Consider the following 115343-nt stretch of genomic DNA (forward strand, 5'->3'; position numbering starts at 1 on the left):
TTTCAAATAATTAGACTTTCCATCCATTATTTCAGCGCTCTCATCATATAATGATAGCATGGAAATCGCAGTTCGTAAAACCGACATCGGGTGCGCGATTTTTAAATCTACTTGTTTCAAATATGTTAAAATCTCACCTGGTACTTTATAGTATTCAGATACTGTTCCACTAAATTCCGCTAGTTCTTTTTCGTTAGGAAGCTTGCGGTGCCATAATAAGTACACTACTTCTTCGAACGTAGCATTCTCAGCTAAATCATCAATATTATACCCAACATAAGTTAATGTATCATCAATAATAGAGCTCACAGATGATGTTGTTGCTACTACCCCTTCTAAACCTCGAATAACAGTCATGACATTCTCTCCTTTTCCTGAAAATTCTCCCAACCTTGCTCCTTATATCTATTTGCTCCCCTTATAAATTATGAACGCTCGTTCACTCTTTAGGCAAGCAAAATGCACGTTCATGCAAATTTATTGCGATGTTCCCCTCTTATTGTCCATTGCTTAAATGGAAAGCATGAGCGTGAATGTCTCCCCGAATCCTCACGCTCAGAACAACAAGTTAGTGAGGAAAATGAATTCCGAAGAGTTTATGATAAAAACAACATAAAACAATATCATTATAAAATTGTTTTATGTTGTTTTTATTTTATCTGGTGTAAAGTCTCTGCTGTTATGTAACTTTTCAAAGTTTCTAATCCTATTATAAACAATTATCTGACTTTTGTGAACAGAAAGAATTCAAAAATTTTATATTACTATAAAATTCCTTATTTAAACATCTGTATAATACTCATAACTGCATAGGCAATTCCAGCCCCAATTAATGGACCTACAGCGACTCCATTAAATAAAGCTACAGCTATAATTGTCCCAAAAACAAGTGCGGTTGTAATATGTGGGTCCGTCGTCAATAATTGTACGCCGCCTTTCGCTAACAAAGCGACCGCCACACCTGAGGCTAAAGCAATCCATGCATAATACGATTTCGCTGCTTCTCCGAGTTGTTTAAAGCCTATTTCTCCTGTCGCAATCGGTACGAGCACTGCTATTGTAATGACTGTTACACCAAGGTTAATCCCTTTCGTTTGTAGATAAGGAAAGACTTTATCTCCTAAAAACGTAAATTTCAATAAGAATAACACTCCAATAGCTACAGTAAGCGATTGGTTTTTAGCAATAAGTCCTATAATAAGTAGTATGAATAAAAATAACGTTGACTGACTAATCATGTTTGCACTTCCTTTCTGAAAATAATGAACTCGCTTCCAAACAAAAATACCTTTAAACTTATCGTTATACATGCTATATCGATGTATATGCAACAATAACCACTTCATTTTTTTCATATTTTAAAATGACAAACTGAAACTCTAACCATCAAAAATTTAAGCATGTATACATTTTTAGAAACGGCCGTCTCTCCTTTCTTTTCTATTAAGAAACAGGTAAAATAAAAAGAAGAGAAAATGAAGTTTTTACCATATAGTAGAAGCATCAACACCAAGCTTTTCCGGTCACTCATATATTGAAAAAGCAGGAAAAATCCATCATTCCACTATAACATAAAGTGAAACTTTGATCAGTGAATCTCACTAGTTATAAGTTGAACGAATTAGGATAATCCAAATTGGAATGGGAGGTATACATCTTTGAACCGAAACTTACTATATATGATATTACGACTCATATTTGTCATTGTAGCAACGGTAGTTGGGTTCTATGCATTGCTGTACATGTCAGGCCTTATCTACCCTTTTATTATCGCTTTTGCATTCGCTTATTTGATTAATCCTGTCGTCAATTTCCTTAATCAAAAGCTACAATTCCCTCGCGCCTTAGCGGTACTCGTTAGCTTAATTCTCGTATTCGGAGCTATCGTTGGACTTGTTACATACCTTGTAACTGAAGCAATATCTGCCACAACGTACTTACTACAAATTGTTACAGTAAAGTTTCCAGATATCGTTGCATTCGCCCAACAATTTGCACTTAACCATATTATGCCTCTCTATGATGATTTAATCTCTAAATTTAATCATCTCGGAGAACCACAGCGATACACTATTACACAAAACATTCAAAACTTAGGCACCGAAGCAACGACACAAATGAAAGAACTTTTAACCGCCATTATAAGTGGGTTAACAAATTTCATTAGTGCATTACCAACAACTTTAACTGTCCTTGTCTTCGTCTTATTAGCCACCTTCTTCATTAGTTACGATTGGCACCGTCTTGCTCATAAAGTAAGAAAACTTCTACCTAATCGTGTGCATGGATACGGAAAAACTATTTTTGTCGATTTAAGAAAAGCTTTGTTTGGTTTTGTTAAAGCGCAACTTACACTCGTATCTATGACAACTATCATTGTACTAATCGGCCTTTTAATATTACGCGTGCCATACGCAATTACTATCGCGATTATTACAGGGGTTGTAGATTTACTCCCGTATTTAGGAACTGGAGCCGTCTTCGTTCCTTGGGTTATATACGTATTTTTCACAGGCGATACTGCATTCGCCATCGGTCTTCTCATCCTATACATCGTCGTGATTGTCCAAAGACAAATCATGGAGCCAAAAGTACTTTCATCTAATATTGGACTAGATCCATTAGCGACACTCATCGCTCTATTTGTCGGCTTTAAGCTCTTTGGTTTTTTAGGATTAATCATCGGTCCAGTCATATTAGTACTACTTAATACATTACACAAAGCTCATGTATTCCACGACTTATGGAAATTCATTAAGGGTTCACCATCAAAATAATATTTCCTAATTCATACACAATAAAAAATCAACTGTAATCAGTGGGAAATTCCCACTGATTATTCACTGTACTTTTTTGCACTACCTACATCTATAAGAGAATTTCCTAAAAAAGGATAATCCTCTTATTTTTTTGCATGAAAACGCATATTTTAGGGGAAAAATACATTTTTATTCTATACATTTCATAATTATTACTTACATTTATTACTTTTTATGTAAATGAATAAATATACAAAATGAGGCAGATGAACCCTTTGATCAGTAATTTTTCTTCTCCTGTCTAACTTCTGCTCACTAGTCGAATCTTACTACAAGCAAAAAACATCATCCTAATGTAACACTTTTCATTCACAAGAACCCTCTGCATCCTATCGTTTAATAACTAACAAAAATCCAACCCGAGCAGGAAGCTAACAATTGACTATAAATAGCAAATAAAAAAATAACGCGTAGATCGCTATAATCTACGCGTTATTTCTGAACAATAATAGTAGTTCTCTTTCTAAATTTCCAATCAATCCACTTCATAACAGCCGGCTTCAATAAAGCCCTCGTTATAGGAACAACAAAGATAAAACCTATTATATCCGTCACATATCCAGGCAGTACTAAAAGAATACCTCCTACGAATATAAAAATACCATCTAGAACCGCATCACCCGGCATTTCTCCTCTATTTAACCTAAATTGAATCTCTCTAAGTACTTTAAACCCTTGTCGTTTCGCCAAATATACACCCACAATACCCGTAAATACAATCATAGCGAACGTAGACCATAAACCTATTACATGACTCGATCCTATTAACACCGTAATCTCAATCGCCGGCACTAAAATAAGTAAGAACAGTAACCACTTCATAGCTCGCACTCCTTCATATTTCATTTAAAAGGTTTGAAATTATCACCCTTGCAAACCCCCTTATAAGCCCCTTAAAACGCTCATACAAGCTTCACAAAGGACAAATAACCCTCTTCCCGCTAAACATTATAATAAACGTTTTTCAAAGCGATTTCAGGTATTTAAAGCTATCTCTATCCTTTTTTGTGTAAAAAAAAGAGAAGGACTCCGATCCTTCTCTCCGTATTACTTCTTATAGCACTTCCGCATGTCCATTATAAACAATTCCGCGTGCTGCATCAACTGTTACTTCTTGGCCATTTTTTAAAGTTGTTGTTACGCCGTTTACACCAACGATAACAGGAATACCGATTGATACACCTACAACAGCTGCATGGCTTGTTAGACCGCCTTCTTCTACAACTAGAGCAGCAGCTTTTTCAATTGCAGGAATCATATCTTTATCAGTGCTTGTCGTAACAAGGATATCACCTTTGTTTACGTTCGCTACAGCTTCAGCAGCTGTTTTCGCTACAACTACTTTACCTTTTGCAGATTTACGACCGATTCCTTGCCCTTTAGCAACTTTTTCACCAACAACGTGGATTTTCATTAAGTTTGTTGTACCAGTTTCAGCAACTGGTACACCAGCAGTGATTACTACAGTATCTCCAAGTCCGATTAGACCCGCATCCATACCTGTTTGAATTGCTGTATCTAACATTTCGTCAGTAGAAGCTGCACGTTTCTCAGACATAAATGCTTGAACACCCCAAACAAGTGCAAGACGACGTCCTACTTGCTCGTCAGATGTCACAGCTACGATTGGAGATTTCGGACGGTATTTAGAGATCATTTTCGCAGTATGTCCACTTTCTGTTGGAGCTACGATTGCAGCTACATCAAGAGCAAGTGCTGTATGCGCAACAGATTGGCTAATTGCATCTGTAATTGTTGGAGTGAACTCTTTAATGCGTTTTTTGAACATATCTTCGTATTGTAATGATTTTTCAACACGTACTGCAATGTTCGCCATCATTGTTACTGATTCTACTGGGTATTGACCCGCTGCAGTTTCACCAGAAAGCATGATTGCATCTGTGCCATCGAAGATTGCGTTTGCTACGTCACTTGCTTCCGCACGAGTTGGACGTGGGTTACGTTGCATAGAATCTAACATTTGTGTTGCAGTAATAACTGGTTTGCCTAATACGTTACATTTTTTGATTAGACGTTTTTGTACTAATGGTACTTCTTCTGGTGGAATTTCTACACCCATATCACCACGAGCAACCATTAAACCGTCAGAAACTTCTAAGATTGAATCGATGTTGTCGATACCTTCTTGGTTTTCGATTTTTGGTATAATTTGGATGTATTGAGCGTTATGCCCTTCTAATAATTCACGAATTTCTAATACGTCAGATGCTTTACGTACGAAAGATGCTGCGATGAAATCAACTTTTTGCTCGATTCCGAAAACGATATCTTGCACGTCTTTTTCAGTGATACCAGGAAGCTTAATGCTTACGTTTGGTACGTTAACACCTTTTTTATTTTTTACAGTTCCGCTGTTTAATACTTTTGTACGGATGTTTCCGTCAGCTTTCTCGATTACTTCTAGTTCGATAAGACCGTCATCGATTAGAATACGAGAACCTGGATCAACATCATCATAAAGACCAGCATAAGATACAGAGAACTTCTCTGCAGTTCCTAATACTTGTTCAGTAGAAAGAATTACTTCTGCACCTGTTACAAGCTCAGCTTGTCCGTCTACGAAGTCATGTGTACGGATTTCTGGACCTTTTGTATCAAGTAAGATACCAACTGTTTTACCAGTTTTCTTTGAAGCTTCACGAATATTTTTAATACGAGCTCCATGCTCTTCATGGCTACCATGAGAGAAGTTTAAACGAGCAACGTTCATACCCGCTTCCATTAATTGCTCTAATTTCTCAATACTTTCACTAGCAGGACCTATAGTACATACAATTTTAGTTTTACGCATATTGCACCTCCGAAAATTATGAAACCGTTCCCAAATACAAGGCATTAAGCCAATTAGATAGATAATTCTTTAGATAATTGATACATATCTTTATCGATTGTATGCTTTTGAGCTAACGCTTCGATAATGTCATGATCAACAAGTTTATTATTTTGAATACCAACACAACGTCCGCCATTACCAGCAATTAATAATTCAACTGCTCTTGCGCCAAGACGACTAGCTAATACACGGTCTTGTGCACTTGGTGATCCACCACGTTGTACGTGACCTAATACAGTTACACGAGTATCAAAGCTTGTTGCTTCTTCAATGTGCTTACCGATGTCAATTGCACTTCCAACACCTTCAGCTACAACGATAATACTGTGCTTTTTACCACGTTCACTACCGCGTTTCAGACGAGCGATAACATCTTCCATGTCATACTTTTCTTCTGGAATTAAGATAGTTTCTGCACCATCAGCTAAACCAGCCCATAATGCGATATCTCCAGCGTGACGTCCCATTACTTCGATAACATATGTACGTTCATGAGATGTAGCTGTATCACGGATTTTATCAATTGCATCAATAACAGTATTTAAAGCTGTATCAAAACCAATTGTGAAGTCTGTTCCAGGGATATCATTGTCGATTGTACCTGGTACACCTACACATGGGAATCCTTGCTCAGTTAATTTTTTTGCGCCTTGGTACGAACCATCTCCACCAATAACGACAAGTCCTTCAATACCATGTTTCTTTAATTGCTCGATTCCTTTTAGTCGTACTTCTGGGTCTTTAAACTCAGGACATCTTGCTGTATATAATTTTGTACCACCACGGTGGATAATATCGCCAACAGAACCAAGTTCTAATTTTTCAATATGACCAGAAATTAAACCAGCGTATCCATGGTAAATACCATATACTTCAATATCATGGAAAATCGCTTTACGAACAACTGCACGAATGGCAGCATTCATACCAGGTGAATCTCCACCACTTGTTAATACACCAATACGTTTCATTTGTACTCACCTCATAAAGATTATTTGCCTTATAATAAAATAACACGAAAAAATACAAAAACACAATGGAGAAGATGTGTCTTTTCATAATAAAAACGTGCATTCGCGAAGAGGAACGCACGCTTTTCTTATTTTATCCCAATGGAAGCGTTTGAAAACGAAACTTGCCCAATTTTCATATATTTTTCATAACGTTTTTCGATTAATTCATCTTTCGAAATTCCGCTTAATTGTTCAAAAGTTTTCTTAAGCATTAAATCTATATTTTCTGATTGTTTCAAAACATTACGATGTGCTCCGCCTTTTGCCTCTGGAATAATTTCGTCAATTACACCTAATTCTTTCAAATCTAATGCTGTAATTTTCATCGCTTCTGCAGCTTCTTTTGCTTTACCAGCATCTTTCCAAAGAATCGCCGCCGCACCCTCTGGTGTAATAACAGAATAAGTGGAATTTTCCAGCATATGAATGTAATCTCCTACTCCAAGACCTAACGCACCACCGCTACCACCTTCACCGATAACGATACAAATAACAGGTACAGTTAAACCCGCCATTTCAAATAAATTACGGGCAATTGCCTCACTTTGTCCACGTTCTTCAGCTGCTTTACCAGGATAAGCTCCCTTCGTATCGATGAAACAAATAATGGGACGATTAAACTTTTCCGCTTGTTTCATTAGACGCAGTGCTTTTCGATATCCTTCTGGATGAGGCATCCCAAAATTACGACGAATATTTTCTTTCGTATCTTTTCCGCGTTGGTGCCCAATTACAGTTACGGGCATCCCCTTATATTTCGCAATGCCGCCGACAATCGCTGCATCGTCGCCAAATAGGCGATCTCCATGACATTCAAAAAAATTAGTAAATAAGTGCTCAATATAATCGAGCGTTGTCGGTCGTTCTGCATGACGAGCAATTTGAACACGGTCCCATACTTTCATATTGCCGTATATATCTTCCTCTAGTTTTTCTAGCTTGTCTTCCAAAATACGAATCTCCTCACTGAAGTCCATCTGGCTGTTTTTCGTATAGTCTTTCAGTTCACGAATCTTATTTCTTAGCTCAACAACTGGTTTCTCAAATTCTAGCTCTGCCATACAGCCATTTCCCCCCCTTGATGAACTTCTAAAATCTTACGGAGTGATTCTCTCATATCATCACGATGCACCACCGCATCTAATTGACCGTGCTCTAGTAAAAATTCTGCCGTTTGGAAATCTTCCGGTAGTTTCTCACGCACTGTTTGTTCAATTACGCGTCTACCAGCAAATCCGATAAGTGCACCTGGCTCTGCAAGATTGTAATCACCAAGTGAAGCGAAACTCGCTGAAACCCCGCCCGTCGTTGGGTGAGTCATAACAGAAATAAATAACCCCCCTGCATTACTATGCTTTTTCAAAGCTACGCTTGTTTTTGCCATTTGCATTAAACTTAATATCCCTTCTTGCATACGAGCACCACCCGAAGCAGTAAAGATAATAAATGGAACTTGTAAGTCGTATGCCTTTTCAACCGCACGGGCAATTTTCTCTCCTACAACAGAGCCCATGCTGCCCATTCGAAAACGAGAATCCATTACTGCAACAACAACAAGCATGTCATCAATTGTTCCTTCACCAGTTACAACCGCTTCATTCAATTTAGTCTTCTTACGATCGTTTTCTAGTTTCTCTTCATATCCCGGAAACTCAAGTGGATTTAGTGAAACCATCTCTTTGTCATACTCACGAAATGAACCTTCGTCCAATATACTATCAAGGCGTTCCCATGCATTCATCGGATGATGATATCCACAATTCACGCATACTTTTAAATTTTTAAGAAGCTCTTTCGTATACATGATTTTTTTACATTTCGGACATTTTGTCATAACGCCATCTGGTACATCTTTTCGTACTTGTTCTGAAGGTATTGCAGCGTACTTTTTCTTTTTCACGAATAAATCTCTTAGCACAATTTGACCCCCTTCATTGAGAGCTAAGGTTAGCGTAAGAAGAAAATGGGGCTAACACCAATGTTTGATGTTAGCCTTATCTTCTCAATCTGTCTAATAACCTCTCTCTTTACGTTTAACTTTAACCGCTATGCGGTAGAATGTTTGTCATAACGTGTCATGGTCATTTCGACAAATTTTATACATTACGAGTGAAACTGTATATTCTCTACTAATTCATCGTAAATTTTTAATGCATCATTTTCTTGTTTCACTTCCAAAGTAGCATAAAGCTTTCTATACATTTCGATAGAATCTCCTGAAACTTCACAAGAAAGAGTTGCAACGTAATCATTTACGATCATCCAAATGCGATAGAGTAAATAATTATTGAATTGTTCAATAAGTGTTTTAAAGAACGTTTGATGAAGCACCGGAATTGAGCTTTCATTTTCTTCAAGCACTTGGTGTAATTTACTTAGTACTTCAGAAAACGTTTCTTTCGGTAAATTACATACAAGTCGAATCATATCTTTCTCAAGCAATCGTTTTGTTTGTAATAAATCACGAATTGTTTTCTCATCTTGCAGCAAGAACGGAGCAATTAATTGTACAAGACCGTTATCGTAAAAGTTTCGAATAAACGTTCCCTCACCACGTCTCGTTTCAATTAATCCTACCAGTTCTAACGCACGTAATGCTTCTCTTACAGAGGAACGTCCAACATTTAAGCGTGAACTTAACTCACGCTCAGATGGCAAACGATCCCCTGCTACTAAACAATCCTCTTCCATAATGGAACGGATTTTTTTTACAATTTCGAGATATACTTTTGTATTTGATGATGTCAATGGAAATTCCTCGCTTATTCTTTACCAATCAGCGCTAATTGTTTTGTTTTCTCAGCGACTTCATTTGGATCTACTTGACGGCGAGCTACTCCTGTCTCCATTGCTGCTTTCGCAACGTAAGCCGCTACTTGAGGCGCTACACGCGCGTCAAATGGTGCTGGAATGATATGATCTGCATTCAACTCATCCTCTGATACAAGCTCTGCAATGGCCTGTACAGCTGCCATCTTCATTTCTTCATTAATTTGTGTCGCATGTACATCAAGTGCACCGCGGAAAATCCCTGGGAACGCTAGTACATTATTTACTTGGTTCGGGAAGTCAGAACGACCTGTTCCAACAACAGCTGCGCCCGCTGCTTTTGCCAATTCTGGCATAATTTCTGGAACCGGATTCGCCATTGCAAAAATAATTGCATCGTCATTCATTGTACGAACCATCTCTTCAGTTAATGCACCTGCTGCAGATACACCAATGAATACGTCCGCACCTTGTAAAACGTCAGCTAAAGAACCTTCTATACGACTCTTATTTGTATATTTTGCAACTTCATCTTTCACCGGATTCATACCGACAGGACGACCTTCATAGATTGCACCTTTACGGTCACACATAATAACGTCACGTACACCATAGCGATATAAAAGTTTAATGATTGCAATACCTGCTGCACCTGCACCATTTGCGACAACTTTAATGTCAGACATTTTCTTTCCAACTAACTTCAGCGCGTTCACAAGGCCTGCTACTGTTACGATAGCTGTTCCGTGTTGATCATCATGGAATATTGGAATGTTTGTCTCTTTTTTCAAACGTTCTTCAATAACGAAGCAGTTTGGCGCTGCGATATCTTCTAAGTTTACACCGCCAAAAGTTGGCTCCATTAATTTTACAGTTTCAACAATTTTATCTACATCGTTTGTATTTAAGGCAATCGGGAATGCATCTACACCAGCAAAGCTCTTGAATAATACAGCTTTACCTTCCATTACTGGAAGAGATGCTTCAGGTCCAATGTTACCAAGACCAAGTACAGCCGTTCCATCTGTCACAACTGCTACCATATTTCCCTTCATTGTATATTCATATACCTTACTTTTATCGTCATAAATTTCTTTACAAGGCTCTGCAACCCCTGGAGAATATGCAAGACTTAAATCTTTTGCATTTTCTACTTTTACTTTTGATACAGTTTCTAATTTTCCTTGATGCACTTTATGCATGTGAAGTGCTTCTTCACGAAGTGTTGACAAACTATCCACTCTCCTCAAATTATGCTTGCTGATATCATTTTCTCCAAGTGGTCTGACCACGAACACTACTACTATAATAATCGAAGTGTAGGGAAATTGTCCATTATATTTTCACAACGACATTTTCGTCACCGACAATTTCACGAAGTGCTCCTAGACATTCTTCACTTGGATGAATCGATAAACTTCGAGATAATTGTACCATTTTATGTTCCTTTTCATAATAAATTAGTACTTTCGTAAAACCTGAATAATCAAACAATATTTTTGTAACTTGATTTACAAGCTTTTTTTCATATTGAGACGGCAATTTCACGTAAACAGATGCTTCTTTCATTCCTTCATAAACATCCATTTCTTCTAGCGGATATAGTCCATTCACGATCCATTGCAACTTATGATTTCTTTGCTCGATCGTACCATCAACTAAAACGATTGCACCTTCTTGTAACCTGTCCGAAAAATGTATATACGTTTCTGGAAAAATAACGGCTTCCATTTCATCATTTTGATCACAGAATGTAATAAACGCCATCTTTTGCAACTTTTTCGTACGAATAACTTTCACACTTGTTATATATACGATCGCTCTTTGTACTTTTTTCTTATGTCGCATCGCCTGAGCAAGAGATGGAATTTCTAATTCTTTTCCTAGTTCCGCATACTGCGCTGTCGGATAACTAGATAAATAAAAACCGAGTGCTTCCTTCTCTTTATTTAACTGTTCAATAAAGGATAGCTCTTCTCCTTGTACGTATTTTGATTTCGGAACAGCATCCCCTAAATCAAAATCACGTGCAAGATTTGCATACTCCAACGCTCCTTTAAGACTTCTCCATAACGTCGTCCTCGAAACACCAAAACCGTCAAAACAACCAGACCAGACAAACGCTTCTAAATTTCGCTCTGTTACAAATTTTGATGGCATACGAAGACAAAACTCAAATAAATCTTCGAACATTTTTTCCTCTCGTTCTTCGAGTAATGCCGTCACGGTAGCCATTCCGATATTCCGAATCGAAAGTAAACTATATCGAATCGCATTTCCTTCTATTTGGAAGTTGTAACCACTTCTCTGAAGAGACGGCGGTAAAACGTGAAAACCTTTCCGCTTCGTTTCTCGTACATACTGCACAATCTTATCTTCATTTCCAATTGCACTTGATAATAACGCAGTCATAAATTCCAGCGTATAATTTGCTTTTAAATATGCAAGCTGATATCCGATCATACTGTAAGCTACAGCGTGACTTCGGTTAAAACCGTAATTCGCAAATCTTACAATTAAATCATAAATTTGTTCTGAAGATGTCTCATCGTATCCGTTTTCCAAACAACCTTGAACAAAATGCTTACGTTCTTGATCTAAAATATCACGATTTTTTTTACTCACTGCACGGCGCAGCAAATCTGCTTCTCCAAGCGAAAATCCAGCTAACTTCGATGCGATTTGCATAATTTGTTCTTGGTATACAATTACGCCGTATGTTCTTTCTAAAATCGGCTTTAAATCCGGATGTAAATATTCAATTCGTCTTTTCCCATGCTTCGATTCAATAAAGGTTGGAATTTGTTCCATCGGTCCTGGTCTGTATAACGAGTTAACAGCGACTATGTCTTCAAATTCATTCGGTTTTAACCCACGAAGTACATTTCGCATACCACCTGATTCAAGCTGGAATACACCTGTTGTATCCCCTCTTCCTAACAATTGAAACGTCTTTTCATCTTGCAGAGGTAAATTTCTTATATCAATTTGTTTCCCAGTTTTTTCAACAATAAATTTTATAATATTTTCAAGTAACGTTAAATTACGTAAGCCTAAAAAGTCCATCTTGAGCAATCCAAGTTCTTCTAATGCATCAGCTGGATATTGCGTAACATAAACATCGTTATGCCCTTCTTGAATCGCTACACTTCCCGTTAACGGTTCTTGGCTCATAATAACGCCAGCTGCATGAATAGACGTATGACGCGGTAATCCCTCTACACGTTTTGCAATTTCAAACACACGCTCATGTAACAGATTCCCTTGTATAAACTCACGGAGCGATTGCGATTCCTCATATGCATCTCTTAACGTTATACCAAGCTTTGATGGGATAAGTTTTGAAAATATGTCAATATCTCTTGGCAGGAGCCCCATTACACGAGCAATGTCTCTAATTGCGGCTTTCGCTGCAAGAGTTCCGAACGTTACAATTTGAGCAACACGAAGCTGACCATATTTATCTTTCACATATCGAATCATCTCATCACGTCTTATATCTGGAAAATCAATATCAATATCTGGAAGTGTCACACGTTCAGGGTTTAAAAACCTTTCAAATAATAATTCATATTCAATCGGATCAATATCTGTAATTTCCAATACGTAAGAAACGAGTGAACCAGCTGCCGATCCACGGCCTGGCCCAGTTAAAATATGATTTTCATGTGCATATTTCATAAAGTCCCATACGATGAGGAAATAATCGCTAAATCCCATACGAGAAATAACATTTAATTCATGATCCAAACGTCCTATATGCGCTTCTTTCGGCGTACCATAGCGTTTCTGCAAGCCTTCTTCACAAACACGGCGCAAATACGTATCATTCGTCTCGTTAGATGGAACAGGAAATTTCGGTAATTGATTTACATGGAAAGGAATTTCTACTTGGCAACGTTCCGCGATTGTTATTGTATTTTGAACCGCTTCCTCAGCATGAGAAAATAGTGCTCCCATTTCATCCGATGACTTTAAATAATACTGATCCGTTTTCATTCTCGGTCTATCTGGATCAGTCATTTTCGTTCCGCCTTCAACAGATAATAAACATTCATGAACAAGTGCGTCACTTTGATTAATATAGCGAACATCATTTGTTGCAACGACTGGAACGTTTACCTTATTAATAAATTCAGGCAGTTTTTCTTGTAAAAGCAGTTCATCTTGAATTGCATGATGCTGCAAACTTATATAAAAATTGCTGAACATATTTTGATACGTATGAGCTACTTCTTCAGCCTGACTCTCTTTGTCTTCTAATAATAGCTGTTCAATCTCTCCGTCTTTCCCTGGTGAAATTGCAATTAACCCTTTCGCATAATGAGCAAGCCACTTCTTCGGGATACCTTCTTTTGACTTCGTCATAATGCTGCTAGAGATCTTTAATAAATTTTGATAGCCTATTTCATTCTCAGCAAGTAAGACAAGTGGATAAGACCTTTCTTCTTCTTCACTAAAAATAGAAGCTGTTAAGCCGATAATAGGCTGTATACCATTTTTCTTGCATGCTTTATAAAACGGAATAACTCCATACATAACATTTTCATCTGTAATGGCCAGCGATGAAAATCCAAGCTCTTTCGCCCGAATGACAAGCTCATCAATTTTACAAGCACTTTTTAATAAACTAAAAACGGTTTGACATTGTAAATGCACAAACTTCACTGTTGTACCCTCTCTTTACCTATGTGACTACTTTTATTATAGGTGATGAGGAAAGCGGAAATCAAAACATACTTCTCATACTTTGTCCATATATATGAAGAAGAAAGGGGAATGACGATGGATGTAAGAGAACATACTTTTTTCTCTCTGCTTATTATTAGTTATTTTATTGCCTTTGGAGTTATACTTGGTGGTTCATTAATAGGCGGATTTGGTGCATTTCTCATCGGAAAACCAACTCTAACTTATATTAATCAATTCGCCCAAAATTTAAGGATTTGGGCACTCGTTGCAGCAATTGGCGGAACGTTCGATACCTTTTATAGCTTTGAAAGAAGCTTCTTTGGCGGAGATATGAAAGATATCGTAAAACAAATTCTCCTTATTTTTTTTGCAACTGGCGGTATGCAAACTGGTCTTATTATTATTAAATGGCTTACACAGGAACATGTATGAGAGTACCCAGTGCCAATACAGCCAAAAGGTGGTATTTAGTTTTAGCTGGCGCTGCTGTTGGAGGAGTTTTGAGCTGGTTTGTTTTTTTGTACATATACGGTGTTTTTCAAGAAGAACAAACTAGTAAAATAGCAGAACAAAAAGAAATTATCGAAAAACAAGAAGCAAAACTCCACGTCCTTCTCGAAGACCAAGAGAAATTGAACACAGAAAATAAACGGCTCTTAACAATTCAAGAAATCAAAATAAAAATTATAAATCGAAAAAAATATGATTTAGACAATCTTACACTTGAAAACATGACCACTTCTATCCATAATGATCTCCAGCATCTTTTAACGAAAAACATTCAAAGCATCGCAAAAAATAAAGACCTGCTCAAAAAAGTCATCGAAAATAAAACGTACAAACATTACGATCGTATATACCGCTTTAAAGTAGACACAGTCTCTTTTGATACCGTACTTGAAATTAGTATTGATATAGAGAAAGAAAAATAAAAAAAGGAGGGCTTCAGTGCCTCTCCTTCTCTTTCGTTCAACATACAATTTTTATCTACACAGCTCACGTAAATCAGCAAACAGGCGATCTGCTTCTTCCCAAGAAGATGCTTTTGCACCAGAAGCCATCGGATGTCCTCCGCCATTATATTGCATTGCTAACTTATTAATAACTGGTCCTTTTGAACGAAGACGAACACGAATAACATCATCTTCCTCTAAAAATAGAACCCACGCCTTTAATCCATCAATATTACCAAGTGCCCCGACAACACCAGATGCTTCAGTAGAAAGTACATCAAACTCTTCTAGTACCTCTTTCGTTAATTTAATGTACGCTGCACCTTCTTCTACCATCGTAAAGTTTTGTAAAATATAACCGTTTAAACGAGCAATTTTTTCTTTCGTTTTATACATTTCATTGTATAAATCTGTGAATTTTACATCCATGTCAACGAGTTCACTTACGTAACGAAGTGTTTTCGCTGTTGTATTTGGGAATAAGAAACGACCTGTATCTCCAACAATACCCGCTAAAATAAGGCGAGCTGCTTCCTTTGAAATCGTTAATCCTTTATCTTTTCCATAACTGTAAAATTCATAAATCATTTCACTTGTAGAACTTGCTGTCGTATCCACCCATGTAATATCTCCGTACGGGTCTTCATTCGGATGATGATCAATTTTAATTAACATCTTTCCTTTTGCATAACGCTGATCACAAACACGCTCTTGATTTGCTGTATCACAAACGATAACAAGTGCATCTTCATATACACTATCTTCAATATCATCCATTACTCGTAAAAATGCTAAAGAAGGCTCGTTGTACCCAACCATATAAATATTTTTCTCTGGAAACGATTCTTGCAGAATTGTACCAAGTCCGCACTGAGAACCTAACGCATCCGGATCCGGACGTACATGACGATGAATAATAATTGTATCAAACTCTTTAATTGCTCCTAAAATTTGCTCATGCATATGTATAATCTCCTTTTTATTCAACTTCTTCATTTTATCCCGCATTAACGTGTAGTAAGACTCCCACCTCAAAAGTATTAAAAACAATGGGGCAAAATTAATTTGGAGCCTGAATGCACGTAAAAGCCCGATTGGTGAGGGCTAATAATTAGTACTTGGGATCTCCCCACACTAATTAAAGTTTTACTTTATCCCCCATTATAACGGAAAACATTTCATACATGCGAACAATTGCTTTATAATAAAAATTAGAAAGTTTAGATTTTTCTTTTTTCTAAATTGTTATTTTTATACCAATCGATGGGAGCGTGTATTATGCCAATATTCGTCTTTTGTATTATCATCTCATTTGTGTTGTACCTCTTCTACAAAACAAAGTTCTTTCGTACAAACCGTCCAATGGAGAAAGGTTGGCTCTCTGGAAAATCCGCTATGGCACTCGGCTTATTCGTCCTCTTCTTTGGGATAAACCAATTCTTTTTAGAACTTTCAACTGCACGCATTATCGTTGGTGTTTTGTTTATTTTACTTGGCAGCGCGAGTACATTTAATGGATTCCGCCAATATAAACATTTTCTACCATTAGCAGTCAAGGAAGCCGAATCTTATAAAACAACGTAAAAAAGCATCAACATTGTGATGCTTTTTTACGTCCCTTCACTTTCAAAATCATATATGCAACAAACGCAGATGGTATATTAAAGGGATTACCTTGCACGTGAAAATGTAATTGTTCTTCTTCAAAAGACATCTGTTTGTATAGTTCTTGCTGAGATAATCCTGTTCGTTTCTTTTTTTCATTTAATCCTTGTAAGTATAAGTATTGAATTGGTATCATCACAAGGAAATAAAAGAGTGCGATACCACCAAAAAAGAGTAATTCTGATGACATATTGCATCCCCCTTCCGACATCCATTATCTTACAATCTAATTATATCATAGTATACACTCTAAACGGATTAATATTCTGTTTTTTCTAATTATAAAATCATCTCTCCTTATATATATATTTCCCGCTAAAACTCTTCCACATCTTTAGCAACAGCTTCCAAACCCAATAAAACAAAAAAGATGGAACAAACCAAAGCGATTTGTTCCATCTTTTTATTTATCGATCAATTGCACCATAAGTAATGCTTTCCCGACAACATTACCTTCATGATGCACTTCTACATCAATCTTACCAAATTTACGCCCAATTTCTAATACTTTCGGATGAACTGATACAACATTATCAATTTGAACTGGCTTTACGAAATAAATGGTTAAGTTTTCAACAATTAAATCGCTCTTCTTCTGCGCACGAATGACACGGTTTGTTGCTTCTGTCACAATTGTTGTGAATACACCGTAAGATAACGTCCCGATTGAATTCGTCATTTGTGGCGTCACTGAAAATTGATACAAATGCTCATTTTTCGCTTCTTTCGGCGTCATAAATTGGTTCGTTACAATGTCATCAATTGTTTCCCCAACTTGCGGTTGACGTTGAATCATTTGCAACGCCTGAAGTACATCTTGGCGACTAATGATCCCTTGCAATTTATTCCCTTCTTCCACAACAGGAAGTAACTCAATACCTTCCCACACCATCATACGTGCTGCAGCTGCGACAGACATTTTTCCATTTACCGTAATTGGATGCTTTGTCATCACTTTATCAATTGGTGTTTCTTTCACGACACCAATCATATCTTTTGAAGTTACAATACCTAACACCTTTTTATTTTCATCAACAATTGGATAACGTCCATGCATCGTTTCTTCATTATACGCATGCCATTGCTGTACTGTATCATTTGGCTTTAAATATAACGTTTCTTCAATTGGCGTTAAAATATCTTCAACGAGTACAATTTCTTTCTTGATAAGTTGATCATAAATTGCACGGTTAATTAACGTTGCGACCGTAAATGTATCATAACTACTTGAAATAATTGGAAGCTTTAATTCGTCTGCTAATTTCTTCACATGATCTTCCGTATCAAATCCGCCCGTAATTAACACTGCTGCCCCTGCTTCTAGTGCTAATTGATGTGCGTTCGTACGGTTACCGATGATAAGTAAATTCCCTGCTTCTGTATAGCGCATCATCGCTTCTAATTTCATAGCCCCGATTACGAATTTATTTAATGTTTTATGTAGTCCTTCTCTGCCTCCAAGTACTTGACCATCGACAATGTTAACGACTTCTGCATATGTCAGTTTTTCGATATTCTCTTTCTTCTTTTGTTCAATTCGAATTGTTCCGACACGTTCAATTGTACTAACATACCCTTTATTTTCTGCGTCTTTAATTGCACGGTAAGCTGTCCCTTCACTTACACTCAAATCTTTCGCAATTTGCCTCACAGAAATTTTATGCCCTACCGGCAGGCTATTAATATGTTCTAAAATTTGATTATGTTTGGTAGCCAAATGGTTTCACCATACTTTCTTTTCCCTAAATTCTTCATGTGTTGTATTTTCAGTATACTATATTTTCAAAACTGTTACACTCTCTCTTTATATACCTGTACCATTTTTTTTACAACAAAATACCCCTTACATTCCACCAGTCATTCTATTACAACAATGTAATGCTGTTGTCATCTCGTTCGATAGTTTGTCCACCCGATTCCATATACAATTAAGACAAGAAATGAAACAAAGGAGCGAATACATGATGAAAAAATTTTTAGAGGTTGTAGGTGCTGTATTTTTAGCTTTCGTAGATGGAAAAAAAGTTGCAATGGAGTTGAATGAAACACCCGAACAGCCACGTACAAAACGAGAAGAATCAGCTAAACAAATACAGACTTTAAAAACTGTACTATACACATAAAAAACCCTTCACTTGTCATTTCAAATGAAGGGTTTCTTTTTTATAGTGTAATACTTTCTCCAGCTTCTAATACTTTCCCTGTACAATTTTGTAGCTTTTCTACAAATTGATATGGATCTTGTTCAATAACTGGGAACGTATTGTAATGCATCGGTACAACTGTTTTCGCCTCTATCCATTTTGCTGCTAACACAGCATCTTCTGGCCCCATTGTGAAATTATCGCCAATTGGTAAAAATGCTAAATCAATATTATTCAGTTCCCCAATTAACTTCATATCAGAGAATAAAGCAGTATCTCCTGCATGATATACCGTTTTCTCCTCTGCTGTAAACAAAATACCAGCTGGCATACCTGTATAAGTAATCGTCTTATTTTCTTCATCAATATAACTAGAGCCGTGGAATGCTTGAGTAAATTTCACCTTTCCAAAGTCAAATTCATGTGAACCACCAATATGCATTGGATGTGTATTTACACCTTGCCATCCTAAAAATGTCGCTAATTCAAACGGTGCCACAACGACCGCATTATTGTTCTTTGCTAACGCTACTGTATCCCCAACATGATCACCGTGTCCGTGCGATAAAATAATCGCATCAACTTTTACATCTTCAGCCTTTAAATCTGTTTTCGGATTTCCCGTTAAAAATGGGTCAATTAAAATAACTTTTCCATTCGTTTCAATCTTTACAACTGAATGCCCGTGATACGATACTTTCATCATTACATTCCTCCCCTATTCACATTCTCACTTTTTATTCTACATGATTTCTCAATTCCCTGTCTTTTCTAACATCGATTTACTTGTCATAACGCTTTCCTCCGATGTAAAGTTATATTTGTAATTAAATATCTCGGGGGTGCCAATCGATGAATGCTAGATTAGAAAATTTAATGCAATGGCTAAAAGAAAAAAACGTAGAAGCTGCGTTCTTAACTTCTACACCGAACGTTTTCTACATGACAAACTTCCACTGTGAACCACATGAAAGACTACTTGGTATGTTCGTATTCCAAGAAAAAGAGCCTATTTTAATTTGTCCTAAAATGGAAGAAGGCCAAGCGCGTAACGCTGGCTGGGCACATGAGATTATCGGATTTACTGATACGGACAGACCATGGGATATGATTGCAAAAGCAATTAAAGATCGTGGTATTGATGCAAATGCAGTTGCAATTGAAAAAGAACATTTAAACGTAGAACGTTACGAAGAATTAACAAAGTTATTCCCAAATGCAGCTTTCAAATCAGCTGAAGAGAAAGTTCGCGAACTTCGCTTAATTAAAGACGAAAAAGAACTTTCTATTTTGCGTGAAGCGGCTAAAATGGCAGATTATGCTGTTGAAGTTGGTGTAAATGCAATTAAAGAAAATCGTAGTGAGCTAGAAGTATTAGCAATTATTGAGCATGAATTAAAAACAAAAGGCATCCATAAAATGTCATTCGATACGATGGTATTAGCAGGTGCAAACTCTGCTCTTCCACACGGTATTCCAGGTGCAAACAAAATGAAACGCGGCGATTTCGTACTATTTGATTTAGGTGTAATCATTGAAGGTTATTGCTCTGACATTACGCGTACAGTAGCATTTGGTGATATTTCTGAAGAACAAACTCGCATTTACAACACTGTACTTGCTGGACAACTACAAGCAGTTGAAGCATGTAAACCAGGCGTTACATTTGGTACAATTGACAACGCCGCTCGCTCTGTTATCGCAGATGCAGGTTATGGAGACTTCTTCCCACACCGACTTGGTCACGGACTTGGAATTAGCGTACACGAATATCCAGATGTAAAAGAAGGCAATGAGTCTCTATTAAAAGAAGGTATGGTCTTCACAATCGAGCCAGGTATTTACGTACCAAACGTAGGCGGCGTTCGTATTGAAGATGATATTTACATCACAAAAGACGGATCAGAAATCTTAACGAAATTCCCGAAAGAATTACAATTTGTGAAATAATAAAAAAGGTAGCGTGATCGCTACCTTTTTATTATTTCCGCTTTAAAACCATCTTCTCTTCATACTTATCATCCCATTTAATCACAACCTCTATCGGTTCACCTTTAGATAAAGGCGCACAACTTACACAAGATGATTTCATTTCAATCCTTGCCCCTTTATGACTTTCTGACGTTTTTGTCATTGTACTAAACGCTTCATTAATAGCAATCTCTAAATTTTTAAATTCTGTATTCCCATCTCCGCCCTTATACTGAAACGTAAACATTCCATCTTCACTGTCATCCTTAATATGACCTTTATATTGCCCCGTCCAACTTTTGCTCTCGCTAGAAAAAGTAACATACGAAATCGAACAACTTCCAAAAAAGAAAATACTAATAAAAAAGAATAATGCTCTCTTCATAATGTCCCCCCATCCAAAAGCACTTATTTCTTGTCTATTTCTTCCTCTCATTATACTATTGATATACAGAATTTTCTAAAATAGGAGGTTTACATGTTACAACAACAGTTAGAAGAAATTCGTGATAATAATTACGTAATCAATGGTGCACTCAATATTGATTCTTTAAGTTCAAGTATGCTTCAACATATCGGTGTTACTGATAGCTATTTAAGGGACAAACTCATTTACTCTACTTTTTATCATCTAATCAAGAAGGACTATATTTCACACACCCACTTACAGAAACTATTATCAGAAAGCATCAGTGAAAAATATTTATTTTATAAGATTCATTCGGATAAAGACGATGCTGTATTTACCCGTGCATTTACAACATTATTAATCGCACTCATTATTGATGCTGATACAAATCATAATTTCTTATCACAGGCTGATATTTTAAATGTAAAAGATAAATTAATTCTATATATGAACAAAGAACAGGATTTCCGTGGGTATGTACAAGACCAAGGCTGGGCACATAGTATCGCTCATGCTTCCGATACATTTGAGGCACTTGTTAATAATCCTAAACTGGAAACTTCACATTACGAAGAAATACTACAAACTTTATTAAACAAAGTTTGTGTCCATTCCATTTATTACAAATATGAAGAAGATGAGCGTCTCGTTTATCCGATTGTCGTAATGCTGCAAAATGGCTTGGAGGAAGAAATACTCATATTAGCCCTTCGTGATCTAGTAGCTCAATTACAAGTTCAAAAACCGACACTACATATTGACTCGTATGAATTTCTATACGGAAATATAAAATCTTTCTTGCGCAGCTTATTTTTCAAATTACGTACAATGTCTATATGTAAAAAAACTGAACGTGAAGTTGAAAAATTACTACAAGAACTTCATAAATATTATTACTAAAAAAGAAGGCCACTCAAAAAGTGCCTTCTTCTATCTCACTAATATTTATTTGAAATTTCACGATCCAAACTGAGAAAAGGTGGACAAGAAACGCAAACACCATACATGCTCCGCTTAAAAAAGTTAATATAGGATGCGAATACACATGCCCTAATCCATAAGATGCTCCTACGAAAAACATTGTTATGTAAATATAAATTGCTCCATGTATTTGCCTCATATAAGCCTCCTTTTCCCATATTATAACATAAATTTTCTGATTATTCACATTAATTAATTGTAATCAATATTTCTCAACTGTTACGCCTCTTACAGCCGCCTTAATATATGGTGCTCCTTGTAAATCCTCTGTTTTCCCTGTTACAACTACACCATATATTGGTAGGTCTTTTGGTTTGATGTTTTTTATTTCTTTATAATATTGTTCAAAATAATCACTTGGTATACCTTCACTATTTTTTTTGCTAAAGACTTCATTTGGTACAGAAACTCTTTTGAGTTTATTGTTACATCATTTTTCACACCTTATGTTACTTTTGCATAACTCCCTTCAAATCTAAAAAAATTTTCATAATAAAAAGCACATCTATTTTAATGTGCTTCTCACATATATTTTAATTTTTCAACATACAAATCAATTTTTTCGAAATAAAAACTTCCACTCATTTAAAAGATATATTCTCATAATATCTTTATGATTTAGTTGTCATAATAATTGAACGTGGATAAAATCCCAGCTTTTGATAAAACGATACAGCTTCATTTCCGTACACTACTATTAATTCAATGTCATCTACTTGCTTTTCTTTAAACCATTCCACTGCACTATTCATTAATTTCAAACCGAATCCGTTTCTTCGATATTTTTCATCAACAAATAAAACTTCAATCTTCCCACTTACGCTTTTACTATACGCTATACAAAAGCCTAATATATTATCTGTTTCTGACTCAATCAATAGTTCAATTCTATATTCTCCGTACTTTGAATTTTTTTTATAATCTTCAATACGTTCCTCAAATGTCATTCTTGGATAATCACCAGAAAAATATTTTGATTTACTGTTATGATATTCATGCAATTTATCTAATGAGTCTCTGATTATCTCTATTTCATCGAGAGTGATATATTTATGACTAATTCGCATCTTACAGCATCTCCAATAATATATTTCACCAAAAAAGAGGATGGTTTATCTTTACAAAATACTACTCTATTATTTCATCGCTTCTTTCACAACATCTTGAATCATAACGACTTCCGTCTTCAGATCGACAGACGGTGCTTCTTCATCAATACATTCATACCAAAACTCTAAATGCTTTTTATCAATTTCATGATGAGAATTTTCGACATGAGTACCGCCTTCTCCTTGCACAGAATACCAATATAAGTACTCTTCTCCATCTCTTATTTCCCGGAAAATTGTCTCTACATACATCTTTTCGTCGTTTAATGTCAAAAGCACTTCTTTCATATTTTCATTAAGAAGCTGCATCCATTCATCTACAAGATGCCTTTTACCTGGCTTAACTTTGAATCTTGTTAATTCTACATTCATCTTTTATTCCCCCATTTTCTTGCGGACAAACAAAACATATTCTACTGGATTATGGAAGCTTAATTTACTAGCTAATTTTTGCGAGGGAATGTTATCTACATTACAATCCCAGCATGGTGTAATATGATTTTGTATACACTGTTCAATGAAACGTGTTGCGACAGCTTGAGCTAATCCTTTTCCTTGATGCGCTTCATGTGTTGCAATATCAATTTCAGCAAATCTATTCCCGTTAAATATTGAGACGCATTCAGCTACAATCATCCCATCTTGTTCTATACAAAATCCAAAGCCACCATTTAAAAATGCTTCTTTTGATCCCCAATACTCTTTGTAATAGTCCTCTGTAAATTCATTGCTTCGTTCTATATCACTTTTATCAATACGTTTAATTTCATATGTATTTTTGTTTAATTCTATTTTTCTATCTTCAAAAACTTCTCTTTGAAATTGAAATGTCATTCGTGGGATTTTCCGAAATGCATTACTAAAGCACTCTTCAATCATCATTTCCCACTCTTCACTCGAAGTGAACAGTGTAAATCGTTTCTCTGTTTTTTCAATGGCTGTTTTTATATACGAAAATAAATCTTCGTTATAACTTTGGTCTCGAGTGTCACCAAACAAATAATAAATACCATTAGTGGTGACGATTAGTCCTGCTGTTAACTTCTCATTTATCAAAATCTCACCATTTATGTTTTGATTACAAACTGCATACGCAAAAGTTGTTGTTCGGTGGTTCCCTTCTAAAAGAGGAATTACTTTATCGTATTCTTCAATCTGTAACCTTCTCATACGCCCTCCACAATTACTGTATCCGCCTCTACATGTTCAAAACAAAGATTTACCGTTCTCTCCAATGCTCTCGTCCTATGAATTGTACCTGCTGGAATTAAAATAGAATCATTCGGCTTTAAAACTGCTGTCTCTCTATCTTGAAAATCGATAAGTAATTCTCCCTCTAACACAATGAATAATTCATCCGAATTAGAATGGTAGTGCCAATCATATTCACCAGTAAATACAGCAATTCGTAAGCAATGACTATTTACATTTGAAACGACAAAGTTTTTATGTTGTTCTTGAATGTCCTTTGTTAATTCTAATAAATTCACAGTTTCCATCTTTCGTCCCACCCTTTCATTAGTCGTTCTTCTGAAAAACTAATTTAGTCTCCACCACCTCCGCAATCTCCTCCACCATCACTTGAACTGCTACAATCGTTGCTACTGTAATCACCAAATCCGCTTGATGAGCTTGAATCGGATGAAGATTTTTTTCTTCTTTTTCTATCTTTTTTACTTTCATGACTAGGCCACACTTTATCAAATAATATAAAGAATAAGAATCCTTCTACCATAACAAGTGTAACGCCAAAAATACCTTCAATAACATTAGGGGTTATACCAAAATTTTTAACCATCCCACATAAAAACACGCAAAAAATCACATACAAGAACATACAAATATACCGAAATGTTTTTTCTATCATAATGACTACTTTTTTTGAAAGAGGTATGTTCTGTTCCTGTTTTTTCTTTATATACTTTTGTCTTTTAGCTTGCTTTTTCTTACTCTTTTTGCTCCCCATTGAATCTCCTCTATCGACTTTCATTTTTCATTTAATTCCAAATTATCACAAAAAACAACATCATAACAAGCAATATCTCTCGTAAAGTTTTATTTACTTTTTGTAAAGTTTCATTTACTTTTTACCTATAAATGGATATTATAAAAGTAACAAATTTACAAAAAGGAGACTTTGTATATTTGATTAAAAATAAAGTGAAACAATTCCGCGTCGTTAGAGACATCACCCAAGAGCAATTAGCTTCCTCTGTTCAAATCACTAGACAATCCCTCATCGCTATCGAGAAGAATAAATACAACCCAAGTTTAGAATTAGCATTGAAATTATGTGAGTTTTTCGGCTGTAAAGTGGAGGATTTATTTCAATTAGATAAAACTGGGGAGGAAAAAGAATGAAAAATACTTTTAATCAAGAGTTCATTTCGCATCTTACCATTTTATTGTTAGGCTCAACTTTTCTTTATTTCGATAATAATGATGAAGAAAAGATTAGTTCTGTCCTTCTATTCGCTGGCGTATACATACTCTTAGCCTTAATACTATTCGTAGTGAAACGAATATTCTTTAAGAAAAAAAAGAACGATTCCGAGAAATATCCATTACCTGAAATGGATGAAAGAATCGAGAAGATGAGTTTAAAACTTATGGCACAAATTTTCGGTCTCTCTCATTTAATCGGTTCTGCAATACTATTTATTTTATATATCACTGACAAAAATTCGATGATACGAGTTGAGTATGCCTTGTATTACTTGTTCGGCATTCTTTTCTTCACAATGATGTTCGGCTTGAAAATTGTGAAGAAATTAGATAATTAGTTTAAACAAAAAGACCCTTCCTACAAAGGAAAGGTCTTTATTTTATTTCTATTATGATAAAGCAGGAGCTTTTTCAAGAAGCTCTTTTGCATCAGCGTATTGTAAGCTGTGCGCTTCTGCAACTGCTTCGAATGTTACGTAGCCATCTAATGTGTTAATACCTTTTAATAATGCAGTGTTGCCTAGGCAAGCTTCTTTGTAGCCTTTGTTAGCAATTTGTACTGCATATGGTACTGTTACGTTTGTTAATGCAAGAGTTGATGTACGTGGAACCGCACCTGGCATATTTGCAACTGCATAATGAACAACACCATATTTTTCGTAAGTTGGGTTGTCGTGAGTTGTAATACGGTCAGTTGTTTCGAAAATACCACCTTGGTCAATCGCGATATCTACAACGACAGAACCTGGTTCCATCGATTGAATCATTTCTTCTGTTACAAGTTTTGGCGCTTTTGCACCTGGGATTAATACTGCACCGATTACAAGATCAGATTCTCTTACAGCTTCTGCAATGTTATACGGGTTAGACATTAAAGTTTTTACTTGGTTTCCGAAAATGTCATCTAATTGACGAAGACGTTCTGCACTTAAGTCGATGATTGTTACATCTGCACCTAAACCTACTGCAATCTTCGCTGCGTTTGTACCAGCTTGACCACCGCCGATAATTGTTACTTTGCCGCGTTTCACCCCTGGAACGCCTGCAAGTAAAATACCTTTACCGCCTTTGTTTTTCTCAAGGAACTGTGCACCGATTTGCGCAGACATACGACCAGCTACTTCACTCATAGGTGCAAGTAATGGTAAAGAACGATTGTCTAATTGTACTGTTTCGTATGCAATTGATACCACTTTGTTATCAATTAATGCTTTCGTTAATTCTGGCTCTGGAGCTAAGTGTAAGTATGTGAATAAAATTAAACCTTCGCGGAAATAACCGTATTCACTTTCAACTGGCTCTTTTACCTTCATAACCATATCTTGATTCCATGCTTCTTCAGCAGTTTCAACAAGTTTCGCACCAGCTTGTACGTATTCTTCATCTGTAAAGCCTGATCCTACACCTGATCCTTTTTGAACAAAAACTTCATGACCATTTTGTACTAAATGTACAGCTCCCGCTGGCGTCATTGCCACGCGGTTTTCATTGTTTTTAATTTCTGTTGGAATACCGATACGCATTATTAGTTCCCCCTTGAGTTATGAAATGACCCCTGAATCATTTTTTAAAGCGCTTTCTATGCTCTTATATTCTAACATAATATCTCAATATTTGACAAAAAATAATACGAGTTTTCCGATAGATTTAATCTTACATGAAAGGACAGTATTATCCGTACCTCTCAGTATAAAGGATAAACTGTCCAATTATTCGAAACTTCACTTTATTTAATTCTATCGATGTCTATGAATAACATCAACAGCGCCTGTTACTTCAATAATCGTGCCAGTAATCATATCAGAATCGTCCTCACATAAAAACGAAATGGTTCTTGCGATATCTTCCCCTGTTCCAGATCTACCAATTGGTGTGTTACTACCTTTCAGATTTCGTGCTTCTTCAATCGTTGCCTCTTTCATTTCACCAATTATATCACCAGGACATACCATATTCGCAGTAATACCGTATTCAGCTTCTTCGTATGCGACTGTTTTCGTTAAAGAAACAAGTCCGACTTTCGCAGCTGCAAAGGCTGAACGATAAATCCATCCAGGCGCGCTATCTGCCCCTTGAAATCCATAGTTAATAATACGGCCAAATTGCTGGTTTCTCATAATCGGTACGACAAGTTTTAATAAATGAAACACCGCTGTTAAATTACCCTGGATCATTTCATTCCATTCGTCTTCTTCGTAATCGACTAATTTTTTCCTTTCAAATACGTAAGGACCAGCATTATTAATTAAGAAGTCAATTTTGCCAAAACGACTCATCGCTTCTTCTACTATTTTATGTAAATCTTCCTTTTTCGTGACATCAGCTTGCACGAACTGTAGACGTTCTTCCATATTTTTATATGTTTCTTTCATTGTTTCCATAGCACTTGTATCGCTATGATATGTTACTGTTACTGAATATCCTTTATCCAATAACTTTTCTGTTACTTGCTTTCCTAAACCTTTCGTACCGGCTGTAATGAGCGCGTGTCTCACAAACATGCCTCCTTTTAAATTGCTATACTCCATATGTAACAAGTTCTCGCTTCAATTACAACTAAAATGAATTAAGGCAAAGTTTTCAAAATTCTGTAACGTTTCCGACAAGCACATTACCAAAATTTGTTTTATAATAAAGTTGTAAACGGTAATAAAAATGATTGGGAGGAATTTACTATGAATAATACATATACAAATATTTTAATTGCGGTGGACGGTTCTAAAGAAGCAGAAAAAGCCTTTAAAAAAGCAATTCAAGTTGCAAAACGAAACAACGCAACATTAACAATTGCTCATATCGTTGATGTAAAAGCATACTCAGCAGTAGAGGCTTATAGCCGCGCAATTGCTGAACGTGCAAATCTATTTGCAGAAGACTTATTAGATGACTACAAAAAAACTGCGCTTGAAGCTGGTCTTGAAAAAGTAGAAACTGTATTAGAATTTGGTAATCCTAAATCTAAAATTTCAAAAGAAATCGCTCCAAACAATAAAGTGGATTTAATTATGTGTGGTGCAACTGGTTTAAATGCTGTAGAACGTTTCCTAATTGGTAGCGTCTCTGAACATATTATTCGCTATGCGAAATGCGATGTCCTTGTTGTTCGTGGTGATGAGGAGCAAGGTGATCTTTAATTTATAATTAAAACACCAAGTCCATATGGACTTGGTGTTTTTCATTTCACAAACTTCACTATAAATACAAGACAAGCTACAACAACAACGGTACCTGCCAACACATACGGCGGAAGGAATTTCAAAGACCATAGCGCCATCATTATCGTCGCAACAGTTAAGTACGTTTGCTTTGCATCTTCTGTCATTTTTTTACGAAGTAAGAAAACATACACATAACCGATTGGCGGCGTAATGAAGCAAAGAACATATATAATTTTTGATTTTAAATACCACTTTTGTTCGCCAAGTTTCTTTATGTCTTCTTCTATTCTCTTACTCTCTTGTTCTCTCACTTCTTCTTCAATCGGATCTTCCTCTACTCCTCGCCTTTCTTTCATATAAGGAAGAAAATGCATAAAAAAATAACATGCAAATACAATTGCCCAAAATTCAATATCCAATCTTTCTAGTGGAATATGCTCACTAAAAAATGCAGCAGCAATCACTAAAGAAAAACAATACGTTGTCATCCAAAATGAACGTTTTCTCTTTTTCCGTTCTATTTCTTTTTTATCTTTTACTTCTTGTACTTTCTTTTTTCTAGAAAGCCATACAGAAATACAGCAATCTACTACAAATAAAGTAAAGATAAATATTGCTATATGTATTGTTTCCACATTCTCAAATGAAAATATTTTTGGGAATGCAGCGTGTAATACAATTAGCGTATACAAAATTAACCCTACAAAATAAATACGTCTCATTTTCCATTCCTTTCTTATTTCCTAACATTACATTAACATACATTTTTTAGAAATAGACGGACAAAATATATGTGTTTAGAAAAGGAGGATGCTACATGGATGATTATGAACGTATTATTTTAGATGTGAATGATACAGAACTCGAAATGTTAAATACGATTCGCGAGCATTTTAAAGAAAAACATGGTGTTGAACTAAGCCACGGTGCATTGCTTCGAGATTTGATGGATATTGAATACATTCGAATTACGGAAGATCGACACAAGTATGATTAATCGATGAAAATTTAAGCCTAGAGCATATTGTTCTAGGCTTAATTAAATCCATACGGAAATGTTATAATTAGGAAAAAACATGGGGGATATCAAAATATGCAATCTGAAAATATATCAAAACATTTTCACACATTACATGTACAAAGAAACCAGTTCCTTCCTAAGCTTTATTCACTTTCATATGAACAACTATGGTATAGAAAAGAGGACGGAAAATGGTCTATTGGTGAACACTTTTATCACTTATATTTAATCACAAGGATGCTAAAAGTAGCGATTAAATTCTCTTTCACTCTTATCCCTTATGCCAAGCTAAGAAAAAACATCCCATTTGCAACTGAAATACATGACATTTATGCCGAATATAAAGAAAAACACGGAAAAGGAATGAAAGCTCCTTGGATTTTAATCCCTTCAAAAAAAGTCTATTACTCTATGAATGTAAACGAATTAGAAGAATTACTTTCACGTGAAACAGATGAAATAAAAAAACTAGTTCAAAATATAGAAGAAGATATTGCAGGACATATCGTATTTTTAGATCCAATTGCTCACTATCCTAACCTTATTCAATCTATCCAACTATTAGCGATTCATGAGAAGCATCATTTTAGCATTATGAAGAACAACTATAAAATGCTCGACTCCCTTCTAAAAATATAAAAGACTGCTCATATTACTTATCAGCAGTCTCCTATATCTATTTAAGCTCTTGATGCTTCCCACCCATACCACCTGGCTCATTGCTATCTTGGTGTACAGTTATTTTATTTGTTTTAGCATCTTTCGAAACTCTATATGTATACGATTCATTTGGTTCATCTTTAAACTGTACATTCATACCGTAAGAACCGATTTTACTATAAAAGGCCGGTTTTATGTATGAAATATCACTTTCTTTATATCCTTTCTCTTGCAAGTGCCACATCGTTGCGATAATCGCTTCTTCTCGCTTTTCTTGTTCACCAACAAACATATATTTGTCCAAAAGAAATACTTTCACGTTTGCAATTAAGCTAATTAACAGTAAAATGATAAATACTATTTTTTTCATAAATTTCCCCTAAATTGTGTTTTTTCACTATACTATAACTTACACACTAGTAAAAAAGAAAGTACGCCAGACTTTCACAGACTGGCGTACTTTCCAACTCAATTCCTAATAACTTCTTTAGTTAACCCCTTCGCCTTCTCCAAAGCCTTTTCAATCTGCTCAAATCCTGTCCCGCCAGCACTGTTACGACGCTTTACAGCTGCATAAGGTGAAAGAACTTCATATAAATCTTCTTCAAATAACGGACTCATTTCTTTATACGTTTCAAGTGGTACATCTAATAAATAGATTCCTTTTTGCGTACAATGAAGAACTAGTTTCCCAACAATTTCATGAGCTTGACGGAACGGCAGTCCCTTGCTTGCTAAATAATCAGCAATTTCTGTTGCATTAGAGAAGTCTTGCGTCACAGCTTGCCCCATTTTTTCTTTGTTTACAGTCATCGTTTCAAGCATGCCTGCCATGATATGAAGGCATCCTTCTACTGTTTTCACTGTATCAAACATTCCTTCTTTATCTTCTTGTAAGTCTTTATTGTAAGCGAGCGGCAATCCTTTCATTACTGTAAGTAAACTGAATAAATTACCGTATACTCTGCCCGTTTTACCACGAATAAGTTCCGCCATATCCGGATTTTTCTTTTGCGGCATAATACTGCTTCCTGTTGCGTATTGATCGCTCATTTCAATAAATTGAAACTCTTGGCTACTCCATAAAATAAGTTCTTCGCAAAAGCGTGATAAGTGCATCATGAGCATAGATGAGTTACTTAAAAACTCCAGTATGAAATCACGATCACTTACCGCATCTAAACTATTTTCATAGATTCCATTAAATCCAAGAAGCTCCGCACTATATTCTCGGTCAATCGGGAATGTTGTACCAGCTAGTGCTCCTGCTCCTAATGGTGAAATGTTAATACGCTTTAACGAATCTTCATAACGATTCACATCGCGATCTAACATCCAAAAGTAAGCAAGAATATGATGCGCAAATGAAATCGGCTGTGCACGTTGCAAGTGCGTATAGCCGGGCATAATTGTTTCAATGTTATTTTCCGCTTGATGAACAAGAACAGTTTGCAATTGTTTTGTAGCTTTTATAATATCTTCTACTTTTTCTTTTAAATACAAGTGCATATCTGTCGCTACTTGATCGTTACGGCTTCGGCCTGTATGAAGTTTCCCTCCTACTTCACCGATTCTTTCAATTAACATCTTTTCAATATTTAAATGAATATCCTCAGCTTCTACCGAGAAATCCAATTTATTTTCTTTCGCTTCCTCTAGTAAATACTGAAGCCCTATCTTTATTTTCTCTGCTTCTTCTTTCGTAACGATGCCTTGCTTTGCTAACATCGTTACGTGTGCGATACTCCCTTTTATATCTTGGCTAACCAATTGCTTATCAAAGGAAATAGAAGCTCCGAATTCTTCTACCCATGCTTCCGCTTCTTCTGTAAAACGTCCGCCCCAAAGTTTGCTCACGCTTCCACCTTCTTTTGATTCACTTGGCTGTATACTTTTGTAGGTAAACCGAATAATGAAATGAAACCAACTGCTGCATCATGATTAAATTCATCCTGGGCAGTATACGTTGCTAATTTTTCATCGTATAAAGAGTACTCAGATTTACGCCCTTCTACAATCGCATGACCTTTAAATAATTTCACACGCACTGTACCTGTTACATTTTTTTGCGTTTCTTGTAAGAAAGCATTGAGCGCTTGTTTTAAAGGTGAGAACCATAAACCGTTATAAATTAATTCTGTTAGTTTTTGCTCAATCATCGGTTTGAAATGAGCGACCTCTTTCACAAGTGTTAAATCTTCAAGTTCTTTATGCGCTGTTATTAATGTCATTGCTGCTGGGCATTCATATACTTCACGAGATTTAATACCGACAAGGCGATTTTCTACATGGTCGATACGTCCCACGCCATGTTTGCCAGCAAGTGCATTTAACGTTTTAATTAGTTCTGAGAGTGGGTATGCAGTGCCGTTTAAAGTCGTCGGTACCCCTGCTTCAAATCCGATTTCTACAAACTCTGGTTTATTCGGTGTATCTTCTAATGCCAACGTCATCTCGTATGCGTCTTCTGGCGGCGCTGCCCATGGATCTTCTAAAATTCCACATTCGTTGCTGCGTCCCCATAAGTTTTGATCGATTGAAAACGGGCTATCTAAATTAATTGGAATCGGTATATCATTTTCTTTTGCATATGCAATTTCTTCTTCACGTGACCATTTCCATTCACGTACAGGCGCAATAACTTCTAAATATGGATTCAACGCTTGAATAGAAACTTCAAAACGAACTTGGTCATTCCCTTTCCCTGTACATCCATGTGCAACTGCACTTGCGCCTTCCTGCTCTGCAATTTCTACTAATTTTTTTGCAATAAGCGGACGAGATAATGCAGAGACAAGAGGATATTTCCCTTCGTATAACGTGTGAGCTTGCATCGCTATCAATGCATATTCATTCGCATATTCTTCTTGAACATCAATCATATATGATTTAATTGCACCTACTGAAAGTGCTTTTTCTTTTACAAACGCTAAGTCTTTACCTTCTCCTAGATCTAAGCAAAGCGCGATAATATCATAATTCTTCTCTTGTAACCATTTAATCGCAACGGAAGTATCAAGACCTCCGGAATATGCTAACACAACTTTTTTCTTCTCCATTTTGCATCCCCCTAAAGAATAAATATTCATTTTCTCTTATAATAATCCAAACTTTAACACCTTTCATAAAATGAATCAAGGGGAATCCATAAATTTTTTTCAAACAATTTCGTCGAATTTCTTTCTTTTTTTATGTAAAATAGAGGCAGGAAAATGGAGGGGTTTCTATGAAAAAGTATTTTATATACAATGAACATCTAGGGATTGAATTGCCGAACATACAAGAAAAATGGGAAGACATCTCTGAACAAGCGCAGCATTCTATTTTATTAAAATGGGAGCAAGTTCGCGGAAAAATACCTGATCGTATACAAGAGCTTGAACGTCATATTAATCAAAAACAACATTGCTTAAATAACGAAGAGAATTTCGAAATTTCCTGTAGGCTTAATTCAGAAATTGCCGATCTTGCTTCAATTATTAATGATCTTTGGCTTTGGTATCGTCTAACCCAAAACGTATCTGAGGGAAAAGCACACCAATGAAAAAAGCATGCCCCTCAATTACTTTGGGTCATGCTTTTTTGTCGTAACACGATTTACAATATATTTCTTGTGCTGTTTTCGCCAAACACACATCAAACGGACCAACTAATATACTTCTTTCTTTTGGCAACTTTACAAAAGCAACTAGCTCTTCTTCATATTGAATCTTTTTCTGACATGAAACACATTTTAATTCTTTTCTTTTAAACATGTCTTTTAGCATATCTCCATTCTCCCCCTCATCTATCTATATTAATATACTCTCATAATAGTTAGAGCTTGTAAAAAAATGACACATCACAAAGTAAGGGATTCATATACTATGTACAAAAGGAGGCCTCAAAATTATGCGTGCTTTCATTATTATCACTCTAACATTTTTAAGTGTGATTAGCTGGGATGCATTTTTTAAAGATAAAAGTGACGAAAACAATACTACTAAATGAAAACTCTTCTTTTCTTACTTATTGGACAAACTTCTAAAAACTGCCCAATCCTGCAAAATCACTTAGGCTTTTCTACAAAAATATTTAAACATAACATTTTTTGTAGATTCCCTCCGGTTATTGTCGGTTTCCATCCGCATGCATTTTTTGAAAGTATGATATAATAATATAAATCTTGAAGGAAGGGATTTTGATATCATGATCGCTCGAAGGAGCATGTGGCATCGTATTGACGAATCATACACGTAGCGTATTTTTCAGCTCAGATACTTTAGTCTAGCGAAAAAAATACGAGAGTGGGGAAATTATGATTGCCCGAAGGATAATTTGGCAAAAAAAAGACTCTTCTTACACATAGCGTTTTGTTTAGGACTTAATTGTTACTAGCTAAACAAAACAAAGAAGAGCAGGATTGCTAAATGAAGAATCCTACTCCACGTTTTGTTTAGTCGTTTTAAGACTTAAACTAAAACGAAGGTAGGGAGAATTGATGGACGAGAGGATTATTCGTTATTTCTTCAGCGACATATAGCGTAGTTAGTTTTTTTCGTAAACTAACTGAAAGCTACATGTGAGCTCGTAGTTAGTTTACAACACAACAAGGACTACTAACTACGGAAAGAAGGAATAACGATGAGGAACATCCAAAGTCGACAAATTATTAAAGAAGTTTTTATGGTTTTAATCGGTTCATTTATTTTAGCAGCAGCGCTATATCACATTCACTTCCAAAACCACTTAACAGAAGGTGGCTTTGTAGGTATTGCACTATTTATCCAAAATTTTTATGATATTTCACCATCCATTTCAACTGTAGTAATGGATATCCCTATTATTTTACTATGTGCTTCATTTTTAGGTAGAAAAATGGTTGGCTACTCATTCCTAGGTTCGATTTCATTCGGAGTATTTTATTCTCTTATGGAAAATTATTCTCCATTTACGGTCGATTTATCAAATAATTTATTTATAGCTGCAGTAGTTGGCGGTGCGTTAGCTGGTATTGGACTCGGTTTTATATTGCGATTTGGCGGTGCAACCGGCGGAGACGATATTTTAACAATTATATTAAGTAAACGAACTCGTTTTACAATTGGGCAAATTTTCTTCGTCTTTGACGCGATTGTTCTTGCGCTTTCATTATATTATTTAAATTGGACAGAAATTGCTTTTACTATTCTTTCGATTGCCGTACAGGCAAAAACATTGGATTTAATTTATTATCCAAAAGCAGAAAAGAAACCAGTATCTATTCCAATGTCCAAAAAGCATGCAACAAATTAAAAAAGCGAAAGGCCTCGGCCTCTCGCTTTTTTTATGCTCTTTTTTCCTTCTCGACTATGTGGCGCACTTGATAAAATCTATTTGCAAATTCAGTAACGCTTCTTGTTAAACGATAGTTCACTGTAGACCCAATTGCCATTCCAATGACCGGAATACCTTGGAATAATTTACGACGAAGAGCATAAATCGAAAATGTTTTCAAAATTTGTTTTAACACAACTTCAGTAGAAGCTGGCTGTAATACCGCTTCGTCTCCTTCATAGAAGAATGAGTCTTCTTGCTCTAGCTCTTGCAGTAAATTGTACCATGCGTATTGCTGAAGCCTTCCTGGTAGTAATGATGCATGAAACACCTTTAACGCAAGCATCATTTCATACGGCTTGTTCACATCATGTCCAAATGATGTTGCAATAAGTTGAACAGCTTTCACATTTAACGCGATCATAACCGGAAAATCAGCTGTTAATAATAATAACCCCCCAGCACCCGTTGCTCCGCCTTGTACGAATGAATATAGGCGATGTCTTGCTGTTTGCTGCTCTGCTATGTATGTTAATTGATCAATAGATAACGCCTTCAAATCTTCAAGTTGCTCAATTGATTCATCAAATAATCTCGATGTTCCTAAAATGCGATTACGTGCATCTAACTGTGATTGTGAACTTTGAATAAGTGCATGCAAATGAAAGAGCCATCCATCTGCTTTCGTAAAGAAATCTTTTCGTTTTTTCTCAGGCAACTTCGCAATTGTAGTATGTACCCATTTATCAAACATTTTTTGAAAATCGGTCGCTTCTTGCTCAACTAATTGCGATTCCCATTCTTTTATATTGTCTAAAATGGCTTGTTCTCGCTTCGATCGCATCGCAACAACCACCTCGTTCGATTTTTTTCTATTGTAACATATTTCCGCTTGTTCTTTGCAAATATGCTTGTCTATCTTTATTCACATACCATTTTTTAGTGACATAAAATATTAGCAAAAAGGATGAGATGAATCACATGAATCTATCCAATATAAAAAAAGAATATAATGCAGTATTCAGCTTAGGACAAAACTGCTGGCCTGCTTGGGCTTTATATCAATTCGAATTATCACCATTTTTTGGTGTTATCGATTTTATGCTAAGCCCTTCATTAGAAAAAGTGAATTTATTATTACAAAATCGATTTGACCGTTTTTTACAGTTCGAAAACTTATCCTTCATCTCATTTTGGGATGATGCTGCGAAATTAAGACTACGTGACAGCCTATATGAAATCGACTCCTGTCACGACTTTAAAACAGATGTAAACACACCAACATCCTGGCCTTCTTATACAGAAATTAAGTTAAACTATGAGCATCGAATTAATCGTTTTCTAACTACAATCGAAACGGCAGAATCCACATTGTTTATTCGGACGGGAGGAACATACGAAGAAGCACGTTCCTTGGAACAAATTTTATCTCAAATAGTTAAACATACATTCTCTGTCCTATTACTCATTCCTGAAGATGTACCAACTATCGCCCAAGAAGATTGGGGATTACAAAACATTTGTGTTATAAAATGCCCTATTATGGATGTATATCAGTACAATGAAGCATTTTGGAATGACTTATTTGATGGAACCACGATTCGGCCAAACGCTTAAATACACGTCACCTTTTATCACACCCTGCCTTATAATCATCCTTATACAAAATAAATAAGGAGTGATTATATATGTATCCACGTGCAAAAGCTTTTGGCATTGCTATACATCACGGTCGCCTTCTCGTACAAGAATATCATACAGGCGATGAAACATATTACCGACCTCTTGGCGGATCAATTGAACTTGGTGAAAAATCAGCACATACTGTTATTCGCGAATTTCAAGAAGAGCTTCACACAGAAGTGGAAATCACCAATTATTTAGGCTGCTTAGAAAATATCTTTCATCTTGATGGAGAAATTGGTCATGAAATCATTCAGCTATATTCTTTACGCTTATTAGACACATCACTATATGAAATGGAAAAAATGAATATACAAGATGAGCAAACCGTATCGTATGCGAAATGGATTCCCATTACAGCTTTCATTCAGAAGGAAAAAGTGCTATATCCAGATGGAATTTTAAACTATATCCAAAAGAAAAAAGACGAAATCCTATAGGATCTCGTCTTTTTTTATATAGTATATTAACCAATATCTCCAAGACGTAATACGTCACGAGCAATCATAACTTCTTCGTCAGTTGGAATTACGATAATTTTTACTGGAGAGTGTGGGAAGCTAATGAATGCTTCTTCACCGAACACGTTATTGCGTTTTACGTCGAAGTATACGCCCATGTACTCAAGGCCTTCTAATACGCGCTCACGAATAATTGCACTGTTTTCACCTACACCAGCTGTAAAGATGATAGCGTCAACGCCTTTCATACGAGCTGTGTAAGAACCGATGTATTTATGGATACGGCTCACGAACACGTCAAGTGCTACTTTCGCACGGTGGTCGCCTTCTTCTTCTTTCGCAATGATGTCACGTAGGTCACTAGAGTAACCAGTAAGACCTAACATACCACTCTTCTTGTTTAATACGCTAACTACTTCTTCTACAGTTTGGCCTGTTTTTTCCATGATGTATGGAATTAACGCAGGGTCAATGTTACCAGAACGTGTACCCATTGTTACACCAGCAAGTGGAGTGAAGCCCATAGAAGTATCGATAGACTTACCGCCTTCTACTGCTGCGATACTTGCACCGTTACCTAAGTGACAAGAAAGTAGGCTTAAGCTTTCAATTGGACGACCTAATAATTCAGCCGCACGCTCAGTTACATATTTATGAGAAGTTCCGTGGAAACCGTATTTACGGATGCCAAATTTCTCATAGTACTCATATGGTAAGCTGTATAGGAATGCAGATTCCGGCATTGTTTGGTGGAATGCTGTATCGAATACTGCTACTGCTGGTACGTTTGGTAGTACTTCTTGGAATGCTTTAATACCAACAAGGTTTGCTGGGTTGTGAAGTGGTGCTAAATCGCTTAATTCTTCGATATCAGCTAATACTTCAGCATCAATTAAAACAGAATCAGCAAATTTTTCGCCGCCGTGTACAACACGGTGACCGATACCGCCAATCTCATCAAGAGATTTTACGATTCCGTTTTCAGTTAATTTCTTAAGAAGCATGTTAACTGCTACTGCATGATCTGGGATGTTTGTAATTTCTTTTTGTTTTTCGCCATTTACAGTAATTGTGAAGATACTATCTTCTAAACCGATACGTTCTACTAAACCTTTTGTTAATACTGTTTCACTTGGCATTTCAAATAATTGGAACTTTAACGAAGAGCTTCCTGCGTTAATCGCGATGATTTTTGACATCTAGTCTTTCGCCCCTTTTTCTCTTGGTAGTTGTGTGGATCATTCCACAAACCGCTCGATTTTATCTAATTAAATTCACTCATTATGAAAACGTTTCATCATTAGTAAATTTTATACTCACGATTTTAATTTAAACATCGTCCGACATATATTTCAAGTGAAAAAATTGTAACACCAAGAAAAAAAATATATTACAGATTTCAAAAAAATTCAGTTAAATCTTGTATATATTAAAAAACATTACATATCCTATAAAACTGTACTACATTAATTACTAACCCTGTTACATATATATCGTATTATTTATGTGTTGCAAACCAAGTATTCAATTGATCCATAATGTTCTCCATAGCCTTCATGTTAGAGAATTTAGGTAATTCCACTAGTAGTGCCTGTTTCGGCATTGTTACACCTTGGCCTTTCTTTTGGAGAACAAATATACTTTTTGCATTTTTCTCGTTTTTAAACATGGAAACAGGAAGCTGTAATAATCCTTGAATAAAGCATGTCTCTTTAATGAATGCATGTAGCTTTGGCGCTTGATCACTTTCAAAAATGAAGTTTGGTACTAAGAAGAATAAATACCCGCCTTCTTTCGTATGTTTCACACTTTGTTCAATAAATAAGTGATGTGCATATGACATTCCTTCATTTGCTTTTAATGTATATTCACTTGCAACAATTTCATTTGGATAATAACCAATTGGTAAATCTGAAACGACTGCATCAACTGGATCAATATAAAGTGGTGCTAGTCCATCTTGGTGGAAGAATTCGATTGCATGCTTTTGTAAATTTGCATTTACTAAAGCAAGTTTAATTAACACCTCATCCACTTCTACACCAAATCCACTCATTGTTAGTTCTTCTTTGGCGCTATTAAACAATGTAGTCATTAAGTTACCAGTTCCAATTGCAGGGTCTAAAACAGTAATTTCTTTTTGACCTTGCATAAATTTATGGAATAAGTAGCTCATGAACATTCCAACTGCATCTGGCGTCATTTCGTGATTCGCTTGTACGCCCTCTTTCATTCCTTTTAAAATGGCTAGCTGAAATGCTTTACGAATTTCTTCCCCTTTATATGTTTCTTCATTAAACGTACTATATTCACGATTCAACCTTTCAATTGTTGATTCGGATAATTCCTCTTGTAAAATCGCTCCTTCAAACAAGTTATCACCTGTTTCTACAAGCGCCTCTAAATATGTTACATCTAATTCTTTACGTAAAACTACCGTAGAAGAATCAAAAATAGAAAATAATGTTTCTACTGCCTGACTCACGTACATTCCTCCTTCTCTCTTTTACACATAACTTATATCATACCATAATCTAAATTTTTCCCAAAAGAAAAAGCGACCTCTTGCAAAGAGCTCCCCTTCAAGTTGTTTATGATGTAACGTCTTTTCTCATATATTGGTTCGGTTAACAATACATGAGAAAAGACGACCTCTTCTAAAGTAAAACTTTAATGAGAGGTCGTCTTCATTTACATTACTTCGCAGATTTAGCTGCTTCTAATGCTGCTTCATAGTTTGGATGGCTTGTACCTTCGCCTACGTATTCTGCGTAAACTACTTTGTCATTGCTATCTACTACGAATACTGCACGAGCAAGTAAACGAAGTTCTTTCATTACTAAGCCGTAAGCTTCACCGAATGAAAGGTCACGGTGATCAGAAAGTGTTACAACATTTTCTAAACCGTTTGCTGCACACCAGCGTTTTTGAGCGAATGGTAAATCAGCGCTAATTGTTAATACTTTCGCGTTTTCAATACCTGCTGCATCTTCGTTAAAACGACGAGTTTGTGCATCACATACACCTGTGTCGATTGAAGGTACAACACTAATTAATTTCACTTCACCTTTGTATGTTTCTAAACTTACTGGAGATAAGTCATTTGCTAATACTTGGAAGTTAGGCGCTTGATCGCCAACTTTAACTTCTGTTCCAACTAAAGTCATTGGGTTACCTTTAAAAGTTACATTTGCCACTTAAAAATCCTCCCTTATTTTAAACAAAATATGTACAATGTAAATGATAGTTTGTCCCTATCGATAATGCAAATAAAATCGCTTTATTTACAAAAAAATTAAAGAAGCTAATCCACTGATCAGCTTCTTTATTCGTTAAATTTGAAATTCAGGATCATCTTCTTTTCGTTTATCCATCATTTCTTTCACTTTATCAACAGCTTGTGGCGCTAATTCAATTATTTTATCGATGACGTGTGTTTGCTTATCTAAGTGTAATACTTTCACACCTTCTCCATTTATAACAAGAAAGGCAACAGGATTAATAGAAACGCCTCCACCACTTCCCCCGCCAAATGGATGACGGCCTGAATGTTCTACTTTACCAAATTCACTTCCACCAGCAGCAAATCCAAAACTGACTTTCGAAACTGTAAGAATTACACTTCCATCTGCCGCTTTAATTGGGTCACCAACAATTGTATTTACATCAGTCATTTGTTTTAAATGCTGCATTGCGGTTGTCATTAAACCTTGAATTGGATGGTCCATTCTATATCCCCCCTATGCTTGAACAGATTTTTCTGTCATACCAGATTTTTGCTTTCTCATAAACATGAGTAATTTTATCGCTGTTTTTACAGTACGGAATATACGAAAAGATGCTGTTAACTCGCATCTTGATGCAAATCCCTTTCCTTGAAAAACAGGAGTAATTTCAAATTCTGGTACGTCGACAATATGCATATATTGTCCTACAACTCCAGCAGCCATTCCTTTTGTCCCCCATGCATATCCAGTGACAATTCCAGTACTAGCCGCGTCGCCTGCTCCAATTTGCGTATGCCATTTCCAACCATTGATTTTCACTCTTTTGAGAAAATCTTTAACAATAGTATGAACGTCTTGAAGCTTTTTTATCAGTTCCCCTATACTATCGAGTTGTGCCATAATTTTATTATCTATTCCGCCGTCCTCTTCAGCTTTTTTAATTTTTTGTCCTGTCTTCTTCTGCTGTTTTTCAATTCTTTCCAATACATCAAACGTATATCGAATCATCCATATTTTCACTTGAAATAAACATTGTTTTTCCATTTCTGAATATAAAAACGTCACCTTAAGCGATATTTTCGATAATAGTATAAGCAAAATAAAAAGTAGAAGAATTATCATTCCAATTACGAGCCACTTCATTCGTACCATCCTTTCACTCCATACCCATTATCGACAAGTTTATTCATCATTAAACAGACTTTGATAAAATTGAATATAAAAATTTTTCTAAAAATAAAAAGGAATTTTGACAATTTATATCGAAATATACTATTTGAACATATCATCCAGAAACATACTCTGACGATATGTAGAACTAAGACTAGAAAATTTAACTGCAGTGGAGGGATACATAATGGCAAATCGTCGCAATTTATTTTTCTTTTATGGTGATGACAAAGTAACGCTCGTTGAAAAAATGAAGCCAGTATATCGTATTTTAGAGGAGAATGGATTTACCATATTAGATCATCCCAAAAATGCAAACGCTATCGTCAGCGTTGGAGATGATGGGACTTTCTTACAAGCCGTTCGTAAAACCGGCTTTAGAGAAGATTGCTTATACGCAGGTATTTCTACGAAAGATGAAATTTCTTTCTACTGCGATTTCCACATCGATCACGTTGATACAGCCCTTCAAGAAATTACAAAAAACGAAATTGAAGTGCGAAAATATCCAACAATTAAAGTAGATGTAGATCACGGTACATCTTTCCATTGTTTAAATGAATTCACATTACGCTCTAGTATCATTAAAACACTTGTCGTAGATGTACACGTCGACAATTTACATTTCGAAACCTTTAGAGGTGATGGATTAGTTATCTCCACACCAACAGGAAGTACCGCTTACAATAAATCATTACATGGTGCAGTTGTCGATCCACTTATCCCATGTTTCCAAGTAAGCGAACTAGCATCTTTAAATAACAACACATACCGTACACTCGGGTCACCATTCCTTTTAAATCACGAGCGTACGTTAACTTTAACACTTAAACCAGATGGAAATGATTATCCTGTTATCGGCATGGATAACGAAGCACTTAGCATTAAACAAGTGGAAAAAGCCGTTGTTCGTTTAAGCGATAAACAAATTAAAACTGTTAAATTAAAAAACAACTCTTTCTGGGAAAAAGTACAGAGAACATTTTTATAGTATTAAAATAACCGCAGAATTATGGGATCCCATAATTTTGCGGTCTTTTATTTCCCCCGATTGGTGTGGGCAGCCATCTCTTACTATGCAGTCGCCATTATTGTCAGCTTTTGTCGGTAAGTCGATATATTTTAATAATCGCTGATATATTTCAAGTTATGGTCGATATATTTCGAGTTGCGGTTGATATATTCCGAAAATCGCTGATATATTTTCACACGTCTTTTCTATAAACAATCTCCCCATCAATGACGGTCATTTCTGCCTGTACTTCTTTTATTTCTTCCGCCTCAATTTCAAAAACATTGCGGTCTAATATCGTAAAGTCTGCTTCATATCCTTTTGTAATTTGTCCTCGCTTTCCTTCTTTTCCAATTGCATACGCACTTCCTGTTGTAAATAAAGAAACAGCCTCATACACCGTTAATCTTTCTTCTGGGATATAACATACACCATCAATAAAACTTCTACGTGTAACAGCACTATATATACCTAAAAACGGATTCACTTGTTCAATTGGAGCATCAGAGCCTCCATTACAGTGTAATCCTGCGTCCAGTAACGTCTTCCAAGCATACGCATAACGAAGACGATGGTCTCCTAGTTTTTCAATCACTGATGGAAAATCCGATGAAACAAAGACTGGTTGAATATCAATAATAGCTGGCAAGTGTTTCATTCTTTCAATCAACTCTTCACGAGCTAGCTGACAATGAATAATACGGTCACGTAATCCTTCTGCTGGTGGATGTAATTCAAGCGCATCAATGACATATTCAAGCGATAAATCACCAATTGTATGAATCGCAACTGGCATATGTAAATCTCGTGCTTTTTTCACTAAACCTGCAAGCTCTTCACGTGAGAAAATGGCAACTCCATTTGTTCCCTTCGCATCTTCATACGGTTCACTTAATAAAGCTGTTCTTCCGCCAAAAGAGCCGTCAGAAAAAATTTTCATCGCACCAAATTCAATATAGTTCTCATTTTCATATTCTTTTCGTTCATTCGCTACTTCATGGTGAACGAGTAAATGCGCTTTAAACCGCATTTCTTTTATAACGTGTGAAAACGCATTGTACGTTTTTTGAAAGCCGCCATAATAATTTAAGTCTTCCGTATGTCCGCCAACGAGTCCGTATTGCCAGCAGTCTGAAATCGCTGTTTGCAGAGCACTTTGCAAATACACTCCATCTATTTCGGGCTGAACATGTTTAATTAACTCTTGTCCTTGCTCATATAAAAGTCCTGTTAAATTATTTGACGCATCACGGCCAATTTTCCCGCCCTTTGGATCTTGCGTCGCTTCTGTTATATTCGCTTCTTGCAATATGTATGAATTCACCCATGTCACGTGACGACAAACACGCTTTAATAAAATCGGATGTTCTTTAGAGATTTCATCTAAATCACGTACATGAACTTGTTTTGTATCTGTAAAATTATTTTCATTCCATCCTTCTCCGATAATCCAAGATCCTTTTGGCGCTTCTTCTACGCGCTTCTGAACAAGAGTAAGCACTTCTTTATAAGATGTACAATTTGATAAATCTAGACGAAGTAACCTCTCCCCATGCCCAATAAGATGCATATGGCTATCAACAAGACCTGGAATCATCGTTTTCCCTTTTAAATCGTACAACTTCACCGCAGAATATCGGTTCTCTAACACTTCTTTATTCCCCACATCAACAATGACGCCATCTTCGACGTAAACGGCTTCTACTTTTTCATTCTCTTCTCGCATTGTGTAAATGGTGCCGCCATACCAAATTTCTCCCATATGCCCATCCCCTTTTTCCTTTAGTCTACGAAATTAGTACGTATAAAAAAAGCACCATTTCGATTAAAAATGGTACTTTTCCAAAAATTAATTTTGTTCAGTAGGGTTCGTTGTAATTTGCCATTCAATGCTAAATTTATCTTTTAATTGTCCGTATGCTGGGCTCCAGAACGTTTCTTGAAGTGGCATAATAACTTCTCCACCTTCTTGTAACTTATCAAATACTTCTTTCGCTTTTTCTGCATTATTAATTTGAATTGCGATTGTTACTTGAGATCCGATTGCATGCCCTTGACCTGGGAATGTATCAGAAATCATAAGGTCCGTATTACCAACTTTTAAAGTAGCATGTAAAACGCGCTCTTTCGCTTCAGCTGGAATTGGGTATTCTGGATTTTCAGGCATGTCACCAAAAGTTTGCATTACTTCTACGTTTGCGTCTAACGCCTCTTTGTAAAACTGTACAGCTTCTTGCCCACTACCATCTAAAACTAAGTACGGATTAATACCTAAAATCATACGGACACCTCTTTTTTTAATTTACAAAATCGAACTTGTGTTCGTTTTTATAATATCATCGTTTTACATTTCATTCAACTATTTACTTCCCTATTTTCAAAATTATTTTGAAGGAAGCTCCATTTCTTGTTTTCTAAGTTCAATACGGCGAATTTTTCCGGAAATCGTTTTTGGTAGTTCATCTACAAATTCAATTTTGCGAGGGTATTTATATGGTGCAGTCAATTCTTTGACGTGTTGTTGGAGCACTGGAATTAATGTTTCTTCGTTCTTGTCTATATTCTCTCTTAATACGATAAATGCCTTCACGACACTTCCGCGAATTTCATCAGGGCTTGCAACAACCGCACATTCTCTTACGTAAGGATGTTTTACAAGCGCATCTTCTACTTCAAACGGGCCGATTGTATAGCCAGAGCTAATAATAATATCATCACCGCGCCCTTCAAACCAGAAATAGCCTTCTTCATCTTTTTTCGCTTTATCACCCGTAATATAATAATCACCACGGAATTGCATCGCTGTGCGCTCATCGTCTTTATAATATTGTTTAAAGAGTGCTGGTGTTTCAATGTGAACTGCAATATCACCAACTTCTCCTACCTGTACAGGAGTTCCTTCTTCATTTACGATATCAACATGGTTGCCTGGCGTCGGTTTTCCCATTGATCCTGGTCTAATGTCCATCCCTTTCATTATCCCAACGAGTAATGTGTTTTCCGTTTGCCCATAACCGTCTCTTACTGTAATATCGAAATACCTTTGGAACGTTTCAATGACTTCCCTGTTTAACGGCTCACCTGCCGATACAGCGCTATGTAACGCTTCTAAATTGTACTCACTTAAGTTTTCTACCTTTGCCATTAATCTATACTCAGTCGGTGTACAACAAAGTACATTCACCTTATTATCACCTAATAAATTTAAATACGTTTTTGGTTCAAACTTACCATTGTATACAAATCCTGTTGCACCTGAACCGAGAGTCGCTACAAACGGGCTCCAAATCCATTTTTGCCAACCTGGACTAGCCGTTGCCCATACAACATCTTCTTCTTCGATTCCGAGCCAGTTCGGGGCGCTTGTACGTAAATGAGCGTATGCCCAGGCATGCGTATGAACAACTCCTTTTGGATTCCCTGTCGTCCCTGACGTATAAGATAAAAAGACCATATCTTCTTTATCCGTCTTCGCCATTTCTAACGTATCACTTTCCGTTTCTAATGCTGTTTTTAAATTCGTCCATCCATCTACTGATCGCTCGCTCAGGACGAATTTTTGAAGAGATTCCACCGCTTCTACGCCGTCAAATTGTCCAATATACGGTTCGTAACTTACGATAGCCTTTACTTCTCCGTGCCCAATACGATACTCGATATCTTTTTTACGCAACATTTCTGAGCTTGGAATAACGACAAATCCTGCTTTAATCGCAGCAATATACGTCATGTAAGCTTCAATTAAGCGCGGCATCATAATAAGGAGCTTGTCCCCTTTTTGTAAGCCACTTTTTATAAAAGCGTTTCCAATTCTATTCGCACCTTGCATTAATTCAAAATATGTAATCTCTCGTCTATTCCCTTTATCATCTTGCCAAATTAAAGCAAGCTTCTCTTTATCACTCGTATATTTCTCTATTTCCGAAACTAAATTATAAGACGGCGGCGCTAACAATTCCTCTCTCTTCATATAACATCCTCCTTTATTTCTATGCCTCCCTTATATAATAAGGAATTTTCAGTAAATTTTGAACCCTCTTCTTTTGACAATTTTTTTATATTTATGTCGAATTGATGTATGAATGTATAGCGACGATGTTTTTAACATAACGATTCATCGGCAAATAACGACGAAAACGACAAAAAGAAAGAGCGGGAGAACCCGCTCTTTCTAAGCCATCGTATATGGGATTATTTTTGGTAACCGCCTAATTGTTGCTCAGCTAGTGAAACTAGACGTTTAGTAATTTCGCCACCAACAGATCCGTTAGCGCGAGATGTTGCATCAGCTCCAAGTTGAACACCAAACTCTTGAGCGATTTCGTATTTCATTTGATCTAATGCTGCTTGAGCACCAGATACTGCTAATTTATTTGTGCTTGCCATGTTGTATCACCTCCTTGTGAGTATAGAGTGTGATAAACAACATGACTTCATGCACATTTGAATGTGGTAATTTATGGGTTTAGAAAAGTTCTTCGAATTTTTCTTCTTCAGCCACTACTTCTACTGTTTGTAATACCATTGTTTCTTTGTTCGCTACAGCCTCTTCAATTAACGGCGCGAAATCGTACTTCGCTTCAAAACGATTTGCTTTCTCACGCTTCGGTTTCGTCGATGGACTTGCTGGTGTAAACACTGTACAGCAGTCTTCATATGGACGAATTGAAATATCATACGTTCCAATTTCTTTTGCAATTTTAATAATTTCTAATTTATCCATCGTAATAAGCGGGCGAATAACAGGATAGTTTGTCACTTCGTTAATCGTATGCATACTATCTAACGTTTGGCTCGCTACTTGTCCAAGACTTTCACCAGTCGTAATTGCAAGTGCATTACGCTCCTCTGCAATACGCTCTGTAATACGCATCATCATACGACGCATAACTGTCATAGAATAGCTAGATGGAATTTCTTTATTAATCGTTTTTTGCACTTCAGTAAATGGAACAAGGTGAAGTGTTACACGTTTACAGTATTTCGTTAACTCTTGTGCTAAATCGATTACTTTTTGTTTCGCGCGCTCGCTTGTGAAAGGTGGACTATGGAAGTGAACTGCTTCCACAGATACGCCGCGTTTCATCGTTAAGTAAGTTGCTACCGGGCTATCGATACCACCAGAAAGAAGTACCATTACTTTTCCGCCAACACCAACTGGTAAACCGCCAGCTCCCATGTGCTCACCACACATAATATAGCTGTAACCACTGCGAATTTCTATACGTACATTCACATCTGGATTATGAACATCTACTGTGATATCCTCTGTATTTTCTAAAATGTGCCCACCGATTTCTGGAAGTAACTCCATCGTCTTCATTGGGAAGCGCTTATCAGAGCGGTGCACTGTAATTTTAAATGTTTTCACATCACCTTTTACTTGTAAGAAAGCTGCTAATGCACCTTTTTTAATATCTTCTAATTCTGATGGTACTTTCATTGCTAAGTTAAACTTATGAATACCAAATACATCTTTCAATCTTTCAGAAATTGCTTCATGGTCTTCACCATTTAACTGAATGTACATACGATCATGTGTTGCATCAATTTTAATGTTTGGGAATTTTTTTAATTTGAATTTCACATTATCTTTTAACGTACTTACAAACTTAGAACGGTTCTTTCCTTTTGTCGTCATTTCTCCATAACGAACTAAAATATATTCATATGTCATCATATTTCTTTACCTCATCACTTCATATAATTTTGGCATCGTCTCTTTAACAATACCTTCAAATTGTTTTACTTCTTCCATCGTGTTGTCTGGTGCTAGACTAATGCGAATCGCACTTGTAGCTGCGGCGTGCGGTACTCCCATTGCCACTAGTACTCTGCTCACTTCATTTGCTTTTGAAGAACAAGCAGACTTCGTCGATACATATACACCATGCTCTTCTAAAGCATGAACGACTACTTCTGGTTTTAAACCGACAAATGATACATTTAAAATGTGCGGTGCCGCATATTCAAGTGATGTATTAATCGTTACAGTTTCCATCTCTTTAAAGAAACGGACCAGCTCTGTTTGTAAATTTTGCAAATGAACTATCTTTTCTTTCACTTGTTCCATCGTCATACGAAGTGCTTTCACCATCGCTACAATACCAGGTAAATTTTCTGTACCTGAACGATACTTGAGCTCTTGTTGACCACCTGATAAGATTGGATCTAATCTTACACCATCACGTACGTAAAGAAGACCTGTCCCCTTTACGCTATGAAATTTATGTCCAGATATTGAACAAAGGTCAATATGAGAAGCGTATAAATCAAGTGGTACTTTTCCTATCCCTTGTACATGGTCCACGTGGAATCTTATTTTCGGATAGTTCGTTAATAATGTTCCAATTTCAGCAACGGGCTGAATCGCTCCAGTCTCGTTGTTCACGTGAATAATTGACACAAGAATCGTATCTTCACGAAGTGCTCGTTTTAGATCTTCTACCGATACAACACCGTGCTCGTTAACCGGTAAATACGTTACATCAAAACCGAGATCTTCTAATTGTTTATATGCTTCAAACACAGACGCGTGTTCAATATTTGTTGTAATGATATGTTTGCCGCGCGAACGATTCCTCATCGCTATCCCTTTAATCGCAAGGTTATTCCCTTCCGTTCCACCTGATGTGAAAATAATTTCAGAAGGTTTAACGTGAAGGAGCTGTGCCGCAATCGTTCTCGATTGTGTTAATAGACGCTCTGCCTCTCCTCCAAGCGAGTGGATAGAAGAAGGATTACCAAAATATTTCCCTGCAACCGTTACGTACGATTGAAGCGCTTCTGGATATGGCTTCGTCGTCGCACTATTATCAAAATAGATCATCGTTCTTCCCCTTTCAGCGCTATCACATCATATAATCATATCACAAATACGTGTAATTACGCTAAGACTACTCAAAGGTTCCGTTTTTATATAAAAGTGTACATTTCCCCCGGCCATTTGCAGGCATACTGAGTGGTGAAGATTAATAATCAGTGGTGGATGAAACCCCATCACTTATGGTTTCACTTTATTTTGAAACGAACAACCTTACTGTATTCCGCTATTCATTATAGCAACATCGACTTCAAAATTACACAAAAAAACAAACCCTTTATTAAAGGGTTTGCTCATTGTCTACATATTCAGCTATTTTTTGAACAACACCAGGTTCAAGTTGCTCTAATATAGAAGCCGCTTGTTCTAAAGCTGCATCGTATTGATATTCACGGAATAATTTCTCCGCATAATTTAAGCTTTCTGCAAGATTCTCATCATGACTGCGGTATCGGTTACCGTATTGAATTAGTTTTTCAACTAAATAAGCTTGTCCAATTAATTCTTCTGTCATTTCAGATACACCATTCACAACTGTGTATGCTTCTTCTAAACTGCTATTTACAGTATTCATATTTAACGGCTTTACTTCTAATTGCTCATATACAGCCTGCATCGCCATTTGCCCTTTTTGTAAATCTTCCATAATACTCTCTGGAAGACCTGGTAAATTCGACTTTTGCATAAAACGTTTCGTCTCAAAAATTGTATTTCGCATTTCTTGTAACTTCTCACGTGCTTCAAATTCTTCTTTGCGCATCGTTTGCAGCATTTCTTTATATTCTGCATGAAGTACTTTTAAAGTTTCACATTGCTCATAAACCTCTTCTAGTTCCTCACGAATAATAGAGAATGCAATATCTTGTTCAGCAACGCGTATTTGTAACACTTCAAAACGTTTCATTAAAATATGCATTTGCTTTTCAATTACTTTTTGTGACTCAATATCTTTGTCTTGTAATTGATAACTTTGTTTTACAAGTTGTGTTTCTATTTTCGTTTCGATTGTTTCTGTACGAATTTCTTCTAAATCTTCATAAACAGACAGTGTTTTTTGCTCCACATAATGTTTCGCATGCACTTCTTGTTCAAGTTGATCATAAAAACTGTCTAAACGAGTTTTTAAGTTCTCTACTTTTTCTGCTGCTTCTGTTATATGAAGTTCCTGTATATCCATTAAACATGTGTGTAGTTGTGTCGTCATATCGCGGACTTCTTTAGGGATTTCCAAATACTCTAATACATAGCCTTGTCTTATCATATCATCATGACCTTGTAATAAATCTTCCAGCTGAACTGGTAATGTCGCTTGACACTCTACCAATAAATCCGGAATTTGATGAATAACGATTTCTAAACTTGCTAAACCTTCTTCTAAACTAATAACAATTTCTCTCGCTTTTAAATAATCACCATTATCTGTTGCCTCTTCAAAAGTTTTGAACTTCTCGGATTCAACATCTAACATCTCTTCAATTTTTTGCTCAGCTGCTCCATACATGTGTCGATGAGCAAGAACGCTCTTTTTCATACTACGATATGTATCACGTAACCCTTCAATTTCCGCGCTATTTTTCTCATGGCTTTCTAACAGTTGCTGTAATTCATTTAAAATGTCTGTAATACGATTATCAGCGTCATCTAAACCACTTATGGATTCTTTCATCGCATGCTTTGCTTTGCGGAAGGAGAATTGCGAGGCGAATTTTCGCGCTTGCCCTAAATCTTTTTCAGCTTTCGGAAGAGTTGTTGATACAATTTCATCCCACTCTTCACGCCATTTACCAAACAGCTCTTCTGTTTGACCTGTCATATTTAAATCTTTTACCCGCTTTAGTTCATCTGCCACAGGTTTATCTTTTATCTCTTGTTTCCACTGCTCCAGTGCTTCAATATCTTTATATGAACGATTTCTTATCACAAGCTCTATCATGAGCAGCACTAGAATAGAGCTTACTACAATGATAACGATCGTCAGGATAGAATCCATGCAAAAAAGCCTCCTAGTTATATCTCTTTTTTTGTCCGTTCCGTTTATGAAATGGAAGGCATTATGTATAAAAAGGGAATTCCCCTATATTTAACAACTAACAATGTTCTAATCATACCATGTAATGACGTGTTTTTGACCTAGTTTTTTTTAAAATTTCATGTTTCTTTACATGTGATTGTAATATTTCTTAATATTCCACTTATTCCATTATCCGTCCTCAAATGAATGCAATAAAGGTAAGACTTTTACGGGCAGTTAATGCAGGATAACGAGCTCTCTTTCATATGAGAGACTAAATAAATCTTTCGCATTAGTGGTGGTTCTACAGAAATCGCACGTACGTTACCTTGCATTACGGCTTACTGTAAAGCGGTTTCCGGAAGCAATGTTATACCAAGTCCAGCTCCTACCATCGCAATCATCGGTTCTGCATAAGATGTTTCAACCGCAATTATTGGTTTCGCGCCCATACATTGAAACACATTCATAATCATTTTCCTTACATCACATATTTCTGGGTATACAATTAGCTGTTCATTTTGCAACTCTTCCATTCGGATTACCTTTTTCACTCTATACGGATGATCATTTGAAACAGCACAAACGATTTTTTCTTCCCGCATTTCTTTTATATATGTAGCGCCTTCTACTACTGAATCGATGAACATCGCTTCAACTTTTCACTCTTTAAATAACTCTATTAATACTTTCATATGCTCAATTTTCCATTCTATTTCATATGTATCCTCTAATAAGTCTTTACACTTTGATATGTAATGAACCGCTAAAATCGGTAATATACCTACACAAATATAATTTCTGTACCGTCACTACATACAATTATGAGCGTTCCTTTTGAACTCCTTTATATGTCGATTGTTGCGGGAGGTATCGCTGTATTTTGCTGGAACACGGGAAATCGATATATTTCATCTATTAACGGCATATTATTTATGAATTTAGTTCCTGTACTTGCACTTATCGGTTCTATGTTTCAAAGTTATACCGTCGATAACATAGAAATTGCCAGCACCTCATTAACAATTATTGCGCTAGTATGCAACAATTTATGGCAAAGAAAACAACATATAAGAATCCCCACCTCAGTTCGTTAGGTGGGGATTTTTCACATATGAACAGCTCTTGGTAGTTCATAATACATACTCGCTTTATATAATGTTCGTTCCATCCATTGCTCAATTTCCTTCGTATACATTTCTAAGAAAAACGTCTCAGACGGAAATGAGTGTAGCACCTCTGATATATATTGCGGATATAAAAACGGCATATTCATCATGCCTTTTAATTGTGTCATAAACATTGTAAAAGATACCTTTTTAAATTCTTGATTCATTTGTCCTTGTTTAATGATTTGCTCTATATAATATCTTTCTCTAGAAAAATAAACGGTCATCACTTCACGAATTAATGTCGTATCAAGCGAAAGCTCTCTATAAAAAAAACGTGTCAGTTCTCTATTATCAAATTGATATCGTAAAATCCCGCGCACCATTTGCACCATCACATCTTTAGCCGATAAATATTCTCTCTGTTCAAATGACGTTTCAATTACGTGAATATATCCTTCTAAAAAATCAGTAATAAGCTGTTCTAATAACCCTTGCTTTCCAGCAAAATAATATGAAATATTCGCTACATTCACATCCGCTCGCTTTGCAATTTCTCGCACCGACGTTCCATCATAACCTTTCGTGTTAAACAACGATATTGCCGCATCAATTACTTTTTGTTTCGTCTGTTTCATGCGCTCACTTCCTCTCACTGAACAGCTATAGTTTAAATTTCTTGACTTTTAAGACAAATTCCTTTAATTTTCTATCGACAAAGTCATGTGAAATACATCGTATTTTGCTATCGTTTTACATATCTCGCTAAAAAGGGAGTTGTTTCCATGTTTACAAAAGAAAGTTATGCAGGATCTCGTGAAGAGCAATATGAGACAGTAATTAAACAACTGGATGCATTATTAACTGGCGAACCGAACGTAGTCGCAAACTTATCAAATGCGTCCGCACTATTAAATCAATTTTTAGATCGCGTTAATTGGGTTGGCTTTTATGTAACAGAAGGAAATCAGCTTGTTCTTGGACCATTCCAAGGGATGCCAGCTTGCGTGCGTATTCCGTTCGGACGTGGTGTTTGCGGCGTTGCAGCTGAAACAAAAACAACGCAACTTGTAGCAGATGTTCACCAATTCCCAGGACATATCGCTTGCGATAGTGCCTCTAATTCTGAAATCGTTGTACCGATTATGAAAGAAGGAAATATCATTGGTGTGCTTGATATTGATAGTCCTGAAAAAAATCGTTTCGATGAAGTAGATCAGCACTATTTAGAAAAGTTTGTGGAAACACTCCTAAAACATATTTAATAAAGAAAAGAGTGAGCTATCGATTACGTACGTAACGTACGAAACCGATAGCTCACTCTTTTCTTTATTGATTCACAGTAGATATTTTCTTTAATGCTTGCTCTAAATCAGAAACGATATCTTCCCATGATTCTAAACCGACAGATAGGCGTATTAAATTATCAAAAATACCCATTTCTTTTCTTAGTTCAGCCGGAATAGCTGCATGTGTCATCGTCGCTGGATGCTGAATTAACGTTTCTGTATCACCTAAACTTACGGCAATTGTAATAAAATGGAGGTCATTGATAAACGACTGTGTTTCCTCTTTCACGCCTTTAATTGAAAAAGAAATAACGCCCCCACCTCGTTTCATTTGCCGAGATGCTAATTCTCCCTCCGGATACCAAACACCTTCTACTGCTTCATGATTTTTCAAAAACGATACAATTTTTTCCGCATTATCACAATGACGATCCATTCTTACTGCTAATGTTTTTAATCCGCGTAACAATAACCACGCGTCAAACGGCGCCATAATACCGCCGATATCTTTTCGCATCGGACGGATTTTGTCAGCTAACGTTTTCGTTCTACAAATTGTTACACCCGCTACAACATCCCCGTGACCACCAATATATTTTGTCGCACTGTGAACGACGGCGTCACAACCAAGTTCAAGAGGTCTTTGTAAATAAGGTGAACAAAACGTATTATCAACAATAACAAGCAAGTCATTTCGCTTCGCTACCCCGATCACCTTTTCTAAATCAATTAATTTCATCGTTGGATTTATCGGTGTTTCAACGAAAATGAGCTTTGTATTTGGACGAATTTTATTTTCAATATCAGCCTCTGTTTCCATATCACAAAAAGAATGCGTAATCATAAATTTCTCTTCTAACACTTCTAAAAAACCGTACGTACACCCATATAATCCATTTGAACAAATAATATGATCTCCAGCCTTTAGAAAACCGATTAACGTTGCTGAAATGGCTGCCATACCTGAACCGAACGCCAGCGCTTCCTCTCCACCTTCTAAAACAGCCATACGTTCTTCAAATAATTTCACAGTTGGATTCCCAAGCCTTGAATAAATATAAGATGGATCTTCTCCCGCAAAACTCGCTTCTCCTTGCTGTGCTGTCTCAAACGTAAATGTAGACGTTTGAAATAAAGGTGGTGTTAAACTTCCTTTATGTTCCTCTGATGTATAACCGTGATGAATTAACGCTGTCTCCATATGCTTCTTTTTCATAAAAACATCCCCCTTATGTCTTTATTTCCACATATCCACCAGGAAAAATCTGATGAACGTCTTTACTACATTTTATGTAAGCGTTTTATTTGTGTTTCTATCTTTTCTTTTATATTGTTTTAAATTCCTTCTTGTTAATTTCCAAAATTTATCTGCATAAAACAAAAAGGGAGTCTCTTGACGAAACTGTAAGTAAAAGATATAATAGCGTTTGTGTAAAATAAAAAGGCAGCCTTGTAATGTGAGTTTATCGTTTGTATTTTGTTCCTCTGCGGAGGTGTATCTCGTAACTCCCTGCTGCTGGAGCGAAGGTACATGAAAACAAAATACCCGTAAATATCGATTACGTCTGTTTTTATTTTACGAAAATAAAAACATTTTTAAAGGAGGAGTCAACTATGGCTCGTTATACAGGTCCAGCATGGAAACTGTCTCGTCGTCTTGGAATCTCTCTAAGCGGCACAGGAAAAGAATTAGAAAAACGCCCTTACGCACCAGGTCCTCACGGTCCTAACCAACGTAAGAAACTTTCAGAATACGGTTTACAATTACAAGAGAAACAAAAACTTCGTCACATGTACGGCATGACTGAGCGTCAATTCCGTCGCACATTTGACCAAGCAGGTAAAATGCCTGGTAAGCACGGCGAAAACTTCATGATCCTTCTTGAAGCTCGTCTTGACAACCTAGTTTACCGCATGGGCTTAGCTCGCACTCGTCGTGCAGCTCGCCAATTAGTAAACCACGGTCACATCACGGTTGATGGCGCTCGCGTAGATATCCCATCTTACCGCGTTAAACCTAACCAAACTATCAGCGTTCGCGAAAAATCTAACAGCCTTGTTGTTGTTAAAGAAGCGATCGAAGTTAACAACTTCGTACCAGAATACTTAACTTTCGATGCTGATAAGTTAGAAGCTACTTACACTCGTCACGCTGAGCGTTCTGAGTTAGCAGCTGAAATCAACGAAGCATTAATCGTAGAGTACTACTCTCGTTAATCTCGGTACTCTGCAAAGAGTATTATTAAAAGCCTTAGGAACCTTGTTTATCAAGGGGCCTGGGCTTTTTTTATTTATATAAATGTCGTATGTATAGTAAGATGCTTCAAGGAAGTTTTTTCATGAATTATGGATAATCGTCCTTACTTCTCTTTTATTCATTCCAACGATTGGATTCTCTTTAATACTAGCTCCGTTTATTGTGCAAAATTTTATAATCCATCTTCATTACATGCTGTTATACTTATCCCCCTAAACATATAATCATTTCGTTTTCAGACTACTCTTTTTTTCATTACTTCCAAATTATATCTCAATAGAAAAAGCTACCAAAGAAACTAAAACGTTCTCTCTGGTAGCTTTTATTTATATATTAAAATTATTTATTTTCCTCTTTTTGAACATATACATAAGCATCTTTCTGCTCTTTATGTACATCAACCTTCGTGCTCTCTGCAAGCTGACCAGCGTTTAGCAAAGAAAAAATAATGAGCGCTTCTAGTGACATTTTGTTTTACCACTCCTTTCTATTTGTTATACATTTATCATACCGCTTACATGTGATTTCCGTATGAACTCGAAAAGGAGATTACAACAAAAAGGTTACAGGAATACGAATGCACGCTATAATAACCAAAAAATAGGAGGAGTTTCATTTTGACAATAAACCAAATGGTTCAACTAGGCAGTTCGTGTATGCTGTTTATTACTTCAGCTTTGATTAGTTGGTATCAAGGGAGTAATTTAATAGACTATCCCGATGAATGGAAATATAGCGCTAAGTTTACGAATTATTTTAAAGGGTACGTTTCACATTATGACGACATTTATCAAATCGATTTCTTTATATATGCGGCAAAATTTTATCCCGTAGCATTTGTCGTTATGCTAATTAGCTTACTTTATATGCTCGTATTAATTCTTCATATTCTATTTAAAAGAAATCATGAGGCAATTTAAATGCATACATAAAAACCCCGAACGATAGACTTTTCAGCCTACCATTCGGGGTACTATTTGTTTTAAATTCTTTTCTGATTAGTAACGAATTAAGAAATATTTCTTCTTACCGCGGCGAATGATTGTGAATTTACCTTCGATGCGGTCGTTTTCTGTTACAACGTAGTCTAACGCTTGTGTACGCTCACCGTTTACGTAGATTGCACCGTTCGTTACATCCTCACGTGCTTGACGTTTAGATGGTGAAATTTTGCTTTCTACAAGTAAGTCGATTAATACTGTATCTTCTGCAGTACGTTCTACAGATGGTACGTCTTTGAATCCTTGCTCGATTTCGCTTGCAGTAAGTTCTGCTACAGAGCCACTGAATAATGCAGCTGAAATTTTAATTGCTTGCTCTAACGCTTCTTCGCCATGAACAAGTTTTGTCATTTCAGATCCTAATGATTTTTGTGCTGCACGTTTTTCTGGTGCTTCAGTTACTTGCTTCTCAAGCTCAAGAATTTCTTCATGAGATAAGAATGTGAAGTATTTTAAGTATTTAACTACATCGCGGTCATCTGTATTGATCCAGAATTGGTAGAACTCGTAAGGAGTTGTTTTCTCTGGGTCTAACCAAATTGCGCCGCCTTCTGTTTTACCAAACTTCGTACCATCAGATTTTGTAACTAGCGGAATTGTTAAACCGAATGCTTTCGCATCTTCTTCTGATTTACGGATTAATTCAAGACCAGCTGTAATGTTACCCCATTGGTCACTACCACCGATTTGTAGACGGCAATTATGGTTTTGGTATAAGTTTAAGAAGTCGTATGATTGTAAAATCATATAACTAAACTCAGTGAATGAAATACCAGTATCTAAACGAGATGCTACTGTATCTTTTGCTAACATATAGTTTAAACCGAAGTTTTTACCGATATCGCGTAAGAATGAAATTACATCTAAGTTACCAAGCCAATCATAGTTGTTAGCCATTGTTGCTGGGTTGTCCACGTTTTCAAACTCTAAGAAGTTTGAAAGTTGGTTTTTAATGCTTTCTGTGTAGTAAGCAACTGTATCTTTCGTATTTAATGTACGCTCTGCTTTTTTACCACTTGGGTCACCGATCATGCCAGTACCACCGCCAACAAGTGCAATTGGTTGGTGACCAGCTAATTGGAAACGACGTAACATTAATACTGGTAACATATGACCGATGTGTAAGCTATCCGCTGTCGGGTCGAAACCACAGTATAATTTAACGCTTTCTTTTTCTAATAATTGCTCAAGTCCCTCAGCATCTGTTTGCTGATTAATTAAACCGCGAAATTCAAGATCTTGTAAAATACCCATATCCTACATACTCTCCTTTAAGTTCATTACTGGCGTGAAGGTTGAAAACATAAAAAAATCGCCCCTTAAATAAGGGACGATTTTGATTATCGCGTTACCACCCTAGTTGCAGGCAAAAAAAGCCTACCACCTTATTTACATAACGGCTTAGCACCGTCTTTTCCCTTTTGAATACACTTCAATCGAAAAAAGATGCTCTAGGGGCGTAATTCGCGATCATCTATGTGCTGATTTCCACCGACCATCAGCTCTCTAAAACAGGGAAATGATCACTACTTCTCCCTTTCCACGCTCAATTATTCATATACTTTTCTTTATACCATCATTTATATAGGCGTGTCAAATAGAGGTATGAGTTCTTTCCCTACCAATCCTTTATAAAGTCGCAAGGAATATCGTAATAAGAGAAATAACTGGAACACCAACTAATAACGACACATGAAACACAACCGATAAATCATTCCCAATCGTCGCTTCCACAGGATCTTTCGCTGGAGAAGCAAGAAATCCAAGTAATCGCTCGAAGCGGCTTACCGTTTTTGGAAAATCCGGTATTTCTACATGATCGCTATCTAAATGCTGCTTTAATTTATATTCATTCTTAAAGGGATTTTCGTTCAATTTCATCCACCTCCAGCAATTGTTTTAATTTCTTTATCCCGTTATGAAGTCTCGACTTCACTGTTCCAACAGGAATATCCAGTACCTCTGCAATTTCTTTTTGCTGCATATCATGATAATAAGAAAGAATCAGGACCGCTCGCTGTTCTTCAGGAACTTTCAAAATTGCTTCTCTTACCGTAAGCCGGTCTTCGTGGGAAAACTCTACCTCTTGCATTGGTACTAAAAACGGTAAGAGCGAACGCCACTTTTTTCTTCTATTTAATTTATTAATCATAAGACGGTAACCGATTTGAAATAAATACGTTTTAATTTTTCCTTTTCGGGTTTCATACATATGTTTCTTACGCTCTAGAGTCAAAAACGTATCTTGAACGAGATCTATACTCAGTTGTTCATCACGATTAAATCGATACAAAAATGTATATAGCGCTGGTTTGATTAAAACATATAGTTTTTCTCCAGCTTGCTTATCTCCATTTTGGTACGCAAGCATGAGCTCCTCCTCAATCCCAATCTGCGCCATTTTTTTTGATCTCCTTTATTCCTTTTAACGTTAATGAAATACGGGAAATTAGATATGCACTTGCGACAATAATCCATACTTGTGATTGATTCGCAAAAAATTGAACATATGGGTTTTGAATCGTGAATCCAATTGAAACTAAAATATTTAATGCTTGCACACATATGCATGCATATACTGCAAGACAGACAGAAATAGTATCAAATACATTCCAGCGAAAATATACTTTTGTTTTTGTAAAATCAATTTTATTTCCATTTTTTCGTACAATATACTTCTTATCAAACGGAATAAGGATTGAAAAAATAACAATCATAATAATCCCAACTGTAATCATTGAAATTTTAAATCCAATTGGTATAGGTAATAATATACCACAAGAAAACACAACTATAATTCCAATTAAAGCAAAAGTCAGCATCAATTTATTAGACATAAAAAAGCCTCCCTCATCTATTCTTTCATAAATGTATACAGACGAGGAAGGCGCTTCGTTCAAATATTATTTTATTTTTTTTATGATTCTCGCAGGATTCCCGCCAACTACTACATTACCCGGCACATCTTTCGTTACAACAGCGCCAGATGCGATGACAGCATTATCTCCAATTGTTACGCCCGGATTAATAATCGCTCTTCCGCCAATCCATACGTTATCGCCAATTGTAACTGGTTTTCCGTACTCTGATCCGCTTATGCGCTCTACCGGATCAAGCGGATGCGTTGCTGTATAAATGTGAACACCTGGAGCTAACATACAGTTCACTCCGATTGTAACTGGGCATACGTCTAAAATCGTACAGTCAAAGTTTGCGTAAAAGTTTTCACCAACGTGAATGTTATAACCGTAATCACATCTAAAAGAAGATTCAAGATGAATGTTATCTCCAGTCGTTCCGAATAGTTCTTTTACGATTGCACTACGTTCTTCTAGCTTCACTTCTGGTGTTTCATTTAATTTTCTCGTTAATATACGAGCTTGCTCCCTCCCTTGAACTAAAACGGGATCAGCCGGTATGTACATTTCCCCTTGTATCATCTTTTCTTTTTCTGTTTTCATTTCCTTCTCCCCTTCCAACACGTATATATAAGTTTATAATAACATAAAAAAGAAGGGTCTGAACGTATTCATTCAGACCCTTCCTCTTTTAATCTTCCATCGTCGATAAATCGCCTGTTGGTAAGTTTAATTCCCACGCTTTTAATACGCGGCGCATAATTTTACCACTTCTCGTTTTCGGTAATTTATCTCTAAATTCAATTTGTCTTGGCGCTGCATGAGCTGCTAGGCCTTTTTTCACAAATTGACGAATCTCTTCTTTTAATTCATCAGATGGTTCGTACCCCACGCGAAGCGCGATAAATGCTTTAATGATTTCCCCGCGTACTGGATCAGGAATACCAATTACACCAGCTTCTGCTACAGCAGCATGCTCGATTAATTTACTTTCTACTTCAAACGGACCAACACGCTCACCTGACGTCATAATTACATCGTCAATACGTCCTTGGAACCAGAAGTATCCATCTTCATCCATATAAGCAGAGTCACCTGATACGTACCAATCTCCCGGCATGAAGTAAGACTCATATTTTTGCGGGTTATTCCAAACCGCACGCATCATAGATGGCCAACCTTTACCAATTGCTAAGTTCCCCATTGTGTATGGAGGCACTTCATTTCCTTCATTATCAACAATCGCTGCTTTCACACCTGGAATTGGTTTCCCCATTGAACCTGGACGGATTTCCATACAAGGATAGTTACAAATAACTTGTCCACCTGTTTCTGTCATCCACCACGTATCATGAATACGAAGTCCAAATGCGCTCATACCCCAGCGAATTACTTCTGGATTTAATGGCTCACCAACACTTAATACGTGACGCACTTGTGATAAATCATATTTTTTAATTGCGTCTTGTCCAGCTCCCATTAACATACGGAACGCTGTCGGTGCACTATACCAAACTGTTACACCGTAATCTTGCAGTGCTTCATACCATGCCTCTGGACTAAATCTCCCGCCTAAAATAACATTTGATGCTCCCACTAACCACGGTGCAAAAATACCGTAAGCTGTTCCAGTTACCCAGCCTGGGTCAGCTGTACACCAATATACATCATCTTCTTTTAAATCTAATACCCATTTCGCTGTTTGGTAGTGCTGAACCATTGCGTTTTGAGCATGAAGGACACCTTTTGGCTTACCAGTAGAACCAGATGTGTAATGTAGAATTAAACCGTCTTCACGGCCTAACCACTCGATATGTAATTCTTTTGAAGCTTGTTCAAATAAAGGATTGAACGCTACAGTTTTACCGCCTTCTTCTGCATTGCCTCCAACAAGGAAGACTGTTTTTAAAGCAGGTAAATCATTTAATGGTATGCGCTCTAACAATTCAGGAGTTGTAATTAACACCTTCGCTTCGCTATCTTCTAAACGATCGCGAACTGCGCCTTCCATAAATGCTTCAAATAATGGTCCAACAATTGCCCCTAATTTCACTGCACCAAGAAGCGCGAAATATAATTCTGGGGAACGCGGCATAAAAATAAAAACGCGATCGCCTTTCTCAACATCGCCATAGTTTTTCAGGACATTTCCTGCTTTATTAGAAAAATCCTTCATTTCCTTAAATGTATATTTCTCTTTTCGCGATCCATCTTGATAATAAAGTGCCACTTTATTCTTTCGATCGGATTTCGCATGCTTATCAATTGCCTCATACGCCATATTCACTCGGCCTGTTTCATTCCAAGTAAAATTTTTATTAACCTCTTCCCAGTTAAAATTCGCGTATGCCTCTTCATAATTCGGCAAATTATTTTCTCCTTTAATGACAGGAAGCGTTTCCACTTTCATACTTTACATCCCCCTCCTATGTATTCTATTATCTATTATAATGATATTATTTAAAATTTTCAGTATATTTGTTGATTTTTAGACAAATTTTTAATGACAAAATTCGATTCACATCGCATATATTATAAAGTACGATATTAATAGATTCACAAACCCTCAAGGTGGTGAGCAATAAATTGATTCATAAAAAAATATATAATGCCAGAAACTTAAAAACAGCGAAAGGCACTTTAATTATTGAAGGTCCTGTCTCTACACATAATCTTGAAATGTATGAATTTCATCCAGACTTAATTGCGTTTCGTCCTGCCGAGCAGCAATATAAAGCAATTGTCGAAATTTCTAAGTTACCAGAAGCTCGTCTCATTATTGCTAGACATGACCAAACGATTGTTGGATATGTTACATACTTGTATCCTGATCCGCTCGAGCGATGGTCAGAAGGAAAGATTGAAAACTTAATTGAGCTTGGGGCGATTGAAGTTGTCCCAGCCTTTCGCGGTTGCTCTGTCGGAAAAAATTTATTAGAAGTTTCAATGATGGACGATCATATGGAAGATTACATTATATTAACGACTGAATATTATTGGCACTGGGATTTAAAACAAACAGGCTTAAATGTTTGGGAATACCGAAAAGTAATGGAAAAAATGATGAATGCTGGTGGTTTACAATGGATGGCTACAGATGATCCTGAAATTTGTTCACATCCTGCCAACTGTTTAATGGTCCGCATCGGTAAACGTGTTGATACGGATTCCATTCAAGCATTTGATCGTCTACGTTTTCACAATCGTTTTATGTATTAATAAAGGGGGCAACTGGAATGATTGTAGAAGAAATTATGAATCAAGATGTAGTGACACTGCATCCAAACGATACAATTGAAACAGCAATCCGAACAATACGTACGAAAGGCATTCGGCACATTCCAATTGTCGATCAAAATAATCATGTCGTAGGCATTATTTCTGATCGGGATGTAAGAGATGCAAGTCCATCAATTCTTGATGAACAAGTTTCACTCGATATGCTACAGCAACCGCTCGAACTTATTATGAAACACCCTGTCATGACTTGCCATCCTCTTGATTTCGTTGAGGAAATTGCTACTTTATTTTTTGAAAATAAAATTGGCTGCCTCCCTGTCACAAAGGCTGGAAAGTTAGTAGGAATTATTTCCGAATCTACAGTGCTACACACATTAGTGAAATTAACAGGAGCACATCAGCCTAGTTCACAAATTGAAATTCAAGTGAAAAATGAACCTGGTATTCTCGGAAAAGTAGTTGCTATTTTTAGCAATTTACAAATTAATATTGTGAGCGTTCTCGTCTATCCAGCAAAAGATGAGAATGATAAAGTACTCGTTTTCCGCATTCAAACGATGAATCCTCTAAAAGTGATTGATGCACTCGAAGCAGAGGGCTACCGCGTATTATGGCCAAACATAATGGGGATGCAAGCATGAGCAGCGCCTTCATTTATTCGGATGACTTTCGGGGCTATTCTTTTAGCCCTGATCACCCTTTTAACCAACTGCGCGTCACACTCACGTATGATTTATTACAAAAGAGCGGTTTTATCTCTCCCTCTCAAGTCATCGCGCCACGGATGGCTACAGATGAAGAGATTGCCTACGTTCATACAGAGGAGTACATAAATGCGGTAAAACGTGCTGGAGAAGGTAAGTTAGAAAAATCAATTGCTATGACATACGGACTCGGAACAGAAGATACACCGATGTTTCCCAATATGCACGAAGCAAGTGCATTACTCGTTGGCGGAACATTAACAGCTGTCGATGCTGTTATTTCCGGAAAAGTAAAGCACGCCCTCAATTTAGGCGGCGGCTTACATCATGGCTTCCGTGGTAAAGCATCTGGCTTTTGTATTTATAACGATAGCTCTATCGCAATGAAATATATTCAGAAGAAATACGGTTTACGCGTTTTATATATTGATACAGATGCTCATCACGGTGACGGGGTACAATGGTCTTTTTACGACGATCCTAACGTATGCACCATTTCATTACACGAAACTGGGCGTTATTTATTTCCTGGAACTGGCGCAGTAAATGAACGTGGACAAGGAAATGGATATAATTATTCTTTTAACGTTCCACTCGACGCTTTTACAGAAGACGAATCGTTTTTAGATTCATATCGAACAGTTGTAAAAGAAGTGGCAGCATACTTTAAACCGGATATTATTTTAACGCAAAATGGTGCTGATGCACATTATTACGATCCACTTACACACCTTTGCGCAACGATGAACATTTACCGTGAAATACCGAAGCTCGCTCGTGAAATCGCTAATGAATATTGCGACGGTCGCTGGATTGCTGTCGGCGGTGGTGGCTATGATCACTGGCGCGTCGTACCAAGAGCTTGGGCACTCATTTGGCTCGAAATGAACAACATCCAAAACATCTCAGGTTATCTCCCTCCAGAATGGATTGACGCTTGGAAAGGACAAGCAGAAACCGACCTTCCCCTTACATGGGAAGATCCAGACAACATGTATCAACCTATCCCTAGAAAACCAGAAATCGAAGAAAAAAATGCATTAACTGTAGCGAAATCCCTTGAAATTATTCGGAATAATATGACAAAATCTTTGTACTAAACGAAAAGGAGGCTCGTTTTTAAATAGCCTCCTTTTATTTATTGTCGGTTTCTGTCGGTAAGTCGATATATTTTAAAAAGCGCTGATATATTTTTATGTACTAATGGACTGGCCCAACTCTTATAAAAAAAGGTAGTGACACTATGTGGAAACAACAAATAATCAATACAAAGCGCGGCACATTCGAAATTTTCACTAAAGGCAATGGCGAACCGCTTTGTATTACACATCACTATTCACAATTTAATGAAACTGGCGATTACTTTGCGGATGTTTTCACTTCTACGCATCGTGTATTCCTCATTAATTTACGTGATGCTGGTAATTCTGAAAAAGCCAATTCAGAAAAAGAATTAACCATGATTGAAACAATCCACGACTTAGAAGCGATACGAGAAGCTTTACAACTTCCAACATGGCATTTCGCTGGCCATTCAACAGGTGGTATGCTTGGTCTTTTATATGCCATTGCATATCCAAATGCCTTACAATCATTAGTCGTGGCTGGAGCTGCAGCAAGCGACTATACGAAAACACCATTTTGTATTTATCATCCAAAACATCCACAGTTTCATTATATGCAAGAACTCATCGAAAACTTGAAAAGCCCTCATCTTACAAATGCAGAACGAAAAGAATTATCTACTAAGAGAACCCAATTATCATTGTTTAAACCTGAAAACTACAACTCTTATTTTTGTAAACCAATCCAAAAAACAATGTCCGCTAGCCGGATGAATGCTTTCTCTTGTGAATATCCGTTATTTGATTTAAGAAAGTACTTACCTTCTATCCACACAAAGACGCTTATTATTTGCGGAAGACATGATGTGCAGTGCCCGATTCAATATTCTATCGAGATGCATAAGGGTATACGTAATTCTATCTTCATTCCATTTGAGGAGAGTAACCATTACCCTTTTTTAGAAGAAGCTGCTCAGTTTACTTCTACTACTCAAATATTTTATAAATCGTTACACTAGTACCGCTATTATTAAGGAAAGCTCACAGTCTCTATAAGACTATGAGCTTTTTTCAAAAGAAATATTTCACACTAAAAACAAATAAAAGAACGCAAGAAATAACAACTAAACCCACATCAAGTAATACTGCCTTTTTATCTCCTTCTTTTATACTCATCATAAAATTAGAAATTATTTTAATTCCAAAAAAGACCATCATAAATAACCCACCGAAATGATCATTTGTAGAATCTTCATCATAAAACATTTGTATTGCACCGATAATTAATAAAATAAGTACGATATTAGTTCCAATCTTTACAGCCTTGTTTAATTTATTATCCTTTAATTCAGCCCCCAAAATCTAGCACTCCCTCTCAAACTATCGTGCGTGTTGGCACAGATCTTTTATTCCCTTTTAAATTTTAACATAAATTACCTTATATATCCTTTTCCTTACAGTCATAGGCATTCCGACAATAATGATACTCCCTTCATTACAACATGCTCGCGCTCATAACTTTGCAGAAATAGAAAAGATTTTGTTAGAAGGACGTAAGTAAAAAGCTAATTTTTGCCTTCCTCCCCCACCCTATGCTACATTTAACCCGTTACATCAATATTAATAGGGTGGGAATAAACATGAACAAACCTAAAATTGGGATGATTGGACTTGGAAGTATCGCACAAAAAGCCTATCTTCCAACACTTACAAAAGAAACAGATTGGAATTTTGTAGGGGCCTTTACACCTAACCCCGAGAAAAGAAAACAAATTTGCCAACAATATCGTATTCAAGACTTTCATTCTATGGAAACACTAGCTTCTGAATGTGATGCCATCTTCGTTCATAGTTCAACTGCTACACATTATGAAATCGTTTCTGAACTTCTGAAAAAAGGAATCGACGTTTATGTTGATAAGCCGCTAGCAGCTACAGTAGAGCAAGCTGAGAAACTAGTCGAGTTGAGCGAGAAGTATAACCGAAAGTTAATGGTAGGATTTAATCGCCGATTCGTTCCTATGTACGTTGCTGCCAAAGAGCAAGCTAATGATATTTCATGGATTCGAATTGAAAAGCACCGCACAAATAAAGTGGGGCCATATACGTATGACTTTACTATGTTAGATGATTACTTACATATTGTAGATACTGCTCGCTGGTTAGCTAACGATGACCTTAACATCGTTCATAATATGATGCAAATCAATGAAAAGAACGAACTTCTTTACGGACATCATACATATACAACTGCAAATGGACTTTTACTTTCTACGGCGATGCACCGCCATGCAGGTACAAATTTAGAACAAATTGAACTTGTAACGGCAGGTAAAATCATTCGCGTAAAAAATATGAACACATTTGAAATTGAGCAAGAAAACTCCGTTTCACAAAGTGGTTCACCATCATGGGAGACAACGTTAAAGCAGCGCGGATTTGAAGATGCTGTTCATCATTTTATCCAATGTGTACAAGGTGATACACAGCCTATTGTAGATGGATTAGAAGGATTAAAATCTCAACAAATGCTCCAATCTCTACTGCAAGCTGTAAGCAAAAATTAAAACGGATACATTTTTCAGAATTTACTTTCATTCCCATTTCCTCTTTATTTCTATCACAAATTTCTATAGAATATGTTGATAGGAATTATAAATTTCATATTGAATCGTGGAAAGGATGGGATTAACACATGTGGAACGAGTTTAAAAAATTCGCATTCAAAGGGAATGTAATCGATTTAGCTGTCGGGGTTGTAATCGGTGCTGCATTCGGTAAAATCGTTAGTTCTTTAGTAAAAGATATCATCACACCATTACTTGGTATGGTACTGGGCGGCGTTAACTTTACAGATTTAAAACTTACATTCGGTAAATCATCTATTATGTATGGTAACTTCATCCAAACTATTTTTGATTTCTTAATTATTGCAGCTGCTATCTTTATGTTTGTTAAAGTTTTCAACAAACTAACATCTAAAAGAGAAGAAGAAGAAAAGAAAGAAGAACTTCCAGAACCAACAAAAGAAGAAGAAATTCTTGGCGAAATTCGCGACTTACTAAAACAACAAAACTCTTCTAAAGATAGAGCATAATTGAACGGATAAAAAGGCATGCACCCTCGGGACATGCCTTTTCTATATGCTATAACGTTTCTGAATTCATATGAATAAATAAAATAATACCAGCAACCATAAGTACCATAATACTACCTGCAAATAGTGTAATACCCATAAACATTAAACTTGTGCTCATGTCCACTGATACACTTTCAATAAAAATAGAAATTACATACGTGATAAGGGCGATTCCTGCAAGAATACTTCCTGGAACAAATCGCTTTAAGCCATTTTGTTTTAACGTCATATATGCAAAAATAGCGGTCATGCAAAGCGTAATTATCCAAAGAACGATCATCTCTTCTCCCCCCTCACAAGCCTTTTCTTTCTATTATACATGACATTGCCCTATAATAGTTAAATTTGCACTTGTGTGACATATAACAAGGAATAATCCAAACTGTAGCGAATGTCTTATGAAGAATCCAAAATACATTATCATTATCAAAGTAACGTATTTACAATACCCGCTTCACTTATCGCGAGTATTGTTTATAAAATAAAACATTCAGCATAAGGAGACTGATCTCATGTGTATGCTGTAAAATTATTATTTGAATCTGTCCATTCAGGTAAACCTAATCCTAGTAAAATTGATGAACATTATGAAGAGAATCACGATACACTTTTTGAAGAAAGTATCATTCTCGTTAAGGCGAACAGTTTAGAGGAAGCTCATGAGCTAGGTGAAAAGATAGCTCTACAGTCTGAAGATACGTACGATAATATGTACGGTGAGCAAGTAACATGGACGTTTAGAAAAGTGTTGCATGTTTTCGAATTAGATGACACACCATTTGAGACAGGAAAAGAATTATATGCACGCTTTTTACATGTTAAGAAAACTGAAAGTGTAGATACAGTAGTTAAACACCATTATCCTGAATATGAATAAAAGCTCACAGCTATCGCTGTGAGCTCTCTTATTCTTACTTCGTTGAATCTCTAAATTGGATACGGTGAGGTAAGATAACTGAGTGATCTTCTACTTTTTCTTTGTTCATATATTTCGTTAGTAAACGCATTGCTACTGCACCAATATCATACATTGGTTGTACAACTGTCGAAAGTTGCGGACGAACCATTAATGCAAGACGTGTGTTGTCAAAACCAAGCACTTCGATATCCGTTGGTACGTTTAATCCTGCGTCTTGTGCTGCGTGGATTACACCTAGTGCCATTTCATCAGAAGATACGAAGATTGCTGTTGGTTTTTCATCCATGCCCCAAAGTCTTTCAAACGCTTCTATACCTGAATCATATGTGTAATCTCCATCAATTATAAGATTTTCATCATATGAAATACCTGCTTCTTCTAAAGCTTTTTTATAACCTTGTAACTTCTTCGCGCTTCCTGCTTTATTAATGAAAGGACCAGAGACGAAACCGATACGTTTATGTCCTTGCTCAATAAAATGCTTCATTGCATCGTAAGCTGCTTGTGTATAATCAATATTTACTGATGACGTTTCATTTTGTTCATCAAATGACGCTGCTAATACAATTGGTACTGGAGATTTTTTGAACTCTTCAACGTGAATATCTGTAATGTCTTCACCCATGAAAACAATCCCGTCCACTTGTTTCCCAAGCATCGTATTTAATAAGTGGAACTCTTTCTCTTTGTTCTGGTCAGAGTTACTTAAAATGATGTTATATTTGTACATTGTTGCGATATCTTCAATTCCACGAGCAAGTTCTGCATAAAACGTATTTGAGATATCAGGAATAATAACACCCACTGTAGTTGTCTTCTTACTTGCTAGTCCACGTGCTACCGCATTCGGGCGGTATCCTAAACGATCAATTGCTTCTAATACTTTCTTTCTTGTTGTAGGCTTTACATTTGGGTTACCATTCACAACGCGTGATACGGTAGCCATTGAAACATTTGCTTCACGCGCTACATCATAGATTGTTACGTTCATCTCTTCGCACACTCCTTCTATTTATGTTATCTATTTTTATGTATCGGTTCACTTGAATGAAAAAAAGACATCAACTCTATTTGCAGATGCCAACAATCGTCCCGAGTTCTTCCTTTTACTAATGATACGCTAAAAACACAGGGTCATACAATATTTTCCCGCAAAAGTTTCGAAAAAATTCGCTTCTTTTCTCGTATTTTCGTATTTTTTATGCAAAAAAGGTCAATTTTTGTAAAAAAGCTATGTAACAAGGGCTACATAGACTAAGAAATCTTTTTATAATTTACTTCCGAATGCTTTTAATTCTTTCATAAACTCATTGAATTCTGGAATGTCCATTTGCTGCGCTGCATTTGATAATGCAACTGCTGGGTCTGGATGTACTTCAGCCATAATAGCAAAAGCACCAATTGCCATAGCCGCTTTTGCAAACGGTAAGAGAAGGTCACGTCGCCCTGTAGAATGCGTTACATCGACAACAACAGGTAAATGTGTTTCTTTCTTTTAAATTGGCACAGCGGAAATATCAAGCGTATTACGCGTTGCTGTTTCATATGTGCGAATACCACGCTCACATAAAATGATATTACCATTCCCCTCTGCCATACTATATTCTGCTGCATTAATAAATCCTTCAATTGTTGCTGATAAACCACGCTTTAATAATATTGGTTTATTTACAGCACCAGCTGCCTTTAACAGTTCAAATTTTTGCATATTGCGAGCGCCAATTTGAATAACATCAACATAATCTGACACTTTAAAGAAGGCACTGAAAGAGTCTATTTCATAAGAAAAAAGAGGTCATTCCCTACTATGTACAGGTAATGACCTCCTTTCTTCTTTCAACATCTTTAGGAAATTCGAAATGTTTTTCTCGAAGTATTCACTTTTTCAGTAGCCTCAGCTTAAAAACTGTCTTTTTTTATTATAGGAAAGAAACAAACGGTTTATCGCTGTTCTTCTCTTTTATAATAACAGCCTCGATTTTATTCTCGGACTTTATTTGTAATTGAACTTTAGCATCTTTAGGAAATTGTTCTAACATACTTTGAGCAGCCGTTTGAGAGAGTGCCATTAATTCTGACTTACCGTTATATTTAACGACAATATCCATCTTTAATTTATCCATCTTGTTTTGCTTATAAGAAATCTTAGCATTAACAGGGATATAATCTCCTGGAGAAAATGCCTTCATTGCTTCAGAAAATTTCTTTAGCTTATCATTATCTTCTCCATGTGCCCCCCCAAATTCTTGAGAAGGATACGAATACGACTTTTCATCAATAGTATCCCAATTTCCAAGATTAGTCTCGTTCTTTTGAACAGTAGCGCTTGAAATATAAGTACCATTCTTTAAAGAACTTGTACTTTCTTGCTTGAATATAGCAAATGTAATTGGAGATTTGTTATATTTATCGTTTTTATTAATAGCTTCTATAAGCCCCTTAGCGACTTCAGTACCTTTAGAAATAGCTTCCTCATTAGATACACTTGAAGACATAGATAAACCAATAACAACACCAGATAAGCTTAGTTCATTTGAATTTTGTTTGCCGAAGTAGTCCTGTTCTATAATATTAGTCAAAACTGGTACTTCTTGTTTCGTAACTAATTCATCAATTGTTTTCTCTGGAATATATTGATTTAATTGTAATACGTAATTTTCTGTATCGAATTGTTTTGAAGCAATATCCATTAAACCATTTTCATATTCTGCTAAATCTAGTTTAGAATTAGTTTTAACATTAACTGTATTAATTACCTTTTGTTCTTTTAAAGGAATAACAGTTCTATAGTAATCCTTAGAAACAGCAGTTCTTGGAATCATACTTTTTTCTTTCGTATCTTTCTGTACAACTTCATCCTTCTTCTCAATAGTATTATTGCTGCAAGCCCCCAGTAATAAACTTAAGCTTGCGATGCATAATGCCATTTTCTTCATTGCTTAAAACCCACTTTCAAAAGTCAATTTACTTAGTTTTAAAGTATCTCTAGTGTACCACTAAATATATTGCAACAAAATAAAAAAGAAGCAAGCCCTTCGCTTGCCTCTCCCTATTTTACATTCTCTTCTAAAGCTTCTTTTTTAATATTCCAGTGCGATGTATGCCATACTACCATTCCATCTTTTATGTATAACACTTGCGGAGATTCATGCTTAATGCTGTACTGCTCTGCAACATGGTTCGAAACATCTCTCGCCTCTTGTACGTATAAGTAATATGCTGGCACTTCTCTTTCTTCACCGCAATACGCTTGAAACTCAGTATATGCACCGTGACTAATTGGGCATGTCGTACTATGCTTAAAAAGAACGTAGGGCTCGTTCTTTTCTACTAACGCTTCAAGTTCTTCAGTCGTTTCAATCTTCATCATACTCATCGTTACTCACCTCTCATGCGAAGTCTAGAGCGCTTCTCTCTCTTTTCAGCCTTCTGCTCAGCTCTCTCAAGTTTACGCTCTTCTTTTTCAACCCTTTTCTCTTGTCTCGTAGTACGGTAATGGTTGTATACTTCAATTGCTGCACTGCTCCATTGCACAACTTGTGCTACTTTATCTGCATTATTTTCAATTTCGTCCGTAACAGACTCTGATACATTGCGAAGCTTCGTATTTAAAGAGTGGATCGTCGTTCCGATTCCATCCACACCTTCTACTACTTTATTTAGCGACTGTGACTTCTGTTGAATATCATCAGCTAACGCATTTGTCTTATGTAATAATTGCTCCGTCTCTACGCTTATTCCTTGCATTTGCTTTTCTAAACCTTCTAACGTGCTCGCAACGTTTTCTAACGTCTTCTGAACCGATAACAACGTTCTGCATACATACACTACTAATACTGCGAAAGCAACCGCGATAATAGCCGCACTTACATATAGAAGAACTTGCATTTCATCACTTCCTTTATCTTTTTCATACTTTCTCCCATTATACAATCATTTTCCGTTTCATTCTAATCCCTATCTTTTCATTAGAATTTTCATACTTATTCGTTAACTTTAACATAAATGATTCAACAAATTCCACTAAGTAGGTTACAATAGGAGAGGATACATAATTAGTAGGGAGGCTTTACATATGAAAGATCCACGCATTGAAAAGTTAGCATACAATTTAATTAACTACTCTATTCGTTTACAAAAAGGCGAAAAAGTATTGATTGAAAACTTTGGCTTACAAAAAGAACTTGTAACTGCACTTGTAAAAGAAGCATATGCAGCTGGTGGTTTCCCATTCGTTTCTTTAAAAGATCATCAAGTAGATCGCTCTTTATTAATGGGTGCTACTGAAGAACATTTCGAACAAATCGCTGCATATGAAGCGAGCGTAATGAAAGATATGGACGCTTATATCGGCCTTCGCTCTGGTGATAACATTAACGAACAAGCTGACGTTCCAAGTGAACGTATGAAAGTTCACGGCCAAACAATTGGCAAAAAAGTTCATAGAGACATCCGTGTTCCGAAAACACGCTGGGTTGTTCTTCGCTACCCAAATGCTTCTATGGCGCAGCTTGCTAAAATGAGCACAGAAGCTTTCGAAGACTTCTACTTCGAAGTTTGTAACTTAGACTACGGTAAAATGGATAAGGCGATGGATAGCCTTGTTACATTAATGAATAAAACAGATAAGGTTCGCTTAACTGGCCCTGGAACTGACTTAACATTCTCTATTAAAGACATTCCAGCTATTAAATGCTCGGGTCATTTAAACATTCCAGATGGTGAAGTATACTCTGCACCAGTTCGCGATTCTGTTAACGGTACAGTTTCATACAATACACCATCTCCTTACAACGGTTATACATTTGAAAATGTACAACTTAAATTTGAGAACGGTCAAATCGTTGAAGCAACTGCAAATGATACAGAGCGCATTAACAAAATCTTCGATACAGACGAAGGCGCGCGTTTCGTTGGTGAGTTCGCAATCGGCGTAAACCCATACATCTTACATCCAATGGGAGACATCCTATTCGATGAAAAAATCGATGGCAGCTTCCACTTCACACCTGGACAAGCTTATGATGATGCATGGAACGGCAACAACTCTAACATTCACTGGGATTTAGTATGCATTCAGCGCCCTGAATACGGCGGCGGTGAAATTTACTTCGACGACGTATTAATCCGTAAAGACGGACGCTTCGTTGTAACTGAACTAGAAGCTTTAAACCCAGAGAACTTAAAATAATGAAAAACGCTCGGAATTTTCTCCGAGCGTCTTTTTATTAATATTGTAATAAATCTTTCGCCACATCTTCTGGCACTTTAAAACTCATTTTCTTATTTTTCATTTCAACTTCGACATAAGGGACATCTTTATATACTGTCATAGTACCAATTTCATGTAACTCTTTTTTATCTTTACCCGAATCCAATAATTTCGGTGTATCCTCTTGATACATTTTAAACGTTTTCCCTTGCGGAGTATCTAAAGGAGCCGATTCCATTTCCCACTCATCCATTTTGATTGATTCAAACAACTTTGTGATTTCTTTCTTATCGGTAATTGTTTTTTTATCACTCGAATCAATAAGCGATTCAATTTCAATTTTTTGTGCCTTTTCTAAACTAACATCAGACTTCTCTTTCTTCGCACTACATCCTATTAAAAGAATGGATGCAGTTAGCAGAAACAAAAACAACATATAGATCTTTTTCATTTCTAATCCCCCTACTTTATATGGAGCTATTTTTCTCGCTTTTTGTTTGCTGAAAATGAAAATAAAATAAAAGCGTCACTGCGATAGTACCTATTAATATTGGGACATATAAGGGCAGATCCCATTTCATATATACTCTAGTGCAACCAACAAGCACAAACAAAATTTCCAAACAAAATAAAGTGAAACTTTAATCAGTGGGGGTTTTGTTCATCCCCCACTGATTATTAGCCCTCACCAATCGGGCTTTTACGGGCAGCCCGACTCTCACCTAACTTCTTTGCTCCTGCCGAATTTTGAGGTGGGAGTCTTACTGCCCGTTAATGCGGGGTAAAAGTTTTACATACTTCATCTCTTACCTACCATTTCTATTTTTACATGTGGATTCTCTTTCTCAACAAGTGACAAAAAACTTGTCATATCTTGCGGCATCGCAATCATATGTACTTTATATGCATTCGTCGTAATTTCAAGTGATTTCCCAACTTGACGAACAACTCTTATATCTTTTAATACAACATCGTCATTTAAAATACCATATTTTAACACGCCATTTTCCACTTTATGTTTTTTAATAAATATTTCCCAAACGATTGGTACATTTACAATGAAGCATAAACCCATTCCAATCAACGCTGACATCCACTGCTCTTTATTTGTGAAAAGCATGACAATTGGATACACAAACATAAAAGCTAATGTGAGACTAACGAAAATTACCGCTGACTTACTTCTTTGAATTGGAAAATCCATACACGCACCCCCCCTAACTAAATTATACCATTTTTTCCATTTTAGTTCATAAAAAAAGGCCATTTATGAATGACCTTTTTAAACAGTATACCTATAAAATTTCTTATCTACCTCTAGCACTGGAAAACTTTTTGGCAACTCTTCTATACTCACGCTTTGAAAACCATTCTTTTCGTAGAAACGGTGTGCTGCTAGAAATTTAACTGTTGTTCCTAAATAAATGTCTTCCAAGTTCTTTTCTTTCGCCCAAGAAATTGCCGTTTGAAGTAGCGTATGTGATGCGCCCCATTCTTTTCCGCGGAACTCTTTCTTCACGAACATTTTTCTTAGCGCTACTTGATGCTTCCCAATATCTAATAAAGCTATCGTTCCAACTACTTTCCCATCATAAGTTGCTACCCAAAAATTTCCGTTGTCCCTTTGATAGAACGTTTCTATTTCAAGTAAGTCCGGCTGCTCTTCTTTCGTAATAGGGACCTTGTACTCTTTCCGCTGAATATGAACGATAAGATCTACTACTTCCTCTTGAAACATACTTTCATACGGAATAATACAAATCTTCTCGTTCATCGAATTTTTTCCATTCTGAAGCTAGTAAACTGTACACAGCGATATCCTGAAAATGATCGTATAACCATTCGTCATCTCTTAAAATACCATCTAATTTAAAACCTAAACGTTCTGGAATCGCACGGCTTTTCGCATTTTCAACACCGCAACGAATTTCAATTTTATTCAGCTTTAAATTATCAAATGCATAATGAAGCACAGCCTTCACACTTCGCGTCATAATACCTTTCGCGCCAGCATCTTCTGCAAGATAATATCCAAGACTCGTAGCTTTCTTACCCCAGCTCACCGGATGAATCCCCACCATCCCAACGAGCTTTCCTTTATAACGTATGCCAGCTTCAAACCCATCGCCCTCTGCAAATTTCTTTAACCACATCGGAAAAATCTCATTATACGCATCAGCTGATTTCGTTCCATCTACCCAAGGGAGCCATCTTCTTAAATGGTTACGGTTTTGATCTAATAATTGATATAATTCCTCTTTATGATGTTTTTCTAATAGTTGTAGTTCGATTTCGTCATCTACTCGGAGTGTGAACATGTTTTTTAGCCCCTTTTTATTTTTCTTATTATTCTAACACTTACAGATACAAAATGTTAAATATTCACACTTTTTTCGGTTTTAGTTGTATAAAACCAGAAGAATATAATACTCCCGTAACAACTAATATCATTCCTACAGATTGTGCGGGCGTTATATTTACTCCTTCAATAAAAGAAATAATCATTGTAACAACAGGCACTAAATTAAAAAATAAAGATGTCCTTGCTGCCCCAATTTGAGCAATTCCATTATTCCACCATAAGTAACCGAGCACACTCATTCCAATTGCCATAAAGAGAATCGCTCCCCAAGCTAACAAAGGAACTTCTAAAACTGGTACTATACTTTTTTGAGTGACAGATATCACAATAAAGGCAAGAGCACCAATCGTCATCGTATATGTCGTAGTTTGTATTGGGCTACCAGTTTTAATAAACCTTCTGCCTAGTACACCGTATAACGCCCAGCAAATATTCCCTAATAAAATATAAAAATCCCCTTTTGAAAATGACAAGCTTTGTAGTATTGTAGACGAACCTTGTGTAAGTACAAAAACAACACCAAGTAATGCAAGTAACATTCCAATACCTTGGCGCTTTATAATTTTTTCTCGTAAAATAACACTTGCTAATAGCATCGTAACGAGCGGATTCGTCGCCATAATAAGTGCACCATTAATAGCTTCTGTATGTTTCATACCTAAAAAGAAAAAGAAGTTAAAACCAAATACACCAACAATACCTAGCAAAAGGTAATAAGCCCTATTCTGCCTCCATACCTCCACCTCAAAATCTTTTCGTATTTTTAACAGACATAACATCACAAATGCAGCAATCCCAAAACGCCATGCCGCTATATGAATCGCTTCGAAATATTGCACCGCATATTTCGAAGCATTAAATGTTCCACCAGTGAAAATCGCAAAACCTAGTAACTGAGCGTATACTTTATTCTTCATTGTTGGCCTCCGAGTTTTTCTCTTCTAGAAAACCATAATAAATTTCTAACTTCTCCTCTGTTAACAAAACTACTTTTTGCAATTGCTCCTGCTGTTCCCTTAAACGATCTAAGTGTGTTGTTAAAATTGAAATCCTCTTTTTTATTTTCGCAGGTACTTCCTCTTCCCGCTGTCTAATCTCCTCTATAATACATCCGTCACTTGCAAACTCAGCCATCTCTTCTAAAGACATTTCTGTTTGCTTTAATGAATATAAAAATTTTAATAGGCGCACATCACCTTCTGTATACTGACGAATGCCACTATTCCGCGTTGGTGGTGGCAATAAACCTAGTTTCTCATAATAGCGCAAAGTATGAATACCCATCCCTGTTAATTCTGCGACTTCACCGATTTTATACATGTTTTCTCCCCCTTGTTTTTACATATTCATCTTACAACCTAGAGCTAACTCTAGGTCAATACATAAATAAAAATCGGACACAACAAAAAAAGACGCACAGCCAAGCTATGCGTCTTTTCTATTACTTCTCTGCAACTTGAACTTCTTTTACGTAAGCTGCTTCGAATTTTTGGATGTCACCTGCGCCCATGAAAATAAGAACGCCGTTTTTATGTTTCTTTAACACATCCGTTGTTGTATCTGTAATTAGTTCTGCGCCATCGATACGTTTTTGCAGATCTTCAATTGTTAATTCACCTTTGTTTTCACGTGCTGATCCGAAAATATCACATAAGTATACTTGGTCAGCTTTACTTAAGCTTTCCGCGAACTCATCTAAAAATTTCTCTGTACGTGAGAATGTATGTGGTTGGAATACAGCGACAACTTCACGCTCTGGATGTTTTTGACGAGCTGCTTCAATCGTTGCATTAATTTCTGTCGGATGGTGTGCATAGTCATCAATGATAACTTGTTCTCCCATTGGCTTTTCATTAAAGCGACGTTTTACGCCTTCAAAAGTTGTTAGCTGATGCTTAACTGCTTCTACATCAACGTTTTCATAATGGCAAAGCGCGATTACTGCTAATGCATTTAATACGCTGTGATCGCCGTATCCTGTAATTTTGAACGTGTCATAATACGTATTACGAACGAATACATCGAATATAGTACCATCAGTTCTCTTTTGAATGTTACGTGCTTGGAAATCATTATCTTCTCCAAATCCATAGAAAATAACAGGTACTTTCGCTTGAACTTTTTGAAGTTCTTCATCATCACCACATGCAATAATACCTTTTTTCACTTGCAATGCCATCTCTTGGAATGCATTAAATACATCATTGATGTCTGCAAAGTAATCTGGGTGATCGAAATCGATATTTGTCATGATTGCATAGTCTGGATAGTAAGACAAGAAATGACGACGATACTCACAAGCTTCAAATACAAAATACTTACTATTTTCTACCCCATGCCCCGTTCCATCTCCAATAAGGTATGATGTTGGGTGTGCACCTTGCATTACATGGGCTAACAAACCAGTTGTTGATGTTTTTCCATGTGCACCAGTTACAGCAACACTTGTGTACTGATTCATAAGATCACCTAAGAAGTGATGGTAACGATGTACTGGGATATTTAATTCTTTTGCTGCTACGATTTCTTCATGCGTATCAGGAAATGCATTTCCTGCGATAATCACTTGTCCTTCTTTAATATTATTCTTATCAAAAGGAAGGATGGAAATACCACGCTTTTCCAATGCTGTTTGTGTAAAGAAACGCTTTTCATAATCAGACCCTTGAACAGTATGCTTCATGTCATGAAGAATTTGTGCTAATGAACTCATTCCTGTTCCTTTAATTCCTACAAAATGGTAAACTGTCATCTTAAAGAACCTCCAACATTTCGAACTAATACAACGGCCTATCTATAAGACAGTATATGAATCTTTTCTTATTTTGGTAATCATCATACATTTCTGATGCAGTGAATTTCTTTTTATATTCACTTATCAGTGATAAACTCGTACGTACTTCTTTTATGTCCATAACACATTTATTATAGCAAAAAACAAGCCGCTATACTATGATAACAGAAAAACTGATAGGGTCAATCACCTATCAGTTTTTCTCGCTTTTACATATCTTCTTTTGTTTCTAATTGAACACGCTCTAGACGTGAATTTGGACGGTATTTACGACCAGCTTTTGCTTCTGGTTTTCCATTTAATTCTACGTTATCACCAGTAAAACCAATATTCATTTTTAATAAGCTACTTCCTACTCCATATATATCAACAGGAACATTTTGAGCTTCAAATTCACGAATACGCTTCTCATCAAACCCACCAGTTACAACGATATCTACATGTTGGAACCCTTCCTCATCAAGAGCCTTACGAAGTGCAAATACAAGTGATGGATTTACACCACGTGGATCGAATGTTCCAAGTACTTCTGGGTGACGAATGAAGTATTGATCAATCATTGTGCGAGACGTATCGACACGTACACCTTTTAATGTTGATCCAAATTCACGCGCTACGCGAAGTGCATCTGTGATGACATCATTGTTATAATCAATTAGTACGACTAATTCATCTTCTGGGAATTTTTTATGATATGCCTTTGCAGCTTCAACAACATCACCATTAAACATTTGAATTAAAGCGTGAGGCATCGTCCCCATACCACTTCTGCCCCACCATTCATTCATTGCATGCGTCGCTTGCGCGCTCATACCTCCGATGTATGCCGCATAGCCGTCACCAGCTTGTTGCGTATAATGATCGTCACGATCTCCCATGAAAATAACCGGTTTTTCTTTATCTACACTACGTGCAGCTTGGACAACGTTATATACGTTTGTCGCAACTGATGTACGACGAGCTAAAATCCCATCAATTACACCTTCTAAAAAGCCGAAGTATTCATAAGGACCATGAATTGTTAAAACTGTTTCAAACGGACTAATATTATCGCCATCCTTTAAAGAATGAATTTCTAATTCCTCAGGATTTTTGGCAAATGTTTGTAGCAATGCGATTACCTCATCTGCTCCGCAAAGAACTGCATGTTCTTTTTGAAAAAACTGCATTGTTACAACACTTTTCGGGCGAAATTCTTCAATGATTTCTCTAGTTTTTAAAAAGTAAACGGCAGAGAACCAGCCTTCTCCAACACGTTCATCAAATTTAAATGTTTTATTTGTTAGTCGATTTATTTCACCTTTTAATTTTAATTCAATTTCTTTCATGTCGCTTTACTCCCTACTTTACTATCCAACATTTTCTATTAGTATACAGCAAAACCGTTTCCTATACATTTGTTTCCTGCATAGCAGCGAATTCATCCTCAGAAATAAGGACATCTCTCGGTTTCGTTCCTCTTCCTTCAGAAATAATCCCTTGTGACTCCATCTCTTCAATTAGACGTGCCGCGCGATTATAACCTATGCGGAATTTTCTCTGTACAGAAGATGTGGACGCTCCCCCTTGTTCTACAACAAATTGACATGCATCAAAAAATAGTTCATCTTCAGACTCACTCTGCTCTGATTTTGCTAATAAATCCTCTTGCTTAAATAAGTAGTTTGGCTTCATTTGCTTTTTCACATGATCAACTGTTCTTTCAATCTCATCATCTGATACGTATACACCTTGTACACGAACAGGTTTAGATGTGCCGTTTCCTAAAAATAGCATATCACCACGACCAAGTAACTTCTCCGCGCCCCCAATATCGATAATCGTACGCGAATCAACTTGAGATGATACTGTAAACGCAATACGCGTTGGAATGTTTGATTTAATTAAACCTGTAATAACGTCTACAGATGGACGCTGCGTCGCAACTAATAAGTGAATACCACAAGCACGCGCTTTTTGTGCAATACGACAAATCGCTTCCTCCACATCACCAGGAGCAACCATCATTAAGTCCGCTAACTCGTCAATGACAATTACAATATAAGGTAATGTCTCACCTGGGATTTCTCTACCACTTACAATCGTATTGTAACGAGTTAAATCACGAGCACCAGCATGAGCAAACAATTCATAACGACGTTCCATCTCTTCAACCGCCCACTTTAACGCAGCTGTGGCTGCTTTTACGTCAGTAATAACAGGTGCTACAAGATGTGGAACAGAATTGTATGGTGCAAGCTCAACCATCTTCGGATCAATTAGTATCAACTTCACTTCATGCGGCTTCGCTTTATATAAAATGCTCGTTAAAATCGCGTTAATGCACACACTTTTCCCTGAACCAGTTGCACCCGCAATAAGTCCATGTGGCATTTTTCGAATATCCGTTACAATTGGATCACCTGAAATATCAAGCCCCAGCGCAACTGTAAGCGGTGATTCACTCTTTGTAAATACAGGACTTCTTAAAATTTCACGCAGGAATACTGGCTTACTTTCCTTGTTTGGAACTTCAATTCCAATTGCACTCTTCCCTGGAATTGGCGCTTCAATTCGAATATCTTTCGCAGCTAAACTTAACTTAATATCATCACTTAAATTTGTAATTTTATTTACTTTCACACCTGGGTCTGGTTGTACTTCAAAACGAGTTACCGCCGGCCCTTGTGACACATTAATAACATGTGCTCCAACATGGAAATTATTAAATGTCGTATTTAATAATTCTTCCTGTTCTTCTAGCCACTCCGTATTATCTAATGCTGCCTGCTGTGGAATTGACAACAACGTTAATGGCGGAAGTTCATACTTCGGTGGCGCTTGTAGTACGTTGCGCATATCATTCTCTTTTTGATTTACAACATATGCTTTCTCTTGTACTTCCGTACTAGAAATTGACTCTTGTACTTGTCCAGCCACCACTACTTGTTGCATCGGTTTTTCTTCCACTTGAGCTTCTACCGCTACTTGCTGCATCGGTTTTTCTTCCACTTGAGCTTCTACTACCACTTGCTGCATTGGTTTTTCTTCCACTTGGGCTTCTACTACCACTTGCTGCACTGCTTTTTCTTCCACTTGCAGGTCTACTACCACTTGCTGCATTGGCTTTTCTTCTGCTTGTGGTTCTACTACCACTTGCTGCACTGGCTTTTCTTCCACTCGTTCACTGACAGTTGATTGCATTACGTTCGTTCTTGCCGCATGTCTTTCCATTAATTTCTTTCTATCCTGCTTTAACATGACAACATTAAATGGGACATGACGTTTTTTCTCACGTTTCGGTTCTTCTATTTGTAAAGCAGGCTGTTCTTCAGCAACTTGCTTCTTTTCTTCCGCTTCTTCAATTAAAACGTTCGCAAAGTTTTGAACATCTTTCTTTGTTTGCTCATCCGTTTCTGAAACTGGTACGAATACTTCACTTTCTTCCATGAACTCAATTGTTTCTTGCTGAGAAACCACTGGTTGCTCTTCAACTGCTATATTTTCTAACGACTCTATATTCATCGTTTCTTCAATTACTTCTTCTTGCGGTGTTTTCTCTAATGCGAATTCCGTAACTGATTCTATTTCCTTAGATTCCTCTAATTCCACAACTTCTTCTGCTTCCTCAGGTTCTTCTAACTCCGCAGCTTCTGCTACTTCCTTAGGTTCTTCTAACTCCACAACTTCTTCTGCTTCCTCAGATCCCTCTAATTCCACAACTTCTTCTTCCTTAGATTCTTCTAACTCCACAACTTCTTCTTCCTCAGATTCCTCTAATTCCACAACTTCTTCTGCTTCCTTAGGTTCTTCTAACTCCACAACTTCTGCCGCTTCTTTAGATTCCTCTAATTCCACAATTTCTTCTGCTTCCTCAGATTCCTCTAATTCCACAATTTCTTCTGCTTCCTCAGATTCCTCTAATTCCACAATTTCTTCTGCTTCCTCAGATCCCCCTAATTCCACAACTTCTGCTTCCTTAGATTCTTCTAATTCCACAACTTCTTCTGCTTCCTCAGATCCCTCTAATTCCACAACTTCTGCTTCCTTAGATTCTTCTAATTCCACAACTTCTTCTGCTTCCTCAGATCCCTCTAACTCCACAACTTCTTCTGCTTCCTCAGATTCCTCTAACTCCACAACTTCTTCTACTTCCTCAGATCCCTCTAATTCCACAACTGCTGCTTCCTTAGATTCTTCTAACTCCACAACTTCTTCTGCTTCCTCAGATCCCTCTAATTCCACAGCTCCTGCTGCTTCCTTAGCTTCTTCTTCAAAAGCATCTGGTATTTCTATAGTAATTGTTTCTTCAAGCTTTTCATCTGCTTTTACAATCACTACATCTTCTAAGGTTTCTTCTTCGACTTGATTTGCTGCAACTTCAGCAACAGTTTCTTCTATTTCTGTATTACATTCATTTTCTTCTGTTAATATCGAATACACATACTCTACTTTAGAATCTATTGACTCTTCTTGTAAAGTTTCTTCGTTATCTTCTGTAGATGATAACGCCACTACATCTTGCTCCTGCTTCAAGGCTTGTACAATTGTAGCCTCTTTTTCCACATGCTGTCCTACTGTTTTATGAAGCAAATCATCACTTAGGCTTTCTTCTAATGAAGGGGCTTGACGTTCAACTTCGTAACCGTTTTTCTCTAACCATGTATCCACAACCGATTTTTCTTCTACTTTATTACTTCGTTCGTTCACTCCGTTCTTAACAGATGAACTTCCTTGTAGAACTCCCGAAAAGTCAGATAATGTATATCCCTTTTTCTCTAACCATGCGTCAACAACAGCTTTTCCTTCAACAGATATTTCAAGATCTTCTCTTACCTTTTCTTCCTCCTGCACAACCTTCGTTTCTACTGAAGGACGGTTATATCCATAAATCGGAGAAATCATTTCTGTTGGACGAAATGGTCTACGGTTACTTTCTTGCGACGGTACAAATGCTTTTTTTACGACAGGCTCTGGTTCCGGTTCATATTGCAATTCCGGTTCCTCATATGTAGGTGCTTCTGTTTCCACATACGGTCGTCTGCTTCTTTCCACTTTTATTCCTCTTTGAGTAGGCTGTTCTTCATATGCTCCTCTTTGAATAGGTTGTTCTTCAAAGTTAGGCAGTTCTCTTACATCCTCCTCATCGAAGCCATTATCTGGTATTAATGGAAAACGACATTTCCCTGCATTCCGACTTGCCATTTGTGCTTCTCTTGCTTCAGTGTAGTGGTTTACACGAGGAATTTTCGGCTGACTTTCAATTTGTGCCGGTACTTCTTTATTCATCACTGTTTTTTCTTCCTCTTTGTTAAACAGCTTTTTCATCCAATCTAACATGTTTACCACTCTTTCTACTAAATAGTAACATCCTTTATTGTATCAGCATTCGGCAAAAAGTGCAGGTAAAATTAAGCATATTAGTTTTATCCATAATATTCTAATTCACGATTGTTTTTCATATAGAAAAACGAGGTCTTACATGTAAGACCTCGTTTAATCTTTACCCTTCCGATATTCATCCACACTATCCGTTACACTTTGCAATAAAGAATTTACATACTGTGGGTCAGATAATTTTTTGTCTTCTTCAGGGTTTGACATAAATCCAAGTTCTAATAGTACTCCTGGAACTTTTGACCAATTAAATCCAGAAAGATCATCCCGAAATTTAATTCCATTTACTTTCACTTGATGATTCTCTCTCATTTTATTTACTATCGTTTGAGAGATTTGAAGACTTTCAGCATAAATCTCTTTCGTATACGGACTTCCTTCTGCCGGTGTCAATACAGCAAATCCACTTTGATTTGGATTTTCAGAACCATCTGCGTGAAGGCGCAAAAATAAATTCGCTTTATGATCATTCGCGAATGTTGCTCGTTCCTTATTACTTATATCAACCTCATGTGACGTTCTCGTCATCAATACTTGTATACCTTTTGCTTCCAGTTTTTCTTTCAATATAAAAGCCATCTCTAATACAAGAACTGATTCCCTCTTTTTCGTTACAACTCCCGCTGTTCCGTCTGTTACTTTATATTTTTGCGTAGTTGCTCCTGGACCAATTGCCTCTAAATTTAAATTCGCTTTTTGTTGATGCCCTGGATCAATAACGACGAGAAACTTTTCTTGTTTTTCATTACTCTCTACTTTTTGTTCATTATTTTGTACTGGTTGCTCAGTTGGCTGCAGCGGCGTAGTTTCCTCTTTCTTTTCCTCGGCCGGCACTTCCTCCTGCTTATGTTCCACTTGCTCATTCGTTTGAATTGCTTGCGGTTGTTCTTTCTTTTCTTGTTCTTCTTGCTGCTTTTCTACCGGTGCGTCTTCCTTATTATCTTTGTTTTTTTCTTGTATAGAAGATGTTGTTTCTTTTTTCGGCTCTTCTTGCGAACAACCTCCCATATATATTCCAATGACTGCAATAGCGCTCATTATTTTTATATACTTCATTTTTCTCTCCTATCACTTTGCACCGGTCTCAAAGTTTTTCTTATAATTGTTTTATAATTTCATCCATATTTCCAATATGAACGGGTTGCCACGTTTCTGTACCACGCTCTGCGGTATAGACTAGATAAGCATCATCAGCTACATTTACGAAAACAGGATCCCCCATATCCGTTTCATATCCGATAACAATCCATTCCTCTTTCCATTTTCCACTTTCTTCACTTATTAATGAATTTTTATGTTTATCATATCGATAACCGATTTGTCCTTTTTCTAATTCATTTTCGCTAAACACATATATTTCATAGGAACCTAGTTCGATATCTTGCTGTTTTGAAGTTTCAATTCGTTTCAGAAGTTCTGCAATTTTTGGTTGTTGTTTCATACGTCTACCCCCTTCTTTTTTCTAAATTTTACCTAATCCATTTTTGAAATACAATATAGATTTTGAGAGGAAACGTTACAATCCTAGGAATTTCGTACAAAAAAAATAGCCTCACATATGCGAGACTACTTTTTCTAACATCAATTAAAATTTAAATTCTTGTCCAACTTCAAAGCTATCTTCTAATACAAGAATACCTTTTTCTTCTGGAGCATCTGGAAGCTCTAACTCACGTGCAGAGCAAATCATTCCAGAAGAAGGAACACCGCGAAGTTCAGCTGGTTTAATTAACATACCACTTGGCATTACAGCACCGATTTTTGCAACAACAACTTTTTGTCCTGCATCAACGTTTGGTGCACCACATACGATTTGTAATGTTTCTGTACCGATTTCTACTGTACAAATGTTTAATTTATCAGCATTTGGATGCTTCTCTTTTTCAGCTACATAGCCTACAACAAATTTCGGCGTGAAATCAGCTTCTACTTTTTCTTCAAAGCCATTCTTCGCTAAAATTCCGTTAATTTTTTCAACAAACTCTTTCGTTAATGTAACGTTTCCGTTGTCTGTTACTTCTACATAAGAAGACGCATTAAAGATATTGAATCCTGCTGTTACGTTGCTTTCACGATCGTATACGCGAGCAACATCTCCTTTGCGGTCAAATGTACGGTTTTCTAAAGTAATATCTTGTAAGGTAACAATTAAAGTGTCACCAATTCCTTCAAGGTTGTAAAAAACGTTCACTTCGTTCATCCTTTCTCTTTTCCATCTGTCTTCTTCCGATTCTTCGCTAAAATAAAGATTGGTTCAAAGTCCCCATCTTCATATACGAATGAAAGTGATGTAATCGGAACATGCCCTTCGGCAAAAAATTTCATTGTCATTTGTGCAATAATATCATAACCGATTTCGTTGACGATATCAGCAATAATTAATACATCTTGGTGAGGAACTGCAACAACCATATCACCAGAGATCTTTTCACGCATCGAGTGTAGTAACGATTCGTTTAAAATACGACTCGCATCGTATCCATCATTTGTGTTTAAAAAGTAGAATGTATTACCTGCTACTGTCTCCTGCTTAAATTCATAGCCTAATGAGCGAGCATTAAATAATGCCATTTCACGTACTTGTTCCTCTGTAAGCTCTAATTTTTGCAATAAGCCCTCATCAATTAATCGATATGTTTTATTAGAATCTAGCGCATAGTAAATACGTGTTTCTGCCGTATGGTCCGTCATAATAAACGGATTTCCTTCTTCTGATTGTTTCGGGAAAGAAGTAGAGCGAATAACAGGTAAAATTTTCGCCGTGCTATTTTCTTCTTTATGCATTGCAATTAGCGCTTCTTGTACGTAATAAGCGACCTCTTCAATTGCTTTTTCTTTGTTCACTTCCCATTTTGCAACTACTCCTGGAAGTGATACGTTAATACCTTTTTTCGAGTCTGTTTGTTCAATACGAAGAACTTCTTTCTCGCTATCATAATGAAAGTCCCATTCTGGTCGAGATAATTTCTTCATTAACTCGTCTTTCATCTTTTTACTTGTCATTTTCATCTCTTTTTCCTCCCTTCCAAAAAAATAACCTCCCCCGCGAAGGTAGAGGTTGTTTTTACAATTCAATTGGCTAATTGTCTTATTTTAAACCTTCAATAAACTCTTCGATTTGCTCTTGTGTTTTACGATCTTTATTTACATAGCGTCCAGTTTCTTCACCTTTATTGTACGCTACAAAGCTTGGAATGCCAAATACGTCTACTTTCACGCATAAATCAATAAATTCATCACGATCTACATAGTAAAATGAGAAATCACTATACTTCTCTTCTACTTCTGGCATAAATGGATCAACGAAACGGCAATCTGGGCACCATTCTGCTGAGAACATGAAGACTACATTCTCTTCATTTTTTAATTCTTGGAATTGTTCCATGCTTTCTAATGATTTCATCTATATTTCCTCCTCTAACGAGTGCACTTTTTCACACTATAATCTTTTCTTTATACTACCATACATCGCGCATGGTGCAAGGTTTATGCTTGCTTTTCATCATACTTATATTGCCCAACAAGTAACTTAACAACGTGTACAAATAATTCCGTTCGGTCGACATAATCATCTGTAAAAATACCGATAGCACCTTCGTGACTACGAATATCTTTTCGCTCTACAAACTCTTCCATCACTTCACTTAGCTCTTTTCCTTCTTCAAGCGGTGCTAAAAAATTGTCTGGTAACTTAATACGCGCCCCGCCCGCAACAAATGTTTTACCTTCAATCGTCGCTAAAGCACCCCAGTTACACATAAATAACCCATGCTCCGTTTTCATAACGCCGCCTTCTAGCCCAATGCCGATATGAGCTGCACCTTCCTGCAATGCTCTCTTCGCCCTATTTACTGCTCCTTGCATCGTCTCTTCATCTGAAAAAGGCTGATTTGCTACTCCTGATGGAACAGAAAGAGATGTAATTTCAACATCTTCCCAAACCTTCTCCACAGCCCCAACCTTCGTCTTATTCTTCGATCCAACTACTACCTTCATTTCATTCACCTCTATATAAATTCATACTCATATTCCTTCTACATTCAAACTTTTCACTTTCACAACTTCGGGACTCAAACGTTAAAATAGATCATACTCTCACTATCTATTCGGAGTGAGCACCGATTAAGCACTAACCGCTACCACTCATCGCTGGGCCATCTATTCAATCAAAAAAAGAAAGAGCTTTTCTAAAATCATTACCGGCCTCGAACACAAAAACAGCCTTCCTCTCGCTTCCTATCCGGGGTTTAAACACATCATTCGAGCACCAATTAAGCACTAACCGCCACCACTCATCGCTGGGCCATCTCTCCTACCTAAAAAAAGAAAGGCTCTTCAGCCCTTCTTCCTCTTTACGCGTTATTCTTAATTGTCTCTAACGTCGTTTTGTCCGTCGCTCTCACAAGCTTCGTAATTAATTCCTTCGCTGCCGCATAATCATCAACATGTAAAATAGAAGCATGTGTATGAATGTAGCGTGCACAAACACCAATTACTGCTGATGGGATACCAGAGTTACTTGTATGCACACGGCCCGCATCTGTACCACCTTGTGAAATAAAGTATTGGTACGGAATGTTATGTGTTTCTGCTGTATCTAAAATGAATTCGCGCATTCCTCTATGTGTTACCATTGTGCGGTCATAAATACGAAGAAGAGCGCCTTTTCCTAATTGACCGAACTGCGTCTTATCACCAGATGCATCATTTGCTGGACTTGCATCAAGCGCATAGAAAATATCTGGTTGAATCATATTTGCAGCAGTTTGTGCTCCGCGAAGACCTACTTCTTCTTGTACAGTCGCACCAGAGTATAATGTGTTTGGTAATGTTTCATCTTTTAATTCCTTTAGCAATTCGATAGCAAGGCCACATCCATAGCGGTTGTCCCAAGCTTTCGCCATAATTTTCTTTTCATTTGCCATTGGCGTGAATGGGCAGATTGGAACGATTTGTTGCCCTGGCTTTATGCCAATTTCAATCGCATCTTCATAACTATCTGCACCTATATCAATTAACATATTTTTTATATCCATCGGTTTTGCACGTTGCGCATCACTTAATAAATGAGGAGGAATGGAACCAACAACCCCAATAACAGGACCATTATTCGTCATAACTTGTACACGCTGAGCTAATAGTACTTGGCTCCACCAGCCACCTAACGTTTGAAAACGAAGCATCCCATTTTTCGTAATTTGCGTAACCATGAAACCTACTTCATCCATATGACCTGCTACAAGAACGCGCGGGCCAGTTTCGTCCCCTTTTTTCAGGCCAAATACGCTACCTAAACCGTCTTGCACAATCTCATCAGCATATTTGCTTAATTCTTGCTTCATAAAACTGCGCACATCATGTTCAAAACCTGATGTACCTTGTAATTCTGTTAACGTACGAAATAATTGTAATGTCTCTTTATTCACGAAGTCCCCTTCTTTCAAACCTTAGTAGAATACCTCTTTTATTGTAACGAAATTTTCGAAATGTTTCTAGTTTCTTCTTTTTTAGTTGCATTTGCATTATAATTATTATTGGTACACTATTTTTATTTTACAGAATTGAGGTGAATATATGAGCTGGAAAGGTTTAGTCACAGGTCTTGGCGTTGGGTTCGCAGCTGGTTATTTCGTTGCAAACAAAGTACAAGAACAATCCCATATTTCTTCAGAAAAAGCATTGAAAATGGTGAAACAAGCATTAAGTCATAAAGGTGAAATTACTGGCTCTTGGGTACATATGGTTCCAGAGGCATTTGAAAAATATGATGTCGCGTACGAAGTTTATCGCGGCGGTCTTACAACGATGTTAGATGAAATACAAGAACGATTTGAATTTTTAGTTGATGCTAAAACAGGTACTGTTTTAGAGGTTATAGCAGCATAAAAAGAGGTTTCCCATTAGGTGAACCTCTTTTTTTTTTAGAATTACCAACAAAAGCTGATAATAACAGCAATACATAATAAGTGGAGATTGTTCCAATAAATATTTTTGGACACCTTCCTCTTATTAATATTAAGCTTCTATATTTGTTTTTCTCTCTATCTTCTCCACTATATGCCCTTCCTCATTCCACTTTACTGCACGGTAATATGCATCATGATAAAAAGTAAACCACGCCTCTTTTTCAGCACCATACTTCATCCACTTTTGTTTATGTTCAATCGATGTCATTGGATAGTCATCATATGCCATTACCCATAATACATTTTGATGTGCATACGTCGGTAAAATGTCCGCTAAATGAAGCATCGTTTCACCCTGACTTTCAAGGACGACAACGGCATGTCCATCGCTATGACCACCCGTATGCACCATCTTTATTTCATCCGTAATTTCTATTTCTTGCTTGAACGTAACAATCTTATCAACGATTGGCTCCCAATTTCCCTTCCAATATGTATTACGCGATCTAACATTCGGATTTTTCATTTCATTCCATTCAGTCTCACTTACATAAATCGTTGCGTTCGGAAACGCCGGAACAAGGTGATTTCCCTCCCATTTTGTTAAACCAGATGCATGGTCAAAATGAAGATGCGTCATTAAGACGTAATGAATATCTTCAGTATGCAGTCCCAATTTTTCTAAAGATTCCTTAACTGATGATTCTTCTGTTACACCTTGATTCCGCTTCATTTTCTCATTCAATTTACCATTCCCTATCCCTGAATCAATAAGCATGTTTCCTTCTTTCGTTTGTAAGAGTAACGGATCTGTTCGTAAATAAATATGATTTGTATCATTATGTTTATATTTTCGTGACCAAAGTACTTTTGGCACAACTCCAAACATCGCGCCTCCATCTAAATGTGTATTCCCACCTTTTAGCCACGTCACTTTTATATTTCCAATTTGTAACTGTTCCATATCCCATCCCCCTTTTTCATTTAATTTTAACATAATATTCCGATTATTTTTCATATAAAAAACCTATGCATTACTGCATAGGCTCCGTACGATATTTTGCTTCAACTCGGTAAATACGATGACCTTTACTAGAGAATTTCTCTTCGTATTCTGTCATAATGTTTCCTTCATAATCACTATTATGAAGATCTAGGCTAAGGTAAGTTAATAACATACCATACTCAGCCATACTCATAAGAGAATATTCAAATAATCCCTGGTTATCAGTTTTGAAATGAATTTCTCCGCCATCTACTAACACTTCTTCATAATTGCGTAAAAATGTTTTATACGTTAAACGACGCTTCGTATGACGATTCTTCGGCCATGGATCTGAGAAGTTTAAATAAACGCGGTCAATTTCACCTTTCGCAAAGAAAACTGTTAAATCTTCAGCATCTTTATTAATTAACTTTAAGTTCGGTACTTCTTCTTCAATTAATTTATCAAGTGCATCTACAACAACACTTGTGAATTTTTCAATTCCAATATAGTTAATATGCGGATTTGCTTTTGCCATATCATACATAAAGCGGCCACGTCCTGTACCTACTTCAATATGAATTGGCTGTTCATTTCCAAATATTTCTTTCCAGTTACCAGCGCTCTCCTCTGGGTTTCCAATTACGATATGTGAATACTCATTAATTCGATCCATTGCATAAGGCTTATGTCTTAAACGCATAGATGTCTCCCTCTCTTTACAAAACTATTTTAAAGGAAAAATTCCTTCTTTCTGTTTTAATCAATCTATCAAACAAAAAACCAAGTACGTACGAGCACTCGGTCCGTTTCTTTCAAGTATAAGATGTACCATTTTGATAAAAACTACATAAAGCATTAAACATTCCATGACGAAATAGCTTTTTCTCTTACATTTCTAGAGAGAGAAAAACACTCGAAAGGATGATCCGTTCATGCCAATTAATCAACAGCATCAATTAGAAGTGTTAAAAGATATTTTAATCAACCATCAAAGTGATTGCTGCGGGACAGTTTCTGAATGCGAGCAATTAGAGCGACTCATTCAATCGTTACTCGCAAACGATAGTATAAGTAGTGACACTAAAGTAATGCTAAACGATGTATATTCTTATAGTCAATCGGGTAAATCTTCCTCTAATTTGGACAACCATATTTCCAATAATCAAGAACAACTTACTCAGTGGATTGCTGGAATGGACAATTTTTCTTAAGTATTATTCTGAAGCAAGTAGTTGCTGTAAATATTGATGCCAATATTTAGCTTCTGCTTGCTGCTTTTTTGTTGTGTGCCATTGCATAGATAAAATCGTTTGTGCTATCACATACCATCTCATACGCCTAAGCAATGATTCATCTAGTTCAATCTCATAATATCCGAGCCACTCACTCCATTCATGGCGCGGAACATACCAATATAATAACATACCAAGATCTAAAGCTGGGTCAGCAATAACAGCCCCATCCCAATCAATTAAAAACAATTCATCTTCGTCCGACAATATCCAATTGTTATGGTTTACATCACAATGGCATACAACGAATTCATTGTACTCAATATCTTTTAATGACTCCGTTAAATATTGAAGACCTTGCTGAATTGTTTCATCAACTCTTATATCTCCTCTTAAAACGAGCTGTAATTGTTGTAATAACTCTTGCGCATGAAGCGGCTGCTTTCCTAGCCTTTGAATCATCTGCACAAGCGCTTTAGAGGAGTGTATTTTCTTCAAAAGTTTCGCAACACGTTCTAGTTTCATATCCTCTGGCTCTAACTTCTGTCCCGGAAGCCATTTTTGAGCAGAAATTACATCACCGTTCGTTACCCTTCTTGTCCAAAGTAATTTTGGAACAATTCCTTCTGCTGACAATACCGCTAAAAAGGGCGATGTATTCCGCTTTAAAAATAACTTTTGTTGTCCGTTTTGCGCAATATATGCATCGCCCGTTACTCCACCAGCCGGTATAAGACTCCACTCTTTTCCTAATAATTGTTCCAACCATTCCATATTCATTACCCGTTAACAAATCCTTATCTTTTATAGTTATGAAAAGAAAAACCGCAACATTTCTACACATGTTGTGGATTCATATATTTTACTGTATTTGAATGAAAAAACTTGGCATAAGCCGAAAACAGGATAAATCACCTGTTCTTCTAGTTTATTTTACAAAATCAATCATAGAATGACAACTTATGAAAATCGTCACCTTTGTCAATTCTACATTTATTACATTCTCATCGTCAAGTAGCGATTTGTCACATTATCGTCAATATATACGTGCTAATTGGAGCCAATTGAAGTTCCTTTCCTCTAAATGAAGAAATTGGCTCTATTTTCGCTTGCTTTTCGTTTACTAACACATGCCACGTTTCTTCTTTTGGAAGCTGCACCGTTTTAGCTTCCAAACCGCTATTAAATAAAACTACAATCTCTTTCCACGGTCCAAATAATTCTACATGCTCTAGGTGGTATGCCAGTACTTCTGTAGATGTTTGCAAAAAAGTCATATGCTTTTTTATAAGGTCTGCATTTTGTAATCGGAATGCCCCGTGCCCTTTGCGAATCGCAATTAACCCTTTTATATAGTTAACGGTCTCCATCTCTTTCTCTTTTTGATCCCAATCTAATTGATTAATTTCATCATTTGCATTATAGCTATTTTCGTTCCCTTGCTTCGTACGATAAAACTCTTGCCCCGCATGTAAGAAAGGAATCCCTTGTGAAAGAATAACCATTGCAGTTGCTAAACGATGACGCCTTTTCAAAATTTCTTCTGATTCTGGATTACTTTGCACTAGTTTATCCCACATCGTCATATTGTCATGACATTCTACATAGTTGATGCTTTGCATTGGCTCTAGGAACAATCCTGTTTCTTTCATACTTAAAAGGCTACCAGCTACTATATACTGCAAATGATTACAGTCTACATGCCCACCAAATGCAAAGCCACGTTTATTTATATTAAAAGTACTTCCTTTTATTCCATCACGAAATTGATCATTAAACTGTGCGATACATGGCATTTTATTCGCATTATTTAACGTCGCTTTCTCTTCAAGAGGAAGCGGTGTTTGCAAATCCCATCCTTCACCTAATAACAGCGCATCCTGCTTTATTTTTCGTACTTCTTTTTCTAATTCATTCATCGTTTCAACATCTAAAATTCCCATTAAATCAAATCGGAATCCATCAACATTGTATTCAGTAAGCCAATATAAAACAGATTCTATAATAAATTTCCTCATCATTTTCCGTTCAGATGCTATATCATTTCCAACTCCCGTCCCATTAGAAGGCATACCGTCTTCCCCATGACGAAAATAATATCCCGGGACAAGCTTCTCAAATGATGATAATTCTCTTTCATACACATGATTATATACAACATCTATAATCACCCTGATGCCGTGATCATGAAATGTTTCAATTAGTTGTTTACACTCTACTATCCTGTTATATGGATCAGAAAGGTTTGTAACATAAAATCCTGTTGGTACATTGTAATATAACGGATTATAGCCCCAATTATATGCGGAAGCAGGATTCACTTCATCTATACCACCAAAACAATGTAAAGGTAATAGTTCAACATGTGTAACGCCTAAATCTTTTATATGAGACAATCCTGTTAATGTCCCATTTCGCCCTACTGTCTCCTCTTCCATTAGCCCTTTATATGTTCCTTTCTTATTCACCCCACTGTTTGGGTGAATAGTAGCGTCACGAATATGCAGTTCATACAATATGGCATCTGTCATTGACTGTAATGGTGATAATTCTACTCGTTTTGTCACATTCGTTTTTTCCAAATCGATAACGACGCCGTATTTTCCATTTATCGTCGCAGACTTTGCATAAGGGTCAACCGCTTCGTTCCATATTAAATTAATACAAACAAGGAATGTATATCGTGCTCCATCATGATCACCTTGTAATGTATGAATCCACACTCCGTTTTCTTCTCTGTACATTTCATAATCAATATATTCTTTATCACTTTTATAAATCCGTACTTTCGCAAGCCTTGCAGTCGGAGCCCATACTTTAAATATTGTTTCTTCTTTTTTATACACCGCACCTAAGTCAGTACCTTCGTAATAATATTTTTCATCGAAAACTACTGTTCGAATCACAGCGCCTATTTGTAAATCTGTTTCTTCATTCCGTTCATCCCGTACTGTATAATACTTCCCCACATCTATCGGCTCTTCTATAAAACATTCATACTTCGTTGCATCTGGAAGAGCAATAGTATGAACAATCGGTAACTCTTTCACATTGCTTCCTTCTTGTAAACGAAATGTCCGGCTTGTTCCATACGCATGCGGGAGCAAAATTGTAATTTTATTCATTTCATCTAAATAGGCATCAAATGGACGTTTTACTTTCAGCATAAAAAATCACCATCATTCTCAAAATTAAAATGAAACGAGCTGCAAGTGATAAGGGTTTTCTTATCAGCGAAGCTCTATACAGTAACACATTATTCCCTATAGTATATTCACCTGTATAAAAAACGTTTTCATACATTCTATTTTTGTAGCTTTATTTCAGTAATCGATTTATACTTCGGCGTTTCCTTAACGTGAGATTCATACAAAGTAATCGTATCTGCTTGAAATGATGTTACAGGTAACTCTTTTACATTTGTCAGATCAAACACTTTTTCTCCTACCCATTTACGTGCAACAGTAATATGTGGATGATAAGGACGTGTCTCTAGAGAGAAGCCATTTTCTTCACAAATTATATGCACTTGCTTTTGTAAAGTAAACAAATCTTGATTATCACTTATCCCCGCCCAAAATATACGAGGCTGGTCCACCTGTCCGAATGTAGAAAGTCCTTGTAATGTGAACGATAATTCCGTTTTTTCTGTAAGTGTTTGTAATCCATTCTTTATTCCTTCTAACTGTTCCTGCGCCGCACTTCCTAAAAATGAAAGGGTAATATGATAGTCTTCTTCATGTACCCACGAGCGAAATGGTAATTCATCCTTCATTTCCTCTTTATAATTAGAAAGAATTTCTTTTATATGACATGGTAAAGTTACTGCGACAAAATAATGCGGCACCATCTACATCGTCTCCTTTATGTTATTGTTGCTTTTCTTCCTTATCTCATTCAGCTAAAAAGAATCCGCCCTCTAAAGTAGAGAGCGGTCATTATTTACATATCTTTTATTTCGCTAATTCATGAATTGCCTGAGCATAAATCGCTGTCGCTTTTAATAAATCTTCAATTTCAATGTACTCATCTTTTTGATGCGCAAGTTCTTCTTTTCCTGGGAATAACGGGCCAAATGCAACGCCAGCTTTCAATGAACGAGCATAAGTACCACCGCCAATTGCTAACAATTCAGCTTTTTCACCAGTTTGTTCTTCATATACACGTTGCAAAGTACGAATTAACGTATGATCTTTGTCAACGTGATGCGGGCGAGAGTTAGAATAATCCGCTACTTCAAATCCATGAGTACCAACATATTCTTTTAACTTTGCAATCGTTTCTTCAAAGTTAGTTGTAACTGGATAGCGTACATTTAATCCTAAATTACCACCGTTTTCTTGCGAGTAAGACAAGCGACCAACATTCACTGTTAACGGCCCGCTAATATCATCTTTATAAGAAATACCAGCTTTTTCTCCAATAATATCACCTGTAAATGTTTCTGTTACAAACGAGGCAAATGAAGCCCCTTTTCCATCAAGAGAAACTTTCGTTAAGAAGTTTACCAATAATAAACCTGCATTTTCTCCCTTTTCCGGAGTAGATCCGTGAGCTGAAATCCCTTTGATTTGCAACGTCACCGTCTTTCCTTCTACAATTGCTTTACCTATTTTTTTAGCAGTTTGTAAATACTCCTCATATGCTACTGTAAGTGTATTTACATCTTCTCCTGTAATAACTGCTTCTGCAAAATCAGGAACCATATTTAAACGACGACCTGACTCAAATGAAATAAGCTTAAATGTGCCTTCTTTCTCTTCGCCACCACTTTGCACAACTTGTATGTCAGAAATTCCTTTTTCCGCATTAATAATCGGAAAATCTGCATCCGGTGCAAAACCGATTGTTGGCATTTCCTCATTTTTAAAATAATGCTCTACACACTTCCAATTACTTTCCTCATCTGTTCCTAAAATCATACGAACACGTTTTGAAAGAGGTAAGCCTAATTCTTTAACGATTTTCATCGCATAATAAGCTGCCATCGTCGGCCCTTTATCATCAATTGCACCGCGTGCAAAAATCTTCCCGTCGCGAATATCCGCACTATACGCAGGAGTTGTCCAGCCATCTCCTTCTGGTACAACATCAACGTGACAAAGAATACCTACTAGTTCTTCTCCTTGTCCCATTTCAAGATGACCTGCATATCCTTCTAAATTTTTAGAAGCGAAACCTTCTGCTTCTCCTTTATGTAACATGAAAGATAAGGCTTTTTCTACACCTTCACCAAATGGTGCGCCCTCTTTCGCAGATTCTTCTTCCCATACACTTTTAATTTGTAAAAATTTTTGTGTATCACGAATTAAATCATCTTTTCTTTTTGTAACTTCTTCTGTCCAATTAATCGTCGACATCACGCATCCATCCTTCACTATATTGTCTCTTTCATCATAGCAAACGAAAATCTCTTATGCCATACATGAAAACCTAATAACGGACAATTTCAATATTTCAGATATTTCTTATTAGTTTTTCTTTTATTTTTTAAAAAAAATTTGCAGGAATTTGGCGTTTTACGTAGAAATTTATGAGTTAGTTGACTGACCAGACATAAAATGTCAACTACCAATATTTTTCTATATGAATATTTGTTAAACTTTTGTAAAATTTAAGTAAGTTAAAGCATGAATTTTATCATGTAGAGTACAATGGTAGTAACGACCTTCTTTCCTGAATGGGGTCAAAAAAACTAGTAGAGGAGCGGTTTTCTCTTGAAACCTACAACTACTCGTATGCTAACACGCATTAAATCAATTTATATGTACATCAATGAAAACGGTACGGTAACAACGAAAGACCTTGTAGATGAGTTCGGGATCACACCGCGAACAATACAACGTGATCTAAATGTGTTGCAGTTTAATGAACTCGTGTATAGCCCTTGCCGCGGCAAGTGGACAACGACAGGAAAGAAAGTGAGAATGACCTCATAATAAAAAATAATTGTATGTAAATAAATACATACCCCTTTCTAACTCATTAGAAAGGGGTCTTTTCTATACTTTGAAATTGGCGTTACTTTTCGTTATCTACTTGATACGTCTTTAACATTTCTACTTCTTCATCTGTTAATTCACGATATTGCCCAAGTTCTAACTCTTCATCTAACATTAAAGGTCCCATCTCTGTTCTCTTTAAATAAACTACTTTTTTCCCTACCGCTTCAAACATACGCTTCACTTGATGGAACTTTCCTTCTGTAATAACGAGTTCAATCTCAGAAATATCATCACTTTTTAAAATTGTAAGTTCGCCTGGCTTCGTTTCATAGCCATCTTCTAAAATTACACCTTTAGCGAATTCTATTACATCCTCTTCCGTTACAACGCCTGAAATGTGTGCATAATATTTTTTCGGCACATGCTTTTTCGGAGATAATAGTTGATGCGTTAACTTCCCATCATTTGTGATTAATAAGAAACCTTCTGTATCAATATCGAGCCTTCCAACAGGGAATGGATCGAAAATCGCATCTTCTAATTCTAATAAATCTATTACTGTTTCGTGGTTATCATCTTCTGTCGCTGAAATAACACCTTGTGGTTTATGCATCATTAAATAAACAAACTCTTTATATTCCACAACTTCACCGTGAATCATAACCTCTTGCTCTTCTACATTCACATGAAACTTCGCATCTTTCACTGGCGTTCCATCAATCTTCACAACGCCGTCTTTCAGTAATTTCTTTACTTCTTTTCTACTTCCGTGTCCCATATTCGCTAATAATTTATCTAATCTCATGTTCTTCACCTTCTTTATTTATCATAGAAAAGGGGACGTATTTACGCCCCTTTTGATTTCAACTTTATTTTGAATCTACTACCAAGTTTACGCTGGATTTTCTCTAAAGCTTCTCCGCCAAATACTCTTTCTAGTACTCCTGTGCGAATCGCTAACAATCCGTAAACAAGACCACCAATACCTGCACAAATCGCAACTGTAATAAGAGCACCAATACGGCCATCAGGCGAAATCATGAAGGATAGAAGCCATTGTGATAGTTTTACAGCAATAACCATTACAAGTGTTAAGACTGCAATTTGGAATGTTCTCTTATATACAACACCAAATGAATAGTGTGCGTGTTTTTTGATTTGTCTATTCGTATACCATACGGAAGCTAAGAAGCCGACTGCAGTAGCCAAAATCGCCCCAACTGTACCGAAATAACGAATAAAGATTACGTTACATGCAAATTTCAAAATAACACCCATCACAAGCGCAATAACCGCATGTTTCTGCTGGTTAATCCCTTGCAGAATTGCTGCTGTTACTGTGAATAAAGCGAATAACAATGCAACTGGCGCATACCACATTAATACTTGTCCACCTAGTGGGTCTGAATCGTAGAAAGCAGTGTAAATCGGATATGCAAGTGTAGAAATACCGACAACTGCTGGCAATGTTAAAAACATATTCGCCTGGAATGTTTGTGTAATTTGTAATTTCAAATAACGGTATTGCTTTTCAGTAAACGACTTTGTAATCGCTGGCACGAGCGTTAAACTAAACGCTGTTGCAAGTGATACTGGAATCATAATTAATTTATGCGTCCACATCGTGAAAATACCGAGTGCTCGCTCTGCGATATCTCCTTGACCAATCGCCTGCATAATAGAGTTAAATGTCAATGTATCAATTTGTTGATATAAAGGAATTGTTAATCCAATTACAACGTAAGGGATTGCATATGCAAACAACTCTTTAAACAATTGAGCGGTACTTACCGTCGATTCTGGTACAGTTTGCTCAATTAAATATTGATCCAAATATTTTTTACGTTTTAACCAGTACCAAATTAATACGCCAAGTGCTCCAACTGCTGAAACGAACGCAGCGAATGTCGCAACCCCAACTGCCGTTGCTACTGTACCGCCAAGTACTTTAATAACGATGAAACTACCCGCTAATAAAAAGACGATACGAATAATTTGCTCGATAATTTGTGAAACCGTAGTCGGTCCCATCGATTGGTGGCCTTGGAAATAACCACGAATCAAACTTGCTGCCGGCACAACAATAAGCGCAAAACTTACGAGGCGAATAATCGTCGTAACTTCTTCTATCTTATTTTGTAAACTTTGTTTACCAAGCATTGCTTCTGCAAATAATGGTGCGGTCATGTACAGTACTAAGAAGGAAAGAACTCCTGTTACTATCATCATAACCATTCCCGAGCGGAACATTCTCCGGCTCGTTTTATAATCTCCAAGTGCATTATATTTGGAAACAAACTTAGAAACAGCAAGCGGCACTCCTGCCGTTGCGATACTTAAAAATATCGTATATGGAATGTATCCATATGTATAGAGCGTTCCGCCTTCTGTGCCTACTAATGCATGAAACGGAAAAACGTAAATCATGCCTAAGAACTTTACTAAAAATGTCCCTAACGTCACAATAAGCGTTCCGCGCAGAAATTTTGAATCGGACATACGAAAATCCTCCTACATCTACAATAAAGTAAAACTATAATTAGTGGGAGACTCCCTTCCTACTAATCATTCGAGCATTTACGGACCTTTTTAACTCCCTCTTTACTTCTCATAAATCTTAAGATAGTAGTCTTATTGCCCATAAATAGCAGGATAATGCTGAACTCTAACTTTTGTATTGTACCACAATTCTCCTCTTAAGCAGTACTTCACTCTATTTTTCTTTTAAGGGAAAACATGCTATTCTTTTAGGCAGGAAATGTAGAAAATGAGGTCGATATATTATGCATTATGATGTTATTGTCATCGGTGGCGGTCCTTCAGGGCTAATGGCTGCAATCGGTGCTGCTGAAGAAGGCGCAAGCGTCTTACTTCTTGATAAAGGAAATAAACTAGGACGTAAACTTGCGATTTCTGGTGGTGGTCGTTGTAACGTAACGAACCGTCTACCACTTGATGAAATCGTTAAACATATACCTGGAAATGGTCGCTTCTTATACAGTGCTTTTTCTATTTTCAGTAATGAAGATATTATTACATTCTTCGAAAATCTCGGTGTACAACTGAAAGAAGAGGATCATGGCCGCATGTTCCCCGTATCAAATAAAGCGCAATCTGTTGTAGATGCACTGTTAACACGATTAAAAGACTTAGGTGTGAAAATACGTACGAATACGCCTGTCGAAACGATTGATTATGAAAACGGTCAAACGAAAGCAGTTATTCTACAAACAGGCGAAGTGTTAGAAACGAATCACGTCGTTATCGCTGTTGGCGGAAAATCTGTTCCTCAAACTGGTTCTACTGGAGACGGATACGCTTGGGCTGAAAAAGCTGGGCATACAATTACAGAACTTTTCCCAACAGAAGTACCAATTCTTTCAAACGAACCGTTTATTCGTGACCGCACATTACAAGGTCTTGCTTTACGAGATGTAAACTTAAGTGTATTAAACCCGAAAGGAAAAGTTATCATTTCTCATAAAATGGACATGCTTTTCACTCACTTCGGCCTATCTGGTCCTGCTGCTCTTCGCTGTAGCCAATTCGTTGTGAAAGCGATGAAAAAGTTTAAAACGAACACAGTGCACATGAGTATCGATGCATTGCCAGAAGAAAATAGTGAGCAACTGTTCCAGCGCATGCTGAAACAAATGAAAGAAGATCCGAAAAAAGGAATTAAAAACGTTTTAAAAGGCTATGTTCCTGAACGTTACTTCCTATTCTTATTAGAAAAAAATGAAATTGACGGTAGCGAACAAGCTGGACAAGTTTCTCATGAGAAGATTCGCGCACTTGTGAAAGACTTTAAAGAATTTACCGTCCATGTAAATGGTACGCAGTCAATTGAAAAAGCATTCGTTACTGGCGGAGGTGTATCCGTTAAAGAAATTAACCCGAAAGAAATGGCTTCGAAATTCACGAATGGTTTATACTTCTGCGGAGAAGTTCTTGATATTCACGGTTATACTGGCGGCTATAACATTACATCTGCCCTTGTTACTGGCCGAATTGCCGGAACAACCGCTGGACAAAATTCAAAAATGCAATATTAAAGAAGAAACAGGGACTCCTGTTTCTTTTTTTAGTATGTTGGAATAGCAAAGTAATACACGAAATTATATCGGCGATACTTTAAATATGTCGACCGTTTCTTCAAAAATATCCCTTCCTCCTAACTTCCCATTGCTTTTTTGTTGCTTTATATACCTTAGTACCTTTATATTTTATATTGTTGAATATTCGAAAAAGGGTAAGGGGAAAACAAATGAGAAAAAAAGTCATGATGTCTTTAATGCTAATGACGTTTCTTTCTGCGGTAGAAGGAACGATTGTTAGTACAGCGATCCCTCGTATAACGAGTGATTTGTCAGGCGTCGAACTTGTTAGTTGGGTATATGCAATCTATATGCTTGCAACAGCTGTTTCGACTCCAATATACGGAAAGCTAGCTGATTTATTCGGCCGTAAAAAAGTTCTGCTCATCGGAGCAACAATCTTCTTAATCGGTTCTGCACTTTGCGGAGTCGTTACATCAATGGAACAATTAATCTTCTTCCGTGCTCTTCAAGGTATAGGGGCTGGTGCTGTTATGCCGATCACAATGACGATTATTGGAGACCTATATAGCGAAGCGAAAGACCGCGCGAAAGCACAAGGCTGGATGAGTGCAGTTTGGGGTGTATCTGGTGTTATTGGGCCGTTAGTAGGTGGATTTTTAGTTGATTCTCTTTCTTGGCGCTATATTTTCTTCTTAAACGTTCCTTTTGGAATTATCGCTTGCTTAATGTTTGCCACTTCTTATAAGGAATCTGTTAAGTCCGCCGCTAAGCAACATATCGACTATCTTGGTGCGACAGTTTTCTCATTAAGTACAATTGCTTTACTATACGCATTATTAACAGGTAGCAGTAAGCAAAACTGGGGAGACATTTCAATTATCGGCCTATTAATCTTTGCCGCTGTTTCATTCATTATTTTCTTATACATCGAGAAAAAGTCTCCGGAACCATTAATTCCGCTAGCACTTTTCTCTAACCGTACATTATCTACAATAAACATACTAACACTTATTGCTGGCGCAATGATTATTAGTATTACAGTGTATCTTCCAATTTGGAGCCAAGGTGTTTTAGGAAAAAATGCGACAGAGGCTGGACTCATTTTAATGCCGATTCCTGTTATGTGGACATTCGGTGCTATGTTCTCCGGCAACTTAGTTGGCAAGTTACAAACGAAACAAATTATTTTACTTGGAGCTAGCATTTTATCAGTTGCTACTTTCTTATTATTTACATTATCAACAGATTCACCATCATTCCTTATTTATGTTGCAGTCGGATTATTCGGCTTAGGAATGGGGCTTGTTACACCAATTTACATGGTAACAATTCAAGCAGCTATACCGGCGAATACGCGCGGAACGGCAGTTGGTTTAAATACATTTATTAATACATTTAGTCAAACACTAGGAGCTGCAATCTTCGGAACGATCTTCAATACGATGATTCATGCACGCGGCATTAAAAACCTTGATCTTGTTTCTTCTGGCGGACATGGAGGGGCTACAGCAAACGTAGCAACCGAATCACAATCCGCATTAGCATCAAGTGTACACGTCATTTATATGAGCACTTTCGTATTAGCGGTATTCACATTAATTATCGCTTGGATCCTATTAAAGCCAACTAAACAAACAAGTGAACAATAAAAAGAGGATGACCATTTTGGTCATCCTTTTTGCATAAAATCTACTCTTCATTCTCCACAATATGTTTAAGCATGGACAATTTATTATCCCAAAATCGTTCATAGTACGAGAGCCACTGCTGTAATTCCTCTAATGGTTCTGGATGCAAACGATATATCTTCTCTCTTCCGCTCTTTCTTCCACTCACTAAATTCGCTTCCGAAAGAATATGAAGGTGCTTTACAACAGCAGTACGACTCATCGGAAAATGATCCGTTATTTTTGAAATCGGTAACTCTTTGTCACTTAATAACCGTATTACTTCTCGGCGGGTTGGATCAGCAATTGCTTGAAATACATCATATTTCGCTACTGATGAGGACACTTAGCCTTCGACAACCTTTTTCAGTTTTTCATTTACAATCGCTACCCAGCCGCCGCTCATTCTTTCGTGAATAATAGAGCTCTTCGCATTTGGTTTTGGGAGGATTTCATCAGGATGTTTCCAGCCGCCGTGAATTAACGTAAATTCTGTTTTATTATCTCCTAGGTCTTTCAGATTAAATGAAACGACCCACCCATCTGTATCCCATGAGAAAGATAGATGGTTTGGCTCATCAATTTCTAACACTTTACATGGTGATGGCCCAAATGGCGATTGCACATGAAACTCATGTCCTACCTCTAATTCAAAATCATTTGGCATAAACCATGACGCAATTCCTTCTGCAGTCGATACTACATTCCATACTTTTTGAATAGGCGCGTTAAAAACGATTGTTTGTTTAATATCATTTAATGTATTTTGTTGTTCCATTTTATATCTCCTTTATTCGGCATTAAAATATAACACCTTTTAGTTTCACATCAACAATATAACACCTTTTGGTTTCATGTCAAGAAAGACTCTTTTTCACTGTTGAGAAATTCTCAACATTTTTTCAACAGGACAAACACCCTCTCACCATTCCTTCATAATATACTCACAAAGGCAATGAAAAATAGAAAATTCCCTCAATATGAAACTCTATCACTCCTATTGAGAGAAGCGCCTAACTTATCTCATCTGTACTTCGTCTCTCCTCCTTCCCTCGGGGACAATACGCGAGATATGTAAAAATCAGAAGGAGTATGCCCGCCATTTGGGTAGGTAGTTATTTCTCTTCTCCTCAACATTTCCTTAGGAGCGAAATGACTACCGACCCACTTTTTCAAACAAAAATAAAAAGGAGATGAAAGCTATGTTCTATTGCATTAACTGTTCTGAAATTCACCATGAAAAACACCCGAATGATAAAGTTTTTAAAAACGGTTTTTATATTGATCCATTTTTAGGTGATCGTTATCACCTTGGTATGTGTACAGATGCCCAAAACCATGAAACAGGGGCGCCTCTTTTAGCGACAAAGAAATTAGGCACAACTCAATCTATTATGAACGTATTACCGACACATGTTGTCCCAACATAAAACATAAAAAAGAGCTGGCTCACCCAGCTCTTTTTTATGCTTTATAAACGATCATTGCTGAAAAACAATAAATTTGGTTTTCGTCATCATTAATAGAAACACCGACTTGGTACTTAATATCTACAAAGTTACTATCATCAATTTTTTTCAAAAATACATTTACAGCGTCTTCTAAGTCCTTTTCATGACTTTCATCAAACACTTTCACACGAATCATGTTAACACCATCCTAGATCGCAGCCCTCCGCCGCTTGTTTATTGCCACGGTGCGTATCTATGATGCGATAAAACTTTCCATCTTCATATATATATCCGTCTTCTAACACATATTGTTTATCTTCAGTATAGACATAAAACTTACCTATCATAAACTTACTCGTATATAATTCCAAATAATCTTGCCTAAATTTAGCTACAACTTTATTTGTAATATCAATTCTAATTGTGCGCCCCACCTTCTATCCCTCCCTTGCAAAGAACGGATTTAGGTATATTGTATTAGCGATTTTATATTTTATGCTTAAAAATAAGTGGATATGCTCTCTTTCTGCGCCTGTACTATTTTTCTAAAAAAATTCCCCCTATTTATTCAACTTATAAGAGCAAAAAAACAAACAAAAAAACGACTTTTATATATTGACTACAGCATATCAGATGTGATATTATATAAAATTTGACATTTTTATCCTAGTATGTTATCATTAAAAGTAGTTACCACATACGGAGGTGGATGATTTGTTTCAAATTGGTGATAAAATCGTTTATCCAATGCACGGTGCAGGAATCATCGAAGCAATTGAAGAGAAAGAAATATTAGGCACTACGCGTCAATATTGTGTTATACGCATCATTAGTAAAGATATGCAAGTAATGCTTCCGATGAATCAATTACAAAAATCAGGTATACGTTATATCGTCGATAAAGGTACGTTAGATGGTATACTTCTTGAATTTCATCATGGGGAATCAGACCCCTCACTCTCTTGGAAACAAAGATATACAATGAATATGGAAAAAATGAAGAACGGCAATCTTCAAGATAGTGCAGAAGTTGTTCGTGATTTACTTCGTCGCAATAAAGAAAGAGCATTAAATGCGAGCGAAAAACAAATGCTAGATAATGCGCGTAAAATGGTTATTAGTGAAGTTGCGCTCGTACAGAATGTTTCAGAACATCAAGCAACAGAATTTCTTCAAGATACAATCAATCATTAATTTTAAAAATAGCCGACCGCTATTTTTTTTTGCGTAAAAAAGGCCAGAGAGTTAAATCTCTTTGGCCTTTCATATTACCCACGCCCCGCTTGAAACGATGGGTATAAAGTCATTCCACCATCTGCAAATAACGTAATTCCAGTTACGTAACTTGCCTCTGCTGAAGCGAGCCACGTTGCTACTGCTGCGATTTCTTCAGGTTTTCCAATGTAACCCATTGGAATCATACTTTCTACGTCGTCACGTTTTTTCGGGTCAGCAAATTTTTCAGCATTAATTGGCGTATTAATTGCACCAGGCCCAATATTATTTACCCGAATACCTTTTGGTGCATATTCTAACGCTAACGTTTCTGTCATAAGCTTAATCCCCCCCTTGCTAGCCGCATAATGCACAAATAATGGCCACGGGATTTTCTCATGAACACTAGACATATTAATAACCGAACCTTTAATATCGTGTTCCACAAAATATTTAATCGCTTCACGACTTCCTAAAAAAGCACCTGTTAAATTTGTATGAATTACTTTATTCCAATCCTCTAACGGCATTTCATGCGACGGTACCGCGTTTTCTATCCCTGCATTATTAATCATGACGTCGAGCGTACCAAACTCTTTCACAGCAGATTGAATGAGATTTACAACATCTGCCTCGACCGTCACATCACCTTTTACAGCAATCGCTTCTCCACCTACCTTTTTTATTTCTTCTAATACATCTTTCGCTTCTGACTCTCTTGAGCGGTAGTTAATAACAACTTTCGCCTTCTCTTTAGCAAATCTTACTCCCATGGCTCTTCCAAGACCAGTTGCTGATCCTGTAATAACGACGACTTTCCCTTCTAAATCGCTATACATTTTAATACCTCCTTAACCTTTCGCAATCCCCAGCATAATTCCAGCTGCAATAATAAAAACGATACCAATAACAATCCCAATTAATTGACGCTTCGTTTTCCTTTCACCTAATATAAAAATCCCCCCAAGCGTCGAAATAATAATTCCCATTTGTGAAAGGGCAAAGCTTGTTGCGACCCCAACTCTTGGCTGCGAAATGAATAAAAACATATTTCCAGCTGCCCAAATCAATCCTGGAAGAATATTTCGAATCGCATATTTATTGAATGGATGATGTTTAAATGTGAGTAAAATCCCGCCTAATACCATACCGACCGCTTGTGGTAATAAAGCCGACCAACCGTTCACGTTAAATAACCGGATAACTACTACGTAAACTAAATAACCGACTGTTGAAATTAATAAAATAATAATTCCTTTTTTAAAATTTCCTGCTTGCTCTGCATTCTTCTCTTCTTTACTTTGAAGCGATGTTAAAATAACCCCGATAATAATACAAACGAGCGCCAAAACTCCAAGAACGACCGATATCGTCGTTGACCATTCATGAAACACGATAACCCCAAATAATGTTGTCGCGACTAATTGAAGCCCTGTTGAAATCGGCATCGTTCTAGAAACACCCATTAAATCAATACTTTTTAATTGATTCGCTTGACCAAGTGCCCAAAATAAGCCAGATACAATTCCAACTCCAATAACGGTCGGAGTTAATACCGGCTTCATAAAAATATAAACGACAATTGAGAAGATAAGTGCACCGAACGTTGTACCGAGCGTTTGACTATACGGTCCCCCGCCTAGTTTCACGTTAAATAGCACAATACTCCCCCAAAATATAGCTGGTAAAATCGCTAAAAGTATATCCATCGCTCATTACCTTTCTCTACAAAATGTCATAGGTTATCGCTCTAAATCATTAGAGTGAGCTTTTATTTTTTCGTTTTTTCGTGCACAAATCTTTTCTACAATAGCACCAGAAACATTCTTTTCTCGCTCCACTTTCTTTATCTTTATGTGATCTAAATTGTCTTCCAAAGTAAGTGTAACTTTATCATTCGGCGGATTATGTGCCCCTTGAAATGTAAGAAATTGTATCATAACTTCAAACCTAGGAACAAACTCATCTTTCTTGCCTAGACGCTTTATATTTGTAACTGAGTCACATTCATATTGATCTTCTGTCACTTGCCTTATAACCGAGTAATATCGATTCAGTAACGCACTTTCTAAAAGCTGTTCCGTCGATTCTTTTGCCAAAGAATTGCTTGGAGAAAAGAAAAAAACAGAACATATCATTGCAATCATTACACATATCTTTTTCATAACTTCCTCCTTTTCCTATAAGATAGTGTTCTCCAAAATGCCATAAAAAAACGACTTTCCCTATTTAGGAAAGTCGTTTTTTATAGCATAAATCCAATATTAACCACCACTCACTGGTGGTATTAGTGCAACTACATCACCAGATTGTATCGTATCATCTTCATTCGCGTACTCTTCATTAATCGCAACCATAATTGGCGCTGACACTGGTACATTATATTCTTTCGCAACAATATCTTTTAACTCTGCAACAGTAATATTTTCTTTCTCTATTTGTAATTCACTCGTTCCTGCTTCTTCTTGCAAGTTCGCAAATAACAATACTCGAATCATATTTATAACTCCTTCCCAGGCTCTCCTGCTGGATATGGTGTTTTTTCTAATTGGTCACCAATCCATGAGTCACCATCTTCCCAAAATTCCTTTTTCCAAATTGGAATAATTTGCTTAATACGCTCCATAATATATTCATTCGCTTCATAAGCCTCTTTGCGATGAGGCGTTGATACAGCAACAACAACCGCTATATCAGAAATTTGTAGCGTGCCGATGCGATGCGTAATCGCAACATGTGTACCGGGCCACTTCTCCTTCACTTCTGACCCAATTTTCTGTAGCATCTTTTCTGCCATCGTCTTATAAGCTACATACTCTAAGTATAGTGTACGACGCCCTTTCGTAAACTCCCTAACTGTCCCGATAAATGTTGTAACAGCACCACATTCACGGCGAACTACTTTCTTTGTCACCTCTTCAATCGAGATTTTTGTATCAATTACTTCATAATACGTATTTATCATTTTGCACCCCTAGCCGTTTGTAAAAACCAGTCTATATACAATTTTTCTTCTGTTATATGAAATACTTTATATTCTTCTCGCACATTTGACGAAGCATCATACCACGTAATAACTGCCGCTATATTTTCTACTTTATGTAAAAGTTCAGCATCTTCCGCAGAACGAAGTAACACTACTTTCGGATAGTTCTCAGCTTTATAGCCCTCTATTAAAATCGTATCTACTTCAAAAAATTCGTACAAGCGGATAATTTCTTGCAAGGACCATTCATCTCGCAAAGAGGACAAAGATAGTAATCCAGCACCTTCTACACTACTTACTACAGCACCAGCTTTTCTGTGTCTTTCACTGTCTTTTTGCGCTACTTCAGGAAAGCCCCCGTGACCATGATGTTTAATTGTAGCAACCTTCATTTCTCTTTCAGTTAATGCATGCACCATCTTCTCTACAAGTGTTGTTTTCCCGCTATTTTGATACCCTACTATTTGTAAGATTGAAGAGGCTTTGCCCACGGCCAATCACTTCCCTCAGAGCATTCTAACAATAATACAGACACTTTCATTCCTGCTTCAAATCCTCTCGTTCCTCCAGGCAGCACGATAAAAGCATTTGCATCCGCAAGCGAAGAGACCGCACTCGATTTATCTAAACCGACTGGCATCGCTTGTAGTGCCCCATTAACAATACTCGCTTTCGCTCTTACAAAACGAGTAAACGGATTTGGTTTCGGGAAATCTTTTTGTAAAATAGCATCAGTTCTATATACGTGAGGCTCCTTCGCATGCAAATACGTTTTCATAATTGGATGTACAAATAATTCGAAACCTACATAACAAGCTGACGGATTACCTGATAAACCGAAAAGTAACTTTCCATCAACTTCAGCTACTGTCGTTACACTTCCAGGTCTCATCGCTATTTTATTAAAGAGTACATTCGCCTGTAACCTTGCATAAATAGCCGGTAAGTAGTCGTAATCTCCTACTGAAACACCGCCCGTTGTAATTAAAATATCAACCTCACCCATCGCTGATTTAACGGCTGTAAAACATGCATCTAACTCATCAGCAAGTTGTCCATAGTAACGCACTTTTCCGCCAGCTTTCATAATTTGAGCGGCAATCATGTAAGAGTTACTATTTCTAATTTTTCCTGGTTCTAACGCCTCATGCACTTCTAGTAATTCGCTGCCCGTCGTTACAATACCGACAACAGGCTGTTTTACAACTTTCACAGTGCTATATCCAAACGTCGCTAATAATGCGGCAACACCTGGATTGATTACAAAACCTTTCTTAACGAGGACTTGATTTTGTTTTATATCTTCTCCTTTAAATGACACATTGTCACCGTTTTGGAAAGGACGTTTTAACTTCATATATGTACTTTCGTTCCTCTCGAATCCTTCCGTCAGTTCTAGCATTACGACTGCATTGCAATCTTCTGGAATAGCTGCTCCTGTCATAATACGAACCGCCTGAAAAGCCCCTACTTCTTCTGCAAAAACAGATCCTGCTCCGATCTCTCCTATTACTTCAAATTCAATCGGATGCTCTTGACCCGCTTCCTTCGTGTCTTCTGCTCGAATTGCGAAACCATCGTAAGGAGAACGATCAAAGTGAGGAACGTCGTGATCTGAGACAACATCCTCTCCAAGAATCCTCCCGTAACTTTCTGTAATAGAAACTTCTTCTACTTCACCATGCTTAGCATATTTCATAACCCGCTCTACAGCCTCAGCAACTTGAATCGGGATTCGTTTTTCTACCATTGTTTCTCACCTCATATTTGCAAAATATCTAATCTCGATTACACTTTATATATTAAATCGCAATTACTTCAAGGAGGAATTCCATGTCTTCATTCACACATTTCAACGACCAAGGGCGCGCTAAAATGGTTGATATAAGTGACAAAAAAATAACCGTTCGAACAGCAATAGCATGCTCTAGCATTCTTGTTACGAAAGAAATTTTTGATAAAATCTCACGCAATGAAATTGGTAAAGGTGACGTATTAGCCGTCGCACAAATCGCAGGTATTATGGCTGCAAAACGTACTTCTGATATTATCCCAATGTGCCATCCTTTATTATTAAAAGGTGTTGATGTCTCTTTCGATTGGAAACAGTCAGAAGAACAATATCGGCTACTTATTGAAGTAAAAGTTAAAACAGAAGGTAGTACCGGCGTTGAGATGGAAGCTTTAACAGCTGCTTCCGCTACCGCTCTTACTGTATATGACATGTGTAAAGCCGTTGATAAGGGTATGATTATTGGCGAAACGTACTTACTTGAAAAAACGGGCGGAAAAAATGGAGATTATATTAGAAATTCTTAATCCTACCTTTTCCATTTGAACCTAAAGGATTCCCCTTTAGGTTCAACCTATATATCTTGCATATAGTCGTTTCGCAACATTCATATCATTCGTACCATGAATAAACGCCCTGCCATCTGTAAATAAAACGAAACGATATTCTTCCACTGGAAATGATAATAAATACGGCGTTGCTTTTACATCCACACTTTTTTGTAAGCGCTTTTTAATTTCTTTTAAATTAAAACCCTGACGCACACCTGGACGGATTTGAACTGTATTTCGCCCACATAATACTTCTGTTTTCGTTTGTGCTTCAAATGTTAAACTCGGATATGTACGTAACTTTCCACAGGATAAACATGTATCCTTTTTCTGCCTATTCACTTTAAATGCCATCTGCTGATTATTCCAAAGATCAAATGATAGCATCGTTTCACGAAGTGCCTCAAAATCTTCTACTAATATTTTCAAGGCTTCCGTTATTTGATGTGCAACTACTAATTGCACTGCTGGCTGTATAATACCGGCCGTATCACATGTCGCTCCGCTCGCTGGATGCTCCATTAAACATCGAAAACACGGCGTTTTTCCTGGCAAGATTGTATAAGTTACTCCGTAGCTTCCAACGCATCCTCCGTATATCCACGGAACGTTATACATCTGCGATATATCATTAATAAGAAGGCGCGTTTCAAAATTATCTGTCGCATCTAATATTAAATCTACACCTTTAATTAATTCTTCCATTTCTTGCACCGTTACATCAGTCACAACCGGTACAATTTCTACTTCGGAATTAATTGCCTTTAAATGTTCTGCTGCCGCTATTGCTTTCGGTTTATAATGCTTTGCATCTTCTTCTGTATATAATTGTTGCCTTTGTAAATTACTCCATTCTACATAATCACGATCCGCAATTGTTATTTTTCCAACACCTGCTCTAACAATTGCTTCTGCATTCGCTGCTCCGAGTGCACCAGCACCGATAACGAGCACATGCTTCCCTCTTATTTTCCGTTGCCCTTCTTCCCCAACACCAGAAAATAACATTTGTCTTGAATATCGCTCTTGCATACGACATCCCCCTTTCTTATCCTCCTATATAAGACATTTCAATTTTCGGACGATTTTTCGCACTTTCTTCTGTCCGTTCATCTGAATATCGATCTTTTCTATTCTCCCATACATATTGTATAGCTTTTAATAACTCATTATCCGAAAGGTTCTCCCTCAGAAGTTTCCTTAAATCCATTCCTTCTGTCGCAAACAAGCAAGTATAAAACTTTCCATCTGCCGAAATTCTTGCTCTCGTACAAGAAGAACAAAATGACTCAGAAACAGAGGTAATAAAACCAACCTCTACATTCGTTCCAACGTATCGATACCGCTTCGCAACCTCACCAAAATAATGAGCTTCAGCTGGCTCAATTGGATACACCCCATGAATCATATCAATTAATTCTCGTTTCGTAATAACTTGATCAAAATTCCATCCATTCGTACTGCCAACATCCATAAACTCAATAAACCTAAGCGTGCTTCCTTGTTCTTTAAAATACGCAGCAACCGGAAGTACTTGATGATCATTCATTCCTTTTTTCACAACCATATTTACTTTCACTTCAAGGCCTGCTTCTTTCGCTGCCATAATTCCTTTTAACACTGGCTTCGTATTCATATTCCGGCCATTAATTGCGCGGAACACATTATCATCTATCGCATCCAAACTAACATTTACTCGGTGTAACCCAGCTTCTTTTAACGCCTTCGCTTGCTTCGTTAAATGAATCGCATTTGTCGTTAATCCTATATCTACTAAACCGTCAATTTTCACGAGACGTTCGATAAGTTTTGTTAAGTCCTTACGGAGCAAGGGTTCGCCACCAGTAAGTCTAATTTTCCGTACACCGATGCTAACAAAT

At 36.8% G+C, this 115343-nt stretch carries 129 protein-coding genes, 5 pseudogenes and 1 other annotated feature (2 of these 135 running past the window's edge); of the genes and pseudogenes, 38 read left to right on the plus strand and 96 right to left on the minus strand.

The genetic code is table 11. The features are described from left to right. Positions 1-390: the beginning of a citrate synthase gene (gene citZ, locus ABH960_RS06000; RefSeq protein ID WP_002015492.1), read on the minus strand. It extends 759 nt beyond the left edge of the window; the window shows 390 of its 1149 coding nt (coding positions 1-390); it begins with the start codon at positions 388-390; its stop codon lies off the left edge, out of view. A 386-nt stretch (positions 391-776) separates the two neighbouring features. Further along, positions 777-1238, minus strand: coding sequence for a DUF441 domain-containing protein (locus ABH960_RS06005; protein WP_000625507.1), 462 nt, complete (start codon positions 1236-1238; stop codon positions 777-779). A 420-nt stretch (positions 1239-1658) separates the two neighbouring features. On the opposite strand from ABH960_RS06005, the gene ytvI reads away from it, so the two are divergent. Further along, on the plus strand, positions 1659-2777 hold the full coding sequence (ytvI, locus tag ABH960_RS06010; protein WP_002088938.1) for a sporulation integral membrane protein YtvI: 1119 nt from the start codon (positions 1659-1661) through the stop codon (positions 2775-2777). A 474-nt stretch (positions 2778-3251) separates the two neighbouring features. Here ytvI and ABH960_RS06015 read toward each other — a convergent pair whose 3' ends face one another. The 8 genes from ABH960_RS06015 to dnaE all read right to left on the minus strand — a co-directional run bounded on the left by ABH960_RS06015 (position 3252) and on the right by dnaE (position 14123). Next, a complete protein-coding gene (locus ABH960_RS06015) occupies positions 3252-3641 on the minus strand; it encodes an FxsA family protein (RefSeq protein WP_002088939.1) in 390 nt (129 codons plus the stop codon). A 232-nt stretch (positions 3642-3873) separates the two neighbouring features. After that, positions 3874-5631, minus strand: coding sequence for a pyruvate kinase (pyk, locus tag ABH960_RS06020; RefSeq protein WP_002088940.1), 1758 nt, complete (start codon positions 5629-5631; stop codon positions 3874-3876). 53 nt (positions 5632-5684) lie between these two features. Next, positions 5685-6644 (minus strand): 6-phosphofructokinase, encoded by a 960-nt coding sequence (pfkA, locus tag ABH960_RS06025; protein ID WP_002034288.1) that lies wholly within the window; start codon positions 6642-6644, stop codon positions 5685-5687. 128 nt (positions 6645-6772) lie between these two features. Further along, positions 6773-7747, minus strand: a complete 975-nt coding sequence (gene accA / locus ABH960_RS06030; RefSeq protein ID WP_000818787.1) for an acetyl-CoA carboxylase carboxyl transferase subunit alpha — start codon at positions 7745-7747, stop codon at positions 6773-6775. Beyond that, entirely contained in the window at positions 7735-8604 is an 870-nt protein-coding gene (accD, locus tag ABH960_RS06035) for an acetyl-CoA carboxylase, carboxyltransferase subunit beta (protein ID WP_002015500.1), read from the minus strand. The genes accA and accD overlap by 13 nt, the downstream gene beginning before the upstream one ends. A gap of 185 nt (positions 8605-8789) precedes the next feature. Continuing rightward, a complete protein-coding gene (locus ABH960_RS06040; RefSeq protein WP_002129364.1) occupies positions 8790-9434 on the minus strand; it encodes a FadR/GntR family transcriptional regulator in 645 nt (214 codons plus the stop codon). Positions 9435-9448: 14 nt separating this feature from the next. Further along, positions 9449-10657, minus strand: coding sequence for an NADP-dependent malic enzyme (ystJ, locus tag ABH960_RS06045; protein ID WP_161793975.1), 1209 nt, complete (start codon positions 10655-10657; stop codon positions 9449-9451). A gap of 133 nt (positions 10658-10790) precedes the next feature. Further along, positions 10791-14123, minus strand: a complete 3333-nt coding sequence (gene dnaE / locus ABH960_RS06050; RefSeq protein WP_033707218.1) for a DNA polymerase III subunit alpha — start codon at positions 14121-14123, stop codon at positions 10791-10793. Positions 14124-14165: 42 nt separating this feature from the next. Here dnaE and ABH960_RS06055 point away from each other — a divergent pair, with 42 nt between their 5' ends. Together ABH960_RS06055 and ytrI are read left to right on the plus strand one after the other, a co-directional pair. Then, positions 14166-14579: a YtrH family sporulation protein gene (locus ABH960_RS06055; RefSeq protein ID WP_002015507.1), complete on the plus strand. Its 414-nt coding sequence runs from the start codon at positions 14166-14168 to the stop codon at positions 14577-14579. Further along, on the plus strand, positions 14576-15079 hold the full coding sequence (gene ytrI / locus ABH960_RS06060) for a sporulation membrane protein YtrI (protein ID WP_002088948.1): 504 nt from the start codon (positions 14576-14578) through the stop codon (positions 15077-15079). The genes ABH960_RS06055 and ytrI overlap by 4 nt, the downstream gene beginning before the upstream one ends. Positions 15080-15130: 51 nt before the next feature. Here ytrI and ABH960_RS06065 read toward each other — a convergent pair whose 3' ends face one another. Then, on the minus strand, positions 15131-16063 hold the full coding sequence (locus tag ABH960_RS06065; protein ID WP_404443582.1) for a DHH family phosphoesterase: 933 nt from the start codon (positions 16061-16063) through the stop codon (positions 15131-15133). 315 nt (positions 16064-16378) lie between these two features. Here ABH960_RS06065 and ABH960_RS06070 point away from each other — a divergent pair, with 315 nt between their 5' ends. Beyond that, entirely contained in the window at positions 16379-16684 is a 306-nt protein-coding gene (locus ABH960_RS06070) for a YtpI family protein (protein ID WP_002138595.1), read from the plus strand. 7 nt (positions 16685-16691) lie between these two features. Here the strand turns inward: ABH960_RS06070 and ABH960_RS06075 are convergent, their stop codons facing one another. Together ABH960_RS06075 and ABH960_RS06080 are read right to left on the minus strand one after the other, a co-directional pair. Further along, on the minus strand, positions 16692-16955 hold the full coding sequence (locus tag ABH960_RS06075) for a DUF3949 domain-containing protein (protein ID WP_002015513.1): 264 nt from the start codon (positions 16953-16955) through the stop codon (positions 16692-16694). Positions 16956-17168: 213 nt separating this feature from the next. Then, positions 17169-18482, minus strand: coding sequence for a CBS domain-containing protein (locus ABH960_RS06080; RefSeq protein WP_002088951.1), 1314 nt, complete (start codon positions 18480-18482; stop codon positions 17169-17171). 244 nt (positions 18483-18726) lie between these two features. Between ABH960_RS06080 and ABH960_RS06085 the strand changes: the two genes are divergently transcribed. Then, the gene (locus ABH960_RS06085) at positions 18727-18888 is read left to right on the plus strand and encodes a hypothetical protein (RefSeq protein WP_404443586.1); all 162 of its coding nucleotides are present in this window, start codon (positions 18727-18729) and stop codon (positions 18886-18888) included. A gap of 40 nt (positions 18889-18928) precedes the next feature. On the opposite strand, the gene ABH960_RS06090 is transcribed toward ABH960_RS06085, so the two are convergent. Next, on the minus strand, positions 18929-19612 hold the full coding sequence (locus tag ABH960_RS06090) for a metal-dependent hydrolase (protein WP_113935787.1): 684 nt from the start codon (positions 19610-19612) through the stop codon (positions 18929-18931). Positions 19613-19761: 149 nt separating this feature from the next. On the opposite strand from ABH960_RS06090, the gene pepQ reads away from it, so the two are divergent. Then, complete coding sequence (pepQ, locus tag ABH960_RS06095; RefSeq protein WP_404443589.1) at positions 19762-20859, plus strand: Xaa-Pro dipeptidase; 1098 nt, start codon at positions 19762-19764, stop codon at positions 20857-20859. Positions 20860-20890: 31 nt separating this feature from the next. On the opposite strand, the gene ABH960_RS06100 is transcribed toward pepQ, so the two are convergent. Continuing rightward, positions 20891-21265 (minus strand): hypothetical protein, encoded by a 375-nt coding sequence (locus ABH960_RS06100; protein WP_404443592.1) that lies wholly within the window; start codon positions 21263-21265, stop codon positions 20891-20893. Between the two features lie 93 nt (positions 21266-21358). On the opposite strand from ABH960_RS06100, the gene ABH960_RS06105 reads away from it, so the two are divergent. Further along, the gene (locus ABH960_RS06105; RefSeq protein ID WP_404443595.1) at positions 21359-22189 is read left to right on the plus strand and encodes a DUF2785 domain-containing protein; all 831 of its coding nucleotides are present in this window, start codon (positions 21359-21361) and stop codon (positions 22187-22189) included. 13 nt (positions 22190-22202) lie between these two features. On the opposite strand, the gene ABH960_RS06110 is transcribed toward ABH960_RS06105, so the two are convergent. The 7 genes and pseudogenes from ABH960_RS06110 to ABH960_RS06140 form a co-directional block, all read right to left on the minus strand. Continuing rightward, on the minus strand, positions 22203-22409 hold the full coding sequence (locus ABH960_RS06110) for a hypothetical protein (RefSeq protein ID WP_002129372.1): 207 nt from the start codon (positions 22407-22409) through the stop codon (positions 22203-22205). Positions 22410-22472: 63 nt separating this feature from the next. Then, a pseudogene (locus ABH960_RS06115) lies at positions 22473-22756 on the minus strand (anti sigma factor C-terminal domain-containing protein); the annotation flags it as partial. A 125-nt stretch (positions 22757-22881) separates the two neighbouring features. Continuing rightward, the gene (locus tag ABH960_RS06120; protein ID WP_002088958.1) at positions 22882-23337 is read right to left on the minus strand and encodes a GNAT family N-acetyltransferase; all 456 of its coding nucleotides are present in this window, start codon (positions 23335-23337) and stop codon (positions 22882-22884) included. A 69-nt stretch (positions 23338-23406) separates the two neighbouring features. After that, positions 23407-23751, minus strand: a complete 345-nt coding sequence (locus ABH960_RS06125; protein WP_404443600.1) for a DUF6176 family protein — start codon at positions 23749-23751, stop codon at positions 23407-23409. Positions 23752-23754: 3 nt separating this feature from the next. Continuing rightward, positions 23755-24549 carry a GNAT family N-acetyltransferase gene (locus ABH960_RS06130; protein ID WP_404443603.1) on the minus strand — a complete coding sequence of 265 codons (795 nt, stop codon included), beginning with the start codon at positions 24547-24549 and terminating at the stop codon, positions 23755-23757. Next, positions 24546-24878, minus strand: coding sequence for a cupin domain-containing protein (locus tag ABH960_RS06135; protein ID WP_404443606.1), 333 nt, complete (start codon positions 24876-24878; stop codon positions 24546-24548). The genes ABH960_RS06130 and ABH960_RS06135 overlap by 4 nt, the downstream gene beginning before the upstream one ends. Before the next feature lie 44 nt (positions 24879-24922). Continuing rightward, entirely contained in the window at positions 24923-25345 is a 423-nt protein-coding gene (locus ABH960_RS06140) for a hypothetical protein (RefSeq protein ID WP_107887375.1), read from the minus strand. Between the two features lie 131 nt (positions 25346-25476). On the opposite strand from ABH960_RS06140, the gene ABH960_RS06145 reads away from it, so the two are divergent. Both ABH960_RS06145 and ABH960_RS06150 read left to right on the plus strand, forming a co-directional pair. Next, the gene (locus ABH960_RS06145) at positions 25477-25740 is read left to right on the plus strand and encodes a helix-turn-helix transcriptional regulator (protein WP_002067482.1); all 264 of its coding nucleotides are present in this window, start codon (positions 25477-25479) and stop codon (positions 25738-25740) included. Further along, on the plus strand, positions 25737-26162 hold the full coding sequence (locus ABH960_RS06150) for a hypothetical protein (RefSeq protein ID WP_002138610.1): 426 nt from the start codon (positions 25737-25739) through the stop codon (positions 26160-26162). Before ABH960_RS06145 ends, ABH960_RS06150 begins: the two co-directional genes overlap by 4 nt. 51 nt (positions 26163-26213) lie before the next feature. On the opposite strand, the gene ald is transcribed toward ABH960_RS06150, so the two are convergent. Both ald and ABH960_RS06160 read right to left on the minus strand, forming a co-directional pair. Then, positions 26214-27347: an alanine dehydrogenase gene (gene ald, locus ABH960_RS06155; RefSeq protein ID WP_098635277.1), complete on the minus strand. Its 1134-nt coding sequence runs from the start codon at positions 27345-27347 to the stop codon at positions 26214-26216. A gap of 213 nt (positions 27348-27560) precedes the next feature. Then, positions 27561-28352, minus strand: a complete 792-nt coding sequence (locus tag ABH960_RS06160; RefSeq protein WP_002015530.1) for an SDR family oxidoreductase — start codon at positions 28350-28352, stop codon at positions 27561-27563. A 147-nt stretch (positions 28353-28499) separates the two neighbouring features. Here ABH960_RS06160 and ABH960_RS06165 point away from each other — a divergent pair, with 147 nt between their 5' ends. Continuing rightward, on the plus strand, positions 28500-28958 hold the full coding sequence (locus tag ABH960_RS06165; protein WP_404443611.1) for a universal stress protein: 459 nt from the start codon (positions 28500-28502) through the stop codon (positions 28956-28958). Positions 28959-28999: 41 nt separating this feature from the next. On the opposite strand, the gene ABH960_RS06170 is transcribed toward ABH960_RS06165, so the two are convergent. Further along, positions 29000-29704 (minus strand): hypothetical protein, encoded by a 705-nt coding sequence (locus ABH960_RS06170; protein WP_404443614.1) that lies wholly within the window; start codon positions 29702-29704, stop codon positions 29000-29002. 95 nt (positions 29705-29799) lie between these two features. On the opposite strand from ABH960_RS06170, the gene ABH960_RS06175 reads away from it, so the two are divergent. Then, on the plus strand, positions 29800-29979 hold the full coding sequence (locus ABH960_RS06175) for a ProA domain protein (RefSeq protein ID WP_113935729.1): 180 nt from the start codon (positions 29800-29802) through the stop codon (positions 29977-29979). Between the two features lie 96 nt (positions 29980-30075). Continuing rightward, positions 30076-30642: a DinB family protein gene (locus ABH960_RS06180; protein ID WP_404443617.1), complete on the plus strand. Its 567-nt coding sequence runs from the start codon at positions 30076-30078 to the stop codon at positions 30640-30642. A gap of 37 nt (positions 30643-30679) precedes the next feature. On the opposite strand, the gene ABH960_RS06185 is transcribed toward ABH960_RS06180, so the two are convergent. The 3 genes from ABH960_RS06185 to ABH960_RS06195 form a co-directional block, all read right to left on the minus strand. Further along, positions 30680-31033, minus strand: coding sequence for a DUF3139 domain-containing protein (locus ABH960_RS06185; protein WP_002067555.1), 354 nt, complete (start codon positions 31031-31033; stop codon positions 30680-30682). 98 nt (positions 31034-31131) lie between these two features. Then, positions 31132-32520, minus strand: a complete 1389-nt coding sequence (gene argH, locus ABH960_RS06190) for an argininosuccinate lyase (RefSeq protein WP_404443620.1) — start codon at positions 32518-32520, stop codon at positions 31132-31134. Beyond that, the gene (locus tag ABH960_RS06195) at positions 32517-33722 is read right to left on the minus strand and encodes an argininosuccinate synthase (RefSeq protein ID WP_002088976.1); all 1206 of its coding nucleotides are present in this window, start codon (positions 33720-33722) and stop codon (positions 32517-32519) included. Before ABH960_RS06195 ends, argH begins: the two co-directional genes overlap by 4 nt. Positions 33723-33889: 167 nt before the next feature. Here ABH960_RS06195 and ABH960_RS06200 point away from each other — a divergent pair, with 167 nt between their 5' ends. Next, positions 33890-34207, plus strand: coding sequence for a radical SAM protein (locus ABH960_RS06200; protein ID WP_113935732.1), 318 nt, complete (start codon positions 33890-33892; stop codon positions 34205-34207). Between the two features lie 28 nt (positions 34208-34235). Here ABH960_RS06200 and ABH960_RS06205 read toward each other — a convergent pair whose 3' ends face one another. Then, positions 34236-34430, minus strand: a complete 195-nt coding sequence (locus tag ABH960_RS06205) for a hypothetical protein (protein ID WP_002067549.1) — start codon at positions 34428-34430, stop codon at positions 34236-34238. A gap of 856 nt (positions 34431-35286) precedes the next feature. Here ABH960_RS06205 and ABH960_RS06210 point away from each other — a divergent pair. After that, positions 35287-35937 carry a YitT family protein gene (locus ABH960_RS06210; RefSeq protein WP_404443624.1) on the plus strand — a complete coding sequence of 217 codons (651 nt, stop codon included), beginning with the start codon at positions 35287-35289 and terminating at the stop codon, positions 35935-35937. Positions 35938-35968: 31 nt separating this feature from the next. Here the strand turns inward: ABH960_RS06210 and ABH960_RS06215 are convergent, their stop codons facing one another. Further along, on the minus strand, positions 35969-36802 hold the full coding sequence (locus tag ABH960_RS06215) for an EcsC family protein (protein WP_098586020.1): 834 nt from the start codon (positions 36800-36802) through the stop codon (positions 35969-35971). Positions 36803-36939: 137 nt separating this feature from the next. Between ABH960_RS06215 and ABH960_RS06220 the strand changes: the two genes are divergently transcribed. Together ABH960_RS06220 and ABH960_RS06225 are read left to right on the plus strand one after the other, a co-directional pair. Beyond that, positions 36940-37575, plus strand: coding sequence for a DUF1796 family putative cysteine peptidase (locus tag ABH960_RS06220; RefSeq protein WP_404443627.1), 636 nt, complete (start codon positions 36940-36942; stop codon positions 37573-37575). 71 nt (positions 37576-37646) lie between these two features. Further along, positions 37647-38081: an NUDIX hydrolase gene (locus ABH960_RS06225; RefSeq protein ID WP_002138624.1), complete on the plus strand. Its 435-nt coding sequence runs from the start codon at positions 37647-37649 to the stop codon at positions 38079-38081. Positions 38082-38107: 26 nt separating this feature from the next. Here ABH960_RS06225 and ackA read toward each other — a convergent pair whose 3' ends face one another. The 5 genes from ackA to ABH960_RS06250 form a co-directional block, all read right to left on the minus strand. Next, on the minus strand, positions 38108-39301 hold the full coding sequence (gene ackA, locus ABH960_RS06230) for an acetate kinase (RefSeq protein ID WP_002015546.1): 1194 nt from the start codon (positions 39299-39301) through the stop codon (positions 38108-38110). A gap of 299 nt (positions 39302-39600) precedes the next feature. Beyond that, positions 39601-40587 carry a class I SAM-dependent methyltransferase gene (locus ABH960_RS06235; RefSeq protein ID WP_002015548.1) on the minus strand — a complete coding sequence of 329 codons (987 nt, stop codon included), beginning with the start codon at positions 40585-40587 and terminating at the stop codon, positions 39601-39603. A 211-nt stretch (positions 40588-40798) separates the two neighbouring features. Beyond that, positions 40799-41299, minus strand: coding sequence for a thiol peroxidase (gene tpx / locus ABH960_RS06240; protein WP_002015549.1), 501 nt, complete (start codon positions 41297-41299; stop codon positions 40799-40801). A gap of 135 nt (positions 41300-41434) precedes the next feature. Next, on the minus strand, positions 41435-41830 hold the full coding sequence (gene ytfJ, locus ABH960_RS06245) for a GerW family sporulation protein (protein ID WP_000350005.1): 396 nt from the start codon (positions 41828-41830) through the stop codon (positions 41435-41437). Positions 41831-41842: 12 nt separating this feature from the next. Further along, positions 41843-42481, minus strand: a complete 639-nt coding sequence (locus tag ABH960_RS06250) for a DUF2953 domain-containing protein (protein WP_002129404.1) — start codon at positions 42479-42481, stop codon at positions 41843-41845. 205 nt (positions 42482-42686) lie between these two features. Here ABH960_RS06250 and ABH960_RS06255 point away from each other — a divergent pair, with 205 nt between their 5' ends. Further along, entirely contained in the window at positions 42687-43490 is an 804-nt protein-coding gene (locus ABH960_RS06255; protein WP_404443634.1) for an NAD kinase, read from the plus strand. A gap of 214 nt (positions 43491-43704) precedes the next feature. Here the strand turns inward: ABH960_RS06255 and ABH960_RS06260 are convergent, their stop codons facing one another. The 8 genes and pseudogenes from ABH960_RS06260 to ABH960_RS06295 all read right to left on the minus strand — a co-directional run. Beyond that, entirely contained in the window at positions 43705-45273 is a 1569-nt protein-coding gene (locus ABH960_RS06260; protein ID WP_404443637.1) for an amidohydrolase, read from the minus strand. Positions 45274-45360: 87 nt separating this feature from the next. Then, positions 45361-45792: a VOC family protein gene (locus tag ABH960_RS06265; protein ID WP_404443640.1), complete on the minus strand. Its 432-nt coding sequence runs from the start codon at positions 45790-45792 to the stop codon at positions 45361-45363. A 102-nt stretch (positions 45793-45894) separates the two neighbouring features. Continuing rightward, positions 45895-47481: an acyl-CoA synthetase MbcS gene (gene mbcS / locus ABH960_RS06270; protein ID WP_404443643.1), complete on the minus strand. Its 1587-nt coding sequence runs from the start codon at positions 47479-47481 to the stop codon at positions 45895-45897. A 221-nt stretch (positions 47482-47702) separates the two neighbouring features. Further along, a complete protein-coding gene (locus tag ABH960_RS06275; protein ID WP_000168891.1) occupies positions 47703-47897 on the minus strand; it encodes an alpha/beta-type small acid-soluble spore protein in 195 nt (64 codons plus the stop codon). A gap of 79 nt (positions 47898-47976) precedes the next feature. Next, positions 47977-49191 (minus strand): tRNA uracil 4-sulfurtransferase ThiI, encoded by a 1215-nt coding sequence (gene thiI / locus ABH960_RS06280; protein ID WP_002067574.1) that lies wholly within the window; start codon positions 49189-49191, stop codon positions 47977-47979. A 6-nt stretch (positions 49192-49197) separates the two neighbouring features. After that, complete coding sequence (locus ABH960_RS06285; protein WP_002167571.1) at positions 49198-50340, minus strand: cysteine desulfurase family protein; 1143 nt, start codon at positions 50338-50340, stop codon at positions 49198-49200. Positions 50341-50614: 274 nt separating this feature from the next. Beyond that, the gene (gene ezrA / locus ABH960_RS06290) at positions 50615-52324 is read right to left on the minus strand and encodes a septation ring formation regulator EzrA (protein WP_002129414.1); all 1710 of its coding nucleotides are present in this window, start codon (positions 52322-52324) and stop codon (positions 50615-50617) included. Positions 52325-52572: 248 nt separating this feature from the next. Then, a pseudogene (locus ABH960_RS06295) lies at positions 52573-53139 on the minus strand (LysR family transcriptional regulator substrate-binding protein); the annotation flags it as partial. On the opposite strand from ABH960_RS06295, the pseudogene ABH960_RS06300 reads away from it, so the two are divergent. Then, positions 53128-53442 (plus strand): annotated as a pseudogene (locus ABH960_RS06300) (EamA family transporter); the annotation flags it as partial. The pseudogenes ABH960_RS06295 and ABH960_RS06300 overlap by 12 nt on opposite strands. A gap of 11 nt (positions 53443-53453) precedes the next feature. Here ABH960_RS06300 and refZ read toward each other — a convergent pair. Further along, positions 53454-54092: a forespore capture DNA-binding protein RefZ gene (gene refZ, locus ABH960_RS06305; RefSeq protein WP_002164973.1), complete on the minus strand. Its 639-nt coding sequence runs from the start codon at positions 54090-54092 to the stop codon at positions 53454-53456. Between the two features lie 147 nt (positions 54093-54239). On the opposite strand from refZ, the gene ABH960_RS06310 reads away from it, so the two are divergent. Further along, positions 54240-54719, plus strand: a complete 480-nt coding sequence (locus tag ABH960_RS06310; protein ID WP_002138633.1) for a GAF domain-containing protein — start codon at positions 54240-54242, stop codon at positions 54717-54719. A 64-nt stretch (positions 54720-54783) separates the two neighbouring features. Here the strand turns inward: ABH960_RS06310 and megL are convergent, their stop codons facing one another. After that, positions 54784-55959, minus strand: coding sequence for a methionine gamma-lyase (megL, locus tag ABH960_RS06315; RefSeq protein WP_404443649.1), 1176 nt, complete (start codon positions 55957-55959; stop codon positions 54784-54786). A gap of 398 nt (positions 55960-56357) precedes the next feature. Here megL and rpsD point away from each other — a divergent pair, with 398 nt between their 5' ends. Beyond that, a complete protein-coding gene (rpsD, locus tag ABH960_RS06320) occupies positions 56358-56960 on the plus strand; it encodes a 30S ribosomal protein S4 (protein ID WP_340813131.1) in 603 nt (200 codons plus the stop codon). A gap of 379 nt (positions 56961-57339) precedes the next feature. Here rpsD and ABH960_RS06325 read toward each other — a convergent pair whose 3' ends face one another. Beyond that, the gene (locus tag ABH960_RS06325; protein WP_002015573.1) at positions 57340-57468 is read right to left on the minus strand and encodes a hypothetical protein; all 129 of its coding nucleotides are present in this window, start codon (positions 57466-57468) and stop codon (positions 57340-57342) included. 149 nt (positions 57469-57617) lie between these two features. On the opposite strand from ABH960_RS06325, the gene ABH960_RS06330 reads away from it, so the two are divergent. Next, positions 57618-57920, plus strand: a complete 303-nt coding sequence (locus ABH960_RS06330; protein WP_377953525.1) for a YjdJ family protein — start codon at positions 57618-57620, stop codon at positions 57918-57920. A gap of 78 nt (positions 57921-57998) precedes the next feature. Here ABH960_RS06330 and tyrS read toward each other — a convergent pair whose 3' ends face one another. The 6 genes from tyrS to acsA all read right to left on the minus strand — a co-directional run bounded on the left by tyrS (position 57999) and on the right by acsA (position 63269). After that, the gene (tyrS, locus tag ABH960_RS06335) at positions 57999-59255 is read right to left on the minus strand and encodes a tyrosine--tRNA ligase (protein WP_002015575.1); all 1257 of its coding nucleotides are present in this window, start codon (positions 59253-59255) and stop codon (positions 57999-58001) included. A gap of 69 nt (positions 59256-59324) precedes the next feature. After that, positions 59325-59553, minus strand: a binding site (T-box leader). A gap of 77 nt (positions 59554-59630) precedes the next feature. Beyond that, entirely contained in the window at positions 59631-59876 is a 246-nt protein-coding gene (locus ABH960_RS06340; RefSeq protein WP_016092439.1) for a hypothetical protein, read from the minus strand. Further along, entirely contained in the window at positions 59857-60402 is a 546-nt protein-coding gene (locus ABH960_RS06345) for an RNA polymerase sigma factor (RefSeq protein ID WP_002129421.1), read from the minus strand. Before ABH960_RS06345 ends, ABH960_RS06340 begins: the two co-directional genes overlap by 20 nt. Continuing rightward, positions 60383-60838 carry a hypothetical protein gene (locus ABH960_RS06350; protein ID WP_404443657.1) on the minus strand — a complete coding sequence of 152 codons (456 nt, stop codon included), beginning with the start codon at positions 60836-60838 and terminating at the stop codon, positions 60383-60385. The genes ABH960_RS06345 and ABH960_RS06350 overlap by 20 nt, the downstream gene beginning before the upstream one ends. A gap of 66 nt (positions 60839-60904) precedes the next feature. Then, positions 60905-61462 (minus strand): maltose acetyltransferase domain-containing protein, encoded by a 558-nt coding sequence (locus ABH960_RS06355; RefSeq protein WP_404443660.1) that lies wholly within the window; start codon positions 61460-61462, stop codon positions 60905-60907. An 88-nt stretch (positions 61463-61550) separates the two neighbouring features. After that, a complete protein-coding gene (gene acsA, locus ABH960_RS06360) occupies positions 61551-63269 on the minus strand; it encodes an acetate--CoA ligase (RefSeq protein WP_404443663.1) in 1719 nt (572 codons plus the stop codon). A 176-nt stretch (positions 63270-63445) separates the two neighbouring features. Here acsA and acuA point away from each other — a divergent pair, with 176 nt between their 5' ends. The 4 genes from acuA (at position 63446) to ABH960_RS06380 (ending at position 66886) form a co-directional block, all read left to right on the plus strand. After that, the gene (acuA, locus tag ABH960_RS06365) at positions 63446-64078 is read left to right on the plus strand and encodes an acetoin utilization protein acetyltransferase AcuA (protein ID WP_002112293.1); all 633 of its coding nucleotides are present in this window, start codon (positions 63446-63448) and stop codon (positions 64076-64078) included. Between the two features lie 17 nt (positions 64079-64095). Beyond that, entirely contained in the window at positions 64096-64740 is a 645-nt protein-coding gene (locus ABH960_RS06370; protein ID WP_404443666.1) for an acetoin utilization AcuB family protein, read from the plus strand. After that, complete coding sequence (acuC, locus tag ABH960_RS06375; protein WP_404443831.1) at positions 64737-65903, plus strand: acetoin utilization protein AcuC; 1167 nt, start codon at positions 64737-64739, stop codon at positions 65901-65903. Before ABH960_RS06370 ends, acuC begins: the two co-directional genes overlap by 4 nt. Before the next feature lie 143 nt (positions 65904-66046). Next, entirely contained in the window at positions 66047-66886 is an 840-nt protein-coding gene (locus ABH960_RS06380) for an alpha/beta fold hydrolase (RefSeq protein ID WP_404443669.1), read from the plus strand. A 52-nt stretch (positions 66887-66938) separates the two neighbouring features. On the opposite strand, the gene ABH960_RS06385 is transcribed toward ABH960_RS06380, so the two are convergent. Next, a complete protein-coding gene (locus ABH960_RS06385) occupies positions 66939-67226 on the minus strand; it encodes a hypothetical protein (RefSeq protein WP_404443672.1) in 288 nt (95 codons plus the stop codon). Between the two features lie 281 nt (positions 67227-67507). Here ABH960_RS06385 and ABH960_RS06390 point away from each other — a divergent pair, with 281 nt between their 5' ends. After that, positions 67508-68434 carry a Gfo/Idh/MocA family protein gene (locus ABH960_RS06390; RefSeq protein ID WP_404443675.1) on the plus strand — a complete coding sequence of 309 codons (927 nt, stop codon included), beginning with the start codon at positions 67508-67510 and terminating at the stop codon, positions 68432-68434. 128 nt (positions 68435-68562) lie between these two features. Further along, positions 68563-68964, plus strand: coding sequence for a large-conductance mechanosensitive channel protein MscL (gene mscL / locus ABH960_RS06395; protein WP_002015591.1), 402 nt, complete (start codon positions 68563-68565; stop codon positions 68962-68964). A 49-nt stretch (positions 68965-69013) separates the two neighbouring features. Here the strand turns inward: mscL and ABH960_RS06400 are convergent, their stop codons facing one another. Next, positions 69014-69286 (minus strand): DUF3917 domain-containing protein, encoded by a 273-nt coding sequence (locus tag ABH960_RS06400; RefSeq protein ID WP_000636592.1) that lies wholly within the window; start codon positions 69284-69286, stop codon positions 69014-69016. A 111-nt stretch (positions 69287-69397) separates the two neighbouring features. Between ABH960_RS06400 and ABH960_RS06405 the strand changes: the two are divergent. Together ABH960_RS06405 and ABH960_RS06410 are read left to right on the plus strand one after the other, a co-directional pair. Next, a pseudogene (locus ABH960_RS06405) lies at positions 69398-69505 on the plus strand (DUF3949 domain-containing protein); the annotation flags it as partial. A gap of 15 nt (positions 69506-69520) precedes the next feature. Continuing rightward, the gene (locus ABH960_RS06410) at positions 69521-69883 is read left to right on the plus strand and encodes a DUF4288 domain-containing protein (protein ID WP_002184820.1); all 363 of its coding nucleotides are present in this window, start codon (positions 69521-69523) and stop codon (positions 69881-69883) included. 34 nt (positions 69884-69917) lie between these two features. Here the strand turns inward: ABH960_RS06410 and ccpA are convergent, their stop codons facing one another. From ccpA to ABH960_RS06435, 5 genes and pseudogenes are all read right to left on the minus strand, one after another. Continuing rightward, a complete protein-coding gene (gene ccpA, locus ABH960_RS06415; protein ID WP_002034370.1) occupies positions 69918-70916 on the minus strand; it encodes a catabolite control protein A in 999 nt (332 codons plus the stop codon). 276 nt (positions 70917-71192) lie between these two features. Further along, a pseudogene (locus ABH960_RS06420) lies at positions 71193-71672 on the minus strand (bifunctional 3-deoxy-7-phosphoheptulonate synthase/chorismate mutase); the annotation flags it as partial. A 172-nt stretch (positions 71673-71844) separates the two neighbouring features. Next, positions 71845-72861, minus strand: coding sequence for a CamS family sex pheromone protein (locus ABH960_RS06425; RefSeq protein WP_002015611.1), 1017 nt, complete (start codon positions 72859-72861; stop codon positions 71845-71847). 113 nt (positions 72862-72974) lie between these two features. After that, a complete protein-coding gene (gene ytxJ / locus ABH960_RS06430) occupies positions 72975-73301 on the minus strand; it encodes a bacillithiol system redox-active protein YtxJ (RefSeq protein ID WP_404443681.1) in 327 nt (108 codons plus the stop codon). Positions 73302-73303: 2 nt separating this feature from the next. Beyond that, positions 73304-73813 carry a DUF948 domain-containing protein gene (locus tag ABH960_RS06435; protein ID WP_016095984.1) on the minus strand — a complete coding sequence of 170 codons (510 nt, stop codon included), beginning with the start codon at positions 73811-73813 and terminating at the stop codon, positions 73304-73306. 187 nt (positions 73814-74000) lie between these two features. Between ABH960_RS06435 and ABH960_RS06440 the strand changes: the two genes are divergently transcribed. Then, complete coding sequence (locus ABH960_RS06440) at positions 74001-75116, plus strand: aminopeptidase (protein ID WP_002184819.1); 1116 nt, start codon at positions 74001-74003, stop codon at positions 75114-75116. A gap of 37 nt (positions 75117-75153) precedes the next feature. Here ABH960_RS06440 and ABH960_RS06445 read toward each other — a convergent pair whose 3' ends face one another. The 16 genes from ABH960_RS06445 to ABH960_RS06520 form a co-directional block, all read right to left on the minus strand. Continuing rightward, the gene (locus ABH960_RS06445; protein ID WP_002129451.1) at positions 75154-75588 is read right to left on the minus strand and encodes a hypothetical protein; all 435 of its coding nucleotides are present in this window, start codon (positions 75586-75588) and stop codon (positions 75154-75156) included. 348 nt (positions 75589-75936) lie between these two features. Continuing rightward, positions 75937-76341: a PH domain-containing protein gene (locus tag ABH960_RS06450; RefSeq protein WP_078177727.1), complete on the minus strand. Its 405-nt coding sequence runs from the start codon at positions 76339-76341 to the stop codon at positions 75937-75939. A gap of 78 nt (positions 76342-76419) precedes the next feature. Further along, complete coding sequence (locus ABH960_RS06455; RefSeq protein WP_033731444.1) at positions 76420-76911, minus strand: GNAT family N-acetyltransferase; 492 nt, start codon at positions 76909-76911, stop codon at positions 76420-76422. Then, entirely contained in the window at positions 76880-77455 is a 576-nt protein-coding gene (locus ABH960_RS06460; protein ID WP_404443685.1) for a GNAT family N-acetyltransferase, read from the minus strand. The genes ABH960_RS06455 and ABH960_RS06460 overlap by 32 nt, the downstream gene beginning before the upstream one ends. A 64-nt stretch (positions 77456-77519) precedes the next feature. After that, a complete protein-coding gene (locus tag ABH960_RS06465) occupies positions 77520-78416 on the minus strand; it encodes a DMT family transporter (protein WP_404443688.1) in 897 nt (298 codons plus the stop codon). After that, positions 78406-78819, minus strand: coding sequence for a MerR family transcriptional regulator (locus ABH960_RS06470; RefSeq protein ID WP_404443691.1), 414 nt, complete (start codon positions 78817-78819; stop codon positions 78406-78408). The genes ABH960_RS06465 and ABH960_RS06470 overlap by 11 nt, the downstream gene beginning before the upstream one ends. 121 nt (positions 78820-78940) lie before the next feature. Next, positions 78941-80251, minus strand: coding sequence for a UDP-N-acetylmuramate--L-alanine ligase (murC, locus tag ABH960_RS06475; RefSeq protein ID WP_002015598.1), 1311 nt, complete (start codon positions 80249-80251; stop codon positions 78941-78943). 251 nt (positions 80252-80502) lie between these two features. Beyond that, a complete protein-coding gene (locus ABH960_RS06480) occupies positions 80503-81621 on the minus strand; it encodes a nicotinate phosphoribosyltransferase (protein ID WP_002015597.1) in 1119 nt (372 codons plus the stop codon). Between the two features lie 61 nt (positions 81622-81682). Beyond that, the gene (locus ABH960_RS06485; protein ID WP_404443696.1) at positions 81683-85612 is read right to left on the minus strand and encodes a DNA translocase FtsK; all 3930 of its coding nucleotides are present in this window, start codon (positions 85610-85612) and stop codon (positions 81683-81685) included. Between the two features lie 156 nt (positions 85613-85768). Continuing rightward, positions 85769-86725: an N-acetylmuramoyl-L-alanine amidase gene (locus ABH960_RS06490; RefSeq protein ID WP_002015615.1), complete on the minus strand. Its 957-nt coding sequence runs from the start codon at positions 86723-86725 to the stop codon at positions 85769-85771. Positions 86726-86765: 40 nt separating this feature from the next. After that, on the minus strand, positions 86766-87110 hold the full coding sequence (locus ABH960_RS06495; RefSeq protein WP_002015616.1) for a hypothetical protein: 345 nt from the start codon (positions 87108-87110) through the stop codon (positions 86766-86768). A 144-nt stretch (positions 87111-87254) separates the two neighbouring features. Beyond that, positions 87255-87869 carry a YtpR family tRNA-binding protein gene (gene ytpR, locus ABH960_RS06500; protein ID WP_002089041.1) on the minus strand — a complete coding sequence of 205 codons (615 nt, stop codon included), beginning with the start codon at positions 87867-87869 and terminating at the stop codon, positions 87255-87257. After that, the gene (locus ABH960_RS06505) at positions 87866-88678 is read right to left on the minus strand and encodes a DUF1444 domain-containing protein (RefSeq protein ID WP_003191882.1); all 813 of its coding nucleotides are present in this window, start codon (positions 88676-88678) and stop codon (positions 87866-87868) included. The genes ytpR and ABH960_RS06505 overlap by 4 nt, the downstream gene beginning before the upstream one ends. A gap of 79 nt (positions 88679-88757) precedes the next feature. Continuing rightward, positions 88758-89072 carry a thioredoxin family protein gene (locus ABH960_RS06510; protein WP_002015619.1) on the minus strand — a complete coding sequence of 105 codons (315 nt, stop codon included), beginning with the start codon at positions 89070-89072 and terminating at the stop codon, positions 88758-88760. An 83-nt stretch (positions 89073-89155) separates the two neighbouring features. Then, positions 89156-89665 (minus strand): DUF84 family protein, encoded by a 510-nt coding sequence (locus ABH960_RS06515; RefSeq protein ID WP_404443834.1) that lies wholly within the window; start codon positions 89663-89665, stop codon positions 89156-89158. Positions 89666-90021: 356 nt separating this feature from the next. Continuing rightward, the gene (locus ABH960_RS06520) at positions 90022-91095 is read right to left on the minus strand and encodes a M42 family metallopeptidase (protein WP_404443702.1); all 1074 of its coding nucleotides are present in this window, start codon (positions 91093-91095) and stop codon (positions 90022-90024) included. Between the two features lie 148 nt (positions 91096-91243). Here ABH960_RS06520 and ABH960_RS06525 point away from each other — a divergent pair, with 148 nt between their 5' ends. Beyond that, positions 91244-91555, plus strand: a complete 312-nt coding sequence (locus tag ABH960_RS06525) for a PepSY domain-containing protein (protein ID WP_002015622.1) — start codon at positions 91244-91246, stop codon at positions 91553-91555. Between the two features lie 129 nt (positions 91556-91684). On the opposite strand, the gene ABH960_RS06530 is transcribed toward ABH960_RS06525, so the two are convergent. Together ABH960_RS06530 and trmB are read right to left on the minus strand one after the other, a co-directional pair. Continuing rightward, positions 91685-92539, minus strand: a complete 855-nt coding sequence (locus ABH960_RS06530) for a YtnP family quorum-quenching lactonase (protein WP_483862323.1) — start codon at positions 92537-92539, stop codon at positions 91685-91687. 70 nt (positions 92540-92609) lie between these two features. After that, positions 92610-93263, minus strand: coding sequence for a tRNA (guanosine(46)-N7)-methyltransferase TrmB (trmB, locus tag ABH960_RS06535; protein ID WP_002138679.1), 654 nt, complete (start codon positions 93261-93263; stop codon positions 92610-92612). 232 nt (positions 93264-93495) lie between these two features. Between trmB and ABH960_RS06540 the strand changes: the two genes are divergently transcribed. Beyond that, positions 93496-93774: a YtzH-like family protein gene (locus tag ABH960_RS06540; protein ID WP_002015625.1), complete on the plus strand. Its 279-nt coding sequence runs from the start codon at positions 93496-93498 to the stop codon at positions 93772-93774. A 3-nt stretch (positions 93775-93777) separates the two neighbouring features. Here the strand turns inward: ABH960_RS06540 and ABH960_RS06545 are convergent, their stop codons facing one another. The 4 genes from ABH960_RS06545 to pepV form a co-directional block, all read right to left on the minus strand. Continuing rightward, positions 93778-94575, minus strand: coding sequence for a phosphotransferase family protein (locus tag ABH960_RS06545; RefSeq protein WP_002034382.1), 798 nt, complete (start codon positions 94573-94575; stop codon positions 93778-93780). A 245-nt stretch (positions 94576-94820) separates the two neighbouring features. Continuing rightward, positions 94821-96962, minus strand: coding sequence for a type I pullulanase (gene pulA, locus ABH960_RS06550; protein ID WP_404443707.1), 2142 nt, complete (start codon positions 96960-96962; stop codon positions 94821-94823). 137 nt (positions 96963-97099) lie between these two features. Further along, positions 97100-97645 carry an RNA 2',3'-cyclic phosphodiesterase gene (thpR, locus tag ABH960_RS06555; RefSeq protein WP_404443710.1) on the minus strand — a complete coding sequence of 182 codons (546 nt, stop codon included), beginning with the start codon at positions 97643-97645 and terminating at the stop codon, positions 97100-97102. Between the two features lie 103 nt (positions 97646-97748). Continuing rightward, positions 97749-99155 carry a dipeptidase PepV gene (pepV, locus tag ABH960_RS06560; protein ID WP_404443713.1) on the minus strand — a complete coding sequence of 469 codons (1407 nt, stop codon included), beginning with the start codon at positions 99153-99155 and terminating at the stop codon, positions 97749-97751. 357 nt (positions 99156-99512) lie between these two features. On the opposite strand from pepV, the gene ABH960_RS06565 reads away from it, so the two are divergent. After that, on the plus strand, positions 99513-99734 hold the full coding sequence (locus ABH960_RS06565; RefSeq protein WP_000805512.1) for a DeoR family transcriptional regulator: 222 nt from the start codon (positions 99513-99515) through the stop codon (positions 99732-99734). Positions 99735-99816: 82 nt separating this feature from the next. Here the strand turns inward: ABH960_RS06565 and ABH960_RS06570 are convergent, their stop codons facing one another. Both ABH960_RS06570 and ABH960_RS06575 read right to left on the minus strand, forming a co-directional pair. Beyond that, complete coding sequence (locus tag ABH960_RS06570) at positions 99817-100545, minus strand: pseudouridine synthase (RefSeq protein WP_002034388.1); 729 nt, start codon at positions 100543-100545, stop codon at positions 99817-99819. Between the two features lie 41 nt (positions 100546-100586). Further along, positions 100587-102239, minus strand: a complete 1653-nt coding sequence (locus ABH960_RS06575) for a putative polysaccharide biosynthesis protein (protein ID WP_002089053.1) — start codon at positions 102237-102239, stop codon at positions 100587-100589. A gap of 284 nt (positions 102240-102523) precedes the next feature. Between ABH960_RS06575 and ABH960_RS06580 the strand changes: the two genes are divergently transcribed. Continuing rightward, the gene (locus tag ABH960_RS06580) at positions 102524-103795 is read left to right on the plus strand and encodes a BaiN/RdsA family NAD(P)/FAD-dependent oxidoreductase (RefSeq protein WP_404443720.1); all 1272 of its coding nucleotides are present in this window, start codon (positions 102524-102526) and stop codon (positions 103793-103795) included. A 212-nt stretch (positions 103796-104007) separates the two neighbouring features. Continuing rightward, positions 104008-105450, plus strand: a complete 1443-nt coding sequence (locus ABH960_RS06585; protein ID WP_404443723.1) for an MDR family MFS transporter — start codon at positions 104008-104010, stop codon at positions 105448-105450. A 40-nt stretch (positions 105451-105490) separates the two neighbouring features. On the opposite strand, the gene ABH960_RS06590 is transcribed toward ABH960_RS06585, so the two are convergent. Next, entirely contained in the window at positions 105491-105814 is a 324-nt protein-coding gene (locus ABH960_RS06590) for an ArsR/SmtB family transcription factor (protein WP_113935762.1), read from the minus strand. Beyond that, the gene (locus ABH960_RS06595) at positions 105815-106246 is read right to left on the minus strand and encodes an SRPBCC family protein (protein WP_404443726.1); all 432 of its coding nucleotides are present in this window, start codon (positions 106244-106246) and stop codon (positions 105815-105817) included. A 424-nt stretch (positions 106247-106670) separates the two neighbouring features. Between ABH960_RS06595 and ABH960_RS06600 the strand changes: the two genes are divergently transcribed. Continuing rightward, complete coding sequence (locus tag ABH960_RS06600) at positions 106671-106898, plus strand: DUF3973 domain-containing protein (protein WP_002129470.1); 228 nt, start codon at positions 106671-106673, stop codon at positions 106896-106898. A 34-nt stretch (positions 106899-106932) separates the two neighbouring features. On the opposite strand, the gene ABH960_RS06605 is transcribed toward ABH960_RS06600, so the two are convergent. Then, on the minus strand, positions 106933-107115 hold the full coding sequence (locus tag ABH960_RS06605) for a sporulation protein Cse60 (RefSeq protein WP_000621751.1): 183 nt from the start codon (positions 107113-107115) through the stop codon (positions 106933-106935). A gap of 1 nt (position 107116) precedes the next feature. Then, positions 107117-107353 (minus strand): DUF2553 family protein, encoded by a 237-nt coding sequence (locus tag ABH960_RS06610; protein WP_002089059.1) that lies wholly within the window; start codon positions 107351-107353, stop codon positions 107117-107119. Between the two features lie 280 nt (positions 107354-107633). Here ABH960_RS06610 and ABH960_RS06615 point away from each other — a divergent pair, with 280 nt between their 5' ends. Beyond that, on the plus strand, positions 107634-108113 hold the full coding sequence (locus ABH960_RS06615) for a CarD family transcriptional regulator (protein ID WP_002089061.1): 480 nt from the start codon (positions 107634-107636) through the stop codon (positions 108111-108113). A 74-nt stretch (positions 108114-108187) separates the two neighbouring features. On the opposite strand, the gene ABH960_RS06620 is transcribed toward ABH960_RS06615, so the two are convergent. The 7 genes from ABH960_RS06620 to ABH960_RS06650 form a co-directional block, all read right to left on the minus strand. After that, positions 108188-108973 carry a glucose 1-dehydrogenase gene (locus ABH960_RS06620; RefSeq protein ID WP_404443733.1) on the minus strand — a complete coding sequence of 262 codons (786 nt, stop codon included), beginning with the start codon at positions 108971-108973 and terminating at the stop codon, positions 108188-108190. Positions 108974-108985: 12 nt separating this feature from the next. Next, positions 108986-109843, minus strand: a complete 858-nt coding sequence (gene glcU, locus ABH960_RS06625; RefSeq protein ID WP_404443736.1) for a glucose uptake protein GlcU — start codon at positions 109841-109843, stop codon at positions 108986-108988. 33 nt (positions 109844-109876) lie between these two features. Then, positions 109877-110299, minus strand: a complete 423-nt coding sequence (locus ABH960_RS06630; protein ID WP_404443739.1) for a DUF3888 domain-containing protein — start codon at positions 110297-110299, stop codon at positions 109877-109879. 99 nt (positions 110300-110398) lie between these two features. Continuing rightward, positions 110399-110632: a molybdopterin converting factor subunit 1 gene (gene moaD / locus ABH960_RS06635; RefSeq protein ID WP_000621795.1), complete on the minus strand. Its 234-nt coding sequence runs from the start codon at positions 110630-110632 to the stop codon at positions 110399-110401. Positions 110633-110634: 2 nt separating this feature from the next. Continuing rightward, positions 110635-111099, minus strand: a complete 465-nt coding sequence (gene moaE, locus ABH960_RS06640; RefSeq protein ID WP_404443744.1) for a molybdopterin synthase catalytic subunit MoaE — start codon at positions 111097-111099, stop codon at positions 110635-110637. Continuing rightward, positions 111096-111617 carry a molybdopterin-guanine dinucleotide biosynthesis protein B gene (mobB, locus tag ABH960_RS06645; protein ID WP_002089067.1) on the minus strand — a complete coding sequence of 174 codons (522 nt, stop codon included), beginning with the start codon at positions 111615-111617 and terminating at the stop codon, positions 111096-111098. Before mobB ends, moaE begins: the two co-directional genes overlap by 4 nt. Next, complete coding sequence (locus ABH960_RS06650) at positions 111581-112870, minus strand: molybdopterin molybdotransferase MoeA (RefSeq protein WP_002089068.1); 1290 nt, start codon at positions 112868-112870, stop codon at positions 111581-111583. The genes mobB and ABH960_RS06650 overlap by 37 nt, the downstream gene beginning before the upstream one ends. 83 nt (positions 112871-112953) lie before the next feature. Here ABH960_RS06650 and moaC point away from each other — a divergent pair, with 83 nt between their 5' ends. Further along, positions 112954-113439, plus strand: a complete 486-nt coding sequence (gene moaC, locus ABH960_RS06655) for a cyclic pyranopterin monophosphate synthase MoaC (RefSeq protein ID WP_002129484.1) — start codon at positions 112954-112956, stop codon at positions 113437-113439. 42 nt (positions 113440-113481) lie between these two features. Here moaC and ABH960_RS06660 read toward each other — a convergent pair whose 3' ends face one another. Both ABH960_RS06660 and moaA read right to left on the minus strand, forming a co-directional pair. Next, positions 113482-114495, minus strand: a complete 1014-nt coding sequence (locus ABH960_RS06660; protein ID WP_201038830.1) for a molybdopterin-synthase adenylyltransferase MoeB — start codon at positions 114493-114495, stop codon at positions 113482-113484. Positions 114496-114511: 16 nt separating this feature from the next. Beyond that, on the minus strand, positions 114512-115343 hold the 3' portion of the coding sequence (moaA, locus tag ABH960_RS06665; RefSeq protein WP_404443748.1) for a GTP 3',8-cyclase MoaA. It continues 182 nt past the right edge of the window; only the last 832 of its 1014 coding nucleotides appear in the window; the start codon falls outside the window, past its right edge; its stop codon occupies positions 114512-114514.

The organism is Bacillus sp. RC252 (genome assembly GCF_044909215.1).
GTDB classification, from domain to species: Bacteria; Bacillota; Bacilli; order Bacillales; family Bacillaceae_G; genus Bacillus_A; species Bacillus_A mycoides.

Excerpts from the sequence above, each read along its gene's own strand:
- ABH960_RS06005 (WP_000625507.1), bottom strand. The coding sequence starts at position 1,238 with ATGATTAGTCAGTCAACGTTATTTTTATTCATACTACTTATTATAGGA.
- ABH960_RS06015 (WP_002088939.1), bottom strand. The coding sequence starts at position 3,641 with ATGAAGTGGTTACTGTTCTTACTTATTTTAGTGCCGGCGATTGAGATT.
- pyk (WP_002088940.1), bottom strand. The coding sequence starts at position 5,631 with ATGCGTAAAACTAAAATTGTATGTACTATAGGTCCTGCTAGTGAAAGT.
- pfkA (WP_002034288.1), bottom strand. The coding sequence starts at position 6,644 with ATGAAACGTATTGGTGTATTAACAAGTGGTGGAGATTCACCTGGTATG.
- accA (WP_000818787.1), bottom strand. The coding sequence starts at position 7,747 with ATGGCAGAGCTAGAATTTGAGAAACCAGTTGTTGAGCTAAGAAATAAG.
- ystJ (WP_161793975.1), bottom strand. The coding sequence starts at position 10,657 with ATGCATAAAGTGCATCAAGGAAAATTAGAAACTGTATCAAAAGTAAAA.
- ytrI (WP_002088948.1), top strand. The coding sequence starts at position 14,576 with ATGAGAGTACCCAGTGCCAATACAGCCAAAAGGTGGTATTTAGTTTTA.
- ABH960_RS06065 (WP_404443582.1), bottom strand. The coding sequence starts at position 16,063 with ATGCATGAGCAAATTTTAGGAGCAATTAAAGAGTTTGATACAATTATT.
- ABH960_RS06070 (WP_002138595.1), top strand. The coding sequence starts at position 16,379 with ATGCCAATATTCGTCTTTTGTATTATCATCTCATTTGTGTTGTACCTC.
- ABH960_RS06075 (WP_002015513.1), bottom strand. The coding sequence starts at position 16,955 with ATGTCATCAGAATTACTCTTTTTTGGTGGTATCGCACTCTTTTATTTC.
- ABH960_RS06085 (WP_404443586.1), top strand. The coding sequence starts at position 18,727 with ATGATGAAAAAATTTTTAGAGGTTGTAGGTGCTGTATTTTTAGCTTTC.
- ABH960_RS06090 (WP_113935787.1), bottom strand. The coding sequence starts at position 19,612 with ATGAAAGTATCGTATCACGGGCATTCAGTTGTAAAGATTGAAACGAAT.
- pepQ (WP_404443589.1), top strand. The coding sequence starts at position 19,762 with ATGAATGCTAGATTAGAAAATTTAATGCAATGGCTAAAAGAAAAAAAC.
- ABH960_RS06100 (WP_404443592.1), bottom strand. The coding sequence starts at position 21,265 with ATGAAGAGAGCATTATTCTTTTTTATTAGTATTTTCTTTTTTGGAAGT.
- ABH960_RS06105 (WP_404443595.1), top strand. The coding sequence starts at position 21,359 with ATGTTACAACAACAGTTAGAAGAAATTCGTGATAATAATTACGTAATC.
- ABH960_RS06110 (WP_002129372.1), bottom strand. The coding sequence starts at position 22,409 with ATGAGGCAAATACATGGAGCAATTTATATTTACATAACAATGTTTTTC.
- ABH960_RS06120 (WP_002088958.1), bottom strand. The coding sequence starts at position 23,337 with ATGCGAATTAGTCATAAATATATCACTCTCGATGAAATAGAGATAATC.
- ABH960_RS06125 (WP_404443600.1), bottom strand. The coding sequence starts at position 23,751 with ATGAATGTAGAATTAACAAGATTCAAAGTTAAGCCAGGTAAAAGGCAT.
- ABH960_RS06130 (WP_404443603.1), bottom strand. The coding sequence starts at position 24,549 with ATGAGAAGGTTACAGATTGAAGAATACGATAAAGTAATTCCTCTTTTA.
- ABH960_RS06135 (WP_404443606.1), bottom strand. The coding sequence starts at position 24,878 with ATGGAAACTGTGAATTTATTAGAATTAACAAAGGACATTCAAGAACAA.
- ABH960_RS06140 (WP_107887375.1), bottom strand. The coding sequence starts at position 25,345 with ATGGGGAGCAAAAAGAGTAAGAAAAAGCAAGCTAAAAGACAAAAGTAT.
- ABH960_RS06145 (WP_002067482.1), top strand. The coding sequence starts at position 25,477 with ATGGATATTATAAAAGTAACAAATTTACAAAAAGGAGACTTTGTATAT.
- ABH960_RS06150 (WP_002138610.1), top strand. The coding sequence starts at position 25,737 with ATGAAAAATACTTTTAATCAAGAGTTCATTTCGCATCTTACCATTTTA.
- ald (WP_098635277.1), bottom strand. The coding sequence starts at position 27,347 with ATGCGTATCGGTATTCCAACAGAAATTAAAAACAATGAAAACCGCGTG.
- ABH960_RS06160 (WP_002015530.1), bottom strand. The coding sequence starts at position 28,352 with ATGGAGTATAGCAATTTAAAAGGAGGCATGTTTGTGAGACACGCGCTC.
- ABH960_RS06165 (WP_404443611.1), top strand. The coding sequence starts at position 28,500 with ATGAATAATACATATACAAATATTTTAATTGCGGTGGACGGTTCTAAA.
- ABH960_RS06170 (WP_404443614.1), bottom strand. The coding sequence starts at position 29,704 with ATGAGACGTATTTATTTTGTAGGGTTAATTTTGTATACGCTAATTGTA.
- ABH960_RS06175 (WP_113935729.1), top strand. The coding sequence starts at position 29,800 with ATGGATGATTATGAACGTATTATTTTAGATGTGAATGATACAGAACTC.
- ABH960_RS06180 (WP_404443617.1), top strand. The coding sequence starts at position 30,076 with ATGCAATCTGAAAATATATCAAAACATTTTCACACATTACATGTACAA.
- ABH960_RS06185 (WP_002067555.1), bottom strand. The coding sequence starts at position 31,033 with ATGAAAAAAATAGTATTTATCATTTTACTGTTAATTAGCTTAATTGCA.
- ABH960_RS06195 (WP_002088976.1), bottom strand. The coding sequence starts at position 33,722 with ATGGAGAAGAAAAAAGTTGTGTTAGCATATTCCGGAGGTCTTGATACT.
- ABH960_RS06200 (WP_113935732.1), top strand. The coding sequence starts at position 33,890 with ATGAAAAAGTATTTTATATACAATGAACATCTAGGGATTGAATTGCCG.
- ABH960_RS06205 (WP_002067549.1), bottom strand. The coding sequence starts at position 34,430 with ATGCTAAAAGACATGTTTAAAAGAAAAGAATTAAAATGTGTTTCATGT.
- ABH960_RS06210 (WP_404443624.1), top strand. The coding sequence starts at position 35,287 with ATGAGGAACATCCAAAGTCGACAAATTATTAAAGAAGTTTTTATGGTT.
- ABH960_RS06215 (WP_098586020.1), bottom strand. The coding sequence starts at position 36,802 with ATGCGATCGAAGCGAGAACAAGCCATTTTAGACAATATAAAAGAATGG.
- ABH960_RS06220 (WP_404443627.1), top strand. The coding sequence starts at position 36,940 with ATGAATCTATCCAATATAAAAAAAGAATATAATGCAGTATTCAGCTTA.
- ABH960_RS06225 (WP_002138624.1), top strand. The coding sequence starts at position 37,647 with ATGTATCCACGTGCAAAAGCTTTTGGCATTGCTATACATCACGGTCGC.
- ackA (WP_002015546.1), bottom strand. The coding sequence starts at position 39,301 with ATGTCAAAAATCATCGCGATTAACGCAGGAAGCTCTTCGTTAAAGTTC.
- ytfJ (WP_000350005.1), bottom strand. The coding sequence starts at position 41,830 with ATGGACCATCCAATTCAAGGTTTAATGACAACCGCAATGCAGCATTTA.
- ABH960_RS06250 (WP_002129404.1), bottom strand. The coding sequence starts at position 42,481 with ATGGTACGAATGAAGTGGCTCGTAATTGGAATGATAATTCTTCTACTT.
- ABH960_RS06255 (WP_404443634.1), top strand. The coding sequence starts at position 42,687 with ATGGCAAATCGTCGCAATTTATTTTTCTTTTATGGTGATGACAAAGTA.
- ABH960_RS06260 (WP_404443637.1), bottom strand. The coding sequence starts at position 45,273 with ATGGGAGAAATTTGGTATGGCGGCACCATTTACACAATGCGAGAAGAG.
- ABH960_RS06265 (WP_404443640.1), bottom strand. The coding sequence starts at position 45,792 with ATGATTTTAGGTATTAATCCGTACTTAGTTTTAGATGGTAGTGGGCAA.
- mbcS (WP_404443643.1), bottom strand. The coding sequence starts at position 47,481 with ATGAAGAGAGAGGAATTGTTAGCGCCGCCGTCTTATAATTTAGTTTCG.
- ABH960_RS06275 (WP_000168891.1), bottom strand. The coding sequence starts at position 47,897 with ATGGCAAGCACAAATAAATTAGCAGTATCTGGTGCTCAAGCAGCATTA.
- thiI (WP_002067574.1), bottom strand. The coding sequence starts at position 49,191 with ATGATGACATATGAATATATTTTAGTTCGTTATGGAGAAATGACGACA.
- ABH960_RS06285 (WP_002167571.1), bottom strand. The coding sequence starts at position 50,340 with ATGATCTATTTTGATAATAGTGCGACGACGAAGCCATATCCAGAAGCG.
- ezrA (WP_002129414.1), bottom strand. The coding sequence starts at position 52,324 with ATGGATTCTATCCTGACGATCGTTATCATTGTAGTAAGCTCTATTCTA.
- refZ (WP_002164973.1), bottom strand. The coding sequence starts at position 54,092 with ATGAAACAGACGAAACAAAAAGTAATTGATGCGGCAATATCGTTGTTT.
- ABH960_RS06310 (WP_002138633.1), top strand. The coding sequence starts at position 54,240 with ATGTTTACAAAAGAAAGTTATGCAGGATCTCGTGAAGAGCAATATGAG.
- megL (WP_404443649.1), bottom strand. The coding sequence starts at position 55,959 with ATGAAAAAGAAGCATATGGAGACAGCGTTAATTCATCACGGTTATACA.
- rpsD (WP_340813131.1), top strand. The coding sequence starts at position 56,358 with ATGGCTCGTTATACAGGTCCAGCATGGAAACTGTCTCGTCGTCTTGGA.
- ABH960_RS06325 (WP_002015573.1), bottom strand. The coding sequence starts at position 57,468 with ATGTCACTAGAAGCGCTCATTATTTTTTCTTTGCTAAACGCTGGTCAG.
- tyrS (WP_002015575.1), bottom strand. The coding sequence starts at position 59,255 with ATGGGTATTTTACAAGATCTTGAATTTCGCGGTTTAATTAATCAGCAA.
- ABH960_RS06345 (WP_002129421.1), bottom strand. The coding sequence starts at position 60,402 with ATGGCGCAGATTGGGATTGAGGAGGAGCTCATGCTTGCGTACCAAAAT.
- ABH960_RS06350 (WP_404443657.1), bottom strand. The coding sequence starts at position 60,838 with ATGTCTAATAAATTGATGCTGACTTTTGCTTTAATTGGAATTATAGTT.
- ABH960_RS06355 (WP_404443660.1), bottom strand. The coding sequence starts at position 61,462 with ATGAAAACAGAAAAAGAAAAGATGATACAAGGGGAAATGTACATACCG.
- acsA (WP_404443663.1), bottom strand. The coding sequence starts at position 63,269 with ATGAAAGTGGAAACGCTTCCTGTCATTAAAGGAGAAAATAATTTGCCG.
- ABH960_RS06370 (WP_404443666.1), top strand. The coding sequence starts at position 64,096 with ATGATTGTAGAAGAAATTATGAATCAAGATGTAGTGACACTGCATCCA.
- acuC (WP_404443831.1), top strand. The coding sequence starts at position 64,737 with ATGAGCAGCGCCTTCATTTATTCGGATGACTTTCGGGGCTATTCTTTT.
- ABH960_RS06380 (WP_404443669.1), top strand. The coding sequence starts at position 66,047 with ATGTGGAAACAACAAATAATCAATACAAAGCGCGGCACATTCGAAATT.
- ABH960_RS06390 (WP_404443675.1), top strand. The coding sequence starts at position 67,508 with ATGAACAAACCTAAAATTGGGATGATTGGACTTGGAAGTATCGCACAA.
- mscL (WP_002015591.1), top strand. The coding sequence starts at position 68,563 with ATGTGGAACGAGTTTAAAAAATTCGCATTCAAAGGGAATGTAATCGAT.
- ABH960_RS06400 (WP_000636592.1), bottom strand. The coding sequence starts at position 69,286 with ATGATCGTTCTTTGGATAATTACGCTTTGCATGACCGCTATTTTTGCA.
- ccpA (WP_002034370.1), bottom strand. The coding sequence starts at position 70,916 with ATGAACGTAACAATCTATGATGTAGCGCGTGAAGCAAATGTTTCAATG.
- ABH960_RS06425 (WP_002015611.1), bottom strand. The coding sequence starts at position 72,861 with ATGAAGAAAATGGCATTATGCATCGCAAGCTTAAGTTTATTACTGGGG.
- ytxJ (WP_404443681.1), bottom strand. The coding sequence starts at position 73,301 with ATGAGTATGATGAAGATTGAAACGACTGAAGAACTTGAAGCGTTAGTA.
- ABH960_RS06435 (WP_016095984.1), bottom strand. The coding sequence starts at position 73,813 with ATGCAAGTTCTTCTATATGTAAGTGCGGCTATTATCGCGGTTGCTTTC.
- ABH960_RS06440 (WP_002184819.1), top strand. The coding sequence starts at position 74,001 with ATGAAAGATCCACGCATTGAAAAGTTAGCATACAATTTAATTAACTAC.
- ABH960_RS06445 (WP_002129451.1), bottom strand. The coding sequence starts at position 75,588 with ATGAAAAAGATCTATATGTTGTTTTTGTTTCTGCTAACTGCATCCATT.
- ABH960_RS06450 (WP_078177727.1), bottom strand. The coding sequence starts at position 76,341 with ATGGATTTTCCAATTCAAAGAAGTAAGTCAGCGGTAATTTTCGTTAGT.
- ABH960_RS06455 (WP_033731444.1), bottom strand. The coding sequence starts at position 76,911 with ATGAACGAGAAGATTTGTATTATTCCGTATGAAAGTATGTTTCAAGAG.
- ABH960_RS06460 (WP_404443685.1), bottom strand. The coding sequence starts at position 77,455 with ATGTTCACACTCCGAGTAGATGACGAAATCGAACTACAACTATTAGAA.
- ABH960_RS06465 (WP_404443688.1), bottom strand. The coding sequence starts at position 78,416 with ATGAAGAATAAAGTATACGCTCAGTTACTAGGTTTTGCGATTTTCACT.
- ABH960_RS06470 (WP_404443691.1), bottom strand. The coding sequence starts at position 78,819 with ATGTATAAAATCGGTGAAGTCGCAGAATTAACAGGGATGGGTATTCAT.
- murC (WP_002015598.1), bottom strand. The coding sequence starts at position 80,251 with ATGACAGTTTACCATTTTGTAGGAATTAAAGGAACAGGAATGAGTTCA.
- ABH960_RS06480 (WP_002015597.1), bottom strand. The coding sequence starts at position 81,621 with ATGAAAGAAATTGAATTAAAATTAAAAGGTGAAATAAATCGACTAACA.
- ABH960_RS06485 (WP_404443696.1), bottom strand. The coding sequence starts at position 85,612 with ATGTTAGATTGGATGAAAAAGCTGTTTAACAAAGAGGAAGAAAAAACA.
- ABH960_RS06490 (WP_002015615.1), bottom strand. The coding sequence starts at position 86,725 with ATGAAGTATATAAAAATAATGAGCGCTATTGCAGTCATTGGAATATAT.
- ABH960_RS06495 (WP_002015616.1), bottom strand. The coding sequence starts at position 87,110 with ATGAAACAACAACCAAAAATTGCAGAACTTCTGAAACGAATTGAAACT.
- ytpR (WP_002089041.1), bottom strand. The coding sequence starts at position 87,869 with ATGAACGAAGTGAACGTTTTTTACAACCTTGAAGGAATTGGTGACACT.
- ABH960_RS06505 (WP_003191882.1), bottom strand. The coding sequence starts at position 88,678 with ATGAAAATGACAAGTAAAAAGATGAAAGACGAGTTAATGAAGAAATTA.
- ABH960_RS06510 (WP_002015619.1), bottom strand. The coding sequence starts at position 89,072 with ATGAAATCATTAGAAAGCATGGAACAATTCCAAGAATTAAAAAATGAA.
- ABH960_RS06515 (WP_404443834.1), bottom strand. The coding sequence starts at position 89,665 with ATGAAGGTAGTAGTTGGATCGAAGAATAAGACGAAGGTTGGGGCTGTG.
- ABH960_RS06525 (WP_002015622.1), top strand. The coding sequence starts at position 91,244 with ATGAGCTGGAAAGGTTTAGTCACAGGTCTTGGCGTTGGGTTCGCAGCT.
- ABH960_RS06530 (WP_483862323.1), bottom strand. The coding sequence starts at position 92,539 with ATGGAACAGTTACAAATTGGAAATATAAAAGTGACGTGGCTAAAAGGT.
- trmB (WP_002138679.1), bottom strand. The coding sequence starts at position 93,263 with ATGCGTTTAAGACATAAGCCTTATGCAATGGATCGAATTAATGAGTAT.
- ABH960_RS06540 (WP_002015625.1), top strand. The coding sequence starts at position 93,496 with ATGCCAATTAATCAACAGCATCAATTAGAAGTGTTAAAAGATATTTTA.
- ABH960_RS06545 (WP_002034382.1), bottom strand. The coding sequence starts at position 94,575 with ATGAATATGGAATGGTTGGAACAATTATTAGGAAAAGAGTGGAGTCTT.
- pulA (WP_404443707.1), bottom strand. The coding sequence starts at position 96,962 with ATGCTGAAAGTAAAACGTCCATTTGATGCCTATTTAGATGAAATGAAT.
- thpR (WP_404443710.1), bottom strand. The coding sequence starts at position 97,645 with ATGGTGCCGCATTATTTTGTCGCAGTAACTTTACCATGTCATATAAAA.
- pepV (WP_404443713.1), bottom strand. The coding sequence starts at position 99,155 with ATGTCGACGATTAATTGGACAGAAGAAGTTACAAAAAGAAAAGATGAT.
- ABH960_RS06570 (WP_002034388.1), bottom strand. The coding sequence starts at position 100,545 with ATGAGATTAGATAAATTATTAGCGAATATGGGACACGGAAGTAGAAAA.
- ABH960_RS06575 (WP_002089053.1), bottom strand. The coding sequence starts at position 102,239 with ATGTCCGATTCAAAATTTCTGCGCGGAACGCTTATTGTGACGTTAGGG.
- ABH960_RS06580 (WP_404443720.1), top strand. The coding sequence starts at position 102,524 with ATGCATTATGATGTTATTGTCATCGGTGGCGGTCCTTCAGGGCTAATG.
- ABH960_RS06585 (WP_404443723.1), top strand. The coding sequence starts at position 104,008 with ATGAGAAAAAAAGTCATGATGTCTTTAATGCTAATGACGTTTCTTTCT.
- ABH960_RS06595 (WP_404443726.1), bottom strand. The coding sequence starts at position 106,246 with ATGGAACAACAAAATACATTAAATGATATTAAACAAACAATCGTTTTT.
- ABH960_RS06600 (WP_002129470.1), top strand. The coding sequence starts at position 106,671 with ATGTTCTATTGCATTAACTGTTCTGAAATTCACCATGAAAAACACCCG.
- ABH960_RS06605 (WP_000621751.1), bottom strand. The coding sequence starts at position 107,115 with ATGATTCGTGTGAAAGTGTTTGATGAAAGTCATGAAAAGGACTTAGAA.
- ABH960_RS06620 (WP_404443733.1), bottom strand. The coding sequence starts at position 108,973 with ATGTATAGCGATTTAGAAGGGAAAGTCGTCGTTATTACAGGATCAGCA.
- glcU (WP_404443736.1), bottom strand. The coding sequence starts at position 109,843 with ATGGATATACTTTTAGCGATTTTACCAGCTATATTTTGGGGGAGTATT.
- ABH960_RS06630 (WP_404443739.1), bottom strand. The coding sequence starts at position 110,299 with ATGAAAAAGATATGTGTAATGATTGCAATGATATGTTCTGTTTTTTTC.
- moaD (WP_000621795.1), bottom strand. The coding sequence starts at position 110,632 with ATGATTCGAGTATTGTTATTTGCGAACTTGCAAGAAGAAGCAGGAACG.
- moaE (WP_404443744.1), bottom strand. The coding sequence starts at position 111,099 with ATGATAAATACGTATTATGAAGTAATTGATACAAAAATCTCGATTGAA.
- ABH960_RS06650 (WP_002089068.1), bottom strand. The coding sequence starts at position 112,870 with ATGGTAGAAAAACGAATCCCGATTCAAGTTGCTGAGGCTGTAGAGCGG.
- moaC (WP_002129484.1), top strand. The coding sequence starts at position 112,954 with ATGTCTTCATTCACACATTTCAACGACCAAGGGCGCGCTAAAATGGTT.
- ABH960_RS06660 (WP_201038830.1), bottom strand. The coding sequence starts at position 114,495 with ATGCAAGAGCGATATTCAAGACAAATGTTATTTTCTGGTGTTGGGGAA.